This is a genomic window from Streptomyces hypolithicus, from assembly GCF_052934925.1.
The window spans coordinates 5843088-5954874 of the sequence record NZ_CM128811.1 but is presented as its reverse complement, the minus strand read 5'-3'; the positions used below and the strand labels follow the sequence as shown (position 1 = coordinate 5954874).

104 protein-coding genes and 13 pseudogenes (2 of these 117 only partly in view) are annotated in these 111787 nt (G+C 70.9%); 61 read left to right on the top strand and 56 right to left on the bottom strand.

Annotated elements, in window-relative coordinates:
* Positions 1-217 carry the start of a molybdopterin-dependent oxidoreductase gene (locus ACU6WZ_RS28135; protein WP_447030981.1) on the bottom strand. The gene continues 1355 nt to the left of window position 1, outside the view, so the window shows 217 of its 1572 coding nt (coding positions 1-217); it begins with the start codon at positions 215-217; the stop codon falls past the left edge of the window.
* Between the two features lie 184 nt (positions 218-401).
* Here ACU6WZ_RS28135 and ACU6WZ_RS28130 point away from each other — a divergent pair.
* A pseudogene (locus tag ACU6WZ_RS28130) lies at positions 402-1028 on the top strand (hypothetical protein).
* 95 nt (positions 1029-1123) lie between these two features.
* Positions 1124-2167 (top strand): phosphatidylinositol-specific phospholipase C domain-containing protein, encoded by a 1044-nt coding sequence (locus ACU6WZ_RS28125; protein WP_447030980.1) that lies wholly within the window; start codon positions 1124-1126, stop codon positions 2165-2167.
* 10 nt (positions 2168-2177) lie between these two features.
* Here ACU6WZ_RS28125 and ACU6WZ_RS28120 read toward each other — a convergent pair whose 3' ends face one another.
* The 3 genes from ACU6WZ_RS28120 to ACU6WZ_RS28110 all read right to left on the bottom strand — a co-directional run bounded on the left by ACU6WZ_RS28120 (position 2178) and on the right by ACU6WZ_RS28110 (position 5705).
* Entirely contained in the window at positions 2178-4262 is a 2085-nt protein-coding gene (locus ACU6WZ_RS28120; protein WP_447030979.1) for a SpoIIE family protein phosphatase, read from the bottom strand.
* A gap of 435 nt (positions 4263-4697) precedes the next feature.
* Positions 4698-4859 carry a hypothetical protein gene (locus ACU6WZ_RS28115; RefSeq protein ID WP_447030978.1) on the bottom strand — a complete coding sequence of 54 codons (162 nt, stop codon included), beginning with the start codon at positions 4857-4859 and terminating at the stop codon, positions 4698-4700.
* Positions 4860-5033: 174 nt separating this feature from the next.
* Entirely contained in the window at positions 5034-5705 is a 672-nt protein-coding gene (locus ACU6WZ_RS28110) for a sigma-70 family RNA polymerase sigma factor (RefSeq protein ID WP_447030977.1), read from the bottom strand.
* A 134-nt stretch (positions 5706-5839) separates the two neighbouring features.
* On the opposite strand from ACU6WZ_RS28110, the gene ACU6WZ_RS28105 reads away from it, so the two are divergent.
* Entirely contained in the window at positions 5840-6901 is a 1062-nt protein-coding gene (locus tag ACU6WZ_RS28105) for a MerR family transcriptional regulator (protein ID WP_447030976.1), read from the top strand.
* Between the two features lie 173 nt (positions 6902-7074).
* A pseudogene (locus tag ACU6WZ_RS28100) lies at positions 7075-8315 on the top strand (NAD(P)/FAD-dependent oxidoreductase).
* A 97-nt stretch (positions 8316-8412) separates the two neighbouring features.
* On the opposite strand, the gene ACU6WZ_RS28095 reads toward ACU6WZ_RS28100, so the two are convergent.
* On the bottom strand, positions 8413-9786 hold the full coding sequence (locus ACU6WZ_RS28095; protein WP_447030974.1) for a cryptochrome/photolyase family protein: 1374 nt from the start codon (positions 9784-9786) through the stop codon (positions 8413-8415).
* 106 nt (positions 9787-9892) lie between these two features.
* Positions 9893-11464, bottom strand: a complete 1572-nt coding sequence (locus ACU6WZ_RS28090) for an SDR family oxidoreductase (RefSeq protein ID WP_447030973.1) — start codon at positions 11462-11464, stop codon at positions 9893-9895.
* A gap of 101 nt (positions 11465-11565) precedes the next feature.
* Here ACU6WZ_RS28090 and ACU6WZ_RS28085 point away from each other — a divergent pair, with 101 nt between their 5' ends.
* Positions 11566-12063 carry a MarR family winged helix-turn-helix transcriptional regulator gene (locus tag ACU6WZ_RS28085; protein ID WP_447030972.1) on the top strand — a complete coding sequence of 166 codons (498 nt, stop codon included), beginning with the start codon at positions 11566-11568 and terminating at the stop codon, positions 12061-12063.
* Positions 12064-12152: 89 nt separating this feature from the next.
* Positions 12153-12785 carry a helix-turn-helix domain-containing protein gene (locus tag ACU6WZ_RS28080; protein ID WP_447030971.1) on the top strand — a complete coding sequence of 211 codons (633 nt, stop codon included), beginning with the start codon at positions 12153-12155 and terminating at the stop codon, positions 12783-12785.
* 80 nt (positions 12786-12865) lie between these two features.
* Here ACU6WZ_RS28080 and ACU6WZ_RS28075 read toward each other — a convergent pair whose 3' ends face one another.
* The 3 genes from ACU6WZ_RS28075 to ACU6WZ_RS28065 all read right to left on the bottom strand — a co-directional run bounded on the left by ACU6WZ_RS28075 (position 12866) and on the right by ACU6WZ_RS28065 (position 14407).
* Complete coding sequence (locus tag ACU6WZ_RS28075) at positions 12866-13069, bottom strand: cold-shock protein (RefSeq protein ID WP_447034295.1); 204 nt, start codon at positions 13067-13069, stop codon at positions 12866-12868.
* 31 nt (positions 13070-13100) lie between these two features.
* Entirely contained in the window at positions 13101-13376 is a 276-nt protein-coding gene (locus ACU6WZ_RS28070; RefSeq protein WP_447030969.1) for an isoamylase early set domain-containing protein, read from the bottom strand.
* Positions 13377-13498: 122 nt separating this feature from the next.
* Positions 13499-14407 carry a UbiA family prenyltransferase gene (locus tag ACU6WZ_RS28065; protein WP_447030968.1) on the bottom strand — a complete coding sequence of 303 codons (909 nt, stop codon included), beginning with the start codon at positions 14405-14407 and terminating at the stop codon, positions 13499-13501.
* A 98-nt stretch (positions 14408-14505) separates the two neighbouring features.
* Between ACU6WZ_RS28065 and ACU6WZ_RS28060 the strand changes: the two genes are divergently transcribed.
* The 4 genes from ACU6WZ_RS28060 (at position 14506) to ACU6WZ_RS28045 (ending at position 18409) form a co-directional block, all read left to right on the top strand.
* The gene (locus ACU6WZ_RS28060) at positions 14506-15573 is read left to right on the top strand and encodes a type III polyketide synthase (RefSeq protein ID WP_447030967.1); all 1068 of its coding nucleotides are present in this window, start codon (positions 14506-14508) and stop codon (positions 15571-15573) included.
* Positions 15574-15643: 70 nt separating this feature from the next.
* Complete coding sequence (locus ACU6WZ_RS28055; RefSeq protein WP_447030965.1) at positions 15644-16186, top strand: isoprenylcysteine carboxyl methyltransferase family protein; 543 nt, start codon at positions 15644-15646, stop codon at positions 16184-16186.
* On the top strand, positions 16183-17196 hold the full coding sequence (locus ACU6WZ_RS28050; protein ID WP_447030964.1) for an NAD(P)/FAD-dependent oxidoreductase: 1014 nt from the start codon (positions 16183-16185) through the stop codon (positions 17194-17196). The genes ACU6WZ_RS28055 and ACU6WZ_RS28050 overlap by 4 nt, the downstream gene beginning before the upstream one ends.
* Before the next feature lie 121 nt (positions 17197-17317).
* Positions 17318-18409, top strand: coding sequence for a glutamate--cysteine ligase 2 (locus ACU6WZ_RS28045; RefSeq protein ID WP_447030963.1), 1092 nt, complete (start codon positions 17318-17320; stop codon positions 18407-18409).
* 91 nt (positions 18410-18500) lie between these two features.
* Here ACU6WZ_RS28045 and ACU6WZ_RS28040 read toward each other — a convergent pair whose 3' ends face one another.
* Positions 18501-18998: a peptidylprolyl isomerase gene (locus ACU6WZ_RS28040; protein WP_447030962.1), complete on the bottom strand. Its 498-nt coding sequence runs from the start codon at positions 18996-18998 to the stop codon at positions 18501-18503.
* A 263-nt stretch (positions 18999-19261) separates the two neighbouring features.
* On the opposite strand from ACU6WZ_RS28040, the gene ACU6WZ_RS28035 reads away from it, so the two are divergent.
* On the top strand, positions 19262-20686 hold the full coding sequence (locus ACU6WZ_RS28035; RefSeq protein ID WP_447030961.1) for a PP2C family protein-serine/threonine phosphatase: 1425 nt from the start codon (positions 19262-19264) through the stop codon (positions 20684-20686).
* A gap of 30 nt (positions 20687-20716) precedes the next feature.
* Here the strand turns inward: ACU6WZ_RS28035 and ACU6WZ_RS28030 are convergent, their stop codons facing one another.
* On the bottom strand, positions 20717-22204 hold the full coding sequence (locus tag ACU6WZ_RS28030) for a DNA-binding protein NsdB (RefSeq protein WP_447030960.1): 1488 nt from the start codon (positions 22202-22204) through the stop codon (positions 20717-20719).
* Positions 22205-22437: 233 nt separating this feature from the next.
* Between ACU6WZ_RS28030 and ACU6WZ_RS28025 the strand changes: the two genes are divergently transcribed.
* The 6 genes and pseudogenes from ACU6WZ_RS28025 to ACU6WZ_RS28000 all read left to right on the top strand — a co-directional run bounded on the left by ACU6WZ_RS28025 (position 22438) and on the right by ACU6WZ_RS28000 (position 30804).
* Positions 22438-23586, top strand: coding sequence for an aminoglycoside phosphotransferase family protein (locus tag ACU6WZ_RS28025; RefSeq protein WP_447030959.1), 1149 nt, complete (start codon positions 22438-22440; stop codon positions 23584-23586).
* 176 nt (positions 23587-23762) lie between these two features.
* Entirely contained in the window at positions 23763-24830 is a 1068-nt protein-coding gene (locus tag ACU6WZ_RS28020) for a glutathione S-transferase family protein (protein ID WP_447030958.1), read from the top strand.
* Positions 24831-25862 (top strand): PHP domain-containing protein, encoded by a 1032-nt coding sequence (locus tag ACU6WZ_RS28015; protein WP_447030957.1) that lies wholly within the window; start codon positions 24831-24833, stop codon positions 25860-25862.
* A gap of 78 nt (positions 25863-25940) precedes the next feature.
* A complete protein-coding gene (locus tag ACU6WZ_RS28010) occupies positions 25941-26207 on the top strand; it encodes a DUF1232 domain-containing protein (protein ID WP_447030956.1) in 267 nt (88 codons plus the stop codon).
* Positions 26208-26380: 173 nt separating this feature from the next.
* The gene (locus ACU6WZ_RS28005; RefSeq protein WP_447030955.1) at positions 26381-28342 is read left to right on the top strand and encodes an N-acetylmuramoyl-L-alanine amidase; all 1962 of its coding nucleotides are present in this window, start codon (positions 26381-26383) and stop codon (positions 28340-28342) included.
* A 193-nt stretch (positions 28343-28535) separates the two neighbouring features.
* Positions 28536-30804, top strand: a pseudogene (locus ACU6WZ_RS28000) (terpene synthase family protein).
* A gap of 22 nt (positions 30805-30826) precedes the next feature.
* Here ACU6WZ_RS28000 and lepB read toward each other — a convergent pair.
* The 5 genes from lepB to ACU6WZ_RS27975 all read right to left on the bottom strand — a co-directional run bounded on the left by lepB (position 30827) and on the right by ACU6WZ_RS27975 (position 33576).
* Positions 30827-31522, bottom strand: a complete 696-nt coding sequence (lepB, locus tag ACU6WZ_RS27995) for a signal peptidase I (protein ID WP_447034294.1) — start codon at positions 31520-31522, stop codon at positions 30827-30829.
* Between the two features lie 85 nt (positions 31523-31607).
* Positions 31608-32108, bottom strand: coding sequence for a hypothetical protein (locus tag ACU6WZ_RS27990; protein WP_447030954.1), 501 nt, complete (start codon positions 32106-32108; stop codon positions 31608-31610).
* Positions 32109-32230: 122 nt separating this feature from the next.
* A complete protein-coding gene (locus ACU6WZ_RS27985; protein ID WP_447030953.1) occupies positions 32231-32470 on the bottom strand; it encodes a DUF397 domain-containing protein in 240 nt (79 codons plus the stop codon).
* Between the two features lie 160 nt (positions 32471-32630).
* On the bottom strand, positions 32631-32972 hold the full coding sequence (locus ACU6WZ_RS27980; protein ID WP_447030952.1) for a chaplin: 342 nt from the start codon (positions 32970-32972) through the stop codon (positions 32631-32633).
* Between the two features lie 166 nt (positions 32973-33138).
* Positions 33139-33576: an SRPBCC family protein gene (locus ACU6WZ_RS27975; protein WP_447030951.1), complete on the bottom strand. Its 438-nt coding sequence runs from the start codon at positions 33574-33576 to the stop codon at positions 33139-33141.
* A 66-nt stretch (positions 33577-33642) separates the two neighbouring features.
* On the opposite strand from ACU6WZ_RS27975, the pseudogene ACU6WZ_RS27970 reads away from it, so the two are divergent.
* Positions 33643-34206, top strand: a pseudogene (locus ACU6WZ_RS27970) (ATP-dependent DNA ligase); the annotation flags it as partial.
* A gap of 14 nt (positions 34207-34220) precedes the next feature.
* Here ACU6WZ_RS27970 and ACU6WZ_RS27965 read toward each other — a convergent pair.
* A complete protein-coding gene (locus ACU6WZ_RS27965) occupies positions 34221-35312 on the bottom strand; it encodes an integrase core domain-containing protein (protein ID WP_447030950.1) in 1092 nt (363 codons plus the stop codon).
* Between the two features lie 203 nt (positions 35313-35515).
* Between ACU6WZ_RS27965 and ACU6WZ_RS27960 the strand changes: the two genes are divergently transcribed.
* Positions 35516-36112: a TetR/AcrR family transcriptional regulator gene (locus ACU6WZ_RS27960; protein WP_447030949.1), complete on the top strand. Its 597-nt coding sequence runs from the start codon at positions 35516-35518 to the stop codon at positions 36110-36112.
* A gap of 94 nt (positions 36113-36206) precedes the next feature.
* Positions 36207-37397: an MFS transporter gene (locus tag ACU6WZ_RS27955; RefSeq protein WP_447030948.1), complete on the top strand. Its 1191-nt coding sequence runs from the start codon at positions 36207-36209 to the stop codon at positions 37395-37397.
* A 405-nt stretch (positions 37398-37802) separates the two neighbouring features.
* Here ACU6WZ_RS27955 and ACU6WZ_RS27950 read toward each other — a convergent pair.
* From ACU6WZ_RS27950 to ACU6WZ_RS27940, 3 genes and pseudogenes are all read right to left on the bottom strand, one after another.
* Positions 37803-37904 (bottom strand): annotated as a pseudogene (locus tag ACU6WZ_RS27950) (zinc finger domain-containing protein); the annotation flags it as partial.
* A 485-nt stretch (positions 37905-38389) separates the two neighbouring features.
* Positions 38390-38602 carry a hypothetical protein gene (locus ACU6WZ_RS27945; RefSeq protein ID WP_447030946.1) on the bottom strand — a complete coding sequence of 71 codons (213 nt, stop codon included), beginning with the start codon at positions 38600-38602 and terminating at the stop codon, positions 38390-38392.
* 262 nt (positions 38603-38864) lie between these two features.
* The gene (locus tag ACU6WZ_RS27940; protein WP_447030945.1) at positions 38865-39704 is read right to left on the bottom strand and encodes an SDR family oxidoreductase; all 840 of its coding nucleotides are present in this window, start codon (positions 39702-39704) and stop codon (positions 38865-38867) included.
* Between the two features lie 84 nt (positions 39705-39788).
* Here ACU6WZ_RS27940 and ACU6WZ_RS27935 point away from each other — a divergent pair, with 84 nt between their 5' ends.
* The 4 genes and pseudogenes from ACU6WZ_RS27935 to ACU6WZ_RS27920 all read left to right on the top strand — a co-directional run bounded on the left by ACU6WZ_RS27935 (position 39789) and on the right by ACU6WZ_RS27920 (position 42920).
* Complete coding sequence (locus ACU6WZ_RS27935) at positions 39789-40193, top strand: winged helix-turn-helix transcriptional regulator (protein ID WP_447030944.1); 405 nt, start codon at positions 39789-39791, stop codon at positions 40191-40193.
* A gap of 109 nt (positions 40194-40302) precedes the next feature.
* Positions 40303-41352, top strand: a pseudogene (locus ACU6WZ_RS27930) (IS701 family transposase); the annotation flags it as partial.
* 250 nt (positions 41353-41602) lie between these two features.
* Positions 41603-42424 carry a DDE-type integrase/transposase/recombinase gene (locus ACU6WZ_RS27925; RefSeq protein WP_447030943.1) on the top strand — a complete coding sequence of 274 codons (822 nt, stop codon included), beginning with the start codon at positions 41603-41605 and terminating at the stop codon, positions 42422-42424.
* Between the two features lie 22 nt (positions 42425-42446).
* Positions 42447-42920, top strand: a complete 474-nt coding sequence (locus tag ACU6WZ_RS27920) for a cytochrome P450 (RefSeq protein WP_447030942.1) — start codon at positions 42447-42449, stop codon at positions 42918-42920.
* 365 nt (positions 42921-43285) lie between these two features.
* On the opposite strand, the gene ACU6WZ_RS27915 is transcribed toward ACU6WZ_RS27920, so the two are convergent.
* On the bottom strand, positions 43286-44704 hold the full coding sequence (locus ACU6WZ_RS27915) for a hypothetical protein (RefSeq protein ID WP_447030941.1): 1419 nt from the start codon (positions 44702-44704) through the stop codon (positions 43286-43288).
* A 418-nt stretch (positions 44705-45122) separates the two neighbouring features.
* Here ACU6WZ_RS27915 and ACU6WZ_RS27910 point away from each other — a divergent pair, with 418 nt between their 5' ends.
* Complete coding sequence (locus ACU6WZ_RS27910; protein WP_447030939.1) at positions 45123-46790, top strand: IS1182 family transposase; 1668 nt, start codon at positions 45123-45125, stop codon at positions 46788-46790.
* A gap of 78 nt (positions 46791-46868) precedes the next feature.
* Here ACU6WZ_RS27910 and ACU6WZ_RS27905 read toward each other — a convergent pair whose 3' ends face one another.
* Positions 46869-47441, bottom strand: coding sequence for a cation:proton antiporter domain-containing protein (locus ACU6WZ_RS27905; protein ID WP_447030937.1), 573 nt, complete (start codon positions 47439-47441; stop codon positions 46869-46871).
* A 127-nt stretch (positions 47442-47568) separates the two neighbouring features.
* Here ACU6WZ_RS27905 and ACU6WZ_RS27900 point away from each other — a divergent pair.
* Positions 47569-48438 (top strand): annotated as a pseudogene (locus tag ACU6WZ_RS27900) (penicillin acylase family protein); the annotation flags it as partial.
* A 112-nt stretch (positions 48439-48550) separates the two neighbouring features.
* Here ACU6WZ_RS27900 and ACU6WZ_RS27895 read toward each other — a convergent pair.
* From ACU6WZ_RS27895 to ACU6WZ_RS27875, 5 genes are all read right to left on the bottom strand, one after another.
* Positions 48551-48928 carry an SsgA family sporulation/cell division regulator gene (locus ACU6WZ_RS27895; protein WP_447030936.1) on the bottom strand — a complete coding sequence of 126 codons (378 nt, stop codon included), beginning with the start codon at positions 48926-48928 and terminating at the stop codon, positions 48551-48553.
* Positions 48929-49075: 147 nt separating this feature from the next.
* On the bottom strand, positions 49076-49618 hold the full coding sequence (locus ACU6WZ_RS27890) for a hypothetical protein (RefSeq protein ID WP_447030935.1): 543 nt from the start codon (positions 49616-49618) through the stop codon (positions 49076-49078).
* Positions 49611-50675, bottom strand: coding sequence for a DUF6286 domain-containing Asp23/Gls24 family envelope stress response protein (locus tag ACU6WZ_RS27885; RefSeq protein WP_447030934.1), 1065 nt, complete (start codon positions 50673-50675; stop codon positions 49611-49613). Before ACU6WZ_RS27885 ends, ACU6WZ_RS27890 begins: the two co-directional genes overlap by 8 nt.
* Positions 50675-50869, bottom strand: coding sequence for a hypothetical protein (locus ACU6WZ_RS27880; RefSeq protein ID WP_447030933.1), 195 nt, complete (start codon positions 50867-50869; stop codon positions 50675-50677). The genes ACU6WZ_RS27885 and ACU6WZ_RS27880 overlap by 1 nt, the downstream gene beginning before the upstream one ends.
* Positions 50870-50898: 29 nt before the next feature.
* Positions 50899-51408 (bottom strand): Asp23/Gls24 family envelope stress response protein, encoded by a 510-nt coding sequence (locus tag ACU6WZ_RS27875; protein ID WP_447030932.1) that lies wholly within the window; start codon positions 51406-51408, stop codon positions 50899-50901.
* A gap of 247 nt (positions 51409-51655) precedes the next feature.
* On the opposite strand from ACU6WZ_RS27875, the gene ACU6WZ_RS27870 reads away from it, so the two are divergent.
* The 4 genes from ACU6WZ_RS27870 to ACU6WZ_RS27855 all read left to right on the top strand — a co-directional run bounded on the left by ACU6WZ_RS27870 (position 51656) and on the right by ACU6WZ_RS27855 (position 55112).
* Complete coding sequence (locus ACU6WZ_RS27870; RefSeq protein WP_447034293.1) at positions 51656-52201, top strand: RNA polymerase sigma factor; 546 nt, start codon at positions 51656-51658, stop codon at positions 52199-52201.
* Positions 52192-52770 (top strand): Asp23/Gls24 family envelope stress response protein, encoded by a 579-nt coding sequence (locus ACU6WZ_RS27865; RefSeq protein ID WP_447030931.1) that lies wholly within the window; start codon positions 52192-52194, stop codon positions 52768-52770. Before ACU6WZ_RS27870 ends, ACU6WZ_RS27865 begins: the two co-directional genes overlap by 10 nt.
* Positions 52767-53168, top strand: a complete 402-nt coding sequence (locus ACU6WZ_RS27860) for an Asp23/Gls24 family envelope stress response protein (RefSeq protein WP_447030930.1) — start codon at positions 52767-52769, stop codon at positions 53166-53168. Before ACU6WZ_RS27865 ends, ACU6WZ_RS27860 begins: the two co-directional genes overlap by 4 nt.
* Positions 53169-53348: 180 nt before the next feature.
* Positions 53349-55112 (top strand): serine hydrolase domain-containing protein, encoded by a 1764-nt coding sequence (locus ACU6WZ_RS27855; protein WP_447034291.1) that lies wholly within the window; start codon positions 53349-53351, stop codon positions 55110-55112.
* Between the two features lie 14 nt (positions 55113-55126).
* Here ACU6WZ_RS27855 and ACU6WZ_RS27850 read toward each other — a convergent pair whose 3' ends face one another.
* The 3 genes from ACU6WZ_RS27850 to ACU6WZ_RS27840 form a co-directional block, all read right to left on the bottom strand.
* The gene (locus tag ACU6WZ_RS27850) at positions 55127-56707 is read right to left on the bottom strand and encodes a phytoene desaturase family protein (RefSeq protein WP_447030929.1); all 1581 of its coding nucleotides are present in this window, start codon (positions 56705-56707) and stop codon (positions 55127-55129) included.
* Between the two features lie 24 nt (positions 56708-56731).
* Positions 56732-58963 carry a serine/threonine-protein kinase gene (locus ACU6WZ_RS27845; RefSeq protein ID WP_447034290.1) on the bottom strand — a complete coding sequence of 744 codons (2232 nt, stop codon included), beginning with the start codon at positions 58961-58963 and terminating at the stop codon, positions 56732-56734.
* A 121-nt stretch (positions 58964-59084) separates the two neighbouring features.
* Complete coding sequence (locus ACU6WZ_RS27840; RefSeq protein WP_447034289.1) at positions 59085-59339, bottom strand: CDGSH iron-sulfur domain-containing protein; 255 nt, start codon at positions 59337-59339, stop codon at positions 59085-59087.
* Between the two features lie 228 nt (positions 59340-59567).
* Here ACU6WZ_RS27840 and ACU6WZ_RS27835 point away from each other — a divergent pair, with 228 nt between their 5' ends.
* Complete coding sequence (locus ACU6WZ_RS27835; RefSeq protein ID WP_447030928.1) at positions 59568-60590, top strand: iron-containing redox enzyme family protein; 1023 nt, start codon at positions 59568-59570, stop codon at positions 60588-60590.
* Positions 60591-60818: 228 nt separating this feature from the next.
* Here the strand turns inward: ACU6WZ_RS27835 and ACU6WZ_RS27830 are convergent, their stop codons facing one another.
* Positions 60819-61019 (bottom strand): hypothetical protein, encoded by a 201-nt coding sequence (locus tag ACU6WZ_RS27830; protein WP_447030927.1) that lies wholly within the window; start codon positions 61017-61019, stop codon positions 60819-60821.
* Positions 61020-61226: 207 nt separating this feature from the next.
* Between ACU6WZ_RS27830 and ACU6WZ_RS27825 the strand changes: the two genes are divergently transcribed.
* Positions 61227-61574 (top strand): hypothetical protein, encoded by a 348-nt coding sequence (locus ACU6WZ_RS27825; RefSeq protein WP_447030926.1) that lies wholly within the window; start codon positions 61227-61229, stop codon positions 61572-61574.
* A 19-nt stretch (positions 61575-61593) separates the two neighbouring features.
* On the opposite strand, the gene ACU6WZ_RS27820 is transcribed toward ACU6WZ_RS27825, so the two are convergent.
* Complete coding sequence (locus tag ACU6WZ_RS27820) at positions 61594-61866, bottom strand: type B 50S ribosomal protein L31 (protein WP_447030925.1); 273 nt, start codon at positions 61864-61866, stop codon at positions 61594-61596.
* A 71-nt stretch (positions 61867-61937) separates the two neighbouring features.
* Complete coding sequence (locus ACU6WZ_RS27815; protein WP_447030924.1) at positions 61938-62960, bottom strand: GlxA family transcriptional regulator; 1023 nt, start codon at positions 62958-62960, stop codon at positions 61938-61940.
* Positions 62961-63031: 71 nt separating this feature from the next.
* On the opposite strand from ACU6WZ_RS27815, the gene ACU6WZ_RS27810 reads away from it, so the two are divergent.
* The 8 genes and pseudogenes from ACU6WZ_RS27810 (at position 63032) to ACU6WZ_RS27775 (ending at position 71285) form a co-directional block, all read left to right on the top strand.
* Positions 63032-64360, top strand: coding sequence for an MFS transporter (locus tag ACU6WZ_RS27810; RefSeq protein WP_447030923.1), 1329 nt, complete (start codon positions 63032-63034; stop codon positions 64358-64360).
* 110 nt (positions 64361-64470) lie between these two features.
* Positions 64471-65019: pseudogene (locus ACU6WZ_RS27805) on the top strand (helix-turn-helix domain-containing protein); the annotation flags it as partial.
* 53 nt (positions 65020-65072) lie between these two features.
* On the top strand, positions 65073-65453 hold the full coding sequence (locus ACU6WZ_RS27800; RefSeq protein ID WP_447030922.1) for an nSTAND1 domain-containing NTPase: 381 nt from the start codon (positions 65073-65075) through the stop codon (positions 65451-65453).
* Positions 65454-65508: 55 nt separating this feature from the next.
* Entirely contained in the window at positions 65509-65892 is a 384-nt protein-coding gene (locus tag ACU6WZ_RS27795) for a hypothetical protein (RefSeq protein WP_434593092.1), read from the top strand.
* Between the two features lie 62 nt (positions 65893-65954).
* Positions 65955-66917: an IS3 family transposase gene (locus tag ACU6WZ_RS27790; RefSeq protein WP_447029527.1), complete on the top strand. Its 963-nt coding sequence runs from the start codon at positions 65955-65957 to the stop codon at positions 66915-66917.
* A gap of 22 nt (positions 66918-66939) precedes the next feature.
* Positions 66940-69816, top strand: a complete 2877-nt coding sequence (locus ACU6WZ_RS27785) for a WD40 domain-containing protein (protein ID WP_447030921.1) — start codon at positions 66940-66942, stop codon at positions 69814-69816.
* 388 nt (positions 69817-70204) lie between these two features.
* Positions 70205-70813: an NlpC/P60 family protein gene (locus ACU6WZ_RS27780; protein WP_447030920.1), complete on the top strand. Its 609-nt coding sequence runs from the start codon at positions 70205-70207 to the stop codon at positions 70811-70813.
* Between the two features lie 97 nt (positions 70814-70910).
* Positions 70911-71285 carry a hypothetical protein gene (locus ACU6WZ_RS27775; RefSeq protein ID WP_447030919.1) on the top strand — a complete coding sequence of 125 codons (375 nt, stop codon included), beginning with the start codon at positions 70911-70913 and terminating at the stop codon, positions 71283-71285.
* 134 nt (positions 71286-71419) lie between these two features.
* Here ACU6WZ_RS27775 and ACU6WZ_RS27770 read toward each other — a convergent pair.
* Positions 71420-72663 (bottom strand): annotated as a pseudogene (locus tag ACU6WZ_RS27770) (IS256 family transposase).
* A 211-nt stretch (positions 72664-72874) separates the two neighbouring features.
* Between ACU6WZ_RS27770 and ACU6WZ_RS27765 the strand changes: the two are divergent.
* The 5 genes from ACU6WZ_RS27765 to ACU6WZ_RS27745 all read left to right on the top strand — a co-directional run bounded on the left by ACU6WZ_RS27765 (position 72875) and on the right by ACU6WZ_RS27745 (position 75322).
* Positions 72875-73141 (top strand): hypothetical protein, encoded by a 267-nt coding sequence (locus tag ACU6WZ_RS27765; RefSeq protein ID WP_447030918.1) that lies wholly within the window; start codon positions 72875-72877, stop codon positions 73139-73141.
* A 231-nt stretch (positions 73142-73372) separates the two neighbouring features.
* The gene (locus ACU6WZ_RS27760; RefSeq protein ID WP_447030917.1) at positions 73373-73537 is read left to right on the top strand and encodes a hypothetical protein; all 165 of its coding nucleotides are present in this window, start codon (positions 73373-73375) and stop codon (positions 73535-73537) included.
* A 413-nt stretch (positions 73538-73950) separates the two neighbouring features.
* Positions 73951-74388 carry a hypothetical protein gene (locus tag ACU6WZ_RS27755; protein WP_447030916.1) on the top strand — a complete coding sequence of 146 codons (438 nt, stop codon included), beginning with the start codon at positions 73951-73953 and terminating at the stop codon, positions 74386-74388.
* Positions 74389-74500: 112 nt separating this feature from the next.
* A complete protein-coding gene (locus ACU6WZ_RS27750) occupies positions 74501-74791 on the top strand; it encodes a hypothetical protein (RefSeq protein WP_447030915.1) in 291 nt (96 codons plus the stop codon).
* Between the two features lie 81 nt (positions 74792-74872).
* On the top strand, positions 74873-75322 hold the full coding sequence (locus tag ACU6WZ_RS27745) for a hypothetical protein (RefSeq protein WP_447030914.1): 450 nt from the start codon (positions 74873-74875) through the stop codon (positions 75320-75322).
* Positions 75323-75835: 513 nt separating this feature from the next.
* Here ACU6WZ_RS27745 and ACU6WZ_RS27740 read toward each other — a convergent pair.
* Together ACU6WZ_RS27740 and ACU6WZ_RS27735 are read right to left on the bottom strand one after the other, a co-directional pair.
* A pseudogene (locus tag ACU6WZ_RS27740) lies at positions 75836-77079 on the bottom strand (IS256 family transposase).
* A gap of 185 nt (positions 77080-77264) precedes the next feature.
* On the bottom strand, positions 77265-77738 hold the full coding sequence (locus ACU6WZ_RS27735) for a GtrA domain-containing protein (RefSeq protein WP_447030913.1): 474 nt from the start codon (positions 77736-77738) through the stop codon (positions 77265-77267).
* A 326-nt stretch (positions 77739-78064) separates the two neighbouring features.
* Between ACU6WZ_RS27735 and ACU6WZ_RS27730 the strand changes: the two genes are divergently transcribed.
* Both ACU6WZ_RS27730 and ACU6WZ_RS27725 read left to right on the top strand, forming a co-directional pair.
* Positions 78065-78781, top strand: coding sequence for a flavodoxin family protein (locus ACU6WZ_RS27730; RefSeq protein ID WP_447030912.1), 717 nt, complete (start codon positions 78065-78067; stop codon positions 78779-78781).
* A gap of 260 nt (positions 78782-79041) precedes the next feature.
* Positions 79042-80487 carry an MFS transporter gene (locus tag ACU6WZ_RS27725; RefSeq protein ID WP_447034287.1) on the top strand — a complete coding sequence of 482 codons (1446 nt, stop codon included), beginning with the start codon at positions 79042-79044 and terminating at the stop codon, positions 80485-80487.
* A 57-nt stretch (positions 80488-80544) separates the two neighbouring features.
* Here ACU6WZ_RS27725 and ACU6WZ_RS27720 read toward each other — a convergent pair whose 3' ends face one another.
* Complete coding sequence (locus tag ACU6WZ_RS27720; RefSeq protein ID WP_447030911.1) at positions 80545-80949, bottom strand: ATP-binding protein; 405 nt, start codon at positions 80947-80949, stop codon at positions 80545-80547.
* 168 nt (positions 80950-81117) lie between these two features.
* Between ACU6WZ_RS27720 and ACU6WZ_RS27715 the strand changes: the two genes are divergently transcribed.
* Positions 81118-81858 carry a restriction endonuclease gene (locus tag ACU6WZ_RS27715; RefSeq protein ID WP_447030910.1) on the top strand — a complete coding sequence of 247 codons (741 nt, stop codon included), beginning with the start codon at positions 81118-81120 and terminating at the stop codon, positions 81856-81858.
* An 8-nt stretch (positions 81859-81866) separates the two neighbouring features.
* Here the strand turns inward: ACU6WZ_RS27715 and ACU6WZ_RS27710 are convergent, their stop codons facing one another.
* Positions 81867-83093, bottom strand: a complete 1227-nt coding sequence (locus tag ACU6WZ_RS27710; RefSeq protein ID WP_447030909.1) for a phospholipase D-like domain-containing protein — start codon at positions 83091-83093, stop codon at positions 81867-81869.
* A gap of 220 nt (positions 83094-83313) precedes the next feature.
* Here ACU6WZ_RS27710 and ACU6WZ_RS27705 point away from each other — a divergent pair, with 220 nt between their 5' ends.
* The 6 genes and pseudogenes from ACU6WZ_RS27705 (at position 83314) to ACU6WZ_RS27680 (ending at position 86319) form a co-directional block, all read left to right on the top strand.
* Positions 83314-84174, top strand: coding sequence for an RNA polymerase sigma factor SigF (locus ACU6WZ_RS27705; RefSeq protein WP_447030908.1), 861 nt, complete (start codon positions 83314-83316; stop codon positions 84172-84174).
* Positions 84175-84253: 79 nt separating this feature from the next.
* A complete protein-coding gene (locus ACU6WZ_RS27700; protein ID WP_447030907.1) occupies positions 84254-84493 on the top strand; it encodes a DUF5133 domain-containing protein in 240 nt (79 codons plus the stop codon).
* Between the two features lie 185 nt (positions 84494-84678).
* Positions 84679-85056 carry an STAS domain-containing protein gene (locus ACU6WZ_RS27695; protein ID WP_447030906.1) on the top strand — a complete coding sequence of 126 codons (378 nt, stop codon included), beginning with the start codon at positions 84679-84681 and terminating at the stop codon, positions 85054-85056.
* Positions 85057-85118: 62 nt separating this feature from the next.
* Entirely contained in the window at positions 85119-85610 is a 492-nt protein-coding gene (locus tag ACU6WZ_RS27690; protein WP_447030905.1) for a DUF6328 family protein, read from the top strand.
* Positions 85611-85899: 289 nt separating this feature from the next.
* Positions 85900-86049, top strand: a pseudogene (locus ACU6WZ_RS27685) (hypothetical protein); the annotation flags it as partial.
* A 45-nt stretch (positions 86050-86094) separates the two neighbouring features.
* Positions 86095-86319: a winged helix DNA-binding protein gene (locus ACU6WZ_RS27680; protein ID WP_447030904.1), complete on the top strand. Its 225-nt coding sequence runs from the start codon at positions 86095-86097 to the stop codon at positions 86317-86319.
* A 136-nt stretch (positions 86320-86455) separates the two neighbouring features.
* Here ACU6WZ_RS27680 and ACU6WZ_RS27675 read toward each other — a convergent pair whose 3' ends face one another.
* Positions 86456-87661: a PP2C family protein-serine/threonine phosphatase gene (locus tag ACU6WZ_RS27675; protein WP_447030903.1), complete on the bottom strand. Its 1206-nt coding sequence runs from the start codon at positions 87659-87661 to the stop codon at positions 86456-86458.
* 136 nt (positions 87662-87797) lie between these two features.
* On the opposite strand from ACU6WZ_RS27675, the gene ACU6WZ_RS27670 reads away from it, so the two are divergent.
* Positions 87798-88247: a hypothetical protein gene (locus ACU6WZ_RS27670; RefSeq protein ID WP_447030902.1), complete on the top strand. Its 450-nt coding sequence runs from the start codon at positions 87798-87800 to the stop codon at positions 88245-88247.
* 116 nt (positions 88248-88363) lie between these two features.
* Positions 88364-88498 (top strand): annotated as a pseudogene (locus tag ACU6WZ_RS27665) (helix-turn-helix domain-containing protein); the annotation flags it as partial.
* A 34-nt stretch (positions 88499-88532) separates the two neighbouring features.
* Here ACU6WZ_RS27665 and hypE read toward each other — a convergent pair.
* From hypE to ACU6WZ_RS27585, 16 genes are all read right to left on the bottom strand, one after another.
* Entirely contained in the window at positions 88533-89606 is a 1074-nt protein-coding gene (hypE, locus tag ACU6WZ_RS27660; protein WP_447030901.1) for a hydrogenase expression/formation protein HypE, read from the bottom strand.
* Between the two features lie 16 nt (positions 89607-89622).
* The gene (hypD, locus tag ACU6WZ_RS27655) at positions 89623-90756 is read right to left on the bottom strand and encodes a hydrogenase formation protein HypD (protein WP_447030900.1); all 1134 of its coding nucleotides are present in this window, start codon (positions 90754-90756) and stop codon (positions 89623-89625) included.
* A complete protein-coding gene (locus ACU6WZ_RS27650) occupies positions 90753-91073 on the bottom strand; it encodes a HypC/HybG/HupF family hydrogenase formation chaperone (RefSeq protein WP_447030899.1) in 321 nt (106 codons plus the stop codon). Before ACU6WZ_RS27650 ends, hypD begins: the two co-directional genes overlap by 4 nt.
* Positions 91074-91149: 76 nt before the next feature.
* Positions 91150-93537 (bottom strand): carbamoyltransferase HypF, encoded by a 2388-nt coding sequence (hypF, locus tag ACU6WZ_RS27645; RefSeq protein ID WP_447030898.1) that lies wholly within the window; start codon positions 93535-93537, stop codon positions 91150-91152.
* Positions 93534-94331 carry a hydrogenase nickel incorporation protein HypB gene (gene hypB, locus ACU6WZ_RS27640; RefSeq protein WP_447030897.1) on the bottom strand — a complete coding sequence of 266 codons (798 nt, stop codon included), beginning with the start codon at positions 94329-94331 and terminating at the stop codon, positions 93534-93536. Before hypB ends, hypF begins: the two co-directional genes overlap by 4 nt.
* 2 nt (positions 94332-94333) lie before the next feature.
* Positions 94334-94726: a hydrogenase maturation nickel metallochaperone HypA gene (hypA, locus tag ACU6WZ_RS27635; protein ID WP_447030896.1), complete on the bottom strand. Its 393-nt coding sequence runs from the start codon at positions 94724-94726 to the stop codon at positions 94334-94336.
* 211 nt (positions 94727-94937) lie between these two features.
* A complete protein-coding gene (locus tag ACU6WZ_RS27630; RefSeq protein ID WP_447030895.1) occupies positions 94938-95054 on the bottom strand; it encodes a DUF6893 family small protein in 117 nt (38 codons plus the stop codon).
* A gap of 13 nt (positions 95055-95067) precedes the next feature.
* Positions 95068-95625 carry a hydrogenase maturation protease gene (locus ACU6WZ_RS27625; RefSeq protein WP_447030894.1) on the bottom strand — a complete coding sequence of 186 codons (558 nt, stop codon included), beginning with the start codon at positions 95623-95625 and terminating at the stop codon, positions 95068-95070.
* A complete protein-coding gene (locus tag ACU6WZ_RS27620) occupies positions 95622-97091 on the bottom strand; it encodes a hypothetical protein (RefSeq protein WP_447034286.1) in 1470 nt (489 codons plus the stop codon). Before ACU6WZ_RS27620 ends, ACU6WZ_RS27625 begins: the two co-directional genes overlap by 4 nt.
* A 29-nt stretch (positions 97092-97120) precedes the next feature.
* The gene (locus tag ACU6WZ_RS27615) at positions 97121-97822 is read right to left on the bottom strand and encodes a DUF6084 family protein (protein ID WP_447030893.1); all 702 of its coding nucleotides are present in this window, start codon (positions 97820-97822) and stop codon (positions 97121-97123) included.
* On the bottom strand, positions 97819-98517 hold the full coding sequence (locus ACU6WZ_RS27610; protein ID WP_447030892.1) for a DUF5947 family protein: 699 nt from the start codon (positions 98515-98517) through the stop codon (positions 97819-97821). The genes ACU6WZ_RS27615 and ACU6WZ_RS27610 overlap by 4 nt, the downstream gene beginning before the upstream one ends.
* Positions 98514-99122 carry a NifU-related iron-sulfur-binding protein gene (locus tag ACU6WZ_RS27605; protein WP_447030891.1) on the bottom strand — a complete coding sequence of 203 codons (609 nt, stop codon included), beginning with the start codon at positions 99120-99122 and terminating at the stop codon, positions 98514-98516. Before ACU6WZ_RS27605 ends, ACU6WZ_RS27610 begins: the two co-directional genes overlap by 4 nt.
* Positions 99119-100900 carry a nickel-dependent hydrogenase large subunit gene (locus tag ACU6WZ_RS27600; protein WP_447030890.1) on the bottom strand — a complete coding sequence of 594 codons (1782 nt, stop codon included), beginning with the start codon at positions 100898-100900 and terminating at the stop codon, positions 99119-99121. The genes ACU6WZ_RS27605 and ACU6WZ_RS27600 overlap by 4 nt, the downstream gene beginning before the upstream one ends.
* A gap of 129 nt (positions 100901-101029) precedes the next feature.
* A complete protein-coding gene (locus tag ACU6WZ_RS27595) occupies positions 101030-102118 on the bottom strand; it encodes an NADH-quinone oxidoreductase subunit B family protein (RefSeq protein ID WP_447030889.1) in 1089 nt (362 codons plus the stop codon).
* A gap of 49 nt (positions 102119-102167) precedes the next feature.
* Positions 102168-103916 carry an enoyl-CoA hydratase-related protein gene (locus ACU6WZ_RS27590; protein ID WP_447030888.1) on the bottom strand — a complete coding sequence of 583 codons (1749 nt, stop codon included), beginning with the start codon at positions 103914-103916 and terminating at the stop codon, positions 102168-102170.
* A 305-nt stretch (positions 103917-104221) separates the two neighbouring features.
* Positions 104222-104728, bottom strand: a complete 507-nt coding sequence (locus tag ACU6WZ_RS27585) for an SRPBCC family protein (RefSeq protein ID WP_447030887.1) — start codon at positions 104726-104728, stop codon at positions 104222-104224.
* Positions 104729-104937: 209 nt separating this feature from the next.
* On the opposite strand from ACU6WZ_RS27585, the gene ACU6WZ_RS27580 reads away from it, so the two are divergent.
* The 5 genes and pseudogenes from ACU6WZ_RS27580 (at position 104938) to ACU6WZ_RS27560 (ending at position 108450) form a co-directional block, all read left to right on the top strand.
* Positions 104938-105528: an AMIN-like domain-containing (lipo)protein gene (locus ACU6WZ_RS27580; protein WP_447030886.1), complete on the top strand. Its 591-nt coding sequence runs from the start codon at positions 104938-104940 to the stop codon at positions 105526-105528.
* A 103-nt stretch (positions 105529-105631) separates the two neighbouring features.
* Positions 105632-105730: pseudogene (locus ACU6WZ_RS27575) on the top strand (LutC/YkgG family protein); the annotation flags it as partial.
* 643 nt (positions 105731-106373) lie between these two features.
* Positions 106374-107366 carry a dihydroxyacetone kinase subunit DhaK gene (gene dhaK / locus ACU6WZ_RS27570; RefSeq protein WP_447030885.1) on the top strand — a complete coding sequence of 331 codons (993 nt, stop codon included), beginning with the start codon at positions 106374-106376 and terminating at the stop codon, positions 107364-107366.
* A 44-nt stretch (positions 107367-107410) separates the two neighbouring features.
* Positions 107411-108037, top strand: a complete 627-nt coding sequence (gene dhaL, locus ACU6WZ_RS27565) for a dihydroxyacetone kinase subunit DhaL (RefSeq protein WP_447030884.1) — start codon at positions 107411-107413, stop codon at positions 108035-108037.
* On the top strand, positions 108034-108450 hold the full coding sequence (locus tag ACU6WZ_RS27560; protein ID WP_447030883.1) for a PTS-dependent dihydroxyacetone kinase phosphotransferase subunit DhaM: 417 nt from the start codon (positions 108034-108036) through the stop codon (positions 108448-108450). Before dhaL ends, ACU6WZ_RS27560 begins: the two co-directional genes overlap by 4 nt.
* Before the next feature lie 88 nt (positions 108451-108538).
* Here ACU6WZ_RS27560 and ACU6WZ_RS27555 read toward each other — a convergent pair whose 3' ends face one another.
* Positions 108539-111787 carry the 3' portion of a phosphodiester glycosidase family protein gene (locus ACU6WZ_RS27555; protein WP_447030882.1) on the bottom strand. Its footprint extends 249 nt past the window's final position, so the window shows 3249 of its 3498 coding nt (coding positions 250-3498); its start codon lies beyond the right edge, outside the window; the stop codon is at positions 108539-108541.

Here is a 111787-nt window from a genome sequence, read left to right as displayed (position 1 = left end):
CCAGCTTGTCGCTCTCGCCGAAGTTGCGGATCGCCCAGTCCTTCACGGGCGCCGGAGTGCGATCGATGGCTGCGCCGCCCACGGCTGTGACCGGCCCCGCCTCGGGCCGGACGGCTGACGAGACCAGCTCGGCAACGGCGAGAGCGGCGAAACCGGAGAGCAGGCCGCTGAGCGCGGAGAGCCCGCCACGGGCCAGGTTTGTACGGGAGATCCTCACGCCCTCTATTCGGAACCGGCCGAACGGCGGATTGGTGCGGCGTCGAACGTCACTGCGGCGGTGCGTTCGGCAGGGGTGCGCGCATGCCCCGTACACCCGGGTTGTGGGTATTGCGCCGGATACTGGATGCCACCGAAAGTGGTCAGCGTCTTCACCAGCCATCGCAACGGGGGATGTTACGACCATGTCCGCACCACGCACGTCGCTCGCCGCCGCCGCGCTCACCGCCGCCGCTCTGGCGCTGGCCGCCGCCCCGCCCGCTTCGGCCATGCCGGCCGGCCCCGCCTCGCCGCCGGCGCCGGCGTTCCTCAGCGCCACGCAGCTGCCGCACGCCTCCACGCCGTGGACTGCGGGGAAGGTCACCGATGGCCTGCCGGAGGGGGGCGCCTTCTGTGCTCCTCGGGCGCTGCCCGCCAACGGCACCAGCCACCGGGTGTTCCGCACTGAACTGGACACCGGGGCGCTCCAGATCACCACGGTGGCGGCCACCCGTGCGCGGGCGGCCGAGATCGTCTCCACCCTGCGGCGCGCCCTGGCCGCGTGCGCCGACCAGATCGAGCAGCAGTACCCGACCACGGAAGCCGAGAGCGCGGGGCACGGCAGGATCGCGGTCGAGGAGGGGGCGTAAGTCCAAAGCCTGGACACCAGGGACACCGAGGTGGGCAGCTCCGACATCCACCTGTTCTCCGTGGGACGTGACGGACGCACGGTCACCTATGTGCAGTGGGGTCGGCTGGGCGACCTGGCCGGCGCGCCGCTGGACGGGTTCAGGGCCACCACGCGCACAGCGGTGAACAGGCTCTACCGCTGACCGTCGGTTCGCGTACTCCTGTAATTCAGGCAACTCCCTTACTCTTTAGCTCAGTTGTCACACGGTTGGTGTGTCACGGACGAGAGCGGGGACGTATGGGTTCGGTATGGCGTCGGTCGGCGACGGCCGTTGTGGCTGCGTTGCTCGTAAGCAGCATCCCGGCCGGTGCGACGGCGGCCGAACCGTCGCCGGCGTACTCGGCCACCACGGGCGTCGGGGTCCACAACGCGTACGAGAAGAGCGCCTTCCCTTACTTCGCGGACGCACTGGACTCCGGCGCGGCCATGCTGGAACTCGACGTGTGGACCAACGTCTTCGGCAGCTCGTGGCGGGTCTCGCACAACAACCCGGTGGGCAACGACAACAACTGTGTGAACGCCGCGAACGCCGGCGAGCTGCGCGGCAAGCCCCGCAATCAGAATCTGAGCGGCTGTCTCGCCGACATCAGGGCCTGGCACGACGCACACCCCGGCCACCGGCCCGTCGTACTGAAGGTCGAGCTGAAGGACGGGTTCCAGAGCAGGAACGGCCGCGGTCCCGCCCAGCTGGACGCCCTGCTGTCGGCAAAGCTCGGCGACGCGCTGTACCGGCCGGCGGACCTGGTCGGCGGGCACGCCTCTCTCGACGCGGCGGTACGCGCCGACGGCTGGCCGGCCCGCTCCGCGCTCGCGGGCCGGTTCGTCGTGGAGCTCATCCCCGGGACCGTCGAGGAGGGCAATCCCGGCCACACCCTGTGGACCGACCGTGAGTACGCCGCCCACCTGCGCTCGCTCGCCGGGGCCGGCCGGCTGCGGGAGGCGGCCGCCTTCCCCGCGGTGCACCGGGCACAGGCCGGTGATCCCCGGACGCGATACGCGGATGTGGGGCTACGGCCCTGGTTCGTGGTGTTCGACGGCGACGCGTCCGCGTACGCCGCGGGCGGCGCCATCGACACCGCGTGGTACGCCCGCAACCGGTACCTCCTCGTGATGACGGACGCCCACAACGTGGCCCCCGCGATCGACGGCACCAACCCGACCGAGGCCCAGGCGCTCGCCCGGCTGTCCCTGCTGGCGGGGCGACATGCGAGCGTCATCTCCGCCGACTGGCGGTCCCTGCCGCAGGTACTGTCGGCCGTCGCACCGCGCGCGTCCGGCTGAAGCCCCGGGCTCAGGACGGCGGCGTGGCGCGGGCGCGGGCGATGAGCAGCGCCACGTCGTCGTGGTCCGCGGCGCTGCGCAGGGCGTGCAGGAGCACGTCGCAGGTCTCCTCCAGCGGGCGGGCCGGTTCGGTGAGGAGGGACAGCAGGACGTCCAGCCGCGTGTCGATGGCCTCGTCACGTGTTTCGACCAGACCGTCCGTGTAGAGGACCAGTTGGTCTCCGGGGCCCAGGTCGATCGTGGTGGTGTGAAAGGTGACTTCGCCGACGCCGAGCGGGGCGCCGGTGGGCAGGTCGAGCAGCTGGGGCGGCGCGCCCGGGCGTACCAGGACCGGGGGAAGGTGCCCGGCGTTGGAGATGTGGCACTGCGACCGCCGGGGATCGTAGACGGCGTAGATGCAGGTGGTGATGGTCTGCTCCATGCGGTCGGCGATGCGGTCGAGCTGGTGGAGCACCTGGGCGGGGTCGAGGCCGAGTTCGGCCAGGGTCCGGGTGGCGGTGCGCAGTTGCCCCATCGTCGCGGCGGCGCTGATGCCGCTGCCCATCACGTCGCCGACGACGAGGGCGCACTTGTCGTCGGCCAGGGGGATGACGTCGTACCAGTCGCCGCCCACCTCGTCGGCCGCCTGGGCGGGCTGGTAGCGGACGGCGATTTCCAGCCCGGGCTGGTCGGACGGCTGCTGCGGCAGCAGGCTGCGCTGGAGGGTGAGGGCGGTGTTGCGTGCCTGCCGGTACCAGCGGGCGTTGTCGATGCACACCGCGGCCCGTGCGGCGAGCTCGCCGGCCAGGATCTCGTCGTCGGCGGAGAACGGTTCCGGGTTGCGGGTGCGTTTGAGGTCGAGGGCACCGAGGACCTTGCCCCGGGCGATCAGCGGTACGGCCAGGTAGGAGTGCAGTCCGGCGTCGGCCAGCAGGGCTGCGGATTCGGGTGAGCGGGCGATGCGGGGGAGGTCTTCTTCGCGCACGTGGGAGACGCGGATGGGGCGGCCCGTGTTCGCGCACCGGGTGACGAGCCGGTCGGCGTCGTACTGGGCGACCTCGCCGGGCGGGTCGGCCGCGCGCACGGCTTCGCTCGGGTACGCGGCGGCCACGGCGAGCGCCCGGAAGACCGCGGGGCCGCTCGTCGCCACCGTGGCGGCGGTGCGGCCGTTGAGGACACTGTCGAGTACGTCGACGGCCGCCACGTCGGCGAGCTGCGGCACGGACACCTGGGCGAGTTCCAGGGCGGTCTGGTCGAGGTCGAGCGTCGTACCGATACGCATGGAGGCGTCCGCGACCAGGGCGAGGCGCTGGCGGGCCCGCACCGCCTCGGTGACGGCGCGCCGTCGCTCGGTGACGTCCACGACGGAGGTGGCGACTCCGAGGATCTTCCCGTTCGATGCCTCGAGGCGGTAGAAGGACACGGACCAGGTGTGTTCGGTGTCGTCGGCGGGGGTGTGTCCGGCGGACTCCTGGTCGAGGATCGGGATACCGGTGGCCAGCACCCGGCGCATGGCGGACTCGATGGCGTCCGTGTCGAGGAACGGCAAGGCCTCCCGGACGTTGCGGCCGATGTGGTCGGCGGCGGAGAGGCCGTTGATGCGTTCCAGGGCGGGGTTGACGGTCACGTACCGCAGATCGGTGTCCACCAGTGCGAGGCCGATCGGGGACTGTGCGACCAACAGGGTGGACAGGGCCAGTTCGCGCTCCACCTTGCGCAACGTCGCCTGTCCGGTGGCCAGGCCCAGGGCGTACCTGTCCTTGTGGTCGTCCTCCAGCCGCATGTTGCGGAATTCCACGAACCGGGTGCTGCCGTCGCGGTGACGCACGGGAAAGACCCCCGCCCAGCTCCCCTCGCCCGCCATGACCTCGGCGAAGAGCCGGGTCACCAGCTCAAGGTGTCGCTCGTCGACCAGCAGCCGGCCCGCGAACTGGCCCAGCGCCTCGTCAGCCGTGTATCCGAACAGCTCCGCGGCCTGCGGACTCCACAGCACGATCCGCCCGTCGGAGTCCACCACGATGGCCGCGACGCTCAGTACGTCCATGAGGCTGCCGGGCGCGGGCATGGACTCGTCCTGCTGGTCGGATTCGGCGGGCTCGGGCTCGGTCTGGCGCATCCCCGGGCTCCTTCCGCTCCCCGCGAGTACTCCTCATGGTCTCTCCACCCCGTCTTACCCCGCATCCCCTGCCGCGCATATTCCATGCGCTTGCCTCGTCTGCCGTTCCCAGGTGGCGCGGATCGCCGAGGTGGCCGTTGAATATAACCGAACGTGCGCTTCGGTTGCGTACGGTGACTGATCTGCGTCGCGCGCGCCCGTTTCCATGCTGTGGTGGCCGGCGGGCGGGCGCGGCGCTTGCCTCGGGCTTGCCTCGGTCCTCGCAGCTGCGGCTCTGCTGGACCGGCGCCGGGAGGCCGGAGCCGAAATGGCCGGCGGCCACTGACCGGTGAACGGGCTTGTGGGTGTGTGGCGGTCCGCCCGGCGCCGGCGCGTCGGGCCGGACCGCTTCGGGCTCGCCTGCCGCCCTGGGCGAGCGGCTCTGCGGGATACTCCCTAGCGGTAGGCAGCGGCGGCACGGACATCACTGAAGTCCATGGCGCTGTCAACCTCCCGCAGAGTCTCTTCGGCTGCCCGGCGCACCTCGGCCGGGACGTCCCCGCGCTCCTCTATGAGGTCGGCATAGATCGGCGCGTCGGTTCTGTCGGCGGAGCTCACAGTGATTCCATTCCCATCGGTTCGAGTCAGTCCCGCCGGTGAGCGGAAAACGCGAGCGAGTGTACGTGCTCGCCGATATGAACATCACGGCGGCATTGGGCCGGCATGCCGCCCGGCCTGTGAGCATCGTCCGTGACGGCCCGTGTGTGTGTCGCAACGTTTGCGCATCGATCCTCATCTCGCCGGCATCGATTCTCGGCTCGCCCGCTCCCCCTCCAGGCGTCGGCGAAGCCGGTGCAGGCCGCGCCGCGCGTGGCTTTTGACCGTCCCCAGCGGCAGCCCTGTGTGGTTGGCGATCTGGGCCTGGGTGAGGTCGCCGTAGAAGGCCATGTGCAGCACCTCGCGCTGGACGCGGGGCAGCTTCGCCATCTCGTGGCTGATCAGGACCCGGTCGAGGACGGCCTCGGGGTGAGCGGCGGCGGCTCCGGCACCGGGCTTCAGCGCCGCGCCGGCCGCGGCGGCGAGGTCCAGCCGGCGGGTCCGTGCGGCGAGCGTGTCGGCGATCTTGCGCCGGGTGATGCCGACCAGCCAGCCGGGCAACGGGCCGCGTTCCGGGCGGTACCCGGCGCGGCCGCGCCACGCCGCGAGGAAGACCTGCTGCGTCACGTCTTCGGCCTCCCGCGCGTCACCGAGGGTCCGTGCGGCGAGCGTGTTCACCAGCGCGCCCCAGCGGCGGTACGCGGCGGCCAGGCACTCCTCGTCGCCCCGCCTGAGGCCCGCGGCGACGTCCTCGTCGGCGAAAGCCTCCTCGGCCGGCGCCCACAGGGGCGCGGCCACGGCGGGCCGATCGGCCCCTGAGTGGGCGGGGCGAGGGGAGCTCTGCCCGGTGGTGCGAGCTGCGATCATGCGGCTGCTCCCTCCTGCCGGTACGGGGCCGGCCGCTGGAACGGTGCGGACCACGTCCGCCGCGACACCGCCAGGTTCCGAATTCACAACGCCTTTGTTCAACTCGCATCGTTTCTGCATCGTATATTGGATGCATGACGGAAACGACGCACGGCATCACGACGGGCGCCGTGGCACGCAGGCTCGGCGTGTCGCCCACGACGTTGCGTTCCTGGGACAAGCGGTACGGCATCGGTCCGGCCACGCGTGAGGACGGCCGGCACCGGCGCTGGACCCCACAGGACATCGCGGTGCTCGAGGAGATGTGCCGGCTCACGGCCTCCGGCGTGCCCCCGGCGGAGGCGGCCCGCGTCGTCAGTTCCCGCGAGGACAGCAGCTCCCGCGAGGACAGCGCGAGCGCTTCGCGCGACGGCGCCGACGGCGCCGGTGCGGCGACGACCGCAGGGGGGCGGGTCCCGCGCCAGCCGGGTTCTGGCAACGGGCTGCCGCTCGGCGACGTACGCCAGGAGTGCCGCGGTCTGGCACGGGCGGCGGTGCGGCTGGACACCGCGGCGATGAACGTGCAGTTGCGGTCCATGGTCCGCGAACACGGCCTCGTGGCCGCCTGGGAGGAGGTGATGGCGCCGACCCTGCGCGCCGTCGGCCGCAAGTGGGAGTCGTCGGGCGACCGGTACGTCGAGGTGGAGCACCTGCTGTCCTGGCACGTGTCGTCGGCGCTGCGCCGCGTCCCGTTCGCCGAGCACACCGTCGCGGCCGGGGCACCGCCGGTGCTGCTGGCCTGCGTACCGAACGAACAGCACACCCTGCCGATGGAGGCGCTCGCGGCGGGCCTGGCCGAACTGGGCCTGCCGACCCGGATGTTCGGTGCTGCGGTGCCGCCCGAAGCGCTGGATCAGGCGGTACGGCGCACCGGTCCCGCCGCCGTCGTGCTGTGGTCGCAGTCCCGCTCCACGGCGAACCGCCCGCTGGCCCGGCACATCGCGGCCAGCGCCTGGGGCGTCAAGGGCGCCCGCACCCACCCGGCCGTGCTGCTCGCGGGCCCCGGCTGGGCCGGTCCCGCTCTGCCCGGCATGCTGCGCCCCGGCGGCCTGCGCGAAGCTCTGGGGTCCCTGGGGCGGCTGTACGGCGTGGTACCGGCCGAGCCACCGGGCTTCGGCCCCGTACGACCGGACGGGTTCGCGCGGGACAGGCCCTGACGGCGGGCGACACGGGCGGGGTGCGCCGGCACATGCATCCACTCATGCATCCCCGTAAACAGGGAACGGAGAACGGGGAACACAGCAGGGCAGGCAGCAGGAGAGCAGGACCCGTCCACGAACCGCCTTGCGGCGGCACGGGGCGCGGTCCGTGAAGCGAAGGATGGTGTGCGATGCCGCGGACCCGTGGCGTGCCCGACGTACTGGTCGTGGGAGCGGGCCTCGCGGGCCTCGCCTGCGCGCGCGACCTGCTGACGGCCGGGCTGGACGTACAGCTCGTCGAGGCATCCGACGGGGCCGGTGGGCGGGTGCGGACCGACCGGCACGACGGATTTCTGATCGACCGGGGTTTCCAGGTGTTCAACACCTCCTACCCGCAGGTGAGGAAGCGCCTCCAGCTGCGCGACCTGGCCCTGCGCCCCTTCACCCCCGGAGTGCTCGCCCACACCGAACAGGGTCTGCTGCGTTTCACCGACCCCACCCGCGTCCCGCGTGAGGCGGCCGCGCTGCTGCCCGGCCGACTGGCCGGTACCCGCGATCTGCTGGCGCTCGGGGCGCTGAGCGCCAGGGACATGCTCCTGCCCGCGGCGGCGCTCAAGCGCGGCCGGGACCGCACCACCCGGGCCGCGCTCGCGTCCGCCGGCGTCTCCGAGGAGTTCACGGAGCGGTTCCTCCGGCCCTTCCTGTCGGGGGTGTTCCTGGAGGAGGACCTGGAGACGTCGAGCCGCGTCTTCCACCTGGTCTGGCGCAGCATGCTCCGCGGCACGCTCTGCCTGCCCGCCGGTGGAATCGGTGCGGTGCCCCGCCAGCTCGCGGACAGTCTGCCGTCGGGCACGCTCCGGCTGGGCTGCCCCGTCGAGCGCCTCACCGACGACGGTGTGCTCACGGCCGACGGCGACGAACTGCCTGCCTCCTGCGTGGTGGTGGCGACGGGTCCCGGGCCGGCCGCCACCCTGCTCCCCGGCCTCGAACTGCCCTCCTACCGGGTGGCCACCACCTACTACCACGTGGCCGACACGCCTCCCCTGGCCGAACCGACGCTGGTCACGGACTCGGCCCGGCGTTTCCTCAACACCTGCGTGCTGAGCGAGGTGGCACCCGAGTACGCCCCCGCCGGGTCCTCCTTGATCGCCACCTCCGTCCTCGGTACGGACTCGCCCGGGCGGGAGGGCAAGGTGCGGGACGCGCTCGGTGAGGTGTACGGCGCGGACACGGCCGCCTGGGAGCTGCTGACCGTACGGACCATCCAGGACGCACTGCCCGCGATGCCGCCCCCGCAGCCGCTGAGCCGGCCCACCGCGTCGCGCCGGGGCGTTACGCCTGCGGCGACCACCGGGCCACGGGTTCGGTCCAGGGCGCGCTGGCCTCCGGGGCGAGGGCGGCCAGGGACGTGGTGCGCGACCTGGGCCGGTAGCAGGTGTCGGCGCTGCTGACCGAGCTGGTCGGCGAAGAGCTGGTGCCGAAGAGCCAGTGGGGGACCTCGCCGGTGGGGTGCTTATGGCCGGACCGCCTCAGTCCCGGCCACGGGCGTGCTTGAAACGGGCCAGGCCGTCGGCGAGTTCCACGATGAGGTCGGGGTAGTCGTAGTGGGCCCGTTCCAGGCCCTGGAGCTTCCACGGTTCGTGGACGGCCGGCCCGTCAAGACCGGCGAGTTCGGGTACCCAGCGGCGTACGTAGTCGCCTTCGGGGTCGTAACGCTTGCCCTGCGTCACCGGGTTGAGGACACGGTTGGGGCGGCTGTCGGTGCCGGTGCCCGCCATCCACTGCCAGTTGAGCTGGTTGTTGGCGATGTCACCGTCGACCAGCAGATCGAGGAAGTGCCGGGCGCCGGACCGCCAGTCGATGTAGAGGGTCTTGGTGAGGAAGCTCGCCACGAGCAGCCGGCCCCGGTTGTGCATCCAGCCCTCGTGCGCGAGCTGACGCATCGCGGCGTCCACGACCGGACACCCGGTGCGGCCCTGCTTCCAGGCTTCGAGGTCGGCTGCGGCCTCCTTGCCGGAGCGCCAGCGGTCGTGCTGGGTGCGGTAGTCGGCGCCGGCCACGGCGGGCCGGGCGGCGAGCACCTGGTGGTGGAAGTCGCGCCAGCACAGCTGCCGCACGAACGCTGTGGCGCCCGGGCCACCCCTGCCCCGCGCCCGGTGAACGGCCTCGACGGCCGAGAGGGCCCCGAAGTGCAGATAGGGCGAGAGCCGCGAGGTGGCGTCGCCCGGCAGGTCGTCGTGACGCTCCTCGTAGCGGTCGACGCCGCGGCTCAGCCACGCGGCGAGGCGTTTGCGGGCCTGGCTCTCGCCGCCCGGCATGAGACCTTCCGACACGTCACCCGCATCCGGCCTCGACGGGATCTCCTGCGAGGTCACCGAGCGGGGCACTCTAAGGGCGCGCGGGGCGGCCAGCGGGGTTCGCAGGCGTTCCTGTGACCAGCGCCGGTAGTAGGGGGTGAACACGGCGAAGTGGTCGGACCCGGCGGGGGTGACGGCGCCGGGCGCCAGTGCGGTGACGATCGCGTCGTGCACGTACAGCCGGCGGCCTTCGGCCTCCAGGGCTCGGCGCAGTCGCTCCTCGCGCCGGTGGGCGAACGCACTGTAGTCGGCCGACATGTGTACCTCGTCGGCGTCCGACTGGGCCGCCACGACGCACACTTGGGCGACCAGGTCTCCGCTGCGCACCACGAGGTGCCCGCCGCGCTCCCGCAGGCCGGCGTCGAGGTCGGCGAGACAGTCCGCGAGGAAAGCCCTCCGGTTGGGCACGGCGAAGCCCGCGCGCTCCAGCGCGCGGTCCTGTACGAACAGCGGGACGACCTCGTCGGCGGAGCCCAGTGCGGCCCGCAACGGCGGATGGTCGTGGAGGCGGAGATCCGAGGTGAACAGGACGACGGAGACGTTCATGGCGTCACTCCTGGCGGGCGGGCATCGGGTGATGGACGGGAGCTCGGGCCGGCCGGGCCGGGAGCGCGTTGCGGTTCGGCCCGCGGGGACCGACCGGATGCACCGGTCATGGGGGGCCGGCCGCCTCGGGCGGTCCGGACGGCACGGGCGGTCCAGACCGTACGGGCGCCTCCGCTGCCGCCCGCTGGGCGGCGAGCGCGATGTTGCGGGCCATGCCGCCGAAAACCACGGCGTGGAACGGCGAGACACTCCACCAGTACAGCTGCCCGCCCAGCCCCCGGGGACGGAACAGGGCCCGCTGCCGGTAGCGGGTGCGGCCCGCGTCGTCCCGTTCGGCGTACATCTCCAGCCAGGCCAGGCCCGGCAGCCGCATCTCGGCACGCAGCCGCAGCAGGCGGCCGCGCTCGATCTCCTCCACCCGCCAGAAGTCCAGCGAGTCACCGACCCGCAGGTGGAGTGCGTCGCGGCGGCCCCGGCGCAGTCCCACGGCGCCGGCCATCCGGTCCGCCCAGCCGCGCACGGCCCAGCCGAGCGGGAAGGAGTACCAGCCGTTGTCGCCGCCTACGCCTTCGATCACCCGCCACAGGTCGCGCGGTGTGGCGTCGACGGTCCTCTCGCGCTGGTCGGTGTAGAGACTGCCGCCGGACCAGTCCGGGTCCGTGGGCAGGGGGTCGCTGGGTACGCCCGGCACCGACGCGGAGGACCAGCGGGTCGTGACCTGGGCGTCGCGGACCCGCTGGAGCGCCAGGGCGAGGGCGGTGGTGACACCCATCGGGGAACCGGGCGGGTCGGGCACGTGGTCGGCGATGTCGTGTTCGTGGCAGATCACTTCGTGGCGCAGCGACTCGGCGAGCGGCCTGGCGATCGAGCGTGGTACGGGTGTGACCAGGCCGACCCAGTGGCTCGACAGCCGGGGAGTCAGGACCGGCACGGGCACGATGAGGCGCCGGGGCAGCCCGGCCACGGCCGCGTACCGGCGCATCATGTCGAGGTAGGTGACGACGTCGGTGCCGCCGATGTCGAACGCCCGGTTCACGTCCTCGGGCATGCGGGCGCTGCCGACGAGGTAGCGCAGGACGTCGCGCACGGCGATCGGCTGGATCCGGGTGCGCACCCAGCTCGGCGTGACCATCACCGGCAGGCGCTCGGTGAGGTAGCGGAGCATCTCGAACGACGCGGATCCGGAGCCGATGATGACGGCGGCGCGCAGTACGGTCGTCGCCACCCCGGAGTCCAGCAGGATTTCGCCGACTTCGGCGCGCGAACGCAGGTGCGGCGACAGTTCGCGCGCCGGTACGCCCCGTGGAGTCAGCCCGCCGAGGTAGACGATGCGCCGGACGCCCGCGGCGCGGGCCTGTTCGCCGAAGATGCGGGCGGCCCGGCGGTCGGTCTGCTCGAAGTCGGGCCCGGTGCCGAGGGCGTGGACCAGGTAGTACGCGACGTCGATGCCGCGCATCGCCTCGCGCACCGCCGCGTCGTCGGTGACGTCGCCGCGCACGATTTCCGCCCGGTCCGCCCGGTCCGCCCAGGGGTGGTCGCGCAGTTTGGCGGGGGTCCGGGCCAGGCAGCGCACCTGATGGCCGGCCGCGAGCAGTTCGGGGACGAGCCGGCCGCCGATGTAGCCGGTGGCCCCGGTGACCAGGCAGCGCAGGCCCGGTGTGTCGTCCTCGTACGTCATCGGACTCCCTCTCGTATCGCGTCGTGTCGCGCGGCTTGCCCACGATCTCTTCCGCCCGGCCGATGGCTGTGGATGCGGCGGCGGCTCTATAGGCTGAACGTGTGGCCAGTACAGGTGAACGAGATTCCGGTGACGGTGCCCCGGAGGGCCGGGCGGGGGCAGATCTGCAGGCGTTCGCCGTGCAGCTGCGCCGTATCCATGGCGAGATCAACCGGCTGGTGCACGGGTTCGCCCTGGGCCAGGGCCTGCACTCCACTGACATCCACGCCCTGGCGGTCATCCTCGACAGCGCGGATCCGCTGACGCCTGGCCGGCTGCGGGAGCATCTGGGTCTGACCTCCGGGGCCGTCACGGCCTGCCTGGACCGGCTGGAGCGGGCTGGTCATGTGCGGCGTTCGCGGGAGAGCGAGGACCGCAGGGTGGTCCATGTGCACTACGTCGAGGGTGCGCGGGCGGCGGCCCGCTCCTACTTCATGCCGCTGGCTTCGGCCACGGACCGAGCGCGACAGCGGTTCAGCGAGGAGGAGCTGTCGGTGGCCCTGAGCTTCCTCACGGCCCTCAACGAGGAGCTGGGCGAACTGCGGGTTCCGCGTCGCTGAACGCCGTGCGCGGGGGCGTACGAGCGTACAAACGGGTGATTGCGGGGGATCGCGCGTGCCGTCACGGCGGGCTGATTGTCATAGGGAACATGACCACATCATTGGCGGTGCCGCACAGCCGGACCGGACGCACGTCGATCGCTGCGCGCCTTTCGCTCCCTTCGCTCCCTTCGCATGCCTCGCGTCCTTCTCGCTCCGCGGCACCGGGCCGCCCGCTCCTCCCCGCGCCGCAGCGGCGCCGGGAGATCCGCGAGGCCTGGGGACTCACGCGCCCTCAGGTCGCCGCGGCGTTCGGCGTCACGGTCGACACCGTCCGCTCCTGGGAGTCCGGCCGCACCTCTCCGAAGGGCCCGCGGCTCCGGGCTTACGCGACCTTCCTGACGGGGCTGGATCAAGCCCTCTCGGCGTACGAGCCGACGACCGCCCCCTCCCCCACACCCTCGCCCGCGCCGCCGACCGCACCCAGGACCCGCCCGGTCGACCACGCCGTACTGCTGTCCGCCGCACCCGCAGCCGCACCCGCCCCGGCGCCGGTCCGCGCGGTGCGCCCGGACCGGATCACGGCGCCCGCCCTCCCCGCGCCAGTCGCCGCGCTGCCCGTACGGCCGCTGCGGGCGGATCCCGTGTCCGCGTTGCGGCGTCGGCGCCTGCGTACGGCGGCGCTGGCCGCAGCCGTCTGGGCGCTCTTCCTCTACGTGTTGCACACGGCCCACCTGAGCTGAGCCACCGGGGCGCGCGCACACGCGCCGGCGCCCTGTCCCAGCCGTCGGGCGGTGGGACAGGGCGCCGGGGGCATCTCGGCTCAGGGGCGGCAGACCTGCGCCGCCTGGGCGCCTTTCGGACCCTGGATGACCTGGAACGCGACCTTCTCGCCCTCCGCGAGCTCCTTGAAGCCCTGGCTCTGGATGGCGGAGAAGTGGACGAAGACGTCCGGGCCGCCGTCGTCCTGCTGGATGAAGCCGAAGCCCTTGTCGGCGTTGAACCACTTCACGGTGCCTGCCACCACCGGTTCGGTCCCCGCTGCGGGTCCGGGCGCCTCACGTGTGGACGACACTGTTGTGACCTTCCTGCGCGTCGGCCTGTCCGTCGTTGAACCAGTAGTCGCCGTGGGCGAGGTAGCGGAAGCCGAAGCGCTGCTCCTTGGGGAGCGTGACCGTGACGCAACGCGTACCGTCCTCCCGCTCGACGAAGGGGTGGGCGCCCGGCTGCCAGTCATTGAAGTCGCCGACCACGCTGACGTGCCCACAGGCTTGTTCCGCGGGGATGACGAACGTGATGTCGGTGTGCTTCTTACGTCGGCTGCGCTCCAGCATCGCTGACCCTTTCGTCGGGGGATTTCACCCAGGATCCACATCTCGCAGCCGTCCAGCACATCCTGTTGAGCCGACAGCGCGGGCGGTCGCCCGTTCGGCGTACCGCCGCGAGCCGCCGGCGCTCAACTCAGTGCCGCACCCCGGTGGAGCAGCAGCGCCACGTCCGCCGCCGCGATGACGATCGCCGCAGCGAACGGCAGCTTCGGTGTGCGGCGCCCCAGCAGCGCACCGCACACCGCCACCGCGGCCACCGCCGCCAGGGCGAGTGCTCCTGTGGTACCGGGCGGGCCGGGCGCCGCGAGGACGAGCAGCGCGGTGGCGGCCACCAGCGGCGCGGGCAGCAGCAGCCGTGTCCGCGTCGCGCCCAGCCGCTGCGGCCAGCCGCGTACCCCCAGGGCCAGGTCGGCGTCGATGTCCGGGAGCACGTTGGCCAGGTGCGCGCCGACGCCGAGCAGCGCCGCGGCCAGGGCGATCCACCAGGCGGGCCAGGGCTGTCCGGGCAGACCCAGCGAGACGAAGGCGGGAAGCGCCGCGAACCCGGCGGCGTACGGGAGCCAGGACAGCACCGTCGATTTCAGCCGGAGGTTGTACGCCCAGGCCCCGGCGACGCCCGCGAGGTGCACGGCGGCGGCGAGCGGCCCGACCGCGAGGGACAGCGCCGCGCACGCGGCGAGCGCGGTGAGGGCCGCACCGCGCACGACGCCGGCGCTCACCGAGCCGGCGACCACGGGTTTGGTACGCCGCCCCGCCGCGATGTCGCGATCGGCGTCGACGGCGTCGTTGCTCCACCCCACGGACAACTGCCCCGCCAGCACGGCGCCGGCCACCAGGAGACATCCGGCCGGGTGCTGCCCGGCGGCGACGGCAAGCGCCGTCATCAGCAGCGTGACCGCGACCGTGGGACCCGGGTGACACGCTCTCAGGAGGCCGACCACCGGGCGCCGGTGGTGCGCTCCGCGGGCTTCGGCGCTGGCGGAGCGACTCGCGGCCTCCGCCTCTGCGCCCAGCACCTCACCGTCCACGCGGGCCATGCTAGTGCCGCTGAGACCCGGACGGGCGACTTGGTGTGTGGTATCGCCCAGCGGGGGCACGCTTTGCAAGATTCCCCGCCCCCGACCTCGGACCGCAGATGACCCGGATCGCAGCTGTTCACGGAGCGCTGGCTCCGCACCGGCACACCCAACGAGAGATCACGGACATGGTCGCCGGGGTGTGTCTGCCCGAGGGGGCCGACCGCCGCGTCCTGGACCGGCTGCACGCCGGCGCGCAGGTGAACACCCGTCACACGGCTCTGCCGCTCGACGCCTACGCGAAGCTGCGCGACTTCGGCGCGGTCAACGACGCTTTCATCGAAGGGGCGGTGAGCCTCGGCACCGAGGCCGTCTCATCGGCTCTGCGTACCGCGGGGCTCTCCCCGCGCGACGTCGACCTGCTGATGTTCACGTCTGTGACCGGCATCGCCACGCCGTCGGTGGACGCCCGCCTGGTGGGGCCGCTCGGCCTGCGCCCCGATGTCAAGCGTGTCCCCGTGTTCGGTCTGGGCTGCGTCGCGGGGGCTGCGGGAGTCGCCCGGCTGCACGACTACCTGGTGGGCCACCCCGACGAAGTGGCCGTGCTGCTGTCCGTGGAACTGTGCTCGCTCACCTTCCAGCGCAGCGACTCCTCGCCGGCCAACCTTGTCGCGAGCGCCCTGTTCGGCGACGGCGCCGCCGCCGTGGTGGCGTGCGGTGACGCCCGCCGGGCCGCGGGGGCGGGGGCGGACGGGCCGTCCGTGATCGCCACGCGCAGTCACCTCTACCCGGACAGCGAGCACGTGATGGGGTGGGACATCACCGGTTCGGGCTTTCGCGTAGTGCTGGACGCGAGCGTCCCCGATGTCGTACGCAAGAACCTCGGCGCGGACGTCGACGGTTTCCTGGCCGGTCACGGGCTCCGCCGCAGGGACATCACCGCCTGGGTGTGCCATCCCGGCGGGCCAAAGGTGCTGGAGGCTGTGGAGGAGTGCCTGGAACTGCCGGACGGCGCGCTGGACGTCACCTGGGACTCGCTGGCGGCCGTCGGAAACCTGTCATCGGCCTCGGTGCTGCACGTCCTGCGCGACACCCTGGCCGAACGCCGGCCGCCCGCCGGCACCGCCGGGCTGATGATCGCCATGGGGCCCGGTTTCTGCTCCGAACTCGTCCTGCTGCGCTGGTGAACACGCGCGGGACGGTACTGAACACGCGCGGGGCGGGACTAGCGGAAGAGGTGGGGAAGGTGGGGAATTCATGATCTGGTACGTCACCCTGGTCCTGGCCGTCGGCGCCGAACGGGTCGCCGAACTCGTGGTGGCCCGCCGCAACGCCCGGTGGAGCCTGGCGCGCGGCGCCGTCGAGACGGGGCGCCGGCACTACCCGGCGATGGTCGTCCTGCACACCGGGCTCCTCGTCGGCTGCCTGGTCGAAGTCCTGTTGGTCGGGCGGCCGTTCGACCCGGTGGTGGGTTGGGCGATGACGGGCGTCGTAGTGGCCGCCCAGGCCCTGCGCTGGTGGTGCATCCGCACGCTGGGGCCGCTCTGGAACACCCGGGTGCTGGTCGTGCCCGGCCTGCCCCTGGTGGCGGGCGGGCCGTACCGGTGGCTGAGCCACCCCAACTACGTGGCGGTGGTGGCCGAGGGGCTGGCTCTGCCGCTCGTGCACGGAGCCTGGCTGACCGCTTCGCTGTTCACGCTGCTCAACGCGGCCCTGCTCGCCGTTCGGATCCGCTGCGAGAACCGGGCGCTGGCCCCCGGCCGAGTCCCCGGTGGCGGACCCGCGAGTGCGGCGCTGTGATCGACCTGCTGGTGGCGGGCGGCGGGCCCGCGGGCCTGGCCACCGCCATCCACGCGGCGCGCGCCGGCCTGGAGGCCGTGGTGATCGAACCGCGCGGCGCCCCGGTGGACAAGGCCTGCGGTGAGGGAATCATGCCGAGCGGCGTGCTGGCCCTGGAGGCCCTCGGCGTGCGGGTCGGCGGCCGGGTCCTGCGTGGCATCCGGTACGTCGACGGGCGCCGCGGCGCCGAGGCCCTGTTTCGGGACGGCGCCGGCCTCGGAGTGCGCCGCACGGCGCTGCACGCCGCACTGGCCGAGCGGGCCCGCGAAGTCGGCGTGCAGGTCATCACCGGGCGAGTCGGCGACGTACGGCAGAGCGCGGACTCGGTTACCGCCGGCGGACTGCGGGCACGCTGGCTGGTGGCAGCCGACGGTCTGCACTCGCCCCTGCGCCGCACCCTCGGCCTGGACCTGCCGAGCCGCCGGCCCCGACGGTACGGTCAGCGGCGGCACTACCGGGTAGCCCCATGGACGGACTTCGTCGAGGTCCACTGGTCGCCGCACGGCGAGGCGTACGTGACCCCGGTGGGCGACGGGCTGGTCGGAGTGGCCGTACTGAGCACGGCGAGGCACGGCTACGACGCACACCTGACCCACTTCCCCGCCCTGGCCGGGCTCCTGGACGGGCCGCCGGCCGGATCGGTACGCGGCGCGGGCCCCATGCGCCAGCGCGCCCGGCGCCGCAGCGCGGGCCGGGTGCTGCTGGTGGGTGACGCGGCGGGCTACACCGACGCGCTCACCGGCGAGGGCATCGCCCTCGCGCTGGCATCGGCCCAGGCGGCGGTGCGGTGCCTCGCGGCCGGACGCCCGCAGGCGTACGACAGGTGCTGGCGCCAGCTCTCGCGCAGGCACCGTCTGCTGACGGAGGGCCTCGTACGGATGACGTCCCCCACGGCCGGCGCCCGCCTGGTGGTACCGGCGGCGTCCAGAATGCCGTCACTCTTCGCGGCCGCCGTCCGCGCCCTCCAGTAGGCGGCGGCCGGCCGGGTCGCATCAAGTGGTGGCCAGGGGGCAGAGACAGAGGCAAGGACGCAACGGATCTACAGCAATGGGCGCCGGCCCGCGTCCGGCCGGCCACGGAGAGGCAGTCGTCGTGCGGAGTGTCGGAGTGGAGGAGGAACTCCTCCTGGTGGATGCGCAGACCGGCGAGCCGCGGGCGTTGTCCACGGCGGTTCTGGCCGCCGCGTCCCGTGAGAACGGCGGTGCGGAAGGTGTCTTCGAGTCCGAGCTGCACCGTCAGCAGCTCGAGTTCGCGACCCGGCCGCAGACCGGTATGGGCGACCTCGCCGAGGAGATCGCCCGCTGGCGGGCCGAGGCGGCGCGGCATGCGGAGGATCTGGGCGCGGCCGTCGCGGCCCTCGCGACCTCGCCGCTTCCGGTCAGTCCGGCCATCGGAAAGGGCGAGCGCTACCAGTGGCTGGAGAAGGAGTTCGGGCTCACCACCCAGGAGCAGCTCACCTGCGGGTGCCATGTCCATGTGTCGGTGGATTCCGACGAAGAAGGCGTGGCGGTGCTGGACCGGATCCGGCCCTGGCTGTCGGTGCTGCTCGCGTTGAGCGCGAATTCGCCGTTCTGGCAGGGCCAGGACAGTCAGTACAGCAGTTACCGCAGCCGGGTGTGGGGCCGCTGGCCGTCGGCCGGACCGGTGGAGGTCTTCGGCAGCGCCGACCGCTATCACGAGCAGGTGCGGGCGATGGTCGGGACGGGAGCGCTGCGGGACGCGGGAATGATCTACTTCGACGCCCGGCTCGCAGAGAACTACCCCACGGTCGAGATCCGCGTGTCGGACGTCTGCCTGGACCCGGCGACGACGGTCCTGCTGGCCACGCTCATCCGAGGCCTGGTGGAGACGGCGGCCCGCCAGTGGCAGGCTGGCGAGCCCCCCGCACGGCACGGCGTCGGTCTGCTGCGGCTGGCCGCGTGGCGGGCCGGACGGTCGGGGCTGGAGGGGGAGCTGATTCATCCGGTGACGATGAGCCCCGCCCCTGCCGAGACGGTGGTCCGCGCACTGTTCGATCACGTACGGGACGCCCTGGAGGACAGCGGCGACGTCGTCGCCGCGCAGGAGGCGCTCGCCACGCTGCTCAAGAGCGGAAACGGCTCGCGCATCCAGCGTGACCTGCTGCACCAGACCGGTGACCTGCGCTCGGTGGTCACCGAGTGCGCGAGCCGGACGCGGGGATAACTCCTGTCCCGACGCCACTGAGCGCGCCCGCCGACAGATACTCGTCGGCGGGCGCGCTCACGTCGGGCGGTGTTCCCCGTGGCGGGACGGGTCAGATCACGCCGGAGTCAGCGATGGTGACCTTGGCCTTCGGCCGGCCGTTCGGCGTACCGAAGGACTCGATCTTCTTGACCAGCGCCATGCTCTCCTCGTCGGCGACCTCGCCGAACACGACGTGCTTGCCGTCGAGCCACGGCGTCAGCACGGTCGTGATGAAGAACTGGGATCCGTTGGAGTTCGGGCCGGCGTTGGCCATGGAGAGCAGGCCGACCTTGTTGTGCGTGAGCTTGAAGTTCTCGTCGGCGAACTTCTCGCCGTAGATGCTCTTGCCGCCCGTGCCGTCACCCCGGGTGAAGTCGCCGCCCTGGAGCATGAACTCGGGGATGATCCGGTGGAAGGACGAGCCGGCGAAGCCGAAGCCCTTCTCGCCGGTGGCCAGCGCGCGGAAGTTCTCCGCCGTCTTGGGTGCCACGTCGTCGTACAGGTTGAAGCTGATGCGCCCCGCGGGCGCGTCGTCGATGGTGATGTCGAAGTAAGCCTTGATCGTCATGTTGCCTATCCTGACATCCCGGGCGGTGGATCACGCATCCGGCATCCCGTGTTCGGGCGCGGGACGGTCGCCGGCGGGTCCCTGGCCGGTCCCTGGAGGGCCCCTGGTTGGGGCAGAGGCCCCGGGGAGGCCTTTGGCATATGCCAGAAGCACCACCGTATCGAGTGTTGCCGAATCCCTTACGGCCCGTTGCCCGCTGTGCCACAGTCGTATCTGGTCCACCTTTCAGACCTGGTCTGGCCGCGCCTGTATCGGAGTACGACATGCCGTCCCATCTGTTCGCGGACCGCCCCGCACCCCAGCAGTCCGGGCGGGGCACCGTCGACGCGCTGATCACGCAGACGCGCCGGCTGCGCGGCGGCGTGGACGCGGTGCGCCGGGACACGGCTGTCGTGGACGACGAGGACCCGCAGGTGCGCTGGCAGCGGGCACTGTGCGATCTGGCGGTGCATCAACTCGACGACCTCGGTGCTCACTTGGGTCAGCTCAAGGCCGGGCCGCCCAGCGAGCCGACCGTCGCGGACTCCGCCTCCCCCGTTCCGGCCGCGCCGGACGCGATGTCGCTCAGCCAGGTCGGCAGCGCCGAGTGGAACCTGCTCACCGACGAGGTGAGCTGGTCCGACGAGCTGTTCGAGATCTTCGGCCGCGCCCCCGCGAGCGGGCCCCTGTCGCTGGACGAGCTGCCGTCCATGCTGTTCGCCGAGGACCAGGCCGTTCTCACGTCGATGGTGACCGACTGCCTCGTGGACGGGAAGCCGATCGACGGCGAGTTCCGCATCGTGCGCGGCGACAGCGTCGTACGGACCCTGCACATGATGGGCGAGCCGGTGCTCGACGCCGACGGCTGCACGGCATCGATGTGGGCGGTCCTGCGGGACGTCAGCGAGCTGCGGCGCAGCCAGCGGATGGTCCGCGAGACCCGTGACTCGCTCCAGCGTCAACGCCACCTCGCGCAGACCGAGCACCGGGTCGCGGTCGAGCTGCAGGAGTCGGTGCTGCCACCGTGGCGCGGTTGCGTGCGGCTCCCGCAGGGCGGCCCCGCCGCTCTCGACCTCGCCGCCCACTATCTGCCGTCCGCTTCGAGCACCCTGATCGGCGGAGGCTGGTACGACGCGCTGGAGCTGCCCGACGGGCAGACCCTGCTGACTGTGGGCGACCTGACCGGCCACGGAGTCGCCGCCACCTCCGGGATGGCCATGCTGCTCGGTGCGCTGCGCGGCATGGCGGTGGCGGGGATCATGCCCGGGGCCCTGATGGGCCACCTCAATCAGCTGCTGGAAGCCGCGACCCAGCCCGCGCTGGGCAGCGCGATGTGCTGCCGGTACGACCCGGCCAGCCGACTGCTGACATGGGCGCAGGCAGGACACCCCGCCCCGCTGCTGTTCCGCGACGGGACGGGGCGTTCGCTGACGCCGCCGCAAGGGGTACTGCTCGGCGCGACCTCCGGTGCGTCGTACGAACAGGCCGAGGCACAGCTGCGCCCCGGTGACCTGCTGGTCCTGCACACCGACGGGATCTCACGCCGGGGGCCGGTCGATGACGCGGGACCGTCCAGGCTGCTGGATCTGGCACCGCGTTTCGCCCGGGCCCGCAGCGCGCAGGACTGCGTGCGGCTGATCGTCGAAGAGTTCGGTGAGGCGGAGCGCGAGGACGACGCCTGCGTGCTGATCGTCCGGATCACGGCGTAACAGCGCGCGGGTTCACTTCACGGTCTGAATTCAAATGGTGGTGCTGCTCCTGTTCGTCCTCTGGGCCGGCAGGGCCATCTGGATCTCTTCGCGCAGGGCCTCGATCTTCGGGTAGTCCGCGTACTGGCCGGTCAGCCGGTACATGTGGCGCAGCCGGTCCCAGGTGCGGTGCGAAGAGGTCTCCCCCATCGAGACCAGCGCGAGGCGTGCGTACCGGTCGGCCTGCTCGGGATCGTCCGCGATGAAGAGCGCGGAGGCCAGCGAGATGTAGTCGAAGATCTTCGAACGCTGCCTGCCTCCGGCCCGGAGTTCGAGTGCCTGCTTGGCGTGCCGCTGTGCCGCGACCGCGGCCGCAGGCTCGTGCTCCGCGAGCGTACGGAAGGCCAGGGCCTGCATGCCGTGCAGGTCCGCCTCGTCGAACAGCTGCATCCAGCTGGGCGGCGGGACGTCACCCCTGTCGGACACGAAGAGTTCCTCCGCCTCGCCCAGGGTCCGCCGCATCGCCTGACCCCGGCCCATGGATGCCTGAGCCCAGGCTTCGATGGTGTGGAGCATCGCGCGGGTGCGCGGCAGCATCTGGTCGCCGGATCCGGACTTGGCGAGCTTCATCAGGTCCAGGGCGTCGTCGGGCTTGCCGAGGTGCACCATCTGGCGGGCCGCCCGCGAGAGCGCCTCGCCCGCGCGGGGGCGGTCGCCGCCTTCGCGGGCGGCGTGGGCGGCGATGACGAAGTACTTCTGGGCGGTGGGTTCGAGGCCGACGTCGTGCGACATCCAGCCGGCGAGGACCGCCAGGTTGGCAGCGACGCCCCACAGGCGGCGCTGGAGATGATCGGGGTGGTGGTAGGCGAGCATGCCGCCCACTTCGTTGAGCTGGCCCACGACGGCCTTGCGCTGGAGCCCGCCGCCGCGGGCGGCGTCCCAGGCGCGGAATACTTCGACGGAACGCTCCAGCGCGTCGATCTCCAGCGACCCCACGGGGGCGGCCTCGTAGCGGTCGTACCCGGCGGGGTCGGTGTGCAGGGGGTCGATGTGCGGAGGGCCGGCCGTGGGGGCCGGGTCGGTGAGCAGCCAGTCGTGCATGGCGCTGCTGAGTGCGGAGCCTGCGGCGAGCGCGACGCCCGCGCCCACCAAGCCGCGTCGGTTGAGCATGAGGTCCATTCCCGTGAATTCGGTGAGGACCGCTGCCGTCCGTTCGGGCGCCCACGGAAGACCGTCGGGATTCTCTGTGTTCCCGACGTCCCGCCGTTTACCCGCGCGCCCGTGCCGGTCGAACCCGAGGTCCTCGATGGTCACGACACGGCCGAGTCGCTCGGTGAACAGAGCTGCCAACGCCTTGGGCACCGGATCGCGCGGGGACTCCCCCATGTCGATCCAGCGTCGTACGCGCGAGGTGTCGGTCGCCAGCTGCGGATGGCCCATGGCCGCCGCCTGCCGGTTCACGAGTCTCGCGAGTTCGCCCTTGGACCAGCCGGCGAGGCCGAACAGGTCTGCCAGGCGGGTGTTGGGTTCTCCGGTCACGTCAAGCCCCCAGGGTCTCGGCTGATTCGACAGTAACCCCCTGTCAGATGCGGTGGGGATATTCGCCAGGGTTCGCCAGGGTCCGCCACATGGTGTGCCACCCGCGGGCGGGTGTCAGGTAAGAAAGCGCCACCCCGCTCCGGCAACCGATCGCCATTCCCCAGGGTGTTGACCGGTTGCCGGGGCGGGCGGCGCACGTAACTCGTCGGCGCGCGAAGGGATCTGTACCGCCCATGTACACAGCATCGTCCTCCGTGTCCGCCCCGCCTCGGCCGTACCGTCCCGTGGCGACGGGCAGCGGACCATTCCTCGACCCCCATCACGCCGGCGCGGCGGGACTGGGCGCCGGCCGGGCCCGGCGGGCGGCAGGTCCGGGCTCTCAACAGCTCAGCGGGAGAATCGACTTGTCCGGCCCCCAGGGCGCGCAGCTGAGGATGGCGATCGCCTCGGTGCACCGGATCTGCCCGGAGTTCAATCCGGTGCAGGTACTGCGCCGCAGCGGCCGATCCGTACTGCTCGTCGGCACCGCGGGCCGCACCACCGCGGTCGCGAAGTGTTTACTCGATCAGTCCCCCGCGTGGGAAGAGCGGTTCCGGCACGAAATAGCTTCCTACCGCGCCTTCGTCCGCCACCGGCCGCCGGTGCGGGTGCCGCGGCTGATCGCCGCTGACCCCGACAACTGCACGCTGGTGATCGAGCGGATGCCGGGCCGCGTCGCGGCGCTCAGCCGGCATCCGGCGGACGCTCCGCCGCGCGCCGATGTGCGCGCCGCGCTCGGCGCGATCGCCCGGGTCAATGCCTGGCGCCCGCCGGCCGGAATCTTCGACGCGCCGCTCGACTACGGTTCGCGCATCTCGCGCTACCACGCCCTCGGCCTGCTCACCGACCGCGATCAGGGGGACCTGCAGAAGCTGCTGCACGGGGTCGCCCACGCCAGTGGCGGACGGGGCAGCATGGGGCAGTTCTGCCACGGAGACGCGCTGCTGTCCAACATCCTGCTGTCGCCGGCCGGACCCGTCCTGGTCGACTGGGAGCACGCGGGCTGGTATCTGCCGGGGTACGACCTGGCGACGCTGTGGGCGGTGCTGGGCGACGCTCCGGCGGCGCGGCGGCAGATCAGCCAGCTGGCGCAGGCACCGGGGACGGCGTCGCGGGACGCGTTCCTGGTCAACCTGATGCTCGTACTGACGCGGGAGATCCGGACGTACGAGACCGCCGTCCAGCGGACCATGCGCGAGGCCGCTCCCGTTCAGGGCGCGGCGGGGCAGGCATCGCCGGGTGGGGTGTCGGTCGGTGAGGAGCAGCGGCTGCTGCTGCGACGGCTGCACGACGACTGCGCGCTGGCACGACGGGCGGTGCGCGCGGCGGTCGGCACCCGCTGAGGTAACGGGGAGCTGACGGGAAAAAGCAAGGGCCCACCCGGTGATCTGCACCCGGGTGGGCCCTGCCTGTCACTCGCCTGCCCGTCGGCGGTGCGGATCCGGGCGCCGACGGGGAAGGCTCTGAGCCAGTACGGGCGGACACGCCCGGCCGGCACCCTCCGGGAAGGGAAGTCACGATGAGCCGCTCCCACGACGGCAGTACCGACGGCAGTACCGACGGAGGCACGGACGGCGGCACGGACGGCAACGCCGCGTACGGGAAGAAGGCCTTCAAGCGGTCCAGGAGTCATTTCGCGGACCGCGTCACCGCCGACGGCCGAGACGGCTGGCCCGCAGAGGCGGGCCGCTACCGGCTGGTGGTGAGCCGCGCCTGCCCCTGGGCGAGCCGCGCGCTGGTCTCGCGGCGGCTGCTGGGGCTGGAGGACGCCCTCTCGCTGGCTGTCGCCGACCCCATCCAGGACGACCGCAGCTGGCGGTTCACCCTCGACCCCGGGGACCGCGATCCGGTGCTGGGCATCCGCTACCTGAGCGAAGCCTACGACGCACGGGAGACGGATTACCCCGGCGGAGTCAGCGTGCCGGCCGTCGTGGACGTACCCAGCGGCAGGCTCGTGACCAATGACTACCAGCAGATCACCCTGGACCTCGCCACCGAGTGGACCGCGCAGCAGCGCCCCGGCGCCCCCGACCTCTATCCGCAGGCGCTGCGCCCGGAGATCGACGAGGTCATGGAGGGCGTCTACCGCGACGTCAACAACGGTGTGTACCGGGCGGGCTTCGCGTCGACGCAGAGTGAGTACGAGGAGGCCTGCCGCGGTGTGTTCCGGCGTCTCGCCCTGGTGTCGCAGCGGCTCGAAAGCCGTCGTTATCTGGTCGGGGACACCGTCACCGAGGCGGACATCCGGCTCTTCACGACGCTCGTGCGCTTCGACCCCGTCTACCACGGCCACTTCAAGTGCAACCAGTGGAAGCTGGCGGAGGACCCGGTGCTGTGGGCCTACGCGCGGGACCTGTTCCAGACGCCGGGCTTCGGCGACACTGTCGACTTCGACCACATCAAACGCCACTACTACCGCGTGCACACCGGCGTCAATCCGACCGGGATCGTGGCGCTCGGCCCCGATCTCGCGACGTGGCTGACGCCGCATCACCGGGAGGAGCTGGGTGGCCGCCCGTTCGGCGACGGTACGCCGCCGGGGCCGGTCCCGGCCGCCGAGCGGGTGCCGGCGGCGGGACAGGCCTGAATGGATCCCGTCGAGGCGTTGAGCCGGATCGCCTTCCTGCTGGAACGGGCCCAGGCACCCACCTACCGGGTACGGGCGTTTCGTACCGCCGCCGCCGCCGTCGGCGCCCTCCCCGAGGGGGAGGCCGCCGATCGTACGGCCGCGGGCTCGCTGGAGTCCCTGAAGGGCGTCGGGCCCAAGACGGCGCAGGTGGTGCGCGAGGCCCTGGCTGGAGGGGTGCCCGGATACCTGGAGGGGCTGGAACGGGAGGCCTCCGCGTGGCCGCCGGGCGAGGGCGGCGAGGGGTTGCGGGAACTGCTGCGCGGCGACTGCCATCTGCACTCCGACTGGTCGGACGGCGGCAGCCCGATCGAGGAGATGGGGCGGACGGCGGCGGCGCTCGGGCACGAATGGGCGGTGCTCACCGACCACTCCCCCCGGCTGACGGTGGCCGGCGGGCTTTCCGCGGAGCGGCTGCGGGAGCAGCTGGACGTGGTGGCCGCGCTCAACGAGCAGTGGGCGCCGTTCCGGCTGCTCACCGGCATCGAGTGCGACATCCTGCTGGACGGCTCGCTCGACCAGGAGCCCGAACTGCTGGACCGGCTGGATGTGGTGGTGGCGTCCGTGCACTCCAAGCTGCGGATGGACGCCCGTGCGATGACGCGGCGCATGGTGGCCGCCGTGAGCAACCCGCACGCCGACATCCTCGGCCACTGCACGGGACGGCTGCTCTCCGGGCGGGGGCGGCCGGAGTCGGAGTTCGACGCGGACGAGGTCTTCGCCGCCTGCGCCGCGGCGGGCACCGCTGTCGAGATCAACAGCCGGCCGGAACGGCTGGACCCGCCGCGGCGCCTGCTGCGGCGCGCTGTCGAGGCGGGCACGCTGTTCTCCGTCGACACCGACGCGCACGCGCCGGGGCAGCTCGACTGGCAGATCCTCGGGTGCGCCAGGGCCGAGGAGTGCGGGGTGCCCGCCGAGCGTGTGGTCAACACCTGGCCGATGGAGGACCTCCTGACGTGGACCCGTACCCGGGAGGTACCGTCCGGTGCCTGAACTCCGCGGCTACGGGCAGACGGGGAGTGAGGACAGAGCGAGCGAGGGCGCCCTCGCGCCCGGCCCGGGGAGGGTCTTATGAGCACCGAAGCGTGGATCCTGCTCGGCGTGGCCGTCGTGCTGGTCGTGGCGACGCTGGCGCTGGCGATCGTCGTTCTCCTGCGGCTGGTCCGGGCGCGCCGGACGCTGCGCAACGCGGGGCTGCCTGAGGGGCGCCCATGGGTGTTCTGGGGCGCTGTCGCCTATCTCGTGCTGCCGACGGATCTGCTGCCCGACCCGATGTTCCTGGACGATGTCGGTGTGCTGCTGCTCGCGCTGAGGTCGATGCGCTCCGAGCGGGCTTGACGCAGGTCAACTCGAGGGTCTGGAACGGTTATTGGTTCACACCATTGGCACGCGTTGTGTCTCATTGACGGAACGGCCCGGAGCCGATACCTCTGTTGTCGAACGTCGAATTCCGCCCCGCAGACCCCTTCGCGTACCACCCGTCCCTGGAGGCTGCATTGCAAGGATTTGTCATGCCACGGTCCACCAACGCCCGCAAGCGTGCCCAGTTGGCGGGCGGTTTCGTGGCGTGCGCCGCGCTGGTGCTGCCGCTTCTGACGGCGGGGCCTTCCACCACGGCCGAGCGGCCCGCGTCCGGGGCGCTCCAGCGCCACTTCGCCGAGGCCTCGGCGCAGTACCGCGTACCGCAGAGCGTGTTGCTCGGCGTGTCGTACCTCCAGTCCCGCTGGGACGCGCACAGCGGTGCGCCAAGCGTGACCGGCGGGTACGGGCCGATGCACCTCACCGACGCCGAGGCGGCGCTCGAATCCGCGCCGCACCACTCGGACTCCGGGGAGGATCCGCGCGGCGACGACGCGCGGCCGGCGCGCTCCGGCGGCGAGGCCGAGCTGCCGAAGGTGTCCGAACTCCCCGCGAGGCTGAAGACGCTGAAGCGAGCCGCGGCCCTGACCGGGCTGCCCGCCGCCGAGCTGCGGCGAAGCTCCGCCGCGAACGTCCGGGGCGGGGCGGCGCTGCTGGCCGCCGCGCAGAAGCAGCTCGGCCGGCCGCTGAGCGCCGACCCCGCCGACTGGTACGGCGCCGTGGCCCGTTTCTCCGGCGCCGACGACACGGCGACCGCGACGACGTACGCCGACGACGTGTACGACGTGATGCGGGCAGGTCAGCGGCGTACGACCGACAGCGGGCAGCGGGTCGCGCTGCCCGGCGCCCCAGCGCTGGCACCCGAGCGCGCGCAGGTCGCGGCTCTCGGCCTGCGGACCGCCGACGCCGGTCCCACCGAGTGCCCGAAGACGGTGGCGTGCGAGTGGATTCCGGCACCGTACGAGGAGTTCGGCGCCGGTGACTACGGCAACCACGACAAGGCCCATCGGCCCGAGGGCCAGGAGATCGACTACATCATCGTCCACGACACCGAGGCGACCTGGGACACCACCCTGCAGCTGGTGCAGAACCCGCAGTACGTCTCCTGGCAGTACTCGCTGCGTTCCTCGGACGGGCACATCGCGCAGCACGTGTCGCTCAAGGACGTGGCGTGGCACGCGGGCAACTGGTACATCAACTCCAAGTCGGTGGGCCTGGAGCACGAGGGTTTCCTCACGTCCCCGGACGCCTGGTACACGGAGGCGATGTACCGCACGTCGGCGCGGCTGGTGAAGTATCTGGCGAAGCGGTACGACATCCCGCTCGACCGGCAGCACGTCCTGGGGCACGACAACGTCCCGGGTACGGTCACCGCGAACATCCGGGGCATGCACACCGACCCGGGTCCGTACTGGGACTGGGCGCACTACTTCGAGCTGCTCGGTAAGCCGTTCACCCCCAAGGCTGGGAGCAAGAGCGGTGTGGTGACCATCCGGCCCGAGTACGCGGAGCACCAGCCCGCCTACACGGGCTGCGTGAAGGCCGGCCAGCCGTGTGCCCCGCACGGTTCCGGCGCCGTACGGCTGCACACCGAGCCCGCCGACGACGCTCCGCTGGTGAAGGACGTGGGGCTGCGCCCCGGCGGAGAGGGCTCGACGACCGGGGTCAACGACACCGGGGCGCGGGCGTCGACCGGCCAGCAGTACGCCGTCGCCGAGCGCAGGGGCGAGTGGACCGCGATCTGGTACCTCGGCCAGAAGGCCTGGTTCCACAACCCGCCCAAGCAGCCGACCGCGGTGAACGCCAAGGGGCTGCTGGTGACCCCGAAGGACGGCGTGACGGACGTGGCGGTGTACGGGCGGGCCTATCCGGAGGCGGCGGCCTACGCGGGGACGACCGTGCCGGTGCAGTCGGTGTCGCCGCTGCCGTACAAGTTGCTCGCCGGGCAGCGGTACGTGGCCGGCGAGCACGCCCCGGGCGAGTACTACTTCGCACCGACGTTCGACACGTCGGGGCATCGGGTGATTCGCGGTGATGAGACGTACTACGAGATCCAGTACGGGCACCGGGTGGCCTACGTGAAGGCGTCCGACGTGCGGGTCTTCAAGCCGTAGCGGACCGGACAGGCCCCATGGGGCGCCGTCGCCACGACCTGCGACGGCGCCCCTTCGGTGTGACAGGCCCATTGGTGTGACTAATCGGCGCGGGGCGTGGGCCGTACGGGCGACGGGTAGGGCTGCGCCGGAATCGACCGGTCCGCCCGCCGCCACGGTGGAGGCGCGGACGTCCTGGAGAGGCCGGACGCACATGGCACAGCAGCCCTTCACCCTGCCGGACTTCTACGTTCCGTATCCCGCGCGGCTCAACCCCCATGTCGACGAGGCCCGTCGGCACACCAGGCAGTGGGCGCACCGGATGGAGATGCTGGAGGGCTCGGGCATCTGGGAGGAGCGCGATCTGGAGGCGCACGACTACGCGCTGCTCTGCGCGTACACCCACCCCGACTGCTCGTCCGATGTGCTGGCACTGGTCACCGACTGGTATGTGTGGGTCTTCTTCTTCGACGACCACTTCCTGGAGACCTTCAAGCGGAACCTGGACCGGGAGGGCGGCAAGCGCTACCTCGACCGGCTGCCCGCCTTCATGCCGATGGATCTGGCCGACGGCATGCCGGAGCCGGAGAATCCGGTGGAGGCCGGGCTCGCCGATCTGTGGGCACGCACCGTGCCGGGCATGACAGGTGCCTGGCGGGAGAGGTTCGCCGAGGCGACCCGGAATCTGCTGAACGAGTCGCTGTGGGAACTCTCCAACATGGACGAGGGCCGGATCGCGAACCCCGTCGAGTACATCGAGATGCGCCGGAAGGTGGGCGGGGCGCCCTGGTCGGCGGGGATCGTGGAGTTCGCCGCGGGCGCAGAGGTCCCGGCTGCGGTGGCGCACGCGCGGGCCCTGGGCGTGCTGCGGGACGCCTTCTCGGACGCGGTCCACCTGCGCAACGACCTGTTCTCCTACCAGCGCGAGGTCGAGGACGAGCGCGAGAACAGCAACGGCGTGCTGGTACTGGAACACTTCCTTGGCTGTACGACGCAGGAGGCCGCCGACGCCGTCAACGATCTGCTGACGTCGCGGCTCCAGCAGTTCGAGAACACCGCGCTGACCGAAGTGGGCCCGCTCTGCGCCGAGAAGGGCCTGACCCCGGGCGAGACCGCGGCCGTACTGACGTACACCAAGGGGCTGCAGGACTGGCAGTCGGGCGGTCACGAGTGGCACCTGCGCTCCAGTCGCTACATGAACGGCGGGGGTACGGCTGCCGGGGCGCCCCACGCTGCCGCTTTCGCGGGGTCGGTGGCCCCGGTCGGAAGCGGCTGGGGCGCCGCGGCGGCCACCGTCCACTTCACACCGCGGGCCGAGGCGGCGCGGCTGCGCAGCCATACGCATGTGCCGCACCAGCACGTCGGGCCGTCGATCATCCCCGAGCTGGACCTGCCCTACCGGCTCGGCCTGAGTCCGCATCTGGCGGGCGCCAGGGAGCGGAACATCGACTGGGCGCGCCGCATGGGGATCCTGGGACCGCAGCCGGGCCGGCCCGGATCGCATGTATGGGACGAGCGGCGGGCCCGCAACATCGACGTGCCGCTGTGCGCGGCGGGCCTGCAGCCGGACGCCACACCCCGACGAGCTCGACCTGTCGTCGAACTGGCTGACCTGGGGCACGTACGGGGACGATCTCTACCCGGTGATCTACGGCCGCACCCGTGATCTGGCGGGGGCGCGCGCGGCGAACGAGCGGCTGCTGCTGTTCATGCCGCTGGAGGGGAAGCAGACCGCCGAGCCGGCCGACGCGATGGAGCGTGGTCTCGCCGATCTGTGGGAGCGTACGGCGGGCCCCATGGACGACGCTTCGCGGCGTACGTTCCGGCGGACGGTCGAGGACATGCTGGCGAGCTGGCTGTGGGAGCTGGCCAACCAGGCGCAGCACCGTATTCCTGACCCGGTGGACTACATCGAGATGCGCCGGTTCACCTTCGGCGCCGACATGACGATGCGACTGTGCCGGCTCTCGCACGGCGACCGGGTGCCCGACGAGGTCTACCGCAGCGGCGCCATCCGCTCGCTGGAGAACTCCGCCGTGGACTACGCCATGCTGATCAATGACCTGTTCTCGTACCAGAAGGAGATCGAGTACGAGGGCGAGGTGCACAACGCCGTCCTGGTGGTGCAGAACTTCTTCGGCGTCGACTATCCGACGGGTGTGGACATGGTGCACGAGCTGATGAAGGGACGACTGGCGCAGTTCCAGCACGTCATCAGGGTCGAACTGCCCTTGCTCTACGACGACTTCGCCCTGGACGCCGAGGCGCGGGAGATCCTCGACGGCTATGTGCGTGAGCTCAAGGACTGGCTGGCCGGCATCCTGAACTGGCACCGGGGATGCGTCCGTTACCGCGACGAGCATCTGCGCAGCGGCTCGGGCGGCGCCCCGTGGCATCTGAACGGCCCGACCGGGCTGGGTACTTCGGCGGCCCGCATGCACGCCTCGCTGCTGAGCGGGTCGGCGGTGGTGGTGGGCGTGTAGGGGCCGCCGTGCGGTCGTACGGTCAGGGGTGCGCGTCGATGCCCGGCTGGTCGAAGGTGGCGGGCACCGGCAGGTTGTCCCAGCGTCCTACGGGCCAGGCGACCAGGACGGCGCGCCCCACCACCTCGTCCACGGGCACCATGCCGGCGCCGGGCCCTTTCTGGTGGTAGCGGGAGTCGCCCGACGCCTGCCGGTGGTCGCCCATCACCCAGAGGTGGCCGCCGGGCACGGTGACCTTGAACTGTCCGTTCGGGTCCGTGCTGCATGCGGTGTTGCCGGGGAAGACATACGGCTCGTCGAGAGCTTTGCCGTTGACCTTCAGCGGGCCGGTTCCCTTGCACTCCACCGTATCGCCGCCGACGCCGATGACCCGTTTGATCAGGTCTTTCTCCTCAGCGGACGGCATGAGCCCGACAAAGCCGAGGGCTTTTTGCGCGGCGCTCGGCCGAGGCGTCGGCTCGTTCTTCAGCCATGCGCCGGGGTCGTGGAAGACGACGACCTCTCCGCGGCCGGGCTCGGAGCCGAACCACGGGGTCAGTTTGTCGACCATGACCCGGTCACCCGTCTGAAGGGTGTTCTGCATGGAGTCCGAGGGGATGGAGAACGCCTGCAGCAGAAATGTCTTGATCACCAGCGCGAGCATGAGGGCGATCGCCACGAGGAGCGGGAGTTCCAGCCAGAAGGGGCGCTGCTTGTGCGGCTTTCGCCGACGCCCCATAGGTGGATCCGCCACACCCTCATCGGTGTTCGCGTCCGCGCCGACAGCCACTTCTCCCACAGCCGCTCCTCGCCTCACCAGCCGCTCAGCCCTGCTGGAACAGCTCCGCGGGCAGGGGTTTCAGCAGCGCGTACAGGTCGTCGGTGATCGGCCGGTCCCAGCTCGCGATGGTGACGAGCACACGGTCGCTGCGGTCGAACTGTACGCAGGAGATGCGGCTTTCGGAGAGTTTGATGCGCCGTACGATCAGCAGGTTGTCGCCCTGCATGACCGGCATTTCCTCGGTGCCGGTGATCTCGACGAGCTCGTCGTTCTCCAGCGCCATGAGCAGCTGGGCCACCTCGAAGGGCACCTGGCCGTCTTCGAGCTCACGGGCGGGCGAACCCTCCGGCAGATTACCGATGATCATCGCGGGGCCGCGGCCGCCGAACAGGTCGTAGCGCAGGAAGACACCCTGGCAGCTCCCGTCGGGCGCCGGCAGCAGGCCGGCTCCGAGGTTGCCCGGCCAGTCACCCGGGTCCATGGCCAGGACATCGAAGTCCGGGCCCGCGGGTGTGGCGGAGGGGCGGCGGCGGAGGAAGGACATGCCGCCATGGTACGTGCCCCGGTCGCCCGACCGGCGCCGGGGCGAACCGGGCCCCCGTCCGGGCGCGGACCGGATACGGAGCCGTGCGCGTAGCCGGAATCCGGCCGGACGCGCCCGGCCGGTCAGGCCGGACCGAAGGCGCCGGCCCGCGCGTTGAGCACGAAGGCCCGCCACTGTGCCGGGTCGAAGACCACGGACGGGCTGCCGGGTTTCGCCGCGTTGCGCATCGCGACGAATCCCTCCACGAAGGCGAACTGCACATCGCCCGCCTCTCGGCCGCTCGACTGCCAGTGCGCTCTGCTCAGGTCCAGCTCGGGCCTGTCACCGCCCGCCGGCCGCTGCGCCCTGATGCTCTCGGCCACGTCTCCGCTCCTCCCGGCTCGTCGTCGTCCGCGGGCCAGCCTAGCGATCGTGCCCGGGAACGGACAGGGCGCGGACCGGGCGCGGACGGGCGACGACAAAGGTGGCGGCGACGGAAGGTCAGGGCGCACCGGCAGGACGCCCTGACCTTTCAGACAGAGATCAGCGGTTGGAGCAGTTGTTGCCGAACGCCGGGTTCAGCAGACCCACGACGTTGACACTGTTGCCGCAGACATTGATCGGGGCGTCGACCGGGACCTGGACCAGGTTGCCTGAAAGCACACCTGGCGAGTGCGACACCTTGCCGCAGGCGTAGGCGCCACCGCCGCCGCGGTCGTAGCGCGAGTCGCAGGAGTCCCGGCCGTCGTGGCGTGAGTCGTAGGAGCCCCGGCCGTCGTGGCCCATGCCGTAGGAGCCGGGGCCGTCGTCGGCAATGGCGGAACCCGCGCCGCCGAGGACGGCGGCGGCCAGTGCGGCGGCGGCAATCGCGGTGCGCGTACGCATGATGCACTCCTTGTGAGGGTGTGGGCGCGCTCGTGCGGACCCGCGGGAGAGGTCCCCTGCCACGGCCGTGGTTTTGGCGGATCACCTGTACGGACGCGGATGTTCACGCGCATGCGGAGCGTCCGCAGTTGGTGCGCCCGGCCCGGCGCACCCGTGCTGGGAGCGTTCACTCCCCGGCGAGCAGCCCTTTCACCGCCCGGCCGAAGACCAGCCGGCCCGCCCCGATGACCGCCGGGTCCAGGGCCCGCGGAAGACCGCGCAGGCTCAGGTCCTCGGTCCACACCACCAGGGATCCGGCCGGCTGGGGGCGTACGTCGATCTCCGCCCAGCCCAGGACCACCGCGCCCCGCTTCTCCAGGCGGCAGTGACCCGCACCGCCGGCTACGGGCGGATCCCAGGCGACGACCTCCATGGGGTCGTCGAAGCCGAGGGGGCCCAGCCCCGTTCTGGCGACGAAGACCGTACCCGGTGCGGTGGGCGCAGGTGTGGTGACCGTGATGCGGGTGAGCGGGACCTGGGCGGCGTGGTGTTCCCACACGGTCAGGCGCCGCCAGGCCTCGTCGGCGGGGAGCGCAGCCGTCTGTGCGATACGGAAGCGAGCCACAGCACGACCCTAGTGGTGCTTGGGCAGGGCCTGCGCGGCGGCGACGGGCGTTGCAGGATGGGACGCATGCTGCTGGCCACACTCGCCCGGGTCTCGCGAGAGATCGCCTCGACGTCCGCGCGCTCACGCAAGACCGCGCTGCTGGCCGAGCTTTTCCGCAGCGCGGACCCCGACGACGTACCGATCGTGATTCCCTACCTTGCGGGCCGGCTCCCCCAGGGACGGATCGGGACGGGCTGGAGCCTGCTGCGCGAGGTGGACGCGACTCTGACGGCGTTCGCGGCGGTCGCCGGGCGCGGGTCGCAGGGCGAGCGGGCGAGGCTGGTGCGGGAGCTGATGACGGCGGCGACCGAGGACGAGCAGGCGTTCCTGTTCGGGCTGCTCACGGGTGAGGTGCGGCAGGGGGCGCTGGACGCGCTGGCGGCGGAGGGCCTCGCGGCCGCCGCGGCGGTGCCGGCCGCCGATGTGCGGCGGGCGGTGATGCTCGGCGGGTCGTTGGTCGAGGTGGGGCAGGCGCTGCTGGCCCGCGGGGCCGGGGCGCTCGCCGAGTTCAGCCTGGAGGTGGGGCGGGCGTTGCCGCCGATGCTGGCGAGCCCGGGGCAGAACGCCGGAGCGTGTGCCGCTCGAAAAGTCATCGCTGCTGGTCAAGCGGCGAATCGGTATTCGTTGATGGTTCCGCCGAGGACGCGGGTTCGCAGGAGTCTGCGGTTGCCGAGGTCGTCTGTTGAGGCGGAGGCCGGTTGCTCCTGTGCGTCGGGTGGTTGCTGGTTGCGGGACTGGTGGGGCCTGTGTCCGTTGTAGTGGCTCTGGTATTCGGCCAGGACGCGGCGGGCGTGGGCTTCGCTGGTGATGAGGACATGGTCGAGGGCTTCGCGGCGGACGGTGCCGATCACGCGCTCGCAGCAGGCGTTCATCCTCGGCGCTTGTGGGGCGCTGAGGAGCACATCGATGTCCTCGGACTGGAAGACGGCGTCGAAGGAGGCGTCGTACTTGGCGTCGCGGTCGCGGAGCACAAAACGCAGCGACTCCATCCGCGTGCCCAGATTGTCGGCGAGGTTGCGGGCCTGCTGCAGTGTCCAGGCGCGCGTGGGATGGGAGGTGACGCCGGTGATGTGGAGCTTGCGGCTGCCGTGTTCGAGGAAGGCCATCGCGTACAGGCGCGTGCCCAGGACGGTGTCAACGTGGAAGAAGTCCGCAGCGATGATCCCTTCGGCCTGGGCGGTGAGGAACTCGCGCCAGCTTGGTCCTGAACGGCGCGGGGCGGGGTCGATGCCGGCGGCGTTGAGGATCTCCCAGACCGTGGACGGGGCAATGGGGTGTCCGAGCCGGGCCAGTTCACCCTGGATGCGGCGGTGTCCCCACTGCGGGTTTTCGCCGGCGAGCCGGAGCACAAGCTTTTTGAGCGCGGCGGCTGTTGGCGGGCGTCCGGTGCGGGTGCGGCGCGATGAGTAGTCCCATTTCTTGGCGATGAGCCGGCGGTGCCAGGCCAGGAGCGTGCCGGGAGTGATGGGGAGGGCGGAGCTCCAGCGGTGGCGCGGGATCAGCGAGGAGAGCGCGGACAGCCAGAACCGGTCGGCTGGCTCGTAGCGGACCGGGCGCGCGAGTTGACGCCGCAGGACCGTGTTCTCATGCCGCAGCACCAGCAGTTCGGCGTCCTTGGCGGTGTCCCGGCGCAGCAACACCGCCGGGACGGACAAGAGCGTTCGGGCGGCGCGGTACAGCAGCGAAAGGATCACCGCGACAGCATTCCAGAGACCGAAAACAACGCCAGAGGCGGTCGCTCACCTGCAGCGATGACTTTTCGAGCGGCACAGGATGCAACGCCTGACCAGCGCCCCGTGAGCTGCGAGCCCCGGCCCCCCAGTCCCCCTGATTGCAGGGCCGGGGCCCGCGCTCCCCTTTTGGTCCAAGCAGTCCATAAGGTGCTACCCTGCGATGCATGGGCCGACCACGACAGTTCGATGAAGGTCAGGCGGTAGAGGCGGCGTGTCGTGTCTTCTGGACCAAAGGCTACGAAGGCACCTCCACGCAGGACCTGTGCGAGGCCACCGGCCTCGGGCGCAGCAGCATCTACAACACGTTCAAGTCAAAGAATCACCTATTTCAACGAGCCCTATCGTACTATATCGACACCATGACCGCCCGGCAGATCGCCATTCTCGGCGAGGAAGGGCGCAGTGCTGTAGAGCGGGTCGGCGCTCTGTTCGCTGTGATCATCGACGGGGAGATGGAGAACCGGCGTGAAGGCTACGGGGCCGGCTGCTTCACGGTGAACACCATCACCGAACAGGCCGCGAACGGCCCTGAGGTCGCGGAGGCCCTGGACAGGGACCTGGAGCGGCGCCTGTTCTCGCTCCGTTCCGTGGTCATGGACGGCAAGCGGGACGGGACCATCAGTACTCCGCGCGGCGCTGACGGGCTCGCGTGGTATCTGACATCAGTCATCTATGGCATGCGGATCGCCGCTCAGTCCGGCGCGGACCGTACGGTGCTGGAGCAGATCGCCTCCGCCGGGACCGACACGCTGACCCGCTGACCCTTCGCCTTCCACCATCTTGTGCCGTGACGGGGCTCTCCATGCCCCAATTTTGGCACGATCAGTACATAACCCTGAAGAGAGGACCCAACTCGTGCCCAAGTCCGTCTACCTCATGGCCCTTGGCATCTTCGCCATGGTCACCAGCGAATTCCTCGTCGGTGGCCTCATGCCGCAGATCTCCGAAGATCTGCACGTCACCATTCCCCAAGTCGGCTACCTCATCACGGTGTTCGCCGTCGCCATGGCCGTAGGCGGTCCCTTCGCCACCGTCGCCGTCCTCAAGCTCCGCCCGAAGCCCGCACTGCTGACCCTCTTCGTCGTCTTCCTCGTTGGCAACGTCCTCGCCGGAATCGCCAGCACCTACTGGCTGATGGTGATCGCCCGCGTCATCACGGGCACAGCCTCCTCCGCGTTCTTCGGCGTCGCCCTCTCCGTCGTCGCCCAGATCACGAACCCCGAAGTCCGTGGACGTGCCATCGGCCTGGCCATGCAGGGCCTCATGGTCGGAACCCTGCTCGGCCTCCCTATCTCCACGCTGGTCGGCGAACAATGGGGCTGGCGCGCCGGCTTCGTCGCGGTCGGCATCATCACCGTCATCGCCGCCGTCGCTACCATGATCGCTGTCCCCAGCCTGGAGCACGCCGACAACGCCGGGGACTTCCGCGAGGAGATGGCCGCCTTCCGCAACGGGAAGCTCTGGCTCGTCCTGTGCACCTCTACCCTCATCATCGGCGCCACCTTCGCCGCGTTCTCCTACTTCACCCCGATCCTCACCGAGGTCACCGGGTTCTCCCGCACCCTGGTGCCCCTCCTGCTCCTCGCCTACGGCGCCGCCACCGTCATCGGCAACGCCGTCGTGGCCCGTCTCGCCGACGCCCACACCATCCGCGTGCTGGTCACCGGCCTCACCCTCAACACCGTCTTCCTCGTAGCGTTCGCCCTGCTCGCAGACGTCAAGGTTCCGGCCCTCATCGCCATGATGGGCATCGGATTTGTCGGCGTCACGATGAACCCCGCAATGATCAGCAGGGTTCAGCGCAGCGCGAACGCCCGGCCTCTGGTCAACACCGTCCACTCCTCCTTCATCACACTCGGAGTGGTCATCGGCTCTTCGTTCGGCGGGCTCGGCATCAACGCCTACGGCCTCACCGCCCCTCTCTGGCTCGGCGCGATCCTCGCCGTCCTCGCCCTGCTCACACTGATCCCGGACATGGGCCAACTGCGCCGTAAGGCCGCCACCACCGCAGTGCCGGCCCCTGAGCGGCAGATGGAAAGTGCCTGACCCACAGCACCGGAGCAGCGCGGCCCCGACCGCTGGACGCCGTTGGCGAATACGGTGAGCAGACGCAGTCCGGACGTTTGAATGACCAGCCGTAGATATCCGCGCATCGTTACCTCGGCAGGGGGGTAACGCTCTGTGGCGGCCCCATTTTTCCGGCTTGGCGTGGTCCCGACCAAAGCGGACAGAGTCTTTGGCGGCGAGCGCGTCCAATTGCGACTGGAGTTCCTGGGTGAGGCTGGAGCACCGTGCGTACCCGATCCGGATGTCCGCAGTCGGGGTGTCCGGATCGATCGCCGCCGGAACGGGAGTCCCCGGCCTCCACGGCTGACCCGGGCTCCGGTCGGCGGGCGTCGGGACGCGCAGGAGTTTCGCGAGCCGGGGCACCTTCGTGAAGCGGCCGGTGTGATAGGTGCCGGCGACCGCACCGGAGCGCGAGCGGCAGGGTGACCCTGACGAGGCGTCACAGCGGGGGCAGGGGTGGCGCTCGACATCGTCGGCGTCGGACACGAGTGCGGTTTGAGTGTCCGTTTCCGAAGGCGGCTGCACGGATGAGCTTGGTGTCCGTCGTCGAGTGCAGGGGACTGTGGACTCGCCGGACAATGCGAAGTCGCCTGCGCTACGGTCGGATTGGCCGTAGCCGTGTGCGCGACGGAGGGCTTCGCGGTCCGTGAGGGCAACGCGGCCAGCCGGGCGCGGGCACTGCGCAAGGCGGTCGAGGCACGCCTATGAAACAGCCACAGCCCTCGACCGAAGGGCTTGATCCGTGACCTTTCTGACGAATCCGGCCCATCCGACGTCGCGGTGGGCCGCCTGCGCCACCGCGCCCCGCATCACAGTCGCCCACGTGCGTATGGTTTCGAGACATTTGGCCTTGCCTTGACGATGCAAGCCGAACCTGCATGTCTGGCGGCCGGTGGCCCGGAGGAACCTCTCTGGGCCACCGGCCACCGAAGCCGACTACGTTGCCGGTTGACGGCGGGCGTCGGCCGCGGTCACAGGCCCAGGACGGTTCCGGTGGTGTCGGAGGCCTCGTAGACGGGGTAGGCGCCGCGGTACCGGGCGATGAAGCCGTGCAGTAGCACGTTGAGATTGAGGACGCTGGTGTCGCAGGTGGCGACGCCGTTGCTGTCGGCGTAGGCGTCACACAGGGCGTCTTGACCACCGCTGCTGGCGCGGGTGGTGAAGTAGACGTGGGCGCCGGTCATCGGGGTGCCGTCGGCGGTGGTGGCGGTGGCCTCACGACGCCTGCCTGAACGCCGACCAGATCGACCCCGCCACCACCACGGTGACCGCTGCCTCCGGGAGGCTGACCGTCGGCCAGGGGCTGAACCTGATCGTCGTGCTCCCGCCAAGACCTCCTCGACCGCATCGACACCTTCACCATCGCCTATAACGAGGACGCTCACCCGTTCCGCTGGACCTACGACGGCAGCCCCCTCAAAGCGGCGTGAAAGCACCCGGCGATCACTACCGCGCGTTCACTTCGGCGGTGATGACACCGAGGGCGGAACGCGGGGGCTTGCCAAGCAGGTTGGCGAGATCGCTCTTGGTGCCGTCCATGAAACCGCCCGCGATGGCGGAGAATGTGCCCACAAGCATCGGGACCTGGAAGGCTGCCGCTCCAGAGGCAGCGATAGATTCGCGGGCCTGGGCAAGGGTGCCCGGCTCGAAGGAGACGGGGGTCCCGGTAGCCTCGGCGAGGAGCCGAGCGAGGTCGCCGCCGCCGATCGCTTGCTCCCCGACCAGCTCGTAGGTCCGTCCCACGTGCGAGGACGCGTCGATGACAACCCGTACGGCAACGTCGGCCAGGTCCTCCCGAGCCACTGCGGCCAGTCGCCCGTCCCCCAGCGGAGCAGTGAGCTTGCCATCGGGGTCCGCGACGGCGAACAACGCAAGCAGTTCCGCGTAGAGGCCGTTGCGCAGGATCGTCCAGCGCGTGGTGCCCCTCATCAGCCTGCGCTCGGTCCAGCGGTGGGGCAGGGCATAGGTCAGGTGATCCCCTGCGGCGGACAGGCTGGTGTAGACGATGTGCCCGATCCCGACCTTCTCCGCAGCCTCGATCACCGCGCCGTGCCGGGCGATGACCACGTCGTCCTCGCCGTATCCGGCCGAGATGAGCAAGAGCGTGTCGACGCCGGCGAAGCCGTCCGCCAAAGAGGTCGGATCGTCGAAGTCGATGTGCCTCACCGGTACCCCTGCCGAGACCTTCTGCGGACTCCGCGTGCCGACCACCACATCGCCACGCCCAGCCAGACGCTCAACGACGAGCTTCCCCAGACCGCCCGTGGCACCGGTGACAAGAATCATCGGATCATCCCCTCGCTAGTGGTTCTCTTCGGTAACTGACACCATCATCGGTAACCGGAGCACACCGCGTAAGGAGGCACTTCAATGTCAGTGGGGCACACGGCAGTAACCACGGAGCCCGTGGTCTCCTGCGGCGAGGAGCATGAGGACTGCGGAATCCGCGACGTTCTCGACCGGGTCGGGGACAAGTGGTCGGTCCTGGTGATCGTCGAACTGGCCCAGGGGGTACGCCGATTCAGTCAGCTCCAACGCGCGATCTCCGGCATCTCCCAGCGGATGCTCACCCTGACCGTCCGCCGCCTGGAGCGCGACGGCCTGGTCTCCAGAACCGTCCACCCCGAGGTCCCACCCCGGGTCGAGTACGAGTTGACCCCGATGGGCCACAGCCTCACCTTCCTGCTCAAGTCGCTCGCCGACTGGTCAGCCGACCACCGCGAAGCCATCGCGCAATCCCGCCAACGCTGGGATGTCGCCAACACAGCTCCATGACCCCCGCAGGACTTCCGCGCGGTAGCACTAGCGGTGGTTTGTTGACGGCGGGTCAGGGTCGTAGTAGGCCGGTAGCAGAGGAACGTTGCCTCGCCGCCTGGGGGCTGTGATGACCCGTCGTGTGCCGTGTCCGCCCGCTCCGGGCCCGCTGGAAGCCTACGCGGCACGCTTCGATGACCTGTTCTCCACACTGGCACAGCGTCGGGGGTTCCGGGAGTATCTCGCGGGGCTGCTGCTGCCGCGGGATCGCAATAAGACGCTGACCTGCTTGGCTGGCACCGAGCCCGTCGTCGGTGCCCAGCACGCTGCGGTGCAGCGGCTGCAGTTCTTCCTGTCCGAGTCGACGTGGGACCACGAGCAGGTCAACGCCCGTCGAATGGAGCTGTTGCTGGCCGACTCGGCGACTGCGCCGCACCCGGGCGGGGTTCTGGTGATCGACGACTCCGGAGACCGCAAGGACGGGAAGGCGACGGCGCACATCGGGCGGCAGTGGCTGGGCCGGCTGGGCAAGACCGACAACGGCATCGTCACGGTGACTGCCTGCTGGGCGGATGAGTACCTCTACTACCCGCTGCACGCCGTGCCCTACAGCCCTGCCCACCACTTCCCGGCGGGCAAGAAGGACCCCGGCTTCCGTACGAAACTACAGATCGCCGCCGAACTCGCGCGCACCGCCAAGGCGGCCGGAATGACCTTCCGCGCGGTGTCCGCCGACTGCGCCTACGGCGACCAGGACGGCTTCCGCCAAGACCTCTACGCGGCGGGACTGCCGTTCGTCATGGCCCTCAAACCGAGCCACGGCAGCTGGGCCCACGGCAAGGACGCCTACACCCCCGTCCATGCCGCCCGTGCCCTGACCTGGACGGACCCCGAGAACCCAGGCGACTGGACCGCGGTCGAGCGCACGTTCCGCGACGGGCACACCGAGACCTGGTGGGCCGCCGACGCCCACCTCGGCTTCTGGGGTCCCGACGGGAACGTCCGCCTGGTCGTGGCCACCACCGACCCCACCACCCTGCCGTCGCAGTCGACCTGGTACCTGGCCACCGACCTGCCACGCCCCGGCGGCCCCCGCGAGGCCGACAGCCCCCAACCCCCGGCCGACCTGCGCGAAGTCGTGCGGATCTACGGCATCAGGCACTGGACGCGCCACTCCTGGATGTGCGAGTGGTACAGCCGCTCGCGGCGCAGGATCGCACCGCGCTCACCAGGTGCCTCGGCGGCGTCGTATTCGGTGACCATCCGCACCTTGTACTCGGGCGAGAAGGTACGGCGCTTCGGCTTCGGGGCCGGGTCGGCAGCGGGGTTCGTACTGGTCATGGGGGTGGTACTCCTGTTCGCACCCTCTCAGACTAACCCGGCATAACGGGATGTCTCACCCAAGGGTGGCAGGGAGGGTCCTGCGGCTGATGAACAGCGCCCCCTACGCCGAACTGGCCCCGGCCCAGATCTGGGCGCGTGAACTGGACGCCGGCCGCTACCACTGCTCGGTCCGCACCATGTACCGAATCCTTCAGCAGTTCGGGCAGAGCGGCGAACGCCGCCGCCAGGCCGCCCACCCGGCCAAGACCGTCCCCGAACTCGTCGCAACCGCACCCTCGCAGGTCTTGACCTGGGACATCACCAAGCTGGCCGGGCCCGGGAAGGGCGTCTGGTATCACGCCTACGTGATCATTGACATCTTCAGCCGGTACATCGTCGGCCACACCGTCGAGATAGCCGAATCGGCCGACCGGGCCGAGGAGTTGATCCGCGAGACCATCGAACGCGGCGGCATCGTGCCCGAGACCGTCCACGCGGACCGCGGCACCTCGATGACCTCCAAGAAGGTCTCCCAACTACTGATCGACCTCGGCGTCACCCGCAGTCACTCGCGCCCCAAAGTCAGCAACGACAACCCCTACATCGAGTCGTACTTCCGCACCACGAAGTACACCTCCGACTATCCCGAACGGTTCGACTCCCTCACCCACGCCCGCGACTGGTTCGACGCCTTCATCGCGTACTACAACCACGAGCATCGGCACTCCGGGATCGGCTACCACACGCCCGCCTCCGCCCACTTCGGCACCGCCGAGCAGGTCCGCGACCAGCGAGCCGTCACCCTCACCGAGGCATACGACAAACACCCCGAACGCTTCGCCCGCCGCCCCAGACCACCCGAGATACCTCAGAAAGCGTGGATCAACGACCCCGCAAAACGCAGGGAACCCGAACCACAAGCCTCATAGCCACACAAACGTCTCATTTGACTTGACACGCACCGCCGGTACCGCCACCCTGCTGATCCATCGCAGACAGCTCAACGAACTCCTTGCCAGGCCGGATTTGTGGCCCAAGGCGGTCGAAGAGATCCTGCGCTACCACCATAACGGCGTCCTCGGTCTGCCCCGCGTTGCCACCGAGGACATCACACTGCACGACGTGACCATCCGCAAAGGCGACGGCGTGTGCCTCCCCATGCTGGGAGCCACCTGGGATCCCGCGCACTACCGCAACCCACCCGCGTTCAACATCCACCGTCGCACGGACGGCACCGCCACCTTCGGCGCGGGACCGCACTTCTGCCTCGGCGCCTCACTGGCACGGATGTTTCTGCAGACCGCCTACCAGGCCCTGTTCACCCGCTTCCCGACGTTGTTCCTGGCCGTGGCCGAGGACGACATCCCTTGGGAAGCCGACTTGTTCTTCACGAAGCCCGCCGCCCTCCCCGTGGCCTGGGGATGACATACGTGCCGGGCCGCCCGTCATCCTTCACAGCCGCTTCGGAGCCGCCATGCCTGCCACGCCTCCCACGGCACCGCACGCGCTGCCACTGCTGGGGCACACCCTCGCACTATGGCGCGACCCATTAGGGTTCCTGGGCCGGCAGACCCGCCTGGGCAGCCTGGTCGAACTGCGCCTGGGAACGCAGTCCGCATACCTAGTGCAGCGCGTCGCAGGTCCTTTGCCGGTAGCTCGCGCCCAGGTTGGTGACGCTGTGTGAGCGATTGCCGTCCACGGGCCCGCTCGTCACAGGCCTCGGGCAATCCGGCCCCGGCCCGGCGCACGGTGGGCCCGGGGCTGTGTTGCGCCGCCATCGCCTGGCGCGGCTACTCGCGGATCGGTGTCAGCAGGCTGTGAGCGCGGTGGCCCAGATCCGCATCCGGAACGGCCGCGCCGTCGGCGTAGGTCCGGGTGCGTCCGCCTGCTGCGGCCGACAACCCGGAGCGCTCGGTGAGCCAGGCCGCGAGATCCGGGACGAGGCGCAGGACGACCAGCGCGAAGTCGCTGGTGTAGTAGTCCCGGATGTGCGCGGCGAGCAGGGCGATCCGGTGCGGGGAGCAGGCGTGGGCGAGTTCGGGGAATTCGCTGATGAACCAGCCGTCGGCCAGCTCCTGGTAGATGTCATCCTCGGTGGGAGGTTCCTCGCCCTCCTCCTGGAGCGGGAAATCGTCGGGGACCGCGTTGTGGCCGGGCCGGTGTTCGGCACGCCAGGCCGCGAACTCGGCGATCCACGCGTCCTTGCCGCCCGGCTGTGCCGCTGCGGGGGTGCCGGCGGTCGCGGTACTCGCGTCCAGGAAATCCGAGCGGCGGAGCTCTTGGGCCAGCCGACGGCAGCGGTGGAATTCCGCGTACTGCCCTTCCGACTCGCCCCCGGGGTGGAAGAAGCCTGCCAGGTCCGGGAGCAGTCTCGCGGCGAGGTGGGGGTCCGAGACGGGTTCGAGACGGCATCCGGACGTGGCATCCGGCCCGACCGCGGCCAGCCAGGATGCCAATGCCTGGTCGGCATCGGGGAAGTATCCGGCACCGACCGTCAGCGCGTCGCCGCCGCAGGCGTCGACGTCCCACAGGTACCACCGGTCCGGGCCATCGGCGGCGGCGAACGGCGCGGTGATGGCGAACCGGGTGCCGTAGACGTCCCGGCACCACAGGGCCGTGCCGGTCGGCACGTCGGCGATCGGGTCTTCCGGAAGCGAGGCGGTACGTTCCCGCAGATCCGTGACGGTCTTGACGGCGACTTGGGCTGCGGGGTGCGGGGTGATCCTGGCGAGGGCCAGCAGCAACCGCCACGTGCCGTTGCGTGATTGCGGCTCGTCGGCGGCCGTGACGGCCTGGAAGGCTGCTTGCACGGTGGCATCGGTCACGGCGTCGAGCAACTGGTCCGGGCTGTAGGTGTCGAGGATCTCGGCGGCCCCTGATTCCCGCCGCGCGTCGCTCGCCGCGTCCTGCCCGGAAAGCGTCTGGCCCAAGCGGCGGCACAACTCGTCCTCGGTCCAGGACGCCGAACCGTCCGCGGCGATCAGGCCCGCGACGATCGGTTCGGCGTCGCGGGCCGCGAGATCCATCCGCTGCCGGTCGAGCCGGCGACGGTACTCCCCGAAGTCGGCCGACTCCCCCCAAAGGCTTCGCGCCGACTGCCCCCACGGCGCTGTTTCCTGCCCGGCCTTGCGAGTGGCGGGATTCCCCGACTGCCTCGCCCTGGCGGCGGACCGTGACGGCTTCTTCTTGCGCGGCTTCGAGACTGGCATCCGACCATTGTATGAACGTGCCGCGGAGCACCACGGCCAGAATCCTGCGTTGTCCAGATAGACGACGCATACCACTGCCCGGCAGGTCACGGTCGCCGGATACCGGAGCGTTATGCGGCTTCTGTGAAGGTGTCGGGGGCGGGTTGGGGGTGGCGGTCGAGGTAGCGGGCGTGCTCGGCGTCGGCGTCGTAGCGCCACCGGTAGGGGCGAGCGGTGCGGTTGTAGCGGATGGTGTATGTGGTGATCTGGGCTTTGAGGTCGTCGCGGGAGGCGAAGTCGCCGCGTCGCAGCAGGCGGCGGGTCAGCGCGCTGAACCAGTGAGCGACTCTGTCGGGAATCTTGAGGACGGGCAGTAAACGATCGTGATGTTGCGTCAGGCTCGTTGGAACGTTCCGCCCACGTGCCCCAGGAGCCTGACATGTCCCTGCGCCCTCACCCCGGAGCCGAGATCCCGCCGCTGACTATGAGGGTCGCCCGAGCCAGCAACCCCCACGGCACCACCGCGATGTGGATCCGCGACCGCCTCGACGGCCTGTGGAACGACGAGGACTTCACCGCCTGGTACTCCCGTGACGGCCGCCCCGGGCTCTCGCCCGCACAACTGGCCACCGTCTGCGTGCTGCAGTACGCGATGAACCTGTCCGACCGCCAGGCTGCCGAGGCGGTGCGCTGCCGCATCGACTTCAAATACGCCCTCGGACTGGAACTGGAAGACCCCGGCTTCCATCACAGCGTCCTGTCCGACTTCCGCGACCGGCTCGCCGAAGGCGACCGCGCCGACCGGCTGCTGGGCCTCGCGCTCACCCGGATCCGGCAGGCCGGCCTGCTCAAGGGGCGCGGCAAGCAGCGCACCGACTCCACCTACGTCCTGTCCGCCGCACGGGAGCTGACCCGCCTGGAGCTGGTGACCGAGGCGGTCCGCGCCGTCCTGGAGAACGTGGCCCTTGACGCGCCGGAACTGCTCGATGAACTGGTCACCGCCGAGTGGGCCGAACGCTACGGTCGGCAGGTGCGCCTGTGCTCCCAGCCCAGCCACCCCGTCGCCCGGCTCGAGCAGGTGGGCACCGACGCCGGCGAACTGCTGCAGCGACTTGACGCCCGCTTCACCGCCGGCGCCGTCCCGGTGCAGGCCCAGGTGCTCCGAACGATCCTGGTCCAGCACTTCCTGCTGGACGGGCGCGGCCGGTTCCGGCCGCGCACCAAGCGCGACGGCCAGCCGCCTTCCCGGGTGCAGATCGAGTCGCCCTACGAGACCGAGGCCCGCTTCACGCGGCGCGGCGACACCCGCTGGACCGGCTACCTCACGCACGTGACCGAGACCTGCGACGAAGAGCGCGTCAACGTCATCACGGACGTGGCCACCGTCGTCTCCAGCGCGGATAGCCAGGCGCTGCCCGGCATCCATGCCCGCCTCAGGAGGCTTCGCCTGCTGCCCGGGCAGCACCTGGTCGACGGCGGCTACACCTCCGTCGCCGGCATGGACGCCGCCGCTCGTCTCCACCGCGTCACCCTGGTCGGACCGCTTCCCGCCAGCACCTCCCCGCAGCACCGGGCCAAGGACGGCTTCGGCCGGGAGAACTTCGTCATCGACTTTGACCAACGCGAAGTCACCTGCCCCAACGGGCAGGTCAGCGGCAACTGGCAGGACCTCCCGGTGGCAGAGCCGACCTCGGTGACGGTCCGGTTCGACGCCCGCCAGTGCGGCCGCTGCCCCGAGCAGACCGCGTGCACCCCGGGCCCGTTTCGCAGTCTGTACTTCCCGACCCGCCGCCTGCACGAACTCCAGGCCAAGAACCGCGCCGATCAACAGGATGCCGACTGGCGCAGGCTCTACGGACTGCGCTCCGGGGTCGAGGGCACCATCGAGGAGTTCGCGCACGGCCATCGAGGACGCCGGTGCCGCTACCGCGGCCTGGCCAAGACGCACGTCCAGCACGTCCTGACCGCACTCGCGATCAACGTCGAACGGCTGAGCCTCCAAGAGCCCGCCGACTCCACCCACCGGCCTCGCCCACCCACGGCATTCCAGCAGTACCTCGACGCACGCGGCCTGCCCCGACCCCTGTGGTGGCGGCAAGGCAAATGACCCCGGAACTCAAGATTCCCGACAGAGTCTGCCAACGGCAGGGGGCCAGATCGCGTTCGCTACATACAAAAGAGCTGGTCAAACCGACATTACGTCGCTTTGACCAGCTCTATTTGGTCGGTTGACCAAGGGGGTGGCTTCCAGGCCGCGGTCGGCGAGGATCCGCGCGAGGACGGGGAACGCGGTGATGGCGAGCGCGACGGCGACGAACAGGGTGAAGGGGAGCCGGCCCACGCCAGGCGGCGCCAGGTACGGGTACATAGCGGTGGCAAGCGTGCTGCCCAGGGCGAGGGGCAGCAGGAGGCCGCCCAGGCTGACCGAGAGGACGGAGCGGCGCGCGGTGCGTAGCGAGCGGAGGTCGAGTTCGAGGCCGATCAGGAACAGGAAGGCGAGCAGGGCGAGGTTGCCGAGAGCGGAGGTGATGGGGAGGACCGACGGTGGGAGGAGGTGCTGCTGGATGGCGGGGGCGAGCCAGCCGAGCAGGGAGGGGCCGAGCAGGATCCCGGCGAGGATCTCTCCGATGACGGGCGGCTGTCCGATGGTCCGAACGGCCCGGCCGGCGGCCTGGCAGGCGAGCACCACGACGGGGACGGCCACGAGCAGGGGCACCAGCCGGTCGGACACGGAGAGCTCCAGGGTTTCCGGGGGCATGGGCGCTCACCGGCTCGGCCACCGGCCGTGGGTGGCTTGCCGGTGCCGGGCGCGGGGACGGCCGGGTCAGGTGCGGATGAGCGGGAGGGTGGTGCAGCGCAGCGACCCAGGGACGCGGGTGGCTTCCGAGAACTCCAACGACAGCGCCTGGCTCACCAACGCGGATCAGCCGCTGACCGGGTACGAGCGGATCTTCGGCAGCGCCGCCACCCCGCGTTCGATGCGTACCCGGGGAGCGATCGAGGACGTGGCCGCCATGGCCGGCAGGGGCCGGCTGACGGTCGGTGACCTGCAGCGGCAGCAGTTCGCGAACCGGGCTCCGGCCGGCGACCTGGCCGCCTCCGACGCGGCGAAGGCGTGCACCGCCCTCGCGGCGGACCGTCCGGACCTGACGGAGGCGTGCGGGGTGCTGGGCCGGTGGGACAGGACGGTGGACACGGACAGCAGGGGCGCGCTGCTCTTCGACCGGTTCTGGCGCAAGCTGGTCGCGTCGGTGCCGGTGGCGGAGCTGTGGAAGGTGCCCTTCTCCCCCGCCGATCCGGTCCGTACGCCGAACACGCTCAACACGTCCGCGCCGGGCTTCGCCACGGCCCTCACCGGGGCGGTCGCGGAACTCCATGCGGCGGGCATCGCACTGGACGCGCCGCTGGGCAAGCACCAGTTCGTCGTACGGGGCGGCAAGCGCATTCCCGTCCACGGCGGCACGGAGTCACTCGGCATCTGGAACAAGATCGAGCCGGTATGGAACCCGGCGGGCGGCGGCTACACCGACGTGACGACCGGATCCAGCCACATCCAGGCGGTGGGCTGGGACGGCGGCCGGTGCCCGGTGGCGCGCACACTGCTCACGTACGCGCAGTCCTCGAACCCGTCGTCGCCGTACTACAGCGACCAGACCGAGCTGTACTCGGGCGAGCGCTGGGTGACGTCGAGGTTCTGCGAGAAGGACATCCGCAGGTCGCCGCAGCTGCGGGTGCGCTGGGTGCGTGAGCGGTGATTCCGGCCGGCTGATGTGCGCCTGACGAGGGAGCCGCACCTGCTCGGATGCTCGCCGACAGCATCCTGCTCGGTGGGGCGCCCTCGTCAGCCGGACGCGAGCAGGGACTCGATCAGGGCGTCGACGGCGAGGTGCTGCGCCTCCTGGGCCACCGCACGGCGGCGTAGGCCTGGGACAGGAAGCGTCTCAGCCCGCGGCGGTCGAGTTCCACTTCCGCCGACCCGTCCGGCGCCGTGAGGCCGACCGTGACCCATCGCTCGTCGTGCGGCCGCACCTGCACGTCGCCCACCCCTGCCCGGGTGTGCAACCCAGCCTCCAGCAGGCTCCGCGCGAACGTCCAGGTCGCCTCGACTTCATTGCTCGACGCGCCGGCCGGGAAGGTCAGGTGCACGGCGATCGGGTCGTCGCACCGGTAGGTCAGTGAGACGGTGACGTCGTGACGGATGTCGGTGCAGGCCGCGCGGAGCCGGGCCCCGACCAAGTGAGTCATGCTGGCGAGCAAGGAACTGCCTTCCCCTGATGTCTGATACGGGTGCCGACGTGCACCGCTGTGTGCACAGACACCCGCGGGAAGCGGTCCTCACGCGGTGCGCCGCGCTGTCACCTGTGTGAGTGACGCGAGGCCTGTCGGGACGCGTCAGCGGGTGCGGCCGGTTCGATGACCGCGTACCCGGAACCGGACGCTCAACGCGAGCCGTTCGCTGTGCGCCGCGATTCTGGCGGCCCGCAGCTGGTCACCGGCGAGCCGTTCCAGTACGGCTGCGGGTGCGGTGCCCGGCTCAAGGAGTACGGCCATGGTGAGCCGGGGGCGGCGCGACCGCCCGACGAGGCGTACGCGGGCCCTGGCGACTCCGGGAACCGTCTCCGCCTCCGCGCGCACCGCCCGCACCAGCGCACGGCTGCGCAGGTGCAGGGCGGGGCGGGAGAGGCCGAGGCGGCGGGGCCCCCGGGCCGGGGCCTGCGCCCGCAGCCACCACAGCGAGAGGGCCGTGGCCACGCCCGCCGCCGCCACGGCGAGGGACGAACTCCAGTCGGGGACGGGTGGTCGGTGGCCTTCGCCGGGCAGGGGCCACCAGGAGGGTACGGCGATGGCCACGCCGGTGACGGCGGACCAGATTCCGGCGGCCAGCATGGCCAGGCCGAGGACGGCCAGCAGGGTGCGGTTGAGGCTGTCACGCACCGGTCTCGTGCGGCCCACTGCTCTCACGGGGTCCACCCCTCTCCTGATCGCGCTGCGACTCGTGCTGCGACTCGTCCTGCGATTCGTCCTCCTGCTGTGCGCCGCCCGTGGTGTGCGGGGGGCGCCAGTTCGCGTCCCGCACTGCCTTGATCCGCAGCCGCTTCGGCTGGGCGGTGCCGAGGGCGAGTGCTGTTGCCCCGACCCGCTCGGAGACGGCCGTGCGTACGGCGCCGGGGTCCCCGAAGGCAACCGTGACGCGCACCCGAACCCGGCGTGAGCGGCGCAGCCGGACGCGGGCCGCTGTGACGCCGGGTACGTCGAGTGCGGCGTCCCGCAGCAGCGCCCGGGCACTCCCCCGGGCCAGGGCCGCCCGTACGCCGTCATCCGGAGCGGCCATGGGCAGTCGGCGGGCGCCCGGGGTGAGCGCGAGCACGATCAGCCACGCCCCCAGGAGCGCCGCACCCACCCCGGAGACCGTCAGCCACGGGCCGGTGATCGCGGCGTCCGCCAGGCGGTCCAGGGCGGCGTCCTGAGCGCGGGCGGCCGTCCGGCCCCCGGCGGCCACGATGTCGTACAGCAGGGCTACGCCCGCCGTGGCCGCAACCAGGGCCGCCAGTGCGGCGGGCAGCCGTCTGGCCGACCACGACCGCCGTCGCGCACCCCGGGGAATCTCGGCGGAGGTGTCCGCCCCGGTGTCCCCGGGTGCTGTCAGGGCCTGCGGCGCAGGCTTCTGCCGGAAGGGCGCCGGGCCGGGCCGCAGGCCGCTCACAGTGACATCGGCCGTATGCACGTTCAGCCCGGTCAGCTCGGCGGTACGGGCGGTCACATGGTCCTGCACCCGCCCGCCGAGCCCGGCGGAGTCCGCCGGATAGCGCAGCCCGATGCCGACGCGGACCCGCGCGGAGCCGCCCCGCCGGATCACACCGGCGTCCTCGGTACGCCCGCCCTGCCCCATGCATTCCTCGGCGGCGCGCGAGACGATCCGGCGCACCGCCCTGTCGGCGATCACCGTCGTACCGCGGTCCGCGGCCTCTTCGCCGGGCTCTGCCCGCACCATCACCGTCTCCGCTCTGCCAGGTCGTCCAGGAACCGGCGCAGATCCGCACCGTCCGCTCCTGCGCCGAGGGCCCGGCCGACCGCGAATCCCGCGCCGCCGAGCGCCCCGACCAGCAGGAACGCCCCGAATCCGCCGAACCAGGCGGCGAAGGCGAGCGCCATTCCCACCAGCAGGCCCGTCTGCGCCGCGCTCATCGGGCCGAGCCCCTCCCGTTCCGAGCCCCTCATTCCACGCGGGATTCGGCGCCGGCACCCTGGTCGTCGGACTCCTCCGGCAGGTGTACGTCGTCCACAGAGATGTTCACCTCGACGACCTCCAGCCCCGCGGTCCGTTCCACGGCGGAGATCACGTTCTCGCGCACGTCGCGGGCCACGTCCATGATCGGTACGCCGTACTCGACGACCAGGTCGATGTCGATGGCTGCCTGGCGCTCGCCGACCTCCACCTTGACCCCGCGCCCCACGTTGGGGCGGCCGCCGGGGACCCGGTCGCGCACGGCGCCGAAGGTGCGGGACAGGCCGCCGCCCATGTCGTGGACGCCCGGCACCTCGCGGGCCGCCATGCCGGCGATCTTCACGACCACGACGTCGGCGATCGACGTCTTGCCGCGGGTCTCGGCGGGCTCGGTCGCCCCGGTCGCCCCGGTCCCCACGGTGGTGGAGTGCTGCTGGTCCGCGCCCTTGCGAGCTGTGGAGGCACTCGGCGAAGCGGCGGTGACGGTGTTCGTGGTCATCAGATGTCCCTTCGGGTTCTTGAGTTGTGGGCATGTGTTGCTCTGTCACTTCGTTGGACACACGAGCGGACGACGTGTCACGCGGATCCCGGTTTTCTTTTTCGCGGGATCCGTCCCGGCGGGGCGCGTGACACATGGGCCGCCGTTGTGTCGAAGTAACGATGTGCAGACGTCAGGCAGGAACGGAAGGAGCCGCCGAGTGCCCGGGGCCGGGGATGAACCACCGCAGCGCGCCCATGACCTGTCGGTGCCCGACGAGGACGACGCGCTGCTGGCCGTGCGGGCGCGCGAGGGCGACGAGCAGGCGTTCGAGGTCCTCGTACGCCGTCATGGGCCGGTGCTGCTGCAACTCGGTGTCCGGATGCTCGGTGACAGGACCGAGGCGGAGGACGCCGTGCAGGACGCCTTCGTCAGCGCGTGGCGCAGACTGCCGGAGTACCGGGGGGAGGCCGCGTTCCGTACCTGGATGTACCGGATCGTCACCAACCGGTGCCTCAATCTGATGCGTTCGCGCAGACCGGTGACCGACCTGGACGCCGTACCCGAACCGGCCACGCCCGAACACACCGGCTCACCCGCGCGGGCCGCCGAGGCGGGGGCCGCGCTACAGGAACTGTCGCTGGCCCTGGCCCAGTTGTCGCCGGAGCAGCGGGCCTGCTGGGTACTGCGGGAAATGCACGGACTGCCGTACGAGGAGATCGCGGACGCCGTCGGGATCAGCCACCAGGCGGTCCGGGGCCGGATCTTCAGGGCGCGGCGTTCCCTGATGGAGGTGATGAGCGCATGGCGCTGAACGCGCAACCGGCGGACGATCCGACGGACGACGAACTGCTGCCGTGCGGACGCTCCCTGGCCGATGTCTGGGACGCCCGTCTCGCCGAGGACCACCGGGCCGACTGCCCGCACTGCGCTGCCGCGCTGGAAGAACTGCGGGTGCTGGACGACTTCGTGAGCCGCGCCTGCGGCTCGGAGACGGAGGCGGGGCCGGCGGACGCCGAGGCGCTGACGGCGCGGGTGATGGACATCGTGCGCCTGGAACTGCGGCCGGGCCGTTCGCTGCCGCTGGGCGAACCGGACGAGGACAGCTGGGTGTTCGAGTCGGCGGCGGCCAGAGCGCTGCGGGCGGCCTCCGACGCGCTGCCCGGCGTACGAACGGGAAGCTGCCGCATCGCGCCCGACGGCCAGACGACGCGGGTCGAGATCGAGGTGGCCGTGGCTTGGTCGTGGAAGGTGCCGGAAGTGTCCGAGGCGGTACGCACACGGGTCGCGGCGGCGGCGAAGGAGGCGCTCGGCATGGCGGTGCACAGCGTCGACGTAAGGGTGATCGACATTCTCGACGAGCGGGAGGGGAGCGGGCGATGACGGCGAAGACGGGGCGGACCGGCAGGGCCCAGCTGGAGGGCGCTGCCGCGGCCGCGGCCCTGGCGGTGCCCGGCGTGGCGTACTTGCGCCCCGGGCTCGCGGATGTGCTGCGCGGCGCGGCGGCGCAGCGGCTCGGCGGAGCGGAGTCGGGAGCCGGGGCGGGGGCGGGCGCGGGGTCCCGGTCGGGCTCGGGGTCCGGCGGTGTGCGGGCCAGGGTCGCGGAGGGGGCCGGGGCGGCGTGGCTGATCAAGGTGCAGCTCGCGGTGGTGCGGGGACACCGGGCGCTGGATGTGACGCGCGCGGTCCGCACGGCGGTCGAAGCCGCGGCGGTGACGGTGACGGGGGGCGGGGCGCCCCGGGCTGTCGCGGTGAGGGTGACGGTGACGGGCATCGTCTGAGCCGACTCCGTCGTATGGCATCAGTTCGCGGGGCACGGTTGACAGCCCTCGCGGCCTGCAAGAAAGTTTCACCTGCCGAACTCGTGGCGGAAGTTACTTTCACCGAGGTGCTAGGGGTGGCTCGTGACGGAAGGTCAGACGGACAGAGGAATCAGCCGGCGCAGGCTGGGCGGCGGCATCATGGCGCTGGGCGGCGCCCTGGTGCTGGCGCCGTTGGCCGCCGGGCGGGCTTCGGCCGCTTCGGAGGCAGCGGCTCGCGGGTCTGCGGCGGCGGACGGTCCCGGCGGTGGGCGCAGGACGCTGCGGCGCGGGTCACCGGAGCGTGCCGGGCTGCTGCGCGGCCCCCTGGAGCGGCTCGTCACGGACGCGGAGCGCTATCTCGGCCCGTCCCCCAAGCACCCCTGGTACGCGGGCGCGGTCCTGCTCGCCGGGCGGGGCGGCACGGTGGCGCTGCACCGGGCGATCGGCTCCGCGGTGCGCTATTCGGCGTACGACGAGAAGACCGACAGGGCCGTCGAGTTCCCGCCGGAGCAGCAGATCGCGATGGCCGAGGACACGGTCTTCGACCTGGCGTCGGTCTCGAAGCTCTTCACGTCCATGCTCGCCGTGCAGCAGATCGAGCGGGGCGCGCTGGAGCTGGAGGGCAGGGTCGCCGCGTATCTCCCGGACTTCGCGGGCGGCGGGAAGCAGGACGTCACGGTGCGTCAGCTGCTCACCCATACGTCGGGGTTCCGCTCCTGGATTCCGCTCTTCAAGGAGCCCACCTGGGAGGGGAAGCTGCGGCTTCTGTGGAATGAGAAGCCAGCGAGCGCGCCCGGCACCAAGTACCTCTACTCGGACCTCAATCTGATCTCCCTCCAGCTGCTGCTCGAAGAGATCACCGGTCGCACCTTGGACGCCCTGCTCCACGACGAGATCACCGCGCCGCTCGGCATGCACCGCACCCGCTTCAATCCGCCCGCCGACTGGAAGGCGAAGACGGCCGCCACCGAGGACGCCCGGCTGCCGTGGTCCGGGCTCGAACGGGGCCTGGTGTGGGGCGAGGTCCACGACGAGAACGCGTACAGCTTCGGCGGGGTAGCGGGCCACGCCGGGGTGTTCTCCAACGCCTGGGACCTCGCCGTCCTCGCCCGCACCCTGCTCAACGGCGGGGCGTACGGCCGGGCGCGCATCATGGAACCCGAGTCGGTGGAGCTGATGTTCACCGACTTCAACACGGCCTTTCCCGGCGACGAGCACGGGCTCGGCTTCGAGCTCTACCAGCACTGGTACATGGGCGCGATGGCAACGCCGCAAACCGCGGGTCACACCGGGTTCACCGGCACCAGCCTGGTGCTGGACCCGTCCACCGACTCGTTCCTGGTCGTCCTCGGCAACTCGGTCCATCCGGTGCGCAGCTGGCGCTCGGGCAGCGCCCCGCGCGTGGCGGCGGCCAACAACATGGCGCGGGCCGTTCCCGTGCGCCCCACCCACGGCCGTACCGCCTGGTTCTCCGGTATGGCGTCGGCCACCACGGCCACCCTCACGCTGCCCGCCCTCACCCCCACCGCCGAACCTGCCGGGCTGCACTGCTCGCTGTGGTGGGACACCGAGCCCTCGGCCGACCGGCTGTTCCTGGAGGCGTCGGCGGACGCGGGAGCCACCTGGTATCCGGTGCCGTTCACGACCCTGCGCAAGGGGCAGGAGCCGCAGGAGCACCCGGCGGGCGCCGTCACCGGGTGGTCGGGGCGTGTGTGGCACCGGCTGTCCGCCGACCTGGGGGCGTGGCGGGAGCGCGAGGTGCGGCTGCGTTGGCGGTACGCGACGGACACCCTGTATGTCGGGCGTGGGGCGTACGTCCACGGACTGCGGGTCGACGACGGCCGCCGCACCCTCTTCGACGAGGCCAGGCCCGCGGACGCCGCCCGCATCGAGGCCCAGGGCTGGGTCGCGTCCGAGGACTGATCGCGGGGCCGGGGTCAGCGGCCCAGGACCGCCATCGCCGCGTTGTGGCCCGCGACGCCGCTGACTCCGCCGCCTCGGACGGCTCCCGCGCCGCAGAGCAGCACACGGGCGTGCCCCGTCCCCACGCCCCACCGCCCGGCAGGGCCGGCCTCGGAGGGCTCGGAGGGCTCGGAGGGCTCGGAGGGCTCGGAGGCGTACGGGAAGGACAGTGCGCGGTGGAAGATGTTGCCCCCGGGCAGCCGCAGTTCCTCTTCGAGGTCGAGCGGGGTCTTCGCCTCAATGCAGGGGCGGCCCTGCGCGTCAAGGGCGAGACAGTCGGCGAGGGGCTCTTCGAGGTAGGTGTCGAGCTGGGCCAGGGTCGCCGCGAGCAGAGCTGTGCGCGCGCCCTCGTTGTCGTGGGCGAAGAGACGCGCAGGGGTGTGCAGGCCGAACAGGGTGAGGGTCTGGAAGCCCTGGGCGGCGAGCTCAGGACCGAGGATCGAGGGGTCGGTCAGGGAGTGGCAGTAGAGCTCTGACGGCGGTGAGCTCGGCAACTGCCCTGCGGCTGCTTCGCCGTAGGCGGTGGCCAACTGTGCGTACCCCTCTGCCACATGGAACGTTCCCGAGAACGCGTCGCTGGCGTCCACGGATCGGTCGCGCAGGCGGGGCAGCCGACTCAGCAGCATGTTGACTTTCAACTGTGCCCCTTCGGCCGCCTCGCGGGGCGCTTCACCGAGGAGCGCGGCCAGCGCCTCGGGGGACGCGTTCACGAGAACGTCACGAGCGGCAACCGTGCCCTCACCCGTCCCGCTGCGGAACGACACTTCGGCGTGGCTGCCGTCCGCGTCGATACGGGTCGCCTCGTGGCCGGTGACGATTTCCGCGCCGGCCGACCGCGCCGCACCGGCCAGGGCGTCGGTGAGCGCCCCCATGCCGCCGACCGGCACGTCCCAGTCGCCCGTGCCGCCCCCGATCACGTGGTAGAGGAAGCAGCGGTTCTGGAGCAGCGTGGGGTCGTGGGCGTCGGCGAACGTGCCGATCAGACCGTCGGTGAGGACCACTCCGCGCACCAGGTCGTCGGCGAAGTGCTTCTCGATCGCCACGCCGAGCGGCTCCTCGAAGAGCATCCGCCAGGCCGCTTCGTCACCGATCCGTGCCCGCAGGGACTCGCGGGTGGGCAGCGGCTCGGTGAGCGTCGGGAACACACGCTGCGCTACGGTGCGCATCACACCGTAGAACGCCTGCCAGGAGGTGAACTCCCGGTCGCTTCCCGTGAGCCGCGCGAACGATTCCCGGGTACGGTCCGTTCCGCCGCCGACGAGCAGCCCGCCACGCTCGCCCGGGGTATACGAGGAGACCGTGCGCTTGCGTACGGCGAAGTTCAGTCCCAGGTCTCGGACGATCTTCCGGGGCAGGAGTGACACCAGGTACGAGTAGCGCGAGAGCCGCGCGTCGACTCCGGGGAACGGGCGGGTGGACACGGCCGCGCCTCCGGTGCGCTCCAGCCGTTCCAGTACGAGCACGGAGCGTCCCGCGCGGGCCAGGTAGGCGGCGGCGACGAGGCCGTTGTGGCCGCCGCCGACGATCACGGCGTCATAGCTGTCCTGCGCGGGCATGGCTTCGCGCTCCTGTCGGTCGGCTCAGTGGTCCGATGCTGCACGCCGGCGGCGCAGTGCCGCAATTCGCCGGTGCACTCCGGCGGCCTGCGCGCCGTGCCCCAGCTGTTCCAGACAGTGGGCCTCGTCGCCCCGGCTGGCGAGGGATTCGGGGTGGTCCTCGCCGAGCACCCGTTCGCGGGCGTCGGCGACCTGCCGGTAGACGGTGAGCGCGTCCGGCCAGTTGCCGAGCCGACCGAGGCCGACGGCGACCTCGCGGCGGCTGACGAGCGTGTCGGGGTGCTCGGGGCCCAGCACGCGTTCGCGGACGGCCGCCACGTCACGGGCCTCGGCCAGGGCCTCCTCCCAGCGGGCGAGCCGCCCGAGGTTGACGCCGAGGCCGTGCCGCGCGCGCAGCGTCTCGGGGTCGGTGGGGCCGTGCACCCGGGTCCGGTCGTCGACGAGAGCCCGGTAGAGCTCCAGTGCCTCGGCGCTGCTGCCGAGCCGCCCGAGGCTGATGCCGACCTCGTAGCGGGCGGCCAGGGTGTCCGGGTGGTCGGCGCCGAGCGCCTGCGCGCGGGACCGGGCGACGTCGCGGTACGTCTGGAGTGCCTCCGCCCAGCGGCCCAGCTGACCGAGTGCGTACGCCACTTCGTAACGGGTCACGAGTGTGTCGGGATGCGCCGCGCCGAGCACCCTGCTGCGTGCCTCGGCGACGTCGTGCGCCATGCGGTGGGAGTCCTCGAGCCGTCCCAGCCTGCTCAGGTTGAACGCCAGGTTGTGCCGGCAGCGCAGCGTGTCGGGGTGCTCGGCCCCCATGGTGCGTTCCCGGGAGGCGAGCACGGCGGCGTACACCTGGTGTGCGTCGAGGTGCCGGCCGAGCTGCCCGAGCACGTACGCGGTCTCCTGGCGTGCGGCGAGCGTCTCGGGGTGGTCGGCGCCCATGGTGCGCTCCCGCCCGTCCGCCACCACCCCGAATTCGCGCAGGGCGTCGGCGGGGCGTCCGGTCCTGCTGAGGGTGAAACCGACCTCGTAGCGGCTGGCGAGGGTGTCGGGATGGTCGGGACCCAGGACGTGTTCGCGTTCGGCAGCGACCGCGCGGTGCACCTCGCCCGCTTCGTTCCAGCGGCCCAGGCGTCCCAGGCTGAGGCCCGCTTTGTGCCTGCTGGTGAGCGCGGCCGGCACCTCGGGCGGGGGTGTGTCGCGCTCCGGGCGCGGCGCTGCCGGCAGTGCGGCGACGGCGCGCATGCCGACGCCGGTGGTCCACTCCCCCGTGAGGCCCGCCGAGTGGTCGGGCGGTGTGGACGGGAGCGCCCGGGTACCGCTCGCCTTGTGGCCGGTTGTCATGCCGCGGGTCCAGGAAGGCAGTCGCGGGGAGCGCGCGGGGAAAGCCGCGCCGCCGGCGGAGACGGCGAACGGGCCGGCGGAGTGTGCGGAGGTCAGCCGCCGTGCCAGGTCCTTGGCGTCGGCCGGCCGGTCGTCGGGCTCCTTGGCCAGCAGGTCGAGGACGACACGGTCGAAGAAATCCGGTATCTCCGGCCGGTGGGTGCGCGGAGGCTCGGGCACGGTGTCGCGGTGGCCGACGAGGACCGCCCAGGTGTCGTCGTGGTCGAAGGGGGGTACGCCGGTGGCGATCTCGTACAGCACACACCCCAGCGAGTAGAGGTCGCTGCGATGGTCGACGTGCACTCCGCCGATCTGCTCGGGCGACATGTAGTGCGGGGTGCCCATGGCGATGCCGGTGCCGGTGAGCCGCGACGTGACGCCGATGTCGTCGCCCAGGCGCGCTATGCCGAAGTCGCAGATCTTCACCGTGCCGTCGGTGAGCCGCATGATGTTGGCGGGTTTCAGGTCGCGGTGGACGATCCCTTGTTCGTGCGTGTAGGCGAGGGCCCAGGCGACCTGCTCGGCGATGTCGACGATATCGCCGACGGCCAGCGGGTGCGCCGCGTTGTCGTCCAGGAGCTGGCTGAGGTTGCGCCCTTCGAGCAGCTCCATCACGAGGAAGAGCACACCCTCGTGTTCACCGAAGTCGTGGACGACGGTGACGCCGCGGTGTTGCAGCGCGGCGGCGACGCGCGCCTCTCTGCGGAAGCGTTCACGCAGTACCGAAGTGAACGTCTCGTCGTGCTGCGGCCCCATCGGCTTGAGGCATTTGACGGCGACGCGGCGGCCCAGCGACTCGTCGCGGGCCTGCCACACCTCGCCCATGCCCCCGCGCCCGATCACATCGAGCAGCCGGTACCGGCCCTGGATCAGCCTGGTCTCCGCCGCCATCTCGTCCTGTCGCCCCCGTCGATCCACTGCGCCCTCCCCGGCGCGTCCAGTATGGCCGCCCGCGCGTGGGGTGTGTACGGGGCGGGGGGCGCGCACGGGCGGGAGCGTGCTCTTCCGGGCTTCAGGAATCCATGGACGGACCGGTCCTGCGGCGGTGGCTGGTGTCGCACCAGGGGTAGCACCGGCTGCGGCGGCAGGCGCACACGGCGACCATGAACCGGTCGGAACGGACGGTGGTGCCGTCAGGCATGGCGATCTCGACCGGCCCCTCGATCAGCACCGGCCCCTGCGGGTCGACGACGACTCTGCGGGCTCGGCCCTCCGGCGCCGCCTCGCAGTCGGGCCTCTCAGGATAGTCGGGCCTCTCAGGTTCGATGCGCACGAATGACCACCAGTTCCTCTTCCGTCTCGTCCGGGTGCACCAGACCCTTGGCCACCGGCCACGCGGCGGGCCGGCGCATCACGGGCCCGTAGGGCACCGCGGTGGTCTTCGAAGGTACGCCGCCGGGCGAGGAGACGTACGGTGGGTTGGAAAGGATCAGGTCGACGGTGCGGCCCCTTCGTACCGTGGAACAGTTGACGCATCCCGAGGAGCAGCAGACGCATGACAGGCACCGCTGAACTTCCCCCGTCGCGGGGCGTCTTGTCGGGCGCCGTACGTGAGCTGCTGCTCGGATCCGTTCCCGCGAACGGCCTGCCCCTGGACGAGGCCGCTGCCGCGGAACCTTTCGGGGACGATCTCCAGTTGGCTCTCTACATGTCATACGAGATGCACTACCGGGGCTTCAGTGGTGTGCCGGATTCCCGTGAATGGGACCTGGACCTGCTGCGGCTGCGCGGCGCGATGGAGGACACGTTCCTGGAAGGGATGCGGGCGGTGGACTCCGGCGGCGAGGATGTCACCGCCGAGCTGGACGCGCTGCTCACCGAGCCGGTCGATGGGCACGGCGTGTCGCACCATCTGATGCACGACGGCACTTGGGAACAGATGCGCGAGTATCTGGCCCATCGCTCGCTCTACCAGCTCAAGGAGGCCGACCCGCAGGCCTGGGTGATACCCCGGCTGGAGGGGCAGGCCAAGGCCTCGCTGGTGGCGGTCGAGTTCGACGAGTTCGGGGCCGGCCGAGGCGAGCTCGTGCACGCCAGGCTGTTCGCCGTCCTGATGGCGGGCGCGGGCCTCGATGCCTCGTACGGCCGCTATCTGATGTGGGCGCCCGGTGTCACGCTCGCCACCGTCAACGTGATGTCGCTCTTCGGTCTGCGCCGCGCCCTGCGTGGCGCGTTGGTCGGGAACTTCGCCACCCTGGAGATCACGTCCCCGCCGGGCGCGCGGCGGATGGCCAAAGCGCTGGAGCGGCTGGGCGCGGGCGAGCAGTGCACCCGTTTCTTCACCGAGCACATCGAGGCGGACGCCGTGCACGAGCAGGTGATGCGCCGCGACGTGATCGGAACTCTGCTGGCCGCGGAGCCGGAGCTGAGCGCAGATGTGGCCTTCGGTGTCCGGGCGAGCGTGCTGCTGGAATCGCGGTGGGAAGGACATGTGCTGGGCGCCTGGCGGGAGGGCCGCAGCTCGCTGCGGCCCGGCGCGCCCGAGCCGCTGACACCAGGCGCTGACATAAAGCGCTGACATGAGGCGCTGATACGACGCACGGCGTCGAGGAGGCGGACGTCCGGCTACCGTCCCCGGCCAGTGCCAGGGTCTCGCTCAAGACGGCCCGCATCGGACTCTTGATTCCGGCCGGCCGACTCCCGACCAGACAGCTCGCTCCCGCGTCACGGGCGCGGGAGCGCCCGTGACGCCGAGCGGCAGGCCGGCTCCTTCTGTGCGTGCCGCGGTGCGGGTTCGCCGCACCGCTCAAGGAAGCTGGGTGTCGATCGCCGCGCGACCCTCCTTCTCCAGCCTGCGCCGCGCCCACTCGAGAGTCTCCGGAGTCACGTCGCGCCCCGAGGCGAGCACTAGATCCTCCGGGGTGATGTCGTCGGTGGCGCCTGTGTGCAGCAGGCTGTCGGGGGTGACCTGCGACGGGTTCGGCCTCGAAACGGATTCCTCGCTCATACCGCCTCCTTGTTTCGTCGATCAGTCGGCATTCTGGTGCGCGCGTACCCGTACCGCATCCGCTGAACTCCTCGGAGCGTTCCCGCGAACGCTCCGAACGCCGGAAAGCTGCCCCCTTCCGGATGCGCCGAGCGCTCGCCTGCGGGAGCGTGGGCAACAGGGGAGCAGCCCATTCGGGCCGGGAGCGGCACGGAGGGAGCGGGACAGATGAGTGATGAGAACACGGTTCCTCCCGAGGACGACGGCGTTCTCGACGCGCAGGACACCCTGGAGAGCGACAACCTCGACTACGACCCGCTCGACGCGGGCATCACCCCTCCCGAGCAGTGGTCGCCCGCGGAATCCTTCGGCAACACGGCTCAGGAGGCCCATCGGGGAGAGTCGCTGGACCAGCTGCTCGCCGAGGAGGAGCCGGACGTGGATCCGGACGCGCCGGTCGACGGGGACGAGGACGACGAGCTCGACGGCCTGGACGCCGAACTCGACGAACTGGAGCAAGGGCTCGGGGTTCCGGAGACGGAGCTGGGTCTGGACGGGACGGTGGAGGCACCGTAGAAACGGAGCCCGTCGCCCGTCAGGCCGACGGCCGGTCCTCACCGCCCGGCCCGTCCTGCCCGTACCGTCGCTCGAACTGCGCGATCCTGCCCTCCGTGTCCACCGTCCTGGCCTTGCCGGTGTAGAACGGGTGGCTTTCCGAGGAGATCTCGACATCGACGACGGGGTAGGTGTTGCCGTCGTCCCACTCGATCGTGTTCTCGCTGCCGGCCGTCGACGTGAGGAACGCGTATCCCGCGGCCCGGTCCCTGAAGCCCACCTGCTGGCAGCAGACGCTGGCGTCCGGCTTCACATTCGGCTCCTTAGCCTCGCCGTACGGGCTCAAGGCCTTCGATCAAGGCCTTCGCTCACGGCCTTCCCAGGCTATGCCGGACGGCGCCCGTCGGCATCCGTCGCGGCCACGCCCCTGAAGGTGGCGCGATAGGCGCTCGGCGGGACCCCCAGCGCGGCGTGCAGATGCTGGCGCAGTGACACCGCGGTGCCGAACCCGGCCGCGGCGGCCACCCGGTCGACGGGCAGGTCCGTTTCTTCCAGGAGCCTGCGCGCCAGGTCGACGCGCTGGGCGGTGAGCCACTGGACGGGGGTCTGCCCGGTCTCCGCGCAAAAGCGCCGGGAGAAGGTGCGGGTGCTCATCGCGGCGCGGTCCGCGAGTTCGGCGAGGCTGACGGGCCGGTCCAGGTGCGCGAGGGCCCACGCGCGGGCGGCCCCGGTGGACGACTCGCCGGGTACGGTGACAGGGCGCTGGATGTACTGGGCCTGCCCGCCGTCGCGGTGCGGCGGTACGACGGTGCCGCGGGCCACTTCGCTGGCCACCGCAGCACCGTGGTCGCAGCGGATCATGTGCAGGCACAGGTCGATCCCGGAGGCGACACCGGCCGACGTGAGCACATTGCCGTCGTCGGTGTAGAGCACGCCGGCATCGACGCGCACCCCGGGGTGGAGCCGTTGCAGGTCGGCCGCCGAACGCCAGTGCGTCGTGGCGCGCTTGCCGTCGAGCAGGCCGGCCGCCGCCAGGACGAAGGCGCCGGTGCAGATGGAGGCGATGCGCGTCCCGGGCCTGATCCGGGCGAGCGAGGCGGCCAGCCGGGGTGGCAGACAGGGCGCGGCGCGCGGCGAGTAGTCCTCGTCGGAGGCCGGGACGATCACGGTGTCGGCCTCGGCGAGGATGTCCGTACCGTGCGCGACATGGACGGTGACGTCGGCGTCCGTGCGTACGTCGCCGGGCTCAGGTGTGCAGGTCAGGACTTCGTACAGGGGCTCCCCGGCCGGCGAGACGGCCTGCCGCAGCAGCCGGTGCACGATCCCCAGTTCCATGGTGAGCAGCCCGTCGCGTACGAGAACGGCGACCCGGTGCCGCCCGTTTCCTGCGCTCTGAAAAGCAGACATGGCGAGATTCTTTCACACCGCGTCTATCTCGCCACTGGTTCGCTGCGGCCCGCAGGCGCAGGGTCGGGGTCATGGTTTGGATCACGGAGAGTGCACAACAGCGAAAGCCGGCACGGCCGGCACGGCGGGCACGGCAGCACGGGCGGCCCCGGCAGCGCGGACGGCCACGACTCCACCGCGCCTGGCCGGTGGCCGCGGTGGCCGCCCTGGCGATCGCGTCGGCGGGCGCCTTCACCACCATGGCCGGGCTGCTGGTCGGCCCACTCCACCGGGAGTTCGGCTGGTCGGCGTCCACGACAGGGCTCGCCGCGTCCGTGAACATGGTGCTCTACGGTCTGACCGCCCCCTTCGCGGCCGCGTGGATGGACCGCTTCGGGATGCGCAGGGTCGTGGGCTGCGCGCTGGCGGCCGTCACCGGGGGCGCGCTGTGCACGGCGGTGATGACCGAGCCGTGGCAGTTCGTGCTCGCCTGGGGCGTCCTCGTCGGCGCCGGCTGCGGGTCCATGGCGATGGCGTTCGCCGCGACGGTCACCAACCGGTGGTTCGTACGCCGCCGGGGCTTGGTCACCGGTGTCCTCACGGCGGCGGGCGTGTTCGGGCAGTTCGCGTTCCTGCCGTTGCTGTCCTGGGTCGTCGAGCGCCACGCGTGGCGGGCGGCGACTATGACGCTTGCGGTGGTGGCGCTGGTGGTCCTGCCGTGCGTGCTCCTTTGGCTGCGCGACCACCCGGCCGACGCGGGTGTGCCGGCGTACGGGGCCCGGGAGCCCGCTGCTCGGCCGGCGCCCGTCGCCGGGGCGGCGCGGCGCACGGTGCGGGTGCTCGCCCGGTCCGCGCGGACCGGTCCCTTCTGGCTGCTGGCGGTGACGTTCGCGATCTGCGGCGCCTCGACCAACGGCGTCATGTGGACCCATTTCACGCCGGCCGCGCACGACCACGGCATGCCGGTCACCGTCGCCTCGTCGCTGCTCGCCACGATCGGCGTGTTCAACGTCGCGGGCACCGTCGGATCGGGCCGCCTCACCGACCGGGTCGATCCCCGGCGTCTGCTCGCCGCGTACTACGCACTGCGCGGCCTGACGCTGTTCGCCCTGCCTCTGCTGCTCACCGGGCAGGTGGGGGCCCCGCTGGTCGCATTCGTCGTCGTGTTCGGACTGCTCGACGTCGCCACGGTGCCGCCCACTCTCGCGCTGTGCCGCGAGCTGTACGGCGCGGACAGCGCGATCGTCTTCGGGTGGGTGGGGGCGGCGCACCAACTCGGCGCCGGTCTGGCCGCGTTCGCCGGTGGCGTCGCCCGGGAGACGTTCGGTTCGTACGACCCGATGTGGGTGGGCGTGGCCGCGCTGTGCGGGGCGGGCGCACTGCTGGCGCTGATGGTCGTACGCCCGCAGGCCCGCCCGTGACCGGCCTCCCTACCCGTCGCGCGGGGCGGGCACACCACGGGGCACCGGATTCAGGCAAAAGCGTTAGTACATGAGGAAACCCTCCTCAATCCGCCTGTACGGTGCCTCGCATGAACGGGGTACGGGGCGCCAGCTCCTTCGGGGAAGAGTTACGCCGGCTGCGCGGCGAGCGGGGCATCTCACTCACAGCGCTGGCCCGGTCGGTCCACTACAGCAAGGGCTACCTCAGCAAGATCGAGAACGGCGGGAAGCCACCGACGCCCGATGTGGCCCGGCGCTGCGACGAGGCACTGGACGCGGGCGGGTCCCTGGTGCGGCTGGTGCCCGACGTACCGCCCGCGCGCCGCCCGGCCACCCTCGCCCCTGCCCACGCCCGCGCCCCTGCCGCTGCACCCGCCCCGATGCTTGCGCCGACGCCCGATCCGGCTGACGCCGTGTGCCCCTACCGCGGCCTGGCCGTCTTCGGCACGGAGCACGCGCCCTGGTTCTTCGGGCGTGAGCGGGCGACGGCGGAGCTGGTGGGGCGGCTCGCCGAACGGGCGAGCAGCGGGCCGCTGGCCGTCGTCGCCTCCTCGGGCGCCGGCAAGTCGTCGCTGCTGCGGGCCGGTCTGGTGCCGGCGCTGCGGCGCGGCACGCTTCCGCTGCCGGGTTCGCGCGCCTGGCCGGTGGTGGTGTGCACGCCCACGGCGCGCCCGCTGGCGGAGTTGTGGCGGTGTGTCACCGAGGCCGTGGGGGCGGTGACGGGGGCCGGCCCTCAGTCGTTGCTCGCCTGCCCCGGGGGCTGGCCGACGGCGTACGGCCGCTGCTGGCGACGGGGCGACTGGTGCTGCTGGTGGACCAGTTCGAGGAGGCCTTCACCCTGTGCGCCGACGAAGCGGAGCGTCGTGCCTACATCGCCGCGCTCGCCGCACTCGCCTCCCCCGCCAAGGGCGTCGGCGACCGGCCCGCGCCCGCCGTCGTGGTGCTGGGCGTACGGGCCGACTTCACCGGCCGGTGCCTCGACCACCCGGACCTGGCGGCCGTCTTCTCGCATGGGCTTTTCGCACTCGGCCCGATGACCGGGGACGAACCCCTCCCTGCCACCCTTGGGTGAGACATCCCGTTATGCCGGGTTAGTCTGAGAGGGTGCGAACAGGAGTACCACCCCCATGACCAGTACGAACCCCGCTGCCGACCCGGCCCCGAAGCCGAAGCGCCGTACCTTCTCGCCCGAGTACAAGGTGCGGATGGTCACCGAATACGACGCCGCCGAGGCACCTGGTGAGCGCGGTGCGATCCTGCGCCGCGAGCGGCTGTACCACTCGCACATCCAGGAGTGGCGCCAGGCCCGGGACGCCGGCGCCCTGGAGAAGCTCGTCGACCGGCGGACCAGCCCGGCCCGGCCCAAGAAGTCCGCGGACGCGGTCGAGAACGACCGGCTACGCCGCAAGATCGCCCGACTGGAGAAGGAGGTGGAAAAGCGCGACGCCGCGCTGGAAGTGCTGGGAAAAGCACACAAGCTCTTGGAAATGATCTCCGAGAGCGCGGACTGAAACACGCCGTCGAACCCCAGCTCGCCCAGGCCGTCGACGCGCTGAAAGGCTACGTCGGCATCGTGGCGGCCTGCCGGCTGACCGGACGCTCGCGCGCCACCCACCACCGGTTCCTGCACCCGGCCGAGCCGAAGCCGAAACAGCCCCGCCCCACTCCGGTATCTGCCCTGAGCGCCGAAGAACGCGATCGTGTCCTGCGGCTGATGAACAGCGCCCCCTACGCCGAACTGGCCCCGGCCCAGATCTGGGCGCGTGAACTGGACGCCGGCCGCTACCACTGCTCGGTCCGCACCATGTACCGAATCCTTCAGCAGTTCGGGCAGAGCGGCGAACGCCGCCGCCAGGCCGCCCACCCGGCCAAGACCGTCCCCGAACTCGTCGCAACCGCACCCTCGCAGGTCTTGACCTGGGACATCACCAAGCTGGCCGGGCCCGGGAAGGGCGTCTGGTATCACGCCTACGTGATCATTGACATCTTCAGCCGGTACATCGTCGGCCACACCGTCGAGATAGCCGAATCGGCCGACCGGGCCGAGGAGTTGATCCGCGAGACCATCGAACGCGGCGGCATCGTGCCCGAGACCGTCCACGCGGACCGCGGCACCTCGATGACCTCCAAGAAGGTCTCCCAACTACTGATCGACCTCGGCGTCACCCGCAGTCACTCGCGCCCCAAAGTCAGCAACGACAACCCCTACATCGAGTCGTACTTCCGCACCACGAAGTACACCTCCGACTATCCCGAACGGTTCGACTCCCTCACCCACGCCCGCGACTGGTTCGACGCCTTCATCGCGTACTACAACCACGAGCATCGGCACTCCGGGATCGGCTACCACACGCCCGCCTCCGCCCACTTCGGCACCGCCGAGCAGGTCCGCGACCAGCGAGCCGTCACCCTCACCGAGGCATACGACAAACACCCCGAACGCTTCGCCCGCCGCCCCAGACCACCCGAGATACCTCAGAAAGCGTGGATCAACGACCCCGCAAAACGCAGGGAACCCGAACCACAAGCCTCATAGCCACACAAACGTCTCATTTGACTTGACACGCACCGAACTGCGCGCCTGCATCACCCGGCCCGCCGAGCGCGCCGGCCTGACCCTGGAGCCCGGCCTGGTCCCTCTGCTGCTGCGCGACGCGGGAGCCGACGGCCCGGGGATGCGCGCAGGCCCCGATGAGCCCGCCCCGGCCTCGCCCGGCGCCCTGCCGCTGCTCGCCCACGCGCTGCTGGTCACCTGGCAGCAGCGCACCGACCGCGCGCTGAGCGTCGCCGGATACGAGACGACCGGCGGCATCCAGGGCGCCGTCGCACGGACCGCGGAGGACGTGTTCACCCGCCTCGGGCCCCCCGAACAGGCCATGGCACGGCGGGTCCTCGTCCGCCTGGTCCAGGTCGGTGCCGGAGACAGCACGGCGGACGGCGCCGGCAGCGCGACCGGCGACAGCGGTACGACGACCCGGCGCAGGGCGAGCCGCGAGCGTCTGCTCCAGCAACTCCCTGACCGAGCCCAGGTGGAGACGGTGCTCGACGCGTTCGTACGAGCCCGGCTCGTCAGCGTCGACCGCGACGTCGTGGAAATCACCCATGAGGCGCTGCTGCGCGCGTGGCCCCGGCTGCGTCGCTGGATCGAGACGGACCGGGCCGGGCTGCTCATCCACCAGCAGCTCACCGAGGCCGCCGCGGAGTGGGTGCGCGCCGGGCGCGACCCCGCGCTGCTCCACCGCGGGTCGCGGCTCACCGCCGTACGCGACTGGGCGGTCCAGCCCGATATCTCGCCACAACTCGGCCCCTGTGAGACAGAGTTCCTGGAATCAAGCCGCGCGGAGGAGGCGAGCAGGCGGCAGGCCGAGCGCCGCCGGGTCCGCGCCCACCGCGCACTGTTGGCGATACTCGCTTCGCTGCTGGTGGTGGCGCTCGTCGCGGGCGGGATGGCCTTCCAGCAGCGGTCCTGGGCGGTCGAGGAGCGCCGCGTCGCGCAGTCCCAGGCGCTGGCGGTCCGCTCCGGCGCGCTCGCGTCGGGGCAGCCCGAGGCCGCCAAGCGGCTGGCGGCCGAGGCCTACCGCCTTGCGCCCACCACGGAGGCGCGCGGGGCGCTGCTCAGCACCCAGGCGCAGCCCTTCGCGGGCCGGCTCGGCGGCCACACCGGGCCGGTCAACGGCCTGGCGTTCGGCCCGGACGGCACACGGCTGGCCTCGGCCAGTTCGGACGGCACGGTACGACTGTGGGGCGGTCCCGGCCACCGCACCCTGGTGGATACGTTCACGGGTCACGGCGGCCCGGTCATCGCGGTGGCCTTCAGCCCCGACGGGCGGCTGATCGCGTCGGCCGGCTCGGACGCGGCCGTACGGCTGTGGGACACGGCGGACGGCAGTTCCGCCGGGACGCTGCTCGGCCACGGCGGAGCCGTGCGGTCGCTGGCCTTCGGCCCGGACGGGCGCAGCCTGGTCTCCGGTGGCTCCGACTCCACGGTGCGCCTGTGGGATGTCCCGCGCCGCCGGGTCCGGGCGACGCTGCACGGTCACCGTGACGGCGTGCACGGGGTGGCGTTCCACCCGGACGGGCGCGGTGTCGTTTCGGGGAGCGCCGATCGTACGGTCAGAATCTGGGACACCGCGGGGGCCGGGCGCCTGCGGACCACCCTCACCGGGCACAGCGACGGTGTGCTGAGCGTCGCCTTCACCCCCGACGGGCGCGGCCTCGCTTCGGGGAGCGCCGATCGTACGGTCAGAATCTGGGACGCGGCGTCCGGGCGCCCCAGGGCTACCCTCACCGGGCACGGCGACGACGTCAACGCGGTGGCGTACGACGCGGACGGGGCCACTGTCGTCAGCAGCAGCGGGGACGGCACAGCGAAGGTGTGGGACACGGCGAGCCACCGCGTGACCGCCACCCTCGCCGGGCACACCGACTACGTCCTGGGGGCCGCCGTCGGCGGCGGCCATGTGGTGGCCACGGCGGGCTTCGACCGGTCCGTGGTGCTGTGGGACCTGGACCGGGGGGCGCTGACCGCGCGGCCCTTCGCCGAGGCCTGGCAGTCCGCCGTCGCGCCGGACGGACGGCTGCTGGCCTCGGCCAGCGCGGACCGCACGGTCAAGCTCTGGGACCTGCCACGCCGCAGGCTCCACACCACCCTCACCGGCCACGGCAGTTCGGTGTTCGGCGTGGCGTTCTCGCCGGACGGCCGGCTGCTGGCCTCGGCGGGGGCGGACCGTACGGTCAGGATCTGGGACGTACGCCGCCGGGCCCTAGCCGGCGTCCTGCGGGGGCACACCGGGTCCGTGTTCGGCGTGGCGTTCTCGCCCGACGGCCGACTGGTCGCCTCGGCGGGGGCGGACCGTACGGTCAGAATCTGGGACGTACGCCGCCGCAAGGCCGCCGGCACACTCACGGGCCATCAGGACTTCGTCAACACCGTCGCCTTCAGCCCGGACGGCGAGACAGTGGCGAGCGGCAGTGACGACCTCAGCGTGCGGCTGTGGGGTGTGGCCGACCGCAGGGCCCGTGCGGTGCTGCGCGCCCACACCGGTTCGGTGCGGGCCGTCGCGTACGACCGGGACACAGGGGCCCTGGCGAGCGGCGGCAACGACGGCACGGTCCGCCTGTGGCACACCGGTGACCGGCGGGCCACCGCCACCCTGACGGGCCACAGCGGCGCGGTGCGCGCTGTCGACTTCGGGCCGGGCCCGGGGGGCCGGACGCTGGCCAGCAGCGGCAGCGACGGCACCGTTCGTCTCTGGGACACCGCGCGCAGCCGGCTCACCGCTACTCTCACCGGCCACGGCGGGGCGGTCTGGGGTGTCGTATTCGACCCACGGACACGGGCGTTGATGAGCAGCAGCAACGACGGCACGGTGCGGATCTGGACCACCGATGTGACGGCCGTTTCCCGGGGTGTTTCCCGTTTCCTGTCGCACTAGGCGACGGCTGGGTCCTCGACAGCCGCCCGCACCGCGGCCCAGTCTCAAAGGGCAGCGGCGAACCCGGCGAACCAACAGCCGGACGGAACATGAACGGGGATCAGGAATGCGCGACCGATGGAGAGACCGATGGAGTGACCGATCCGGGGACAGGTGGCGTGCCGCGGCTGTAGTTGCGGCCGCCGGACTGTCCCTCGTCGCCTGGCCGGCGGGACAGCCTGCCCAGGCGGCGGCCCCGCCGGCCACGGCGGGCCAGGCCTGTGACGTCCTCGCACCCGGCGCTTCGGCGGCGGCCGAGAAGGCGGTGCGGACCGCTTGCGGGCAGATCGGCGTCTGGTACTCGTGGGGCGGCGGGCACGGCCCCCGTCCGGGACCCACGTACGGCGTCGTGGACCCGAGCGATCCCGCGAGCGAACACGACCCGCAGCGGCGCGGCTTCGACTGCTCGGGGCTCGTGCGGTACGCCTACGCCGAGGCGACCGGCCAGGACATCCTGAACGGCACGGCGCACAGCCAGTTCAACACCGCGCACGCCACGGCCCGTTTCGACGGACCGCAGGGCACCGGGCCGCTGGTCCCCGGCGACCTGCTGGCCTACGGGAACGCCGGCAAGATCCATCACATCGCGATCTATCTCGGCGCCGGCCGGATGGTCGAGGCCAGGCAGTCCGGAACACGGATCATGGTCAGCGATGTGCGCCTGGGAGGCGACTACTTCGGAGCGCTGCGCATCAACGGCAGCCCGCAGAAGGGAACCTTCAGCACCTGGGGCACGAACGTGTGGACCCATGCCGAGGCATCCACGACCAGTGCGCGGGTGAACCGGTTCGCCGGGCCGACAGCTGTCCGTATCACCTGCCAGAAACACGCCCAGTCCGTCACCGCCGAGGGCATCACCAACGATGCCTGGTCCTATCTGCCGGACCACCGGGCGTGGATCACCAACATCTACATCAAGGGGCCGGCCTGGCTGGACGGCGTACCAACCTGCCCCTGAGACCGACCGGCAATTGGGGGGGCGGTCTGAGTCACACGGACCACTCAACGGACCACTCACACCACGCACGATCAACCCTCACCGCAAGGAGAAACTCATGAAACTGTCCAAGAAGCTCGCGACCGCCCTCGCCGCCGCCGCTCTGACGGCGGGTCTGGCCGGGGCCACCGTCCCCGCCAGCGCCGCCCCCGCGGGGCCTGCCGCCGAGTGTCGAGTACGGGCCGACGGCAAGCTCTACTGCGGCAACCGGGCCGGCGCCAAGGGCTACGCGCACCGGTCGTACGCGTCGGCGGTGCGCGGCCAGATGAACACGACGTTCAGCTGGTTCTCCTGCTGGGGCCGCGGCGACAGCCACAGCGGCGGCAACAACGTCTGGTACTGGACGCAGCTGGACAACGGCCAGTGGGGCAACATGCCGGCCGTGGACGTCCGCACGACGGTGGACCCGGCGCCGGGCCTGCGCGAGTGCTGAGCGCACCGTCGTCCTGAAAGCGTGGGCCGCCCTCCGCGAACCGGGGCGGCCCACTCCCACGCGCGCGGGGGCCACCGTACTCTTCCCGCTGCGGGGCACCCTGACGAATCACCCACATCCTCTGTGCGGTCCGGTCATGTCCCTTGTCGTGGTGTAGCTGATCTTTCGGTGGTGTCGAGCGGGTGGGTGATGCTGTCCGGATAGAGGCTGTCCATGCTTTCGATGGAGAGGTAGCGGCGGGGGAAGGCGATCCACTCGTCGTGGAGCTCGGTGAGGACGGCGGTGGCCAGGCGGCTGACGGCGCCGGTGTTCGGGAAGACCTGGACGACGTCGGAGCGTCGTTGATCTCCCGGTTCAGCCGCTCGAGCGGGTTGGTCGACTGGATCTTCTTCCAGTGCTGGTGCGGGAAGTCCGCGAACGCGGTCAGGTCCTCCTTCGCCGCGAGGAGCATCTCTTTGACCTTGGGGAACTGCTTGCCGAGCATGTCGGCGACGGTGTCGAGGTGAGTCCGGACCGCTTCGGCGGTGGGCTGGGCGAAGAGGGTGCGGATCGTCGCGGCGACCATCTCCGCGGACCCCTTCGGGATCACGGAGAAGACGTTGCGGACGAAGTGGACGCGGCAACGCTGCCAGGCAGCACCGATCATGACTTTCCGGATCGCCTTGACCAGACCGCTGTGGCTGTCGGAGATCACCAGCCGGACGCCTGTGAGGCCTCGTTCGCGCAGCGACCGCAGGAACTGGGACCAGAAGACCTCGGTCTCGCTGTCGCCGACCATGACGCCGAGGACCTCACGGCCGCCGTCCTCGGTGACCCCCCTCGCGATGACGACGGCCTGGGAGACGATCCGGTGCTCGACGCGGGCCTTGACGTAGGGCGCGTCGAGGAACAGGTACGGGAACCGGATGTGGTCCAGCGGCCGGGTCCGGAACGCGTCAAGCTGTTCGTCGAGGCCGGCGCAGATCCGGGAGACCTCGCTCTTCGATATTCCGGTGTCCGAGCCGAGGGCTTTGACCAGGTCGTCAACTGAGCGCGTGGACAGGCCATGGACGTACGCTTCCATGATCACGGCGTAGAGGGCCTGGTCGATACGGCGCCGACGCTCCAGCAGGCTCGGGAAGAAGCTCCCGGCCCGCAGTTTGGGAATCGCGAGTTCGAGGTCGCCGGCCTGCGTGGTCACGGTCTTCTCCCGGTGCCCGTTGCGATAAGCAGTGCGGGTCTCGGCCTGTTCGCCCCACTCAGCGCCGATCTGAGCGGTGGCCTCGGCCTCGATCAACTCCTGCAACAGTCGCTGGGCGACCTCGCGGACGAGTTCAAGACCGTCCGCCGAACGTAGTGACTCCACCAGGCGAAGTAGGTCATGCTGGGACAAGGCCACCGTGCGCTCCTTGGGTTGAACTGCCCGTTCACCAAGGACATTTGCACGGTGGCCTGCCCCGTTCTCAGGGAGCATTCACCCGCAGCCGATGCACGCGGGAGCACAGGGACGGCGCACTTCCCAGCCAAGATCAGCTACACCACTCCACGGGACACCATCTCCGTACGGTGCTGGAACTGATCGAAACGGATTGCCTACCAGGCCAGCTGGCATGCACATCGAACATGCTCGGACAGGCATTGGGCGGCCGATCCCCATCGACTCCCGCTGGTGGGAGGAACTGCGGCCTCCCCACACCGACGTTCTCCTCGACGACACTGACACCGCCATCGGTGTGGCCTCGTACGCGATCCGCCCGCGCGACGAGGTCGGACTGCTGCTGTGGATGCACTGCTGTGAAGACCACTCCGCTGCGGAATCCCTCGTCCGCCACGTGCTCGACGATTTCGGGCCGCGCACTGTCTTCGCCTTCGGGTAGCCTCCGCCCTCACACTCGGCGTCGAAGGACTGCCCGCGCGACACTGCCCCACCACCCGCGACGTCCTTCAGCGCGCCGGCTTCACCACACGCGACCTGTGGCGCTACATCCAGGCACCACTGCCGCTCACAGGAACTCCTCACCCTGGCCGCCTACTCGACGAGCCCGACCCATAAGCCGCCGAGCCGTCGGATTCAAGTCCGCGACGGAGACGAGACGGTCGCGGAAGCCGTGATCGGAAACCCTATCGACGGCATCGCAGTGCTGCGGTGGCCGCGCGTCGCTCAGACGGTGCGACGGCAAGAATGGGCCGGGCCGCGCTCGGCTCCGCATTTCGGCTTCCATCACGGCGCCCTGACCGACTTCCGCGAGTGCCTGGCCGAGGAACGCCGATAATCTCCTGGATCTCGCTCGGAGCGGATCCGGGCCGTCAGGCTGGTCCGGGAGTGAGGACGCCAGCGCACCGACTCCACCCACATTCTGGCCGCGGTCCGGGACCTGACCCGCTTTTAGCTGCCTGCTGTTGTTCCGTGACACCAAGAGATGCCGGTGCTTTCCGACCGGGAAGAGCCCCTTCACCTCAGATGATCCTCAAGTCTGTTGTGTTCCGCCGCCGCTGTCTGTGAAGATCATTCTGTCGTCGACTCGATGCGCAGCCTGACCAGCCGCATCGACGGCCGACGCCCGGCCCGACCAGCCGGGTACGACCGATCCATTGGGGGAACCTCTTGAAGATCACTAAGCTCACCACGCTGACGGCTGCTCTTGCCGCAACTGCAATATTCAGCACGGGCCTTTCGGGTGCTGCTGTGGCATCGGAGAGCTCCGGCGCAGAGCGCACGGCCGCTGCCGAAACCGCCGTTCCTGCCGATGAGCAGCGACTTATCCAGACTCTGAGCGTCATCGAAGCGATGCCGGACAGTGTTGTCGCGCGGGGCGACGCCGCTGTGCAGGCATACCTGAAGGAAAATCTCCCGGCACCGACCGGTGTCCAGGCTTTCGGCTGGGCACAGAGCCTGAAGTGCGGGGCGGCCATCGGAGCAGCGGTCGCGGGTGGGGCCATACCCGTAGCCAAGATCCTCAAGCTGAAGGCGTTCATCCGCAAGGTGGGCTCCGTGAAGAAGTCCGCCTCCCTCCTGATCCGCGTGGCAAAGGGCGAGGAAAAGCTCAGTGAGCTGGGCGCCACCCTCGGCGGCCTGGCCTCCGTCATCCTTGGGATCGACATGATCAAGAAGCACTGCCGCTGAGGAGAGAGGGGCCAAGAAGATGACCACGAGTAAGGCGCGTCTCACAGCTTTGATCACACCAGTGGAGCAGGAAGCGCAGAACGACGCGAAAGCTCTGGCCCAGGACGGCCGCGTGTCCAGGGCAGTGTCCCGTCTGCGTAAGGACTCGGGACTCGGACTTCGGACCGCGTCGGCGGCGCTGGACCTTCTGAACGAGGGCAGTTCCTTGCCCACGTCCTACCATCAGGCGCTGAACGCCCTGAGGTCTCTCTCCCCAGATCTCGTCGACGAGATGTCGACGCTTCTGGACAACGAGGACAGTACGTCCGCGATCAAACTCCTCAGGGAGCGCACCGACATGGACCTGGCCGGTGGCTATCACCTGGTCCAAGAGCTGTCGGGCCAGCCTGACACGGCGGCGTAAGACAAACGGTGGTACAGCCGCAACGCGTGCGGCTGTACCACCGGACGGCGCAGACACTGACGCATTTCCCTGCACAGGCAAGTGGACGCCCTCCAGAATCTCGGCTGCGTCGGTGCGGACGGCCCGGTGGGCTTCTGGGGCGGCGTGTCGCTGGGCAGCGCGATCGGCATGCCGCTTGCCGTGGCCGAACCCAGGATCAGCGGCGCCGCCGTGTTCGGCCTCGCGGGCAGAGAAGCCCTGGTCGAGGCGGCGTCCCAGGTCACCATCCTGGTCGAGTTCCTGCCGCAGTGGGACGATGAACTGGTCCCGCGCGACTCGGGCCTCGCGGTGTTCGGCTCCTTACGCCTCCCGCGAGAAGACGCTGCATGCCAACCCCGGCCGCCACATGAGCGTGCCCGCGAGCTCGAAAGCTCAGAAAGGTTCTCTTCACCCGTCACCTCCTCCAAGGCGCAGCCTCTGCGGCGGCCGGGTAGTCGTCAACACCGCAACGCCGTCTGGCCGGCAGGGTTTCCGGCGTACCGCTCGGCCTGATGTGCGATAGGCACGGTCTCCTGCTCCGGTCGCGGGGCGTACAGAACTCCATGACCTTGTGAGCCCGTGCCTGTCTGGCATCGAGAGACCGTCGACCTGACAGATCCGCCACGAACCTGAAGCCTAAGGTCCTGCCCAACTTCCCATTCCCGGACGGAAATCACCGCAGCAATGCCAATGGGGGCCGTGTCGGCTGTCACCTATTGCCGCGACTCCAGAGGCCTTCCGTCACATGGTGAAGGAGCGGCCTCCCGACGAGTGGGCAGTACGGAAGGCAGCAGCCCGCCTCCGCCGTCGGATCGGACGAGGGAGACGGGCTGACCCGGGTCAGCCCTGGAGGGTGTGCGGCGGTTCGAGGGACAAAGCCTAGCTGGTCTTGCGGTTTTCGAGGCGTTGCACTGCTTCGCCAGTTCCGAGGATTGCGGCCACCAAGGCGAGGATTAGCCCGGTCGGCAGCCCGTCCACGTAGTAGGCGATGAGTGAGAGTGCCGCCGCGGCGATGGCGTACAGGGGTCATGTCCCTTGTCGTGGTGTAGCTGATCTTTCGGTGGTGTCGAGCGGGTGGGTGATGCTGTCCGGATAGAGGCTGTCCATGCTTTCGATGGAGAGGTAGCGGCGGGGGAAGGCGATCCACTCGTCGTGGAGCTCGGTGAGGACGGCGGTGGCCAGGCGGCTGACGGCGCCGGTGTTCGGGAAGACCTGGACGACGTCGGAGCGTCGTTGATCTCCCGGTTCAGCCGCTCGAGCGGGTTGGTCGACTGGATCTTCTTCCAGTGCTGGTGCGGGAAGTCCGCGAACGCGGTCAGGTCCTCCTTCGCCGCGAGGAGCATCTCTTTGACCTTGGGGAACTGCTTGCCGAGCATGTCGGCGACGGTGTCGAGGTGAGTCCGGACCGCTTCGGCGGTGGGCTGGGCGAAGAGGGTGCGGATCGTCGCGGCGACCATCTCCGCGGACCCCTTCGGGATCACGGAGAAGACGTTGCGGACGAAGTGGACGCGGCAACGCTGCCAGGCAGCACCGATCATGACTTTCCGGATCGCCTTGACCAGACCGCTGTGGCTGTCGGAGATCACCAGCCGGACGCCTGTGAGGCCTCGTTCGCGCAGCGACCGCAGGAACTGGGACCAGAAGACCTCGGTCTCGCTGTCGCCGACCATGACGCCGAGGACCTCACGGCCGCCGTCCTCGGTGACCCCCCTCGCGATGACGACGGCCTGGGAGACGATCCGGTGCTCGACGCGGGCCTTGACGTAGGGCGCGTCGAGGAACAGGTACGGGAACCGGATGTGGTCCAGCGGCCGGGTCCGGAACGCGTCAAGCTGTTCGTCGAGGCCGGCGCAGATCCGGGAGACCTCGCTCTTCGATATTCCGGTGTCCGAGCCGAGGGCTTTGACCAGGTCGTCAACTGAGCGCGTGGACAGGCCATGGACGTACGCTTCCATGATCACGGCGTAGAGGGCCTGGTCGATACGGCGCCGACGCTCCAGCAGGCTCGGGAAGAAGCTCCCGGCCCGCAGTTTGGGAATCGCGAGTTCGAGGCCGCCGGCCTGCGTGGTCACGGTCTTCTCCCGGTGCCCGTTGCGATAAGCAGTGCGGGTCTCGGCCTGTTCGCCCCACTCAGCGCCGATCTGAGCGGTGGCCTCGGCCTCGATCAACTCCTGCAACAGTCGCTGGGCGACCTCGCGGACGAGTTCAAGACCGTCCGCCGAACGTAGTGACTCCACCAGGCGAAGTAGGTCATGCTGGGACAAGGCCACCGTGCGCTCCTTGGGTTGAACTGCCCGTTCACCAAGGACATTTGCACGGTGGCCTGCCCCGTTCTCAGGGAGCATTCACCCGCAGCCGATGCACGCGGGAGCACAGGGACGGCGCACTTCCCAGCCAAGATCAGCTACACCACTCCACGGGACACCATCTGCGGTCCCTATGAGCGCGTCCGACCCTACGCAGCGATGGCGACGGTGGTCCTGCTGAGCGGGGACTGCCGCTCGGTCATTGCCGGGCGCTCCCCGAACACCATGAGCCTCAGCACCGCGAAACGGCCGATACCGGTCAGCGCCGACGCCGAAAGGTAGACGGCCTGCTCGGTCAGTGCGGAGGGCGCGGACTGGACGGCGTACAGACCCAGAAGCGCCCCGGTCGTGCACGCGTAGCTCACCGCGACGGTCAGCGCGGACTGGAGGTGGACCCGCAGGCCACTGCGCCCCTGGCGGAAAGACACCCGGCCGTGCAGTTCGGTGGCGATGAGGGTGGAGACGACGGTGACCAGAGCGTTGGCGGCGGCCAGCGGCATCCGGTCGTGGAGCAGCAGGAGCACACCGCTGGAGGCCAGCCCGACGCCGCCGCCGCAGACGACGAAGCGTACGAAGGACGCGATCGTCGGGCGGAACTCGCGCAGTCGAGTGGGGGTGGTCACAGGGGCCTCCGGGGAGCGGTTGAACCGTTGCCCCGATTCCATCCCGGAACCCATGGATCAAGCGTCACCCGAACGACCGGCTCGGTCCCCCACTCTTGTCGGGGTAGCGCCCCTAGCGAGCCCTAGGGGCTGCCGGGATGACGGCGAACCCTCCGGGGGCGTCCAGGTCCGAATCCCGCCGTGATCGCGGTCGACAAGCGCGATCGTCGGCGTAAGAACGACGCGCGCAGCGCCCCCGGCGCCCGGAGCGGAGGCGCGGCGGCGGCATCTGCGTCAGGCTGGGCGGGGATTGCAGTCGTCCCCAGGGAACCTCAGGAGACCCGCCGATGCCCACGACGCCGTACCACTACGACAATCTCAGCGCGCTGTTCGTCAACTGCACGCTCAAGCGGTCGCCGGACGTCAGCAACACCGAGGGGCTCATCGACAAGAGCCGCCGGCTGATGGAGAGCAACGGCGTGGCGACCACCCTGATCCGCGCCGTCGACCACGACATCGCGCCCGGTGTCTGGCCGGACATGACGGAACACGGCTGGGAGAGCGACGCCTGGCCGCAGCTGTACGAGCGTGTCATGGCGGCCGACATCCTGGTCCTGTGCGGGCCCATCTGGCTCGGAGACAACAGCTCCGTGACGAAGCGGGTCATCGAGCGGCTGTACGCCTGCTCCGGCGTCCTCAACGATCAGGGACAGTACGCCTATTACGGCCGCGTCGGCGGCTGTCTCATCACCGGCAACGAGGACGGTGTCAAGCACTGCGCCATGAACGTCCTCTACAGCCTCCAGCACCTGGGGTACACCATCCCGCCGCAGGCCGACGCCGGGTGGATCGGCGAAGCGGGCCCCGGGCCGTCGTACCTGGACCCGGGATCGGGCGGACCCGACAACGACTTCACCAACCGCAACACCGCCTTCATGACATGGAATCTGATGCACCTCGCGGCCATGCTCAAGCAGGCCGACGGCATCCCCGCCCACGGCAATCAGCGCACCGCCTGGGACGCGGGGTGCCGGCCGGACTTCCCCAACCCCGAGCACCGCTGACCGAGCACCGCTGAACCCCTCGCCCGCCACCGACGGCTTCGACTGGTGGCGGCCGGGCCTCGGGCTTACGGTCGAATGGTGGACCGGACCGGCCACCTCTGCCGTGAGGGCCCTGCACCATGGCTACTTCGCAGCCGACACCAGCGAGCGAGCCGCACCGACCGGGCGGCGACAACGCACCGCACGCAACCGACTCCGCCGTCGCCCCGAAACGGGGCGGCAACGGGCTGGCCCTGCTCGTCATCGCCTCGTGCCAGCTGATGGTGGTTCTCGACATCACCATCGTGAACATCGCGCTGCCGGAGATCCAGAACGATCTCAACTTCTCCACCACCAGCCTCTCCTGGGTGGTCAACGCGTACACCCTGACCTTCGGCGGGCTGCTGCTGCTCGGCGGCCGGGCCGGCGACATCCTCGGCCGCCGCCGGGTCTTCATCTTCGGCGTGCTGCTCTTCGTCCTGGCCTCGCTGCTCGGCGGCCTGGCCCAGAACGCCCCTCAACTCCTGGCCGCCCGGGCCCTCCAGGGCGTCGGCGGAGCCATCGCCTCGCCGACGGCGCTCGCCCTGATCACCACGACGTTCACCGAAGGCCCGGCCCGCAACCGGGCGTTCGGCGTCTTCGCGGCGGTCTCCGCCGGTGGTGGCGCAATCGGCCTGCTGGCGGGGGGCATGCTCGTCGAGTGGCTGGACTGGCGCTGGGTTCTCTTCGTGAACGTACCCATCGGCCTGCTCATCGCCGTCCTGACGCCCCGCGTCATCAAGGAGTCCGAGCGCCGTCCCGGCCGCTTCGACGTCACCGGCGCACTGATCTCGACAGTGGGCATGATTCTGCTGGTCTACGGCTTCATCCGGGCCGCCCAGGAGGGCTGGCGGGACACGTTCACCCTGCTGTCGTTCGGCGGCGCGCTTGTTCTCCTCGCCGCTTTCGTCCTGGTCGAACGGCGCTCCCGGCAGCCGATCACCCCGCTGAAGATGTTCGCCGACCGCAATCGTGCCGGTACGTACGGCATCATGCTGAGTCTCGCCGCAGCGATCTTCGGTATGTTCTTCTTCCTCACGCTCTTCGTGCAGAACGTCCTCGGGTTCGGCCCGCTCAAGGCCGGACTGGCCTTTCTGCCGGTGAGCGCGCTCATCGCGGTGGGCGCGGCCCTGGCCTCCCAGCTGCTGCCGAAGTACGGTCCGAAACCATTCATGGTGCTCGGGGCGCTCCTGGCGGCGGCGGGGCTGTCCTGGCTGACGCTGACCGATGTCGACTCGACGTACCTGGGCAGCATCCTGGGACCGATGCTGATCTTCAGCCTCGGAATGGGCATGCAGTTCGTGTCACTGACGCTGATGGCCGTCTCCGGCGTCCCCGCGCACGAGTCGGGAGCCGCGTCGGGGCTTCTCAACGTCACCCAGCAGGTCGGCGGATCGCTGGGCCTGTCGATCCTGGTCACGGTGTTCGGCACGGCCAGCCGGAACGAGGCCGAGAAGCAGGTGCCGGGCTTCCTGGCGCAGGCCTCCGCGGCGCAACGCGCGCGCTTCGAGCAGACCGGAGAGCTCCCCGCGCCCTGGGGCAGCGAGGTCCTGACATCCGGGGCGTCCGCGGCTTTCGTCGTCGCCGCGGCCTTCACCGTGATCGCGGCTCTGATCGCGCTGCTGGTCATTCAGGTACGGCCGGCCGACCTGGTCCGCCTCCAGGGCACACCGGGGCCGGGTCCCTGACACACCCGCCCCGCCCCCGCCCCGTCGCCCCGTCCTCGCTTCGCTGAGACCGGTCGCTCAGACCGGTCCTGCGGGTGTCCGCAGTACGTGCGCCCACACGGCCTTGCCGCCGATGTCCGCCTCGACGCCCCACCGCACAGTCGTACGGTCCAGGATGAGCAGCCCGAATCCACCGCCGGCCGTACGGAGGTCCGGGGTCCGCGGCGCCAGGAGCTGCCTGCCCGAGTCCCGTACGGTCAGACGGGCACCGTCGGGGGTCGGGCTCAGCTCCAGCCAGGCGTCCGTTCCGGCGTGCCGGTGGGCGTTGGTGACGAGTTCGGAGACGAGGAGCACCATCACCTCGATGCGCTCGGGCGGCCAGTCCCAGGTTTCCAGGCTGGTCCGCACCAGAGCACGCGCGTGGGCGAAGGCCCCGGGCTCGCGCGGAATGCGCCAGCTGTGGCTACGAGCGACGTCAGTCATGGCTGCCGTGCCGGCTGTCGTGAGCTGTGTCGTCCATAAGTTCCTCGGCCGGGCTGGGAAGGGTCTGGAGAAGGGTACGGGACGCCGAACCGTTTAATCCGGCGGACCTGGGCACAAGGCCACCATGATCGATCTTGAAGCTATCGTCTCCAGGGATGAGCGCCGCATATGACGATGCCCGTCCGCAGGCGCGGACTCGCCTCGCGCAGACCTTCCTTCAGCCTCCGGCAGACCGTGTTGTGCTTCGGTCTGCTCGCCTTGCTGCTGGGCGGCGCGGGCCTCACCCTGAAGCTGGCGGCCCGGGCGGCGGGTGAGCACCCCGGGGCGGCCGCGATGACGGCGGCGGCGCTGGTGGCCCTCACCGCGTTGTTGTGGAACGTACGCCGCCGCCGCGCCGCTGGGCGTATCGCCGACGCCGTCGTGGATGCCACCTACCGGATCGCCGAACCGCAGGACGCCCCCGAAGCGGTGCTGGAGCCGGAGGCTCACGCGCAGACGTTCGGGTCGGCGGATTACGCGGCCATGGACCCGGACAGCTTCGAGCAGGCCGTCGCCGCACTGTGCGAGCGGGACGGCTGCGTCGACATCGAGGTCGTCGGCGGTGCCGGAGACCTGGGCGCCGACGTCGTCGCGACCACCCCGGACGGCCGCCGCATCGTCATCCAGTGCAAGCGCTACGGCCCGTTGAACAAGGTCGGCTCGCAGGACGTCCAGCGCTTCGGCGGGACCTGCTTCGCGGTGCACGAGGCCCACATCGCGGCGGTCGTGACCACCGGCGAGTTCACACAGCCGGCCGCCGACTACGCCGAGCAGTGCGGCATTCTGTGCGTCGACCACCAGGGCCTCGTCGCCTGGACGGACGGCACGGGCGCCGCCCCCTGGGAGGCGGCGCAACCGTCACCGGCGTGACATACCGGTCACAGGAACCGGCGGATGGGCACTACGGCGGCCTCCCGGACCCGCTGCGCCGCGGACCGGCGCTTCCAGCGGCCGGGTGCGATGAGCTCGCTGACGGCGAGATCCTCGTCGAAGTGACCGTCGAGTGTCGCGGTGAACTCCGGGTCCAGGACCGCGAGCATGACCTCTTCGTCGTGGTCGAGGGAGCGGCGGTTGAAGTTCGTCGAGCCGATCAGCGAGGCGATCCGGTCGACGGTGATGACCTTGGCGTGCATCATCGTCGGCTGGTACTGGTAGATCTTCACGCCGCACTCGGTGAGGTCCTCGTAGTACCACTGGCCGGCGAGCTGGCAGACCCGCTTGTCGGTGTGCGGCCCGGGCAGCAGGATCTCCACCGTCACCCCGCGGCGCGCGGCCTGGCACAGCAGCTCGACGAAGTACGCGTCGGGAGCGAAGTACGCGGTCGTCAGGCGGAACCGCTCCTCGGCGGACTGCAGCATGACCCGGATCAGCGTCTGCATGTCCTGCCAGCCGAAGCCGGCCGACCCGCGCACCACCTGCACCACCGAGTCGCCCTGGGGCTCGTGGTCGACGAACCGGTCGCGGTCGTCGAAGAGTTCGTCGTGGCACTCGGCCCAGTTCTGGGCGAAGGCGGCGGCCACACCGTCCACCGCGGGCCCGCGGACCTGCACATGGGTGTCGCGCCACTCGTTCTCATTACGTGCGTCGCCGCACCACTCCTGCGCGATGCCGACCCCGCCGGTGAACGCGGTCTGCTCGTCGACGACGAGGACCTTGCGGTGGCCGCGGTGATTCTGCTTGAGCGGCGACAGATAGAGCGGCTTGCGGAACCACGCCACCTGGACACCGGCCCGCTCCATCGCCCGCAGCTGGTCCTTCTCGATCAGCCGGCTGCCGAATCCGTCAAGCAGCAGCCGCACCCGCACCCCTTCAGCGGCCTTTTCCGCGAGCGCCCGCGCGAACTGGCCGGCGATGTCGCCGCGCCAGTACACGAACGTCATCATGTCAACGGTGTGCTCCGCGGAACGGATGCCGTCGAGCATCGCCTCGAAGATCGCGTCCCCGTTACGGAGCGGGACGACGGAGTTGCCCTCGGTCGCCGCGATCCCTATCAGCCGCTCCAGGCGGCGGCGTATGCGCGTGGCGCGCTCTTCCATGGGACGCCCGCCGGGTGCCGGGTCCGAGCTCTGGGCGTTCAGGTCGGGCAGATCCTGCGTACTGGTCATGTCGTCACCTGCCGGCGCGCGAGTGAGTTGAGTGAGTAAGTGAGTGAGGAGTGAGCGCCCGGGTACCCGGTCCGGCGCGGGCAGGCGCAGCGAGCCGACTGTACCGGTGGACCCGGGCGCGGCACACCATCCGAAAATTCTTGCCGAAAGACAGGAATGCAATGTTGAAGTCCGGGCAGACGCTCTCCTGGTAAGCAGGTTTCCCTGGGGAGGATGGACGATGACAGCGACTACGGCGCAGGCCACCGGCACCATGAGCACGGAGATCGGCGAGCTGCCGTGGATCGAGGACGCGGGGAAGGTCGCACCGAAGGACGCCCGGGCACTGTCCAAGCTGTTCTTCGACCAGCTTCAGGTCCTGGAAGAGGGCACGCGAGAGCACCAGTACGCGCGCAACACCCTCATTGAGATGAACCTCTCCCTGGTGCACTTCGCCGCGCGCCGATTCCGCAACCGCGGCAGTGGCGAGATGGAGGACGTCGTCCAGGTCGGCACCATCGGTCTCATCAAGGCCATCGACCGGTTCGACCTCTCCCGCGAAGTGGAGTTCACCACATTCGCCCTCCCCTACATCGCCGGTGAGATCAAGCGGTTCTTCCGCGACACGACCTGGGCCGTCCACGTGCCCCGGCGTCTGCAGGAGCTGCGCGTCGAACTCGCCAAGACCAAGGAACAGCTGGCCGTCACCCTGGACCGCGAGCCGACCGTCAAGGAACTCGCCGAGGGCCTGGAGCTCAGCGAGGAAGAGGTCATCGAGGGCATCGTGGCGTCCAACGGCTACACCGCGGGATCCCTGGACCTTCCCAACGACGGCGGCGAGAACGGCCGGGCGAGCACGGCGCGTACGTTCGCCGACGTGATGGGTGCACCCGACCCCGGCATGGAGATCGTGGAGAACCTGCACACCCTGGCCCCGCTGCTGAACAGGCTGGACCCGCGCGAGCGCAGCCTCATCGAGATGCGTTTCGGGCAGGAGATGACGCAGTCGCAGATCGGCGCCGAACTCGGTGTCTCGCAGATGCAGGTGTCGCGGCTCCTCACTCGCACGATCGGCAAGCTCCGTACCGGCATGCTGGCCTGAGGCCCACCCTGTCCGACGTACCGGCCCACCCGGAGACGGGGCCGGCATCACCCCACCGAGGAGTGAGATCACCTTGCTGATGGCCCACCCTGTCGTACTGAGAGAGCTGGTCGAGCAGTACCGCGCGCTGCAGGCCCTGGATGCCGGGCAGGATGTCGCCGAGTCGACGCTCCGGCTGGAGGATGTCGTCTACACGCTGTGCGTCTCGACGGGGACCCGGACGGTGGAGGCGGCTCTGTCCGTGGCCGAAGAGCGGCTGGGCGCGGTCCGGGCCGACGCCTCGGAGCCCACACCTGAGGACGTACGGCTCACTGCCTGACCCGCCCGTTCCGGCGATGACACCGGGGCGGGCGTTCGCCATGTCCACGTGTCGGCGGGTACGTCCGCACACACAATACGATTGCCATACGGCAACTATGGCCACATATGCCCGACGCACATGCGGATCGATCAGCCCCGGACCCCGGTCCACCTCACTCCTCAAGGCAGGGACATATGTCATCGATGCCCGACAACCTGAACGTCGAAGTCACGGTGCACGACCCCCTCACGGCGGTCGTGACCTTGGGCGGCGAACTGGACCTGGACACCGCGACCCTGCTGCACACGCACTTGGCCACCCAGATCCACCACGGGCGCCACCACCTGGTGATCGACCTCTCGGCCCTCGACTTCATGGACTCGTCGGGCCTCAACACATTGATCAAGGCGGCCCGCGAAACACGTCAGTCCGAGGGGAACCTGCACCTCGCCGCGCCCACGCCGACCGTACGGCGACTCCTGGACATCACCGGGATGAGCACCGCCACCCCCCTCTACTCCACCGTCGACGAGGCACTGGCGGTCGCGGCGGCGTCTTCCGCCGACACCCAGGGGTCGTAAGTCCGGGCAAGGCACGGGCCCTGCCAGTTCCCAGATTCACCGAGTGCCCCAGGAGGCCCGCTGTGCAAGAGACGACGAGCAGACCGGAAACGTCGAGAAGCGAGAGCCAGGACGAGCGGGCGGACCGCCAGTGGGGGGAGCTGGTGCAGGAGGTCCGCATAGCCCAGACCGGCGTGCAGATCCTGCTCGGCTTCCTCCTGACCGTCGCGTTCACCCCGCACTTCCAGGATCTGGCGTCCACCGACAAGTACGTGTACGTCATGACTGTGGTGCTGGGGTCCACCGCAACCGGGGCACTGATAGGGCCCGTCTCGTTCCACCGCATCGTCTCGGGCCGGCGCATCAAGCCGCAGGCCGTGAAGTGGGCGGCCCGGCTCGTCTTCACCGGACTGATCCTTCTGCTGGCGACGCTGACCTCCGCGCTTCTTCTTGTTCTGCGCGTCGCGATCGACAACACCTGGGCACCCTGGCTCGTCTCCGCCGTTGTTCTCTGGTACCTGGTGTGCTGGTTTGTCCTCCCCTTCTGGGCGCGAGGACGCTATAGCGTCGAGTGAGGGTTATGGTTGCGGCGTGGAAGGAACTCCGCGTGCGCGTCGGCGCCGGCCGATGATGCGAGCTTCGGAGATGTGGCCCGGCTGTCGGCCCGTCGGAGCGGCTTCCGCGGTTCGCCGTGCGTGGTTGTCGCCCGCCGCGCCGGTGTCCCTCGGTCACCACGCGCCCCGGTCCTTCCTGGAGACCGATTCGGAGTGTCAGCGTTATGGCCGTGAACCCCGCCGCCCCCCGCCGGCGATCGCGCGAAGCAGCGACCGCCGCGAGCGAGGTCATCGAGCTGCTTGACGCGTTCTGGGAGCGAGGTCGGGACGCGGTCTCAGCCCATCCCGTTTCCTCGTCGCAATTGCGCGTGCTCTACAGCCTCGGCCGCGAGGAAGGCATCAATCTGCGCACGCTGGGCAGCAACTGGGTTCGGCGCCGCCGTCCGTCAGCCGACTGTGCGACCGGCTCGAAGCCCTGGGCTTCATCGAACGCAAGCCGAGCCAGGTGAGCCGGCGAGAACTCGAGCTCCACCTCACCAGCAAGGGCCGGGCCCACCTGCGCGAACTGCGGGCTCGGCGCGAAGATGTGCTGCTCACGACGATCGAAGCGATGTCGGCGACGCAGCGCAACGCGCTGAGCGAGGGGCTGAGGGGTTTTCAGGCCGCTGCGGCCGAGGCCGAGCCCGTCCCGCGCAGCACCAAGCCGGGCGACACCGCGCAGTCGGCGTGACGGCGCCCGACTTCCACGAGGTCCTACCGGCGGGATTCCCACAGCGCCCTTCATGTACACAAGTTGACGATCCGACAGGACCGGTGACAGATCTGTGACAGTTAGAGCCAGCATACAGTTGCCGACGAGCAAGTAACTACAGCTGTTCAACCTCGTGGCCGGAATCCGCCGAACCGGCCGGCCGGCCGTACCAGTCGAGGCACAGCAGCACGGCGTCGTCGTCGAGGGGTCTCTCCCCGTGATAGGCGGTCAGCTCCCGTAGCACCGCGCCCGGAACCTGAGTGGGCGGCAGGAGCCGGGTGGCCGCCAGGCCCCGGGCCAGGGCACGGTCTCCGTAGCTGCTGCCGTCCGAGGAGAGCGTGCCGTACACGCCGTCGCTGCCGATCAGCAGCCGGTCCCCCGGGCGGACCCGCAGCCGCTCGGTGACGTAGGACGTGTCTCCGAACATCCCCAGGGGCAGCTGCGCGTCGAAGGGGACCTCGTCGACCGTGCGGTCCCGCAGGCGCCACATGCGCGGGGATCCCGCGTCCACGGCCTCGACGTCCCCCGAGTCCAGATCGAAACGCAGCAGCAGAATCGCCACGTGGGCCGCACCCCGGTACTGGGCGTGGACCGCTTGATCCGCGAGCGCGGCCTGGTCGGCGAGCCCGAGCCCCGCCCGGCGGGCGTTGCGCAGGGCGTTGACAGCCAGGTTGGTCAGCAGCGCGGCCTCGATCCCCTCCCCCATGCCGTTGGTGACCGCGACGGAGAGATGGTCGGCCGAGATGGACCAGTCGAAGTTGTCTCCGTGGATCGCGTACGCCGGCTCCAGGTGCGCGCCCACGGTGAACTCGGGGCGCGCACAGGAGCGGCCCGGCAGCAGCTGCCACTGCATTTCGGCGGCGAGCGTCAGGCGTGCGGCGCGGCGGGCCAGCACGTACAGGTCGGTGTCTCGCTCTGCGACCAGAATCTCGTGCCCGAGGGCTTCACAGACGTGCGCGATCTCGGGCAGCAGGGCCGGGGTGTAGTCGTCCTCGGCAAGGGTCACCGTGAGCACGCCCATACGCTCGCCCCGGATGGTGACCGGGAGATGGAGCATCACCGTCCCGGCCGTCCTGTCGGTCACAACAAGTGGTTCCTGGGAACCGAAGGCCCGGCCCTGGGGGCTGTCGTGGATCGGTACCGGGTCGGTGCGATAGGAGGTCTTCTCCACCGACTGCAACGACCTCACCCCGTAGTCGGCCAGTCGCAGTTCGACCCGCGTGGCCTCGTAGTGCTCGCGCAGCGCCACTGTGACGACGTCGAGCAGCAGGTGCGGGGCAGCGGTTCGCAAGGCGCGCTCGACGGCGGCGATCTTGTCCACGGGTTCCTGACTTCTTGCGGAGGGCGGGTCGAGGAGATCGTACGCAGGTGGCCCCCGGCGGACGGGCGAGCCCTGCCACCGTAACGAACGGCCCACTCGACATGACCGTTTTGTGTGCCGGTGGGACAATTCCATTATGCGCAGGACGGCGCGCGCAGTCGCGGCCGTCACACTCCACCGGACAGGCAGGCAGGTCATGGCGAAGAAGCCGAAGGCGTCCCAGCCCTCGCACGGCAAGGCATCGAGCCGGCACGGGGACACCGAGCAGCACGGCTGGTCCCCGGACGTGGACAAGACCCGGCAGCAGGACAACCCCAGTGATCATCGCTCGTTCCACGCCGACGAGTACGCCCCGGAGGCGGGCCCCGGCAGGAAGATCTCCCGGGAGGAGAGCAAGCCGGTGCCGGGCGACACCGCCAAGACCAGCGGCCGCCGGGGCGAGGACCTGGGCAAGGGAAAGTCCGAGACGGGTACGCAGGACGAAGGCCGGCGCGGCCGCTCGGGGCGTCCCAGCGGCAGCAAGGACGCCTCGGCGTACACCGGCGTCGACGCTCAGGACGCACCGGACAAGCGCAAGCGGGGCTAGGTGTTCTGTCCACGGAGGTTGGTGACAGTGATCACGGTGGGGTGATCTTGAATGAGTGAGGGCCTTCCGGGTTCGGTGTGGATTGCGACATCGACATCGAACGACAGAAGGCCCTCATGCCCCACCGTAATGCACCCCTGACCGAGACCGGCCGTCTGCGCCTGGCCCGCTGCGTCGTGGACGACGGCTGGTCGCTGCGCCGGGCCGCCGAACGCTTCCAGGTCTCGCCGACGACAGCCCAGCGATGGGCCGGGCTCGCGCCCGACGGGCCCTCGAAGGAGCCCGTCAGCAGATCCGGGGCAGCTGTTCCCCGATCGGCAGGTCGACCACGCGGGTGCCGCCAAGCCCGGTGCGGGCCACCACCATGCCGGGATGGGCCTCTACCGCCTCGCCGATCACCGTGGCGTGCGCGCCCAGCGGGTGTGCCCGCATCGCGGCCAGTACCGCATCGGCTTCGGCGCGGGGCACGAACGCGACGAGCTTGCCCTCGTTGGCGACGTACATCGGGTCGAGGCCCAGAATGGCGCAGGCATTGGCCACAGCTTGTGGGACCGGCACCTTGCGCTCCTCGATCACGACTCCCGTTCCGGAGGCCGCGGCGATCTCGTTGAGCGCCGCGGCGAGCCCGCCGCGGGTGGGATCGCGCAGTACGTGCAGATCCGGCGTCACCGCGAGCATGGTGTCCACGAGCCCGCCCAGTGCCGCGCAGTCGCTCTCGATCTCCACGCCGAACTCCAGGCCCTCACGTACGCTCATGATCGCCACGCCGTGGACGCCGATCTCGCCGCTGACGATCACCACGTCGCCCGGGACGACCCGCTGCGGCCGCAGATCGACCCCGTCGGGGATGAGCCCGATTCCGGCCGTGTTGATGTAGATGCCGTCGCCGTGGCCTGCTTCGACGACCTTGGTGTCGCCGGTCGCCACCTCGACGCCCGCCGCGCGGGCCGCCGCGCCGAGCGCCTGCGCGACCTTCGCCACGACCTCGACTTCGACGCCCTCTTCCAGGATGAATCCGCAGGAGAGGTACGCGGCCCTGGCCCCGCTCATGGCGAGGTCGTTGACCGTACCGTTGACCGCGAGGTCGCCGATGCTGCCGCCGGGGAAGAACAGCGGCCGCACCACGAAGGAGTCGGTGGAGAAGGCCAGCCGGGCTCCGCCCACGGTGACCGCCGCTGCGTCGCCCAGCTGCGCGAGAGCCTGACCGCCGTACGCGGGCGCGAAGATGTGCTCGACCAGTTCGGCGGACATGGCGCCGCCGCCGCCGTGCCCCATCACCACGCGGGGCTGGTCACGCAGCGGAGCCGGGCAGGTCCACGCCATGAGGTCCACAACAGGCTCTGCCGGTGCTCCGGACATGCGGAGCTTCGTGGTCTCAGACAACGGGACTCGCCTCCAGGGGTACGCGCGTTGCGTTCGTGTGGTCCAGGCGCCGGTAGAGGTAGTACGCGGCGCACGCGCCCTCGTTGGAGACCATCGTCGCTCCGAGCGGGTTGCGGGGGGTGCAGGTGGTGCCGAACGCCTCGCATTCGTGCGGCTTCAGCAGGCCCTGCAGGACCTCGCCGCTGCGGCATTCGGCCGGCTCACGGGTGTCGATGCCGGTCACGGAGAAGCGGTGCTCCGCGTCGTAGTCCCGGTAGCGGGAGGACAGCTGCCAGCCACTGGCGGGGATGACTCCGATGCCCCGCCAGGCGCGGTCGGTGACCTCGAACACGTCCTCCAGCATGGCCTTCGCCGCCGGATTTCCCTCGGGCCGTACGGCGCGGGCGTACGCGTTGTCCACCCGGTGCTCGCCGCGTTCCAGCTGCCGCACGGTCCGGCGTACGCCCTCCAGGATGTCCAGCGGCTCGAAACCGGTCACCACGATCGGCACCCGGTACCGCTCGGCCAGCTCCGGGTACTCCCCCACCCCCATCACGCTGCACACGTGCCCCGCCGCGAGGAAGCCCTGCACCCGGCAGCTCGGGGACTGCATGATGGCCTCGATCGCCGGGGGCACCCGCACGTGGGAGACCAGCAGGCTGAAGTTCTCGATGCCGAGCCTGCGTGCCTGGTGGACCGTCATGGCGTTGGGCGGCGCGGTGGTTTCGAAGCCGATGCCGAAGAACACCACCTGGCGGTCCGGGTTCTGCTGCGCCACCCGCAAGGCGTCCAGTGGCGAGTAGACCACCCGCACGTCGCCGCCCTCGCTGCGGACCCGGAACAGGTCACGGCCGGTGCCGGGGACGCGGAGCATGTCTCCGAACGAGCAGAAGATCACTCCGGGGCGCGACGCGATCTCCAGTGCCTTGTCGATGACCTCCAGCGGTGTGACGCACACCGGACAGCCCGGTCCGTGGATCAGCTCCACCTTCTCCGGCAGGAGCTGGTCGATGCCGTGCCGGATGATGGTGTGCGTCTGGCCGCCGCAGACCTCCATCAGGGCCCACGGCCTGGTGACGGTGGAGTGGATGTCGTCGAGCAGGCGCTTGGCCAGTTCGGGGTCCTGGAATTCGTCGATGTACTTCACTGCCGGCCCTCCTGCACTGCTTCGTCCTCGGCGGCCCACGGGGATCCGGCGGCCTCCGCTGCCAGCTCCCAGGGGTCGCCGAACTCCTCCTGAAGCATGCCGAGCGTCGCGAACAGCTCCAGGGTCTGTTTCGCCGACTCCTCGTCGAGGCGCTGCAGGGCGAACCCCACGTGGACGATGGCGTATTCGCCGACCTGGAGGTCGGGCAGGTATTCCAGGCAGACCTCCTTGACCACGCCACCGAAGTCGACGGTGGCCATGCGGGTGCCGTCCCGTTCGGCGATGTCCAGAACTCTGCCGGGTACCGCGAGGCACATGTGTTTCTCCTCTGGTGCGAGCGACGTCGGTGGGTGGATGGGGCGTGGGTTGGCGGTGCGGGGGTTGGCGATGCGGTCAGTGGGCGGTGCGTGCGGCCACCATGAGCTGGCCGAGGGCAAGCCCCCCGTCGTTCGGAGGGATCCGGTGATGGCGCAGGACGGTGAAGCCATGCGTGCGCAGCGCCTCGGCGCAGGCCGATGACAGCAGGGTGTTGGCGAAGACCCCACCGGTGAGGACGACGGTGTCCAGGCCGTGGCGCTCGCTCGCCCTGACACAGGTTTCGCGTACGAGGCGGACGACGGCGGCGTGGAAGCGTGCCGCGACGAGCGCCGGTGGGGTGCCGGCCCGAACATCGCCGGCGATCGCCGTGAGTACGGGCGAGGGGTCGGCGGTCAGTGCGCCTTCGGCGCCGCCCGGCGCCGGCGAGCGCAGTGCGAAGTCGTAGCCGGGGCCATCGTGCGGGGCGGCGGTCACGGCTGCGGCTTCGAGCTCGACGGCGGCCTGGGCTTCGTACCCCGAGCGGTGGCACACGCCCGCGAGGGAGGAGACTGCGTCGAAGAGGCGTCCCATGCTTGAGGTGGGCACGCAGTTCACCCCCTGCTCCAACTGCTGTTCCAGCAGGCGCAGTTCGTCGGGAGGGCAGGCCCGTACGCAGGGCAGGTCGTCCGTCCAGGGCAATCGGGCCGCGCGCAGATGCGCCAGAGCCATGCGGTAGGGCCGTCGTACGGTCGCGTCGCCGCCCGGCAGTGGCACGTACCCGAGGTGGCCGAACCGGCTGTATCCGTCGTAGTCCGCCAGCAGGATCTCGCCGCCCCACACCGCCCCGTCGTCGCCGTACCCGGTGCCGTCGAAGGCGACGCCGATCACCCTGCGGCTGCCGTCCAGGCCGTGCTCGGCCATCGCCGACGCGATGTGCGCGTGGTGATGCTGGACCCTCACGACCGGCCGGCCCGTGCTGCGGCGCGCCGCCCACTGCCCGGAGCGGTAGCCGGGGTGCCGGTCGGCGGCGATGAGCTCCGGGCTCACCCCCGTGACCGTCTCCAGATGCGACACGGCGCGTTCGCAGGCCTGCTGGGTGGCCAGGTCTTCCATGTCCCCGATGTGTGCGGACAGCCAGGCCCGGCGGCCTTCGGCCAGGCAGAACGCGTTCTTCAGGTCGCCGCCGACGGCGAGGGACGGCCGCACCGGCACCGGCAGGGCGATGGGCATCGGTGCGTACCCCCGCGAGCGGCGCACGGTCAGCTGCTGCCCGTCGCAGACGCGTACCACCGAGTCGTCGCACGGCACATGGATGGGGCGGTCGTGCGTGAGCCAGGCATCGGCCAGGTGCGCGAGCCGGTCCACGGCGTCGGCGTCGTCGGTCACGATGGGCTCGCCGGCCACGTTGCCGCTGGTCATGACGAGCAAGCGCGGCCCGTCCGGGTCACCGGGCAGGCCCAGAAGGAGGTGGTGCAGGGGGGTGTACGGGAGCATCACACCGAGGTCGGGGCTGCCCGGGGCGACCGCGTCCGACAGCCGCACGGCTCCCGGCGGCGTGAGCGGTACGCGGCGGCGGCGCAGCAGGACGACCGGACGGACGGTGCCCGTGAGCAGCTCGCGCTCTTCGCCGCCCAGCTCGACCAGGTGCTCGACGTCGGTGAGGTCGCGGGCCATCACCGCGAACGGCTTGCCGCCACGTGCCTTGCGGGAGCGCAGCAGGGACACGGACCGGGTGTTGGCCGCGTCGCAGGCGAGGTGGTAGCCGCCAAGACCCTTCACGGCGAGAATCGCGCCGTCGGCCAGCAGCCCGCGTGCTGCGGCGACCGGGTCCGGGCCGGCCACGGCGCGTGGGGGCCGCTCAGGGGCGGGGTCCGCCAGGAGCAGGCGCAGGCGCGGCCCGCAGGCGGGGCAGGCGACGGGCTGTGCGTGGAAGCGCCGGTCGGCCGGGTCCGCGTACTCGCGCGCGCAGTCGGGGCACATGGGGAAGCGGGCCATGGTGGTGTGGGCGCGGTCGTACGGCAGTGCGGTGACGATGGTGAACCGCGGCCCGCAGTGCGTACAGGTGATGAAGGGGTGGCGGTGGCGCCGGTCGGCCGGATCGGCCAGTTCGCCGAGGCAGTCCGCGCAGGTGGCCACGTCCGGCGAGACCAGTGTGCGGGCGGGCCCGCAGGGCCCGGAAGCGGCGATGACGAAACCGGAACCTCCTTCGGTGGGCACCTCCTCGTGGCCGATGCTCTCGACAACGGCCAGCGGGGGCGCTTCGGCGGTGAGCCGGTCGCAGAAGAGGGCGAGCGCCGATGGGGTGCCTTCGACTTCGGCGACGACCCCTTCCGCCGAGTTGGTGACCTGCCCGGCCAGGCCGAGTTCGGTGGCGACGGCGTACACGAAGGGACGGAAGCCGACGCCCTGCACCACGCCGCGCACCGTGACGCGCCGGCGCTGGAGGGTGTCGGTGACGAGCGGGCCGGGTTGATACGTCGTCACGGGCCGGTCGGCGTTGCGTGGTGGTGATGGTGGCCGTGTGTGTGGCCGTGCCCGTGCTGCTCCTGCTGCTCCTGCTGCTGCTGCTGCTGCTGCTGCTGCTGCTGCTGCGAGGCCATCACGGGAACGTGCCCCGCGGTCCCGTCCTTCTGGACCGCCACGGCCCGGTCGAGCAGCGCGCCGACACCCTCGCCCCGTCGGGCGGAGGTCAGGACCACCTCCACGCCGGGGTTGACCCGTTCGACATGGGCGCGAAAGGCCGCCTCGTCGAACTCGACGGCCTCGGCGATGTCGGTCTTGGTGACGACCACCAGGTGGGCGAGGCCGAACGCCGTCGGGTACTTGAGCGGCTTGTCCTCGCCCTCGGTCACCGAGGCGAGCACCACCCGCAGCGACTCGCCTAGGTCGTAGGAGGCCGGGCACACGAGGTTGCCGACGTTCTCCACGAACAGCAGCCGGGTGTCATCGGGGAGCCAGCCGTCGAGGTGCCCGCCGAGCATCCCGGCTTCCAGGTGGCACAGCCCGTCGGTGAGAACCTGCTTGACCGGGACGCCGGAGCGGGCCAGGCGCACGGCGTCGTTCTCGGTGGCGAGGTCGGCCGTAAGGGCTGCGACGGGGATGCCTCGCTCCCGGGCGAGGACGAGTTCGCGTTCCAGCAGGGCGGTCTTGCCGCTGCCGGGGCTGGAGAGCAGGTTGACGACGGTGGTTCCGCGAGCGGCGAGCGCGGCGCGCAGTGTGTGCGCGGTCGCGTCGTTCTTCGCGAGCACCGCCTGCTGGAGGTCGACAACTCGGCACATGTTCAGCGCTCCTCCGAGACGGGTTCACGGGTATGTGTGGGCGCCTGGTCGTCCTCCCAGAGCACGCCGGCGATCTGCAATTCGCGGCCCGAGAGGAGTTCGGCCGCCGCGGCGCCGCACACCGGGCAGCACAGCTGAGGGGGCATGCCCGTCGCCCATTCGTCCGCGCAGGGCTCGCAGCGGGCCCGGGCGTCTACGGGCTCGGTGACCAGTTCGGCGCCTTCGAGGATCGTCCCGGCGCACGCCAGCTCGAAGCAGAAGGCCAGCGCGTCGGGGACGACCCCGGCCAGCTGGCCGACCTGGAGCCGCACCGAAGTGACGGCTGTGGCGCCGCCGGCCCGCGCCGCTTCTTCCACCTGGCCGACGACGGCCAGCGCGATGGACATCTCGTGCATCGGTCTCCGTCCTGCATGCGACGTGCTGCATGCGAAGTCCTGCATGCGACGCCCTGCATGCGACGTCCCGCATCCGGCGCTTGCTGCACGCCGCTGTGCCGGTCCATTAGACGGGGCGGGCCGGGCGCCGGGCGCCCGGCACACCGGCCGCGCCCCACCACGTACACCGTTCGGTCCAGCCGCCCGGCCTGGGGCGGGCCCGTTTGTGACGTCACATCGAGCGGATCCGCAGGTAGCGCCTGATGTCGGGCAGAACCTGCATCGCGACGGCGACCAAGGCGGCTGCTGCCGCGCCGCCGAAGATGGCCTTCTTCATGGTGGGGTCCATTTCTGTCCGTTTCTCAGTTCGATGCCGGGCCGGCCACGGCCCGTGCGGCGGGTGCTGTCTGCTCGTTCTCGCGTACCAGGTCCAGAACCAGCCGCACGGCGGCCGGTACGGCGGCGGCCACCGGTGCGCTGAGACCCATGCCCTCTTCCACGCAGGCCGGTTCGCAGCCCACGACGAGGGTGCGGCCCGGCGGGACGCCGCCGGTTCCCGCGCACAGGGTGCCCAGGAGGGCCAAAACGGCGTCGGGTGTCATCCGGTGACCGTCGAGCAGGGCGTTCTGCGGCTCGACGGCTTCGGGTGTGCCCGCGTCGATCAGGTAGACCGTTCCCGGGGCTCCGCCGCGCGCGGTGGCGTCGACCATGACGAGCGTGTCGTAGCCGTCGAGGAGTTGATAGGCCAGGTGGACACCGCGTACCCCGATGTCCACGACGTCGACGTGTTCGGGCAGTTCCAGCGCTGCCAGTTGGCGCACCGTCTCGACGCCGAACCCGTCGTCGCCGAGAAAGATGTTGCCGATACCGGCGACCAGGGTCCGGCGGCTCTCGTGTGTCTCTTCCCCAGGGGGATTCACGCATCCTCCTCGGGGGTGATCTCGTCGGGCTGGAAGTACAGGAACCGGCCCTGTTCGCGCCGGATGTCGGCGCCCGGGTCGCCCTCCACCGTCACCGCGACGTGCACTCCCCCGTCGACGTCGTGCAGTACGGCCTCGACGTGAGCGATGCGGTCGTGCAGGAACAGGTCCTGGGCGTCGGTACGCCGCAGACCCGGGCGGAGCCGCACCCGGCTGCCCACTCCGACCGACCGGCCGTCCACTACGATCCGGTCGCGCATCGGATCGACGCTGCTGTCGCTCTCCGGGTCCCACCAGGGGGTGTCCGGGCGCAGTACGCCGTGTGGGTCGGCCAGTTCCGGGCCACCCGAGGGGGTGGGCGAGGGCGCTGCGGGTCCGGTGACCTCGCGCAGGGCCCGTACCGCACCGTGCAGCCGCTCCAGCACCTCGGGAGGCATCGAGTCGGCCAGGTCGATGACGGCCGCCGCGCGCGCGTCGGTGCCCCGGGCCTCCCGTTTCTCCTGGTCGGTGAGGGCAGCGGTGCGCAGGGCGAGGATCTCGTCGATCTCGGTGGCGTCGTACAGCGCTCCGGGGCTCTCCGGGGCGATGGCCGGGTGGTCCTCCAGGATGATCGGGGAGGACAGCACCAGGTCGGTGCGAGGCGCCTCGCCGGCGAGGACCGGCCAGGTGTGCAGGTTCCGGCAGGCGGCGACCGCGCCCTTGGCCCATTGGGGCGGGTCGGTCATCGACAGGAAGGACCCGGAACTGAGGCCCAGCAGCAGATGGGTGGCGACCAGTGAGTGCACGAGCGCGGCGTCCCGGTCCGAGCGTTGGCCGCGCGGACGTTCAGCGCCGTGGGTTTCGCCGCCCGGACGTTCGCCGCCGTGGGTTTCGCCGTCCGGTGTCCAGGGGCTGGTGTTCTCGACGATGGCGGTGAGCCGCAGCGCCCGGTAGGGCCCGTCGAGTTCACGGGCGCTGAGCCGTACGACGCCGCTGATCTCCTCGCAGCGGCGGACCAGCCGGCCCACGGTCCGGCCGTCCTCGTCGAGCACGGGCTCGGTCTCCTCACGCGCGGGCCGCGTGAAGGGCACGACTGCGCCCTCTCCACTGAGTTCCGCCACGGCCGTGACGACCTCGACCCGTTCCTCGGCGCCCTCGTCCCAGGGCACCAGGACGCGGTCGGGCAGGTGGAGTTCGGGCACGGTCTCGAAGGTGCCGTCGTCGCGGAGCTGCTGGACCGTGCGCCGCTGGGCGTGCAGGAACCGCAGCTCGGCGGCGAGCGTCGCCCCCGCCTTCGGCTCCATCAGGCATTCGGTGTGCTGGAAGTCGTGCTCCTCGTACTGCACGCCCCAGGCGGGCGGCACCAGCACTCCGAACTGCCAGCGCAGCCGGTTCTTGGCCGCCGATGCCCGGTACGGGTAGAGCACGTACCCCTCGAAGAGGACGGTGTCGGCGACGTGCCGGGCGGTGGCGAACCGGGCGTCCATGTCCGGGGTGAGCTGCGTCGCGGAGGTCGTCACGGTGCGGTCCTCTCGATGGCGCGCGAGAGCAGGGCGTGGGCCGGCGTACGGGCGGGAGCCTGCGCGGGGGGTGGCTGCTGCGACTCCAGGAGCGTCTGGACAGTCGCCTCCCAGGACGCCAGCGCGCGCTCCGAGCGGAAGCGGAGCAGGGCGTCCATGGTCTCGCGGGGCAGGCGGAGCCAGCCGCAGCCCGGGAAGTGCTGCTCGACCATCTCCCGCCAGGTCACGACCGGCATCCGGTACGACGCCTCCCGGTCCCAGGGCACCGGTTCGACGTGAAAGCCGCCCGCGCCGGTGAACGCGGTGCCGGAGAACAGCATGAGCAGTGGCACCTCGCCGTCCTGGAGGGCGTTGAAGTACCGGGTCGCCGCGATGTCCATGTCGTACGTGCAGGGCACGACGAGGTCGGTCTCCGTCTCGCCGGTGAAGGACGGGACCATGACGGTGACCTGGGCGAACTGCACCGGCTGGAGCGTGCTGCCCCACCGTGAGCGCTCCCCGAACAGGTCGTTCAGCGCCTCCGCCTCGCCCTGGCCGTACGTGCGCCGGGCCGGCTCGATGCGAATCTGGCAGCGCAGGGCGAGGGCGTGCACGCGGACACCCTCGGACGCCGTGACGCGCAGCCGGAAGACCAGGGTGGGTCCGGCGGCGTACTGGTCGGCGCGTACTCCGATGCAGGTGAAGGAGAACTCCGTCATGGCCGCCCTCCTTCGACGGCGGGAGCGGGGGCGTGGGCGGCGGGGGCGTGGGCGTGGGCCCGCCGGTCCACGTGCTCGAAGAAGGCGTTCAAGTCGGCCCTGGCCTCGGCGCCGCCGTCGAAGCCCTGCCACAGCAGCCGCATGCGGCCCACCAGTTCGTAGCAGATGTCGATCGGCACCAGGTAGCAGGCGGTGCGTCCCTCCGAACGGCGCAGCAGCAGCGCCTCCACGTCGGGTTGGAGCCCGGCGGCCAGCGGGCTGCTGCCGAGCACGGCCTGCCACGTGGACGGGTCGAGTTCGCTCTCGGTGGCGCCGGCCGGGCTCGGGTAGAGCGCGACCAACCGGTCCAGGGCGGCGTTGCGGAAGAAGAAGGCGACGCTGACGGGGATCTGGAGGAGCTCCCAGACCTGGTCGTCGAGGTGGTGTTCCGGGTCCGACAGGTAGCGGTCCGGGACGGCCTTGAACCGGCCCTGCGCGGCGCCCGGCTCCGCGAACAGCATCGCGCAGGGCGCGCAGGCGCAGGCCAGCGAGCGCTGTTCAATGTCCACCAGGTGTCGGTGGCCGCCTTCGATGACGGGTACGCCGCACAGTTCGCACCGCTCCTGCGGGGGAGGGCGTTCCGCGACGAAGCGGCGCAGCCCCTGGGGCCCCGATGGCTGCCCGGGGCGTCGCGTCCCCACCGGCGGCGCGCTCACGGGGCCTTCGCCGGGGCGGGGGCATGGCCGGCCGGGCCGGTGGGCGGCCCGGTCCTGATCTGGAGCAGGGCCGGTTCCGCGGCGGCGGCCGGCGCCAGGTCCACCGTGGTCACCTCCGGCGCGAAACACGCCAGGGCGCTCTCGACGGCCTCCTGGGCCGACCCGGCCGTGCTGGAGCAGCCGCAGCCACCGCCCGCCGAGGACCGCAGGCGCAGGGTGCCGGTGCTCTCGTCGAAGCCGACCAGCTCGACGGGGTGTTCCCGTACGGTTGCCAGAGCGCGTTCGATCCGGCGCCCGGTGTCCTCCGGGTGCAGGTCGTGCAGGACCAGGAGGCTCGCTACCAGCTGGTCGTCGAGCAGCTTGGCCAGGGGCCCGGCTCCCCGGTCCGCGGGCGCCGTGAGCGGTTCGACGATACGGGCCAGGGCGGCGCCGTAGAAGTCCATCAGGACGCGCACCAGTTCCTCGGCGGCCGCGCACACGTCACGGTCCCCGGTGGCCGCCAGCCGGTCCAGGACCTCCTCGATGCGCCGGCCGGCCTGCTCGGCGTTGACCGCGGGCTTCTGCGCGCCGGCGGGCGGGGCCGCGGTGCGTGCTGCGGCGCTCATCCGGACAGTCCGCTCAGGCCGGTGGGGACGTGCATCTTCTGGACGGTCTTGCCGCCACCGACGTACATGTGGACGCCGCACGGCAGGCAGGGGTCGAAGCTGCGCACGGCGCGCATGATGTCGATGCCCTTGAAGTTCTCCGGGGTGTTCTCCTCGAAGATCGGCGTGTTCTGCACGGCGTCCTCGTACGGACCCGGGGTTCCGTAGGTGTCGCGGGTGCTCGCGTTCCACGGGGTCGGCGGGTAGGGGTGGTAGTTGGCGATCTTGCCGTCCCGGATCACCATGTGGTGCGAGAGCACCCCGCGTACCGCCTCGGTGAAGCCGACACCGAGACCCTCGTCCGGTACCTCGAACTTCTCCCAGGTCTGGGTGCGTCCGGCGCGGACCTCCGCGAGGCCCTTCTCCGCGCAGTGCAGTGCGATGGCCGCGGCGTACGCCTGGAAGTAGGTGCGGGCCCGGTTGCGCTCGAGCGCGTTGCTCCAGCGCGGGATCTTCCACTCCAGGCGGGTCTCCGGCTTGGTCATGGTGCGCGGCAGGGTGATGACGACGCTGTTGCCGGTGGCCTTGACGTAGTCGGTGTCGACGAGTCCGGACAGCGCGGTCGACCACAGGCGGGCGATGGGCCCGCCGCCGGTGTCCAGCGCCAGGTAGTCCTTGCCGTCGAACCAGCGCGGCGACATGACCCAGCTGTACTTGTCGTCGAAGTTCCGCTTCTGCGGGGCGGGGATGGTGTGCTGGTTCCAGGGGTGGCGCGGGTCGACCGGGTTGCCGAGCGGGTCGTGGGTGACGAACTGCTCCTGGCCCTGCCAGTCCTCGTAGTACGAGCTGCCGAGCAGGATCCGGATGCCGAGGTTGATCTCGGTGAGGTCGTTGGTGACCAGCTTGCCGTCGACGATGATGCCCGGGGTGACGAGCATCTTCCGTCCCCAGTCGGTCATGTTGGCGTACGTGAAGTCGCAGTGCTCCGGGTCGTTGAGGGCACCCCAGCAGCCGAGCAGCACCCGGCGGCGGCCGACTTCCTCGTACCCGGGCAGGGCCTCGTAGAAGAAGTCGAACAGGTCGTCGTGGAGCGGGACGACGCGCTTCATGAACTCCACGTAGCGCATGAGGCGGCTCAGGTAGTCCGTGAAGAGCTGCACGGAGGCGATGGTGCCTACGCCGCCCGGGTAGAGCGTGGAGGGGTGCACATGGCGGCCCTCCATCAGGCAGAACATCTCACGGGTGTAGCGGCTCACCTGTAGGGCTTCGCGATAGAACTCGCCCTCCAGGGGGTTGAGGGACCGCATGATGTCGGCGATGGTCCGGTAGCCGTGGTCGGCGGCGTGCGGCGCCTCGGTGCGCTCGGCCAGCTCCAGGACGCCCGGGTTGGTCTCGCGGACCATCTTTTCGCAGTAGTCGACCCCGACCAGGTTCTCCTGGTAGATGTTGTGGTCGAACATGTACTCTGCCGACTCACCGAGGTTGATGATCCACTCGGCGAGGTGCGGGGGCTTCACTCCGTACGCCATGTTCTGCGCGTACACCGAGCAGGTGGCGTGGTTGTCGCCGCAGATCCCGCAGATGCGGCTGGTGATGAAGTGCGCGTCGCGGGGGTCCTTGCCGCGCATGAAGACGCTGTAGCCGCGGAATACCGACGACGTGCTGTAGCACTCCGCCACGCGCTTCTGCTTGAAGTCGATCTTTGTGTGGATGCCGAGGCTGCCCACGATCCGGGTGATCGGATCCCAGGACATTTCTGTCAGGCCACTGCTGTCTTGGGCCTTCGTCGTCGGTGCCATCGTGTGTGCAGCGCCCTTCGTCAATTCTTCGTACGGGTCGGATCACGCGGGTCATGTCACTCGGGTCATGTCACGCGAGGTCTTGTCACGCGGGTTCGTGCGGTGCGGGGTTCGTCCTCCGGCAGGCGCTCACCACGGGGGCCGGTAGCCGGTGGTCAGCTCGTCCCGGGTGTGACGCCACTTGGGCTCCTTGTCCACGGTCTTGGCCGTGATCGACCGGAGTTTGCGGATCACCACGCCGTACGCCCCGCTGGCGGCGCTCGACACCTTGCCGCCGGGGGGTTCGTCCATGAACGGCATGAACTTGTCGGGGAAGCCGGGCATGGTGCAGGCGATGCAGATGCCGCCGACGTTGGGGCAGCCGCCGATGCCGTTCATCCAGCCGCGCTTGGGCACGTTGCACTTGACGACGGGCCCCCAGCAGCCGAGCTTGACCAGGCACTTGGGTGAGTCGTACGTCGTGGCGAACTGACCCTGCTCGTAGTAGCCCGCCCGGTCGCATCCCTCGTGCACGGTGGCCCCGAAAAGCCAGGTGGGGCGCAGCTTGTCGTCGAGCGGGATCATCGGTGCGGATCCCGCCGCCTGGTAGAGCAGGTAGGTCAGGGTCTCGGAGAAGTTGTCCGGCTGGATCGGACAGCCCGGTACGCACACGATCGGGATGCCGGCCTTGGACTTCCAGTCCCACCCCAGGTAGTCGGGCACCCCCATGGCGCCGGTGGGGTTGCCGGCCATGGCGTGGATGCCGCCGTACGTCGCGCAGGTTCCGATGGCTACGACCGCCAGGGCCTTGGGCGCCAGTCGGTCGAGCCATTCGCTGGTCGTGATCGGCTGCCCCGTCTCGGGGTTGTCGCCGAAGCCGGACCAGTACCCCTCCTGCTTGATGGACTCGTTGGGGATGGATCCCTCGATGACCAGGACGAAGGGGTCGATCTCGCCGCGCTCGCCCTTGAAGAACCATTCGATGAAGGTGTCGGCGCCCCCGATCGGTCCGGATTCGAAGTCGATCAGCGGCCAGTGGACGGCGATTTTGGGCAGGCCGGGCAGCACACCGAGCACGATCTCCTCGATGCTGGGCTGCATCGCGGCGGTCAGGGCCACAGAGTCGCCGTCGCAGCTCAGGCCCGCGTTGATCCAGAGGATGTGGATCGTGGGATCCTCCTCGGCGGGCGGGGAGGACGTGTCCGATGTGTCGACCGTGGTCGGCGTTGCTGCATCCATGTGGATGCCTCCTAGGGGATATGTGCGACGAAAGTCCTCATATCGACCTTCACTCTTCTTGGTAGCAGGCACTCGGTGCCGGTGCGACATCACACGGGGCCGATGCGGTGACGCCGAAGGTCGCGGGGTGGTCCGCCGGGGGCTCCTTGCGGACGAACGCGCGGCGCAGCGCGTGGTAGGGAGCTTCGGGGTCCGAGAAGGTACGGAGCATGCGGGCCAGTTCCTCGTCCCGGTGGGCGGCCAGCGGCTTGACGGACTCCAGGCGGTCGCGTTCCGCCTTCTTGGCGGTGATCCGCGGGTGTGTCCCGGGCGAGGCCGAGAGCCGCGCGGCCAGGCGGGCGGTGGCGCGGGGGAAGTCCTGGGGGCCGCATTCGACCAGCCGGTCCACCAGCCCGAGCCGGTGCCCGGTCCGCGCGCTCACCGGCAGCGCCTCACGCATGAGCCGGCGGGCCTCGCCGGGGCCCACGCGGCGCGGGAGGGTGTGCGTCCAGTATTCGGAGCCGTACAGCCCCATGAGGCGGTAGTGCGGGTTCAGTACGGCGCCCGCCCTGCACCACACCTCGTCGGCGGCCAGCGCCAGCATCAGCCCGCCCGCGGCGGCGTTGCCGCCCAGGGCGGCGACCACCAGCCGGTCGGTGGTTGTCAGGACCGCCTCCACCAGGTCGTCGATGGCGTTGATGTTGGCCCAGGACTCCGCGCCGGGGTCGGCGGCGGCCTCGATGACGCCCAGGTGGATCCCGTGGGAGAAGACGTCTCTGCCGCCTCCGAGCACCAGCACCGACGTCGGGCGCGAACAGGCGTCACGGTAGGCGTCGAGCAGGCGCCGGCAATGCGTCGTGCTCATGGCGCCGCCGGGGAAGGAGAACGTCAGGAAGCCGGTCTGCCCGTCCTCCCGGTAGCGGATGTCGGACCACGCGGCGCCGGATGCGTCGGCGGCCGCGGCGGGGTGGTCGGGCAGGGCGGCCGGCAGTCGGCCGTCGAGCGCGACGGCGGCGGGCAGCTTGACCGGGGCGGGCTCGCCGGGCCGGCGCCTGCGCCGCAGCTCGGGGATCCACACCGCGCCGTCGACCGTGGCCCGGCAGATCGCGCCGGCCCTGGTCGCCAGCAACTCCCCCGGGCGGCCGCGCAGCCCGCCCGGCTCCGGGTGCCCACCGTGCAAGTACCACTGATCGCCCAGCAGTTCGTCGAGGACGCCGGGACGCGAGTCGGCGGCGCGCAGCTTGCGTACAACCGTCTGGGTGGGGTCCGACTCCCAGTGGATGCGCCGGAGTTCCTGGCGGAAGTAGGGGCGGACCCGGACACTTTCCGTACCCGCGGTCGGCTGTTTCTGGGGTGTGTACGTGCCGGAGGCGAAGCGCTGGACGGCCAGCAGCACGGCTTCCAGCGCCGCGTCGGACACCTCGCCCCGGTACAGGTCGCTCTTGCCCACCGGTGGGACGGGGCAGGCGACCGACGCCCACACATCTCCCGCGTCCATCTCGGCATCGGCCTGCAGGACGGTCACGCCCCACTGGCCCACGCCCTCGTGAACGGCCCAGTCGAGGGACGAGGGCCCGCGATCGCCGGCCGGGCCCGGGTGGACGACGAGGCACGTGTACACCTCCCAGACCTCACGGGGGATGGCCCGCTTCAGCATGGGCGCCACAACGAGTGCCGGTGCTGTGCGGCGTACGGCGTCGAGCAGCGACGCATCGTCCGGATCGACCTCCACGGCCACGGTGTGACCGTGGTCGCGGAGCTCCGCGTGAACACGCTGGGTCAGGCTGTTGAACGCGCTCGCGACAAGCAGGATCTCCATGGCGGCCTCCCGACAGCTCGGACCGTGACAGCACCCGGCTGCCTGCGATCGTGGGATGCCGGCGACGGACACGCCCGGCGACGCGCGGCGGGCTCACCCGAAAGCGCTCCTTGGGGCGGCCACTCGGCGGACCTGTCGTCGTACGGCGCCCCGCGGCCGGCGAGCCCTCCAGTAGCCGTCGAGGCGGTTCAGCGCTCCGGCTCTCGTCATGCGCCTCGCGCCGATCCCGGCGACCACCACCGCGTTCGGCAGGGCCGCGGGTCATAACCATGACGCGGCGCTCGACAGCGTGCCGCTGCTTGCGCTCAGGACGCCGAACTCTCCATCGCCCGCTTGAGGTTGGCCAGCGTCGTGGCGATGTTCCGACGCTGGAACACCGCGAACGTGCTCCCGCGGGTAGCGATGCGGTCGAACGCGTTGGCCACCGCGTCCGGCCAGGAGCGGCGATCGTCCGTCCATGTCTCCGTCACCCGGGTCCCCCCGTCGACAGCCTCGAAGCGATACTCCCAAGTCGCGATCGGGGCGCGCAGCCGGGGCGTCTTCGCGCCGATGGCGCACACCCGGAATGCGAATCGCTCGGCCGGCTTCGCCTCGGTGACGGTGCACCGCGTGGTCCACCGGAGGGCGCCGCGCTTGTTGCGGCCGTCGAACACCATGCCGACGTACGCCTCCTGACGTATCTCATGCACGCGCGCCCCGCGGTTCTCCGGGCTCCAGCGGCCCATCTGGGCCGGGTCGCTGACCTGCGCGTAGATCGCCGACGGCGCCGCGTCGATGACGACGCTTTCGGAGACGGTAAGTGTGCGGGACATGGGGGGCTCCGATCCTTGGTTACCCAACAGTAACGAGGGGCTCCGGATGCCACGCCGACGGGTCGGCCGGTACGAAGGCGCGGCTCCGGCCATGACCCGGTCGGCATGATCCAAAAATACGCGTCGGGGAAATTCCCTCATAACCGCAACCCTTCGGGCTTGTCGGCTGTCTCCTCTGTAAAGCCGCACACTCTGCCTTGGGGGAAGAAATGCGACGGTGGACCACCGCACTGACGGCGCTCGTCCTGACAGTCACCGGACTGTCCGTGACGACGGCGTCGGCCTCCGGTACGACGAACACCGCGACGGCCGAAGCTGCCGCGACGACCTGCAAGACCAACTGGGGGAGCCTCACGAAGACCGACTCACGCTCCGGCGCCATGCCGCTGGAGAACGTCAGGACCGGCCGGCACGCCTGCTACGACCGGATCGTCTTCGACGTACCCGGCACCGGCACCGGCCCGATAGGCCACTGGGTCGGGTACGTACCGCAGCTCCGCCAGGACGGCACCGGCAAGGTCGTCCCGGTGGTGGGTGGGGCGGCCCTGGAGGTCCGCGTGATGGCGCCGAGCTACGACCCGGAGACGGGCTCCGCGACCTACCCCGGACGGGTGGGACGGCCGCTGCCCGGTGTCAACCTCGCCGGGTACCGGACCTTCAAGGACGCCCGCTTCGTGGGCTCCTTCGAGGGCGACACCCAGATCGGCCTGGGCGTCCGCGCCCGGCTGCCGTTCCGGGTCACCCAGCTCCCGGACCGGCTCGTCGTCGACGTGGCCCACAGCTGGGCGACGGGGCGCTGAACCCCGTAGGTGACGGTGGCGGCGCCCCGCACGGGACGCCGCCACCCACTCCGCGCGCGGCCAGGGCACTCGCCGCACGCCCGCTCCGGCCTCCCCGTGCCCGATCAGCGGTCCGTCGGCGAGCTCCGACATCGAACTGGAGCGCGTGGAAGGCGTCCACGGCCCACGCACTCTGGACGTGATCATCTGCACCGATGTCTAGGGGGTGTCTGACAATTCCCCGCGGCGTCACGACGCCCGGCACGCACGCTCGCAGCGTTGCCGAAAAGCCCCAGTAGCTCCGCTACGAGGACTGTCCGGCGCCTTGCGATCGCACGCACCGGACGCCGCACCTTGACCCACGGGGAATTGTCAGACACCCCCTAGCTTGAGATTTAACCTCGCCGCTCGAACACGACCGCAAGTCGGCTTCACGGAACCAGCATGCGCACCGTTTGTCCCGACTTGCTTAGATTTCCGACTGTGCTGCGGAGCCTGCTCGTGCGGCAGGAAGGGCTGGTCGGAGCTGTTCGAATCCGGAGGTTAAATCTCAAGCTAGTGCCCCTTGGCGGCCGGTCACCGCAACATCAGATCGAAGGCGGCTCCCTCTTGCCACTCAGGTCGTGCCGTGAGGGCGGGTTCGTTCGATACTAGGTGTGGACGACAGGCCGCCTCCCGACCCCCACCGGAAGACCTGACGGGCCCTCAGTAAATTGTGCATGAGGTCGGCATGAAGTCGGCATCAGTAGCGCCTGACCCCGCTTCCGACCGCCAGGAATCGCCGAGATCAACAAGTGAGCGTATGTGGCCTGACCTAGAAAAACGCTGGTCAGAGGCGTGGCCGCTACGCCAGCTGGGAGACGTAGATGAAGATGCTCATCAATGTGGCCGAGACGGTCGTGGCGGACGCGTTGCGGGGGATGGCCGCGGCGCATCCCGAGCTCACCGTCGACGTGGAGAACCGGGTCGTCGTACGACGCGACGCGCCCGTGGCGGGCCAGGTGGGGCTGGTGTCCGGCGGCGGCAGCGGGCACGAGCCGCTGCACGGCGGGTTCGTCGGGCCGGGGATGCTGTCCGCCGCATGCCCCGGGGAGGTGTTCACCTCTCCCGTGCCCGATCAGATGGTGCGGGCCGCGGCTGCCGTGGACAGCGGTCAGGGAGTGCTCTTCGTCGTCAAGAACTACACCGGTGACGTACTCAACTTCGACATGGCCGCCGAGCTCGCCGAGGACGAGGGGGTGCAGGTCGCGAAGGTCGTCGTCAATGACGACGTCGCCGTCACCGACAGCTCCTTCACGGCCGGCCGTCGTGGAACGGGTGCGACGCTCTTCGTCGAGAAGATCGCGGGTGCCGCCGCCGAGGAGGGCTCCCCGCTCGACCGGGTGGCGGGTATCGCGCGGCAGGTGAACGAGAACTCGCGGAGTTTCGGGGTCGCGCTCAGTGCCGTGACCACACCGGCGAAAGGTACGCCGACCTTCGATCTGCCGTCCGGAGAGCTGGAGTTGGGCATCGGCATTCATGGCGAGCCGGGGCGTGAGCGGCGACCGATGATGACGTCGCGCGAGATCGCCGATTGCGCCGTCGACGCCGTGCTGGAGGATCTGCGGCCGTCGCGGCCGGTGCTCGTACTGGTCAACGGGATGGGGGCCACTCCCCTGCTGGAGCTGTACGGATTCAACGCCGAGGTGCAGCGGGTGCTGTCCGAGCGGGGCGTCGCGGTGGCCCGTACCCTCGTTGGGAACTACGTCACCTCGCTGGACATGGCGGGCTGCTCGGTGACGCTCTGCCAGGTCGACGAGGAGCTCCTGCGCCTGTGGGACGCGCCGGTCGAGACCGCCGCGTTGCGCTGGGGGCGCTGAAGCCAGACGTGGCCCGCATCCCTGATGAAGGAGACCTTGTGCTTGTGCTCGACGCCGCATTCTTCCGCCGCTGGATGTCGGCCGTGGCCGCCTCCGTCGACCGTGAGGCGGACCGCCTGACGGAACTGGACTCGGCCATCGGCGACGCCGACCACGGCAGCAACCTGCGGCGCGGGTTCGCGGCCGTCACCGAGGTGCTGGAGAAGGAGCCGCCCGCCACGCCCGGCGCCGTTCTGATGCTCGCCGGACGGCAGTTGATCTCGACCGTGGGCGGCGCGTCGGGGCCGTTGTACGGGACGCTGCTGCGGCGTACGGGCAAGGCGCTCGGGGACGACGCCGCCGAGGTGACGCGGGAGCAGCTCGCCGATGCCCTGGGGGTGGGCGTGGGCGCCGTGGGGCAGCTCGGCGGGGCGCAGGCCGGGGACAAGACGATGCTGGACGCGCTGCTGCCGGCGGCCGAAGCGCTCGCCGAGTCGTTCGACGCGGCGCGGGCCGCTGCCGACGGCGGGGCGGTGGGGACCGTACCGATGCGGGCGCGCAAGGGCCGGGCGAGCTACCTCGGCGAGCGGAGCGTCGGACATCAGGACCCCGGGGCCACGTCGTCCGCGCTGCTGATCGGCGCGCTCGCGGACACGGCAGCGCTGGCGGACGCAACGGAGGCCGGCGCGTGAGCGGGCGGCAGCAGGCGAAGGTCGGGGTCGTGCTCGTCTCGCACAGCGCCTCGGTCGCGGCGTCCGTCGCCGAGCTGGCCACGGGGCTCGCGGGCGGCAAGGACACGGCGCCTGTGGCAGCGGCGGGCGGCACACCGGACGGGGGGCTCGGCACCAGTGCGGAACTGATCGTGCGGGCGGCCAGGTCCGTCGACGGCGGGGCGGGGATCGCCGTGCTGGTCGATCTGGGCAGCGCGGTGCTCACCGTGAAGTCGTTGCTGGCCGAGGGCGACGAACTGCCCGCTGGGGCAAGGCTGGTGGACGCGCCGTTCGTGGAGGGCGCGGTGGCCGCGGTGGTCAGTGCGTCGGCCGGGGCGGATCTGGACGCGGTGGAGGCGGCGGCAGCGGAGGCGTACGACTTCCGCAAGGTGTGAGAGACGGACCGGGGGGGCGGGCGATGAGCGGTTGAGTGACGGCCCCGCGCCTCGCGCCTCGGGATGAGGCGCGGGGCCGTCGTCCTGGTCAGGCCGCCTTCTCCGCCCCCTTCGCCTTCGGTGCCTGCTCCGTCTGCTCCGCCTTCTCGGTCTGCTCCGCCGTCACGCGGGTCTCGACCTGGCGGGTTGCGCCGTTGACCGTCACCGCCAGCGTGACCGTCCCGGGGCGAAGGGCCGTCAGGGTTCCCGTGGCCGGGTCGAAGACCGCCGTATGGCGCCGGCGGGCTTCGTCAGGTGAGCCGATGTGGAGATTCGGGGAGCCCGTCCAGTCGGCGCTGACCGGGTAGGTCACCGGAACCCGGCGCGCGCCCTGGGTGAGCGTTGCCGTGGCGGTCGCGGCGGCGCCGGCGGGCAGCGTCGGCGGGGCGTCGAGGGCGAGGTCGTCGACGTGGGCGCGGGTCTGCACCGACACCCAGTCGGGGCCGCCCTCCCAGGGGTGCTGCCTGGCCTGCGCCTGTGCGCTGCGGGAGATCTGGTCGACGCCCACCAGCGACCAACCGCTGAAGCCGCCCTCGTCCGCCGGGACGGCCGGCGACTTCCCGGTGTTGCCGTTGATCAGATACGGCACACCGTCGACACGAGCGGCGTGGAAGACCCCCACATGGCTGCCGATGAAGCCGGCGCCCTTGCCGGTCGTACGCCGGAAATCGGCGAGTCGGCTCTCGATCAGGGCTGCCTCCTTGCGGTCCCCGAGCTGGCTCCCTTTCTGTACGGTCGGGTCGCGCGGCGGGACGTGTTCGATCAGCATCACCGAGCTGATCCCTTCGTCCTTCGCCGCGGCCGCCAGTTGCGCGTGCAGGTTCTTGATCTGGGCGTAGCCGCCGCCCCGCAGGCTCAGGCTGGACGTGTCCAGGGTGATGAAGCGGGTGCCCTTGTGGTCGAACGTCCGCTGGGCGGGGCCGAATTCGGTGACGAAGTTGTCGATCTTCCCGCCCATGACTTCGTGGTTGCCGGGGACGTAGTACCAGGGCAGCGCGTCGCCGAGTTCCTCGGTCAGGATGCGGCGGGCGAAAGCGAGGTCGGCCGGCGAGCCCTCGTCGACCAGGTCACCGTTGACCACGAGGAAGTCCGGCTGTGCTGCTTTGATTTCGCGCAGCGTACGACGGGTCTGCGCCACGATGGCGCTGTGCGGGTCCCGGGCGACGAACTGTGCGTCGGACATCACCGCGAACTGCCAGTCGCGGCCCTCGGTCTCACCGGCCGAGTCGATCAGCGGATCCGCGGTCACCGGCTGTTCGGGCAGGTCGACGGTGGGCGGCACCTGCGCGGTCAGCGAGTCGATGACGATCTCACCGGTGTACTGCTTGGGCGCCGCCGTCTCAGCCAGGTAGAAGCGGTGCACCCTGAGCGGCATCGCCGCCCCCGGCGGGACGGTGAAGGTGACCTGGCGCCAGTCCGTCCAGGTGATGTACGGGCCGCGCAGCAGCTGGTCGGAGCCGGCGGCGTCCTTGAGGTGCAGCGTCGGCCAGGCGCCGTTTCCGTCGCCCTTGATCCACATCGTGAAGGACTGGGGCTGGCCCGCCACACCGACCGCCAGGGGCGGACTGGCGTACGCGGCCCGGGTCGCCGTCGACTGGGTGAAGTCGTAACTCAGCTTCAGGCCGGTGCCGGTGTGCCCGTCCGGGGTGGCAGAGACGGAGCCGCTCGCACGCGCCTGGCTGAATTTCCAGGACACGGCGTCGTCGAACGCGGACACGGGCTGTTCGGTCAGTCCGACGCTCACCGCGAGAGCCGTGGCGACACCGGCGACGGTGGCGCGGACGAGGCCGGAGCCGCCGCCCGTGCGGGAGGTGACGGAGAAGTTGCCCCGCCCGTCGTCTTGGACGTCGAACTGCGCCCGGTCGTAGTCGAGCGACACATCGTGCGGTTCCACCGGGGCGCTGGCACCGTGGGCGTCGTGACCGACGATGCCGAAGCTGCCGCTCGCTTCCCCGTCGGCGAGACTCACGCGGCGCGTGGTGGGTTCGATGCGAGCGAGGTCGTCGAGGACGGTGAACTGCAGCTCACCGTCGACCGGTCCGCGGTGCGCACGGACCGTTGTGGTGCCGCCTCGGCGGGCCGTGAACAGGCCCTCGTCGTCGACGCGGCCCACCGAGGACCGCGCGCTGTGCCAGCGCGGGGCGCCGTTCGCCGGGCCGTACGTCTCGTCGTACCCGGCGGCGGTGAGGCTGCGGGTCAAACCGGGGAAGACGCGTTCCGGGTGGCCGCCTCTGACCGGGTCTGAGGTCGGTGCGGTGCCCGCTGGGGTACGGGTCTCGACCCAGTAGCCGCGCAGCCGGCCACTGCCGTCGGGCGCGGTCAGGGCGAGACCGTTGGGCACCGTGCGCTCGCTGCCGTCGGAGGGGCTGTTCTCCACCTGGAGCGCGTCGCTGCCGGGTTCGCGTGCGACGAGCGTCGACGATCCGCCGCCGTCGAGGTTCAGGGCGCTGTGCGATCCGGCCTGCTTCATCATGACGGCGAGTTCGGTGAGGGTGACGCCGCCGCTGTCGGCCTGGCGGCCGTCGACGGTGATCACCTGCATTTCGGTGCCGTCCTGGGAGAAGCCGACGGCGGTGCGCGGCGCGGTGGTGTTGTTGCTCTGGCCCTCGTGGTTCTGCGCCACCCCGTCCACGACGAGCAGTTCGCGGCCGCCGACGGCGGTGCGCGGCAGGGGCCCGCCGTCGGTGCGCGGACGGTACTGGGTGGCCACCGGGTCGCCGGGCCTGAGGACGGCGAGGACTGCCGCGCCTTCCTCCCGGCCGACGAGGACGGTGGTGTCTTCCGGTACGGGCCCGGCGCCCGGACGGTCCTTGACCTCGACGACCTTTCCGTCCCGTACCACCGCTTCGGCGACGGACGTCGCACCGTCGACCGTCAGGGCACGGTCGGCCGTGCCCCATCCGGACGTGTAGGCCCCCACTCCCCCGTCCTGCACATTGGCCGCGTTGTACGACGCGAGCGGACGAGTGCCCGACGGGAGGGTCAGTGTGCCGTCGAAGTACAGCTGAAGGATCCGGCCGGCGCTGTCCGGCCCGATGCCGACGGCGCGGTTGACGCCGGGCGCCGGGGAGTGGACGGCCTTGCCGTCCTTGAGGCCGGGGCCCAGCGGGGCACCGGTCTGGTTGATGTCGAAGAAGTCCGCGTTGAGGGCGGCAACGGTACGGCGGCCGTCGCCCGGGTCGTGCGCGGCGGCGAGTTCGGAGACCGAGCGGCGCTCGGAGACCTTGCCGGAATGGAGGTAGTCGGCGCGTACACCGGTGCCGTCGAGGTCGACCGAGAGCGTGTCGACGCGCAGCCA

What these genes read in the sequence shown, in the direction of transcription:
- ACU6WZ_RS28125 (WP_447030980.1), top strand. Translation starts at nt 1,124, where the DNA reads ATGGGTTCGGTATGGCGTCGGTCGGCGACGGCCGTTGTGGCTGCGTTG.
- ACU6WZ_RS28120 (WP_447030979.1), bottom strand. Translation starts at nt 4,262, where the DNA reads ATGCGCCAGACCGAGCCCGAGCCCGCCGAATCCGACCAGCAGGACGAG.
- ACU6WZ_RS28110 (WP_447030977.1), bottom strand. Translation starts at nt 5,705, where the DNA reads ATGATCGCAGCTCGCACCACCGGGCAGAGCTCCCCTCGCCCCGCCCAC.
- ACU6WZ_RS28105 (WP_447030976.1), top strand. Translation starts at nt 5,840, where the DNA reads ATGACGGAAACGACGCACGGCATCACGACGGGCGCCGTGGCACGCAGG.
- ACU6WZ_RS28095 (WP_447030974.1), bottom strand. Translation starts at nt 9,786, where the DNA reads ATGAACGTCTCCGTCGTCCTGTTCACCTCGGATCTCCGCCTCCACGAC.
- ACU6WZ_RS28090 (WP_447030973.1), bottom strand. Translation starts at nt 11,464, where the DNA reads ATGACGTACGAGGACGACACACCGGGCCTGCGCTGCCTGGTCACCGGG.
- ACU6WZ_RS28080 (WP_447030971.1), top strand. Translation starts at nt 12,153, where the DNA reads ATGACCACATCATTGGCGGTGCCGCACAGCCGGACCGGACGCACGTCG.
- ACU6WZ_RS28070 (WP_447030969.1), bottom strand. Translation starts at nt 13,376, where the DNA reads ATGCTGGAGCGCAGCCGACGTAAGAAGCACACCGACATCACGTTCGTC.
- ACU6WZ_RS28065 (WP_447030968.1), bottom strand. Translation starts at nt 14,407, where the DNA reads ATGGCCCGCGTGGACGGTGAGGTGCTGGGCGCAGAGGCGGAGGCCGCG.
- ACU6WZ_RS28060 (WP_447030967.1), top strand. Translation starts at nt 14,506, where the DNA reads ATGACCCGGATCGCAGCTGTTCACGGAGCGCTGGCTCCGCACCGGCAC.
- ACU6WZ_RS28055 (WP_447030965.1), top strand. Translation starts at nt 15,644, where the DNA reads ATGATCTGGTACGTCACCCTGGTCCTGGCCGTCGGCGCCGAACGGGTC.
- ACU6WZ_RS28040 (WP_447030962.1), bottom strand. Translation starts at nt 18,998, where the DNA reads ATGACGATCAAGGCTTACTTCGACATCACCATCGACGACGCGCCCGCG.
- ACU6WZ_RS28035 (WP_447030961.1), top strand. Translation starts at nt 19,262, where the DNA reads ATGCCGTCCCATCTGTTCGCGGACCGCCCCGCACCCCAGCAGTCCGGG.
- ACU6WZ_RS28025 (WP_447030959.1), top strand. Translation starts at nt 22,438, where the DNA reads ATGTACACAGCATCGTCCTCCGTGTCCGCCCCGCCTCGGCCGTACCGT.
- ACU6WZ_RS28020 (WP_447030958.1), top strand. Translation starts at nt 23,763, where the DNA reads ATGAGCCGCTCCCACGACGGCAGTACCGACGGCAGTACCGACGGAGGC.
- ACU6WZ_RS28015 (WP_447030957.1), top strand. Translation starts at nt 24,831, where the DNA reads ATGGATCCCGTCGAGGCGTTGAGCCGGATCGCCTTCCTGCTGGAACGG.
- ACU6WZ_RS28010 (WP_447030956.1), top strand. Translation starts at nt 25,941, where the DNA reads ATGAGCACCGAAGCGTGGATCCTGCTCGGCGTGGCCGTCGTGCTGGTC.
- ACU6WZ_RS28005 (WP_447030955.1), top strand. Translation starts at nt 26,381, where the DNA reads ATGCCACGGTCCACCAACGCCCGCAAGCGTGCCCAGTTGGCGGGCGGT.
- lepB (WP_447034294.1), bottom strand. Translation starts at nt 31,522, where the DNA reads ATGGGGCGTCGGCGAAAGCCGCACAAGCAGCGCCCCTTCTGGCTGGAA.
- ACU6WZ_RS27990 (WP_447030954.1), bottom strand. Translation starts at nt 32,108, where the DNA reads ATGTCCTTCCTCCGCCGCCGCCCCTCCGCCACACCCGCGGGCCCGGAC.
- ACU6WZ_RS27980 (WP_447030952.1), bottom strand. Translation starts at nt 32,972, where the DNA reads ATGCGTACGCGCACCGCGATTGCCGCCGCCGCACTGGCCGCCGCCGTC.
- ACU6WZ_RS27960 (WP_447030949.1), top strand. Translation starts at nt 35,516, where the DNA reads ATGGGCCGACCACGACAGTTCGATGAAGGTCAGGCGGTAGAGGCGGCG.
- ACU6WZ_RS27945 (WP_447030946.1), bottom strand. Translation starts at nt 38,602, where the DNA reads ATGACCGGCGCCCACGTCTACTTCACCACCCGCGCCAGCAGCGGTGGT.
- ACU6WZ_RS27940 (WP_447030945.1), bottom strand. Translation starts at nt 39,704, where the DNA reads ATGATTCTTGTCACCGGTGCCACGGGCGGTCTGGGGAAGCTCGTCGTT.
- ACU6WZ_RS27935 (WP_447030944.1), top strand. Translation starts at nt 39,789, where the DNA reads ATGTCAGTGGGGCACACGGCAGTAACCACGGAGCCCGTGGTCTCCTGC.
- ACU6WZ_RS27925 (WP_447030943.1), top strand. Translation starts at nt 41,603, where the DNA reads ATGAACAGCGCCCCCTACGCCGAACTGGCCCCGGCCCAGATCTGGGCG.
- ACU6WZ_RS27915 (WP_447030941.1), bottom strand. Translation starts at nt 44,704, where the DNA reads ATGCCAGTCTCGAAGCCGCGCAAGAAGAAGCCGTCACGGTCCGCCGCC.
- ACU6WZ_RS27910 (WP_447030939.1), top strand. Translation starts at nt 45,123, where the DNA reads ATGTCCCTGCGCCCTCACCCCGGAGCCGAGATCCCGCCGCTGACTATG.
- ACU6WZ_RS27905 (WP_447030937.1), bottom strand. Translation starts at nt 47,441, where the DNA reads ATGCCCCCGGAAACCCTGGAGCTCTCCGTGTCCGACCGGCTGGTGCCC.
- ACU6WZ_RS27895 (WP_447030936.1), bottom strand. Translation starts at nt 48,928, where the DNA reads ATGACTCACTTGGTCGGGGCCCGGCTCCGCGCGGCCTGCACCGACATC.
- ACU6WZ_RS27885 (WP_447030934.1), bottom strand. Translation starts at nt 50,675, where the DNA reads ATGGTGCGGGCAGAGCCCGGCGAAGAGGCCGCGGACCGCGGTACGACG.
- ACU6WZ_RS27880 (WP_447030933.1), bottom strand. Translation starts at nt 50,869, where the DNA reads ATGAGCGCGGCGCAGACGGGCCTGCTGGTGGGAATGGCGCTCGCCTTC.
- ACU6WZ_RS27875 (WP_447030932.1), bottom strand. Translation starts at nt 51,408, where the DNA reads ATGACCACGAACACCGTCACCGCCGCTTCGCCGAGTGCCTCCACAGCT.
- ACU6WZ_RS27865 (WP_447030931.1), top strand. Translation starts at nt 52,192, where the DNA reads ATGGCGCTGAACGCGCAACCGGCGGACGATCCGACGGACGACGAACTG.
- ACU6WZ_RS27860 (WP_447030930.1), top strand. Translation starts at nt 52,767, where the DNA reads ATGACGGCGAAGACGGGGCGGACCGGCAGGGCCCAGCTGGAGGGCGCT.
- ACU6WZ_RS27855 (WP_447034291.1), top strand. Translation starts at nt 53,349, where the DNA reads ATGGCGCTGGGCGGCGCCCTGGTGCTGGCGCCGTTGGCCGCCGGGCGG.
- ACU6WZ_RS27850 (WP_447030929.1), bottom strand. Translation starts at nt 56,707, where the DNA reads ATGCCCGCGCAGGACAGCTATGACGCCGTGATCGTCGGCGGCGGCCAC.
- ACU6WZ_RS27845 (WP_447034290.1), bottom strand. Translation starts at nt 58,963, where the DNA reads ATGGCGGCGGAGACCAGGCTGATCCAGGGCCGGTACCGGCTGCTCGAT.
- ACU6WZ_RS27835 (WP_447030928.1), top strand. Translation starts at nt 59,568, where the DNA reads ATGACAGGCACCGCTGAACTTCCCCCGTCGCGGGGCGTCTTGTCGGGC.
- ACU6WZ_RS27830 (WP_447030927.1), bottom strand. Translation starts at nt 61,019, where the DNA reads ATGAGCGAGGAATCCGTTTCGAGGCCGAACCCGTCGCAGGTCACCCCC.
- ACU6WZ_RS27825 (WP_447030926.1), top strand. Translation starts at nt 61,227, where the DNA reads ATGAGTGATGAGAACACGGTTCCTCCCGAGGACGACGGCGTTCTCGAC.
- ACU6WZ_RS27815 (WP_447030924.1), bottom strand. Translation starts at nt 62,960, where the DNA reads ATGTCTGCTTTTCAGAGCGCAGGAAACGGGCGGCACCGGGTCGCCGTT.
- ACU6WZ_RS27810 (WP_447030923.1), top strand. Translation starts at nt 63,032, where the DNA reads ATGGTTTGGATCACGGAGAGTGCACAACAGCGAAAGCCGGCACGGCCG.
- ACU6WZ_RS27795 (WP_434593092.1), top strand. Translation starts at nt 65,509, where the DNA reads ATGACCAGTACGAACCCCGCTGCCGACCCGGCCCCGAAGCCGAAGCGC.
- ACU6WZ_RS27775 (WP_447030919.1), top strand. Translation starts at nt 70,911, where the DNA reads ATGAAACTGTCCAAGAAGCTCGCGACCGCCCTCGCCGCCGCCGCTCTG.
- ACU6WZ_RS27765 (WP_447030918.1), top strand. Translation starts at nt 72,875, where the DNA reads ATGCACATCGAACATGCTCGGACAGGCATTGGGCGGCCGATCCCCATC.
- ACU6WZ_RS27730 (WP_447030912.1), top strand. Translation starts at nt 78,065, where the DNA reads ATGCCCACGACGCCGTACCACTACGACAATCTCAGCGCGCTGTTCGTC.
- ACU6WZ_RS27725 (WP_447034287.1), top strand. Translation starts at nt 79,042, where the DNA reads ATGGTGGTTCTCGACATCACCATCGTGAACATCGCGCTGCCGGAGATC.
- ACU6WZ_RS27720 (WP_447030911.1), bottom strand. Translation starts at nt 80,949, where the DNA reads ATGACTGACGTCGCTCGTAGCCACAGCTGGCGCATTCCGCGCGAGCCC.
- ACU6WZ_RS27715 (WP_447030910.1), top strand. Translation starts at nt 81,118, where the DNA reads ATGACGATGCCCGTCCGCAGGCGCGGACTCGCCTCGCGCAGACCTTCC.
- ACU6WZ_RS27710 (WP_447030909.1), bottom strand. Translation starts at nt 83,093, where the DNA reads ATGACCAGTACGCAGGATCTGCCCGACCTGAACGCCCAGAGCTCGGAC.
- ACU6WZ_RS27705 (WP_447030908.1), top strand. Translation starts at nt 83,314, where the DNA reads ATGACAGCGACTACGGCGCAGGCCACCGGCACCATGAGCACGGAGATC.
- ACU6WZ_RS27700 (WP_447030907.1), top strand. Translation starts at nt 84,254, where the DNA reads ATGGCCCACCCTGTCGTACTGAGAGAGCTGGTCGAGCAGTACCGCGCG.
- ACU6WZ_RS27695 (WP_447030906.1), top strand. Translation starts at nt 84,679, where the DNA reads ATGCCCGACAACCTGAACGTCGAAGTCACGGTGCACGACCCCCTCACG.
- ACU6WZ_RS27670 (WP_447030902.1), top strand. Translation starts at nt 87,798, where the DNA reads ATGCGCAGGACGGCGCGCGCAGTCGCGGCCGTCACACTCCACCGGACA.
- hypE (WP_447030901.1), bottom strand. Translation starts at nt 89,606, where the DNA reads ATGTCCGGAGCACCGGCAGAGCCTGTTGTGGACCTCATGGCGTGGACC.
- ACU6WZ_RS27650 (WP_447030899.1), bottom strand. Translation starts at nt 91,073, where the DNA reads ATGTGCCTCGCGGTACCCGGCAGAGTTCTGGACATCGCCGAACGGGAC.
- hypB (WP_447030897.1), bottom strand. Translation starts at nt 94,331, where the DNA reads ATGTGCCGAGTTGTCGACCTCCAGCAGGCGGTGCTCGCGAAGAACGAC.
- hypA (WP_447030896.1), bottom strand. Translation starts at nt 94,726, where the DNA reads ATGCACGAGATGTCCATCGCGCTGGCCGTCGTCGGCCAGGTGGAAGAA.
- ACU6WZ_RS27630 (WP_447030895.1), bottom strand. Translation starts at nt 95,054, where the DNA reads ATGGACCCCACCATGAAGAAGGCCATCTTCGGCGGCGCGGCAGCAGCC.
- ACU6WZ_RS27620 (WP_447034286.1), bottom strand. Translation starts at nt 97,091, where the DNA reads ATGGACGCCCGGTTCGCCACCGCCCGGCACGTCGCCGACACCGTCCTC.
- ACU6WZ_RS27615 (WP_447030893.1), bottom strand. Translation starts at nt 97,822, where the DNA reads ATGACGGAGTTCTCCTTCACCTGCATCGGAGTACGCGCCGACCAGTAC.
- ACU6WZ_RS27605 (WP_447030891.1), bottom strand. Translation starts at nt 99,122, where the DNA reads ATGAGCGCCGCAGCACGCACCGCGGCCCCGCCCGCCGGCGCGCAGAAG.
- ACU6WZ_RS27600 (WP_447030890.1), bottom strand. Translation starts at nt 100,900, where the DNA reads ATGGCACCGACGACGAAGGCCCAAGACAGCAGTGGCCTGACAGAAATG.
- ACU6WZ_RS27595 (WP_447030889.1), bottom strand. Translation starts at nt 102,118, where the DNA reads ATGGATGCAGCAACGCCGACCACGGTCGACACATCGGACACGTCCTCC.
- ACU6WZ_RS27590 (WP_447030888.1), bottom strand. Translation starts at nt 103,916, where the DNA reads ATGGAGATCCTGCTTGTCGCGAGCGCGTTCAACAGCCTGACCCAGCGT.
- ACU6WZ_RS27585 (WP_447030887.1), bottom strand. Translation starts at nt 104,728, where the DNA reads ATGTCCCGCACACTTACCGTCTCCGAAAGCGTCGTCATCGACGCGGCG.
- ACU6WZ_RS27580 (WP_447030886.1), top strand. Translation starts at nt 104,938, where the DNA reads ATGCGACGGTGGACCACCGCACTGACGGCGCTCGTCCTGACAGTCACC.
- dhaK (WP_447030885.1), top strand. Translation starts at nt 106,374, where the DNA reads ATGAAGATGCTCATCAATGTGGCCGAGACGGTCGTGGCGGACGCGTTG.